Raw genomic sequence first — 113,404 nt, 5'->3', positions numbered from 1 at the left:
CCAGGACTGACCTGGACTACCGCCTACGTGCGCGGCGATAACATTAAAACTGCGGAAACCAGCAATGGTAAAGAACACGAATGGTTCAACCAGCTGCAATATCAGGTTCAGAACGGCGTGGCGAAAGATTTGAAGTTCAGATTGCGCTACTCGGTGCTGCGGGTTTCCAGCAATGCCAGCGACTATAACGTCAGCGGCAATGAAGTGCGTTTTTACGTCGAATATCCGTTTAACGTATTTTAACCCTGTCATGAACCCGACCCTGCCGCCTGGCCCTCTCCCGGCGCGCAGGAGCCGCCGCCCGACGCCTTGATTAACCCCCTGTGCGGTGCGGTACCCTCTCCATGGAAGGGAGAGGGTTTTGGGTCATGGAGTCGCAGACTTTTCCCAAAAGACCAGGGAAGTATGTCGCCCGGCTACACGCTGTGTCAGCCGGGTTGTTCTCCGGCAATGGCGCTATCGATGATGATTAATACAGCGTCTTTTGCGGCGGCCCGGCAAAACGCAGCGCGCCGATCTGTCCCATCTTCACTTCCACCACCGACGGCCCCGGCATCGCCAGCGCTTCGGTCATCACCGCCTGGAAATCATCCGCCCGATCGACGCTCCAGGCCTGCAGACCGATGGCCTGCGCCAGCAGCGTAAAGTCCGGCGTATGCAGCTCGTTATAATACTGGCGGCCGCCAAAGTACTTATCCTGAATACCGCGCATCACGCCGTAGCCGCCGTCATTCATAATCAGCAGCGTCACGTTAGCCTTCTCCTGTGCCAACGTCGCCAGCTCGCCGAGGTTCAGGCTCAGTCCGCCGTCGCCGACCAGCCCCACCACTTTACGCTGCGGATTAGCAATTGCGGTGCCGATCGCCATCGGCAGCCCCATACCGATAGCACCGGCCAGAGAATGAATATTCATCAGCGGACCGTGGGCGCGAAACAGGCGGCTCCCCCACAGGCTGCCGGACACGGTAATATCGCGAACCAGGATACCGTTCTCCGGCAGCGCCTGCGCGATAGCGTCATTTAATCTGGCGTAATCACCGCACTGTTCGCGCAGCCCCTGCTCCGCCATCGCCACCGCTTCTTTTATTTGGCTATCCCAGCGCGCGTCGCCCCATATTCGCCCCTGCGCTCGTTCCGCCAGCGCGTCTAAAAATGCGCTGCAGTCCGCCACCAGCGTATTGTCCATCAGATAGTTACGGCTGGCCGCCGCCGGGTCGATGTCAATCTGCACCCGCGGCGCGGGCAGTTCCAGCGTCCATGAGCGCGTTTCGTTACTGCGCAGACGTGAACCAGCGACAAGTGTGAAATCACATTGTGAAATCAACGCTTCAACCGATGGGGAATTGTGAAATGCGCGCAGGCTGGCGCGGTGGCTATCCGGCAGAATACCGCGGCCATGGGTGCTGGAAATCACCGTCATCCCGGCATCGGCCAGCGTCTTCACCGCCTCGCCGCTTTCTAAAGCTCCGCCGCCGAGCCACAGCAGCGGCCGCTTCGCCTGCTTAAGCTGCGCCCACAGCGCATCAACCATTGCCTCTTCAGCTTCCGCCACCGGTGGCGTTTTCAGCGGCGTGGTCAGCAGCGAAAGCGGAATTTTCACGCTTTGAATATCGATCGGAATTTCAACCGAGACCGGACCGCACGGCGGCGTCTGCGCATCCTGAATCGCTTTATGCAGGAGCGCTACCGCCTGATTGGCGTTACTGATACGGTATGCGCGCTTTGAGCTGGCTTTCAGGAAGGTCAGCTGATCGCGGGTTTCGTGAATAAACCCGGTGTCGGCATCCAGCCAGGCCTTTTCGACCTGACCGGTCAGGTGCAGCAGCGGCGTGCCGGCGTTCATTGCCTCAACCAACGCGCCGACGGCGTTGCCCGCCCCGGCGCCGGTGCTGGTCAGCGCCACGCCGAGCCCGGAAAAACGCCCGTGGGCGTCGGCCATGGTCACCGATCCCGCCTCCCCGCGCGCCGGGACGAAGCGGATTTTTTCCCGCTGGCCGACGGCATCGGCGATCGGCAGATTGTGAATAGAAATGACGCCATATATGGCTTCAACGTGATACTGCTCCAGCGTTCTGGCGATGGCGTCGCCGACGGTTATCATTTCACTCATTGCTCACCCTTCTCTCAATCACACCAGTGGTTGACGCTATTACCCGTCGCCAGATAAATACTCTTCTGCTGCATCCAGGCCTTAAGGCCCTGGATACCTTTTTCGCGGCCCAGACCGCTCTCTTTAAAACCCCCAAACGGGGACGAAATAGAGAAAACCTTGTAGGTGTTGATCCACACCGTACCGGCCTCCAGCTGTTCGCTCAGGCGCAGGGCGCGGCCGGTATCGCGCGTCCAGATCCCCGCGGCCAGCCCGAACACCGAATCATTGGCCTCGCGGATCAGCGCCGCTTCGTCGCGAAAGCGCATCGCCACCAGTACCGGCCCAAAGATCTCTTCCTGACAGACGCGAGCCCGGTTGTTGAGTCCCTCGACGATCGTCGGCAGGAAGTAGCTGCCCGCCGCCAGCGCCGGATCCGCCGGGATCTCGCCGCCGCACAGCACGCTACCGCCTTCGCGCTTCGCCAGCTCGACATACTCCAGCACGCTCTGACGATGCTTATCGTTAATCAGCGGTCCGACGTGGGTATCCGCGCTAAACGGGTGGCCCACCCGCAGCCCTCGGGTTAATTCCAGCAGGCGGGCCATTAATTGCGGATAGACTTTTTCATCAATGAACAGACGCGATCCGGCGATGCAGGCCTGGCCGCCGGAGCTGAATATGCCGTAGCAGATACCCCGCGCCGCCTGTTCGATGTCGGCATCTTCCAGCACAATAGTTGGCGATTTGCCGCCCAGCTCCAGCGACGCCGGGATCAGCTTTTCCGCCGCCACGTGCGCCAGATGCCGCCCGGTAGCGGTACCGCCGGTAAAGGAAATTTTGCGCACCTTAGGATGGCGAGCCAGCGCATCGCCAATGACCGAGCCTTTTCCGGGCAGAACGCTCAGCAGCCCGGGAGGTAATCCGGCCTGTGCAAAAATCTTCGCCAGCTCCAGCGCCATCAGCGGCGTCGCTTCCGCCGGCTTGAGGATCACCGCGTTACCGGCGGCGATGGCCGGAGCCACCTTCTGCATTTCGCTGGCGATGGGCGAGTTCCACGGCGTAATCGCCGCCACTACGCCCAGCGGTTCATAGCGGCTCAAGGTCAGCAGATCCGCCTGACGCGGCGTCGGCAGCTCGCCTTCCAGCAGTTCGCAGGCGGCGGCAAAATAGCGCGCGGTGCCCGCCGCGCTCATGACCAGGCCCCGCGCTTCCGCCAGCGGTTTACCGTTGTCGCGGCTCTGTTTACGGGTTAACTCGTCAATTTGCGCTTCAATCAGATCGGCGACCTTATGCAGGATCTTTGCCCGCTGATGCGGCAGCATGGTCCGCCACGTCGGTTCCCGCCATGCGCGATCGGCGCAGTCGATCGCCTCCTGCAGGTCGTCCAGGCTGGCCGCATATAATGAAGCGTTAAGCGATCCATCCGCCGGAAAGCGGCTGTGCATCAGGTTGCCGCCGCCGCGCCGCCACTGACCGCCGATAAAAATGTCTAACTCGTCCATCTCAGCCTCTCTGCGTTATGTCAGTTCGCAGCAGGCGCGTACCGCGCTCAGTGCCGCCAGGGTCGACGTTTTGGGATTGCTGGCGAGCGGCAGACCGCTCAGCTCCAGGTGAAACTCGCCGAACAGTCCTTCGGCGTGCAGCGTATGGGTGTTGCGTTGGGTCGTCGGATCCACCATCAGCTGCACCCGGGTGGCATCGAGACCGATACCGCCCAGCGCCACGGTCGCCGCCACGTTGGCATTCGCCGGAAACAGCCGCGCCGCTTCGCGGGCGCTGCCTTCAAAGAAAATGCGCGTTTCATGTACCGCGCTGAGATCGATAAGCTGCTCAGCGTAGCTGCCGCGCCAGCTGGCCGGACTTTTACGCGACTGATAGGTGACGCGCTCAAGGCCGCCCTCTTTCGCCGCCGCCAGGCCATCAATACCGGCTATCGCGCCCGCCAGCAGCGTGAGCTTGCCGCCCGCCTGGCGAAGGCGCTGTTCCAGTTCGCTATCCGCCAGCGCGCCGGTGGAGATCACCGCCAGATGCCAGCCGCGGGCCAGCACCGCCTCGGCGTATTGCGCTACCGCCTGCTGGCTGGCGCATTCAAGCACCAGATCCGGCGTCCGATCGCACTGCTGCGGATCGCTCAGCGGCGTAACCGCCCCGGCAAACTGCTGGCGGATCGCCGCATGATGCGGCTCGCGAGCCACGATCCAGCCCAGAGACACCTGCGGCGGTAACCGCTCAATGACCGCCTGCGCCATCGCGCCATAGCCGATTAACATCACCTTTTTCATTATCTTTCCTTACAGGTGACGGCAAAAGCCGCCGGACACATCCAGCGCCGCGCCGGTGGTAAACGAAGCCAGCGGCGAAGCGAGAAACAGCAGCGCCTGCGCCGGTTCCTGTGGTTTGCCAAGCCGCGCCATCGGGATCCCGCGCTTACGGGCGATGTCGGCGGTCCACTCTGACCAGCTCTGGCTCTTATCGCTGCGGTCTGCAAAACGGCGCTGCCACTGCCCGGATTCGACCATGCCCAGCAGAATGGAATTGACGCGAATCCCTTTGCCAATCAGATCCTTCGACAGGGTCAGCGTCATATTAAGCAGCGCGGCGCGGGCGGCTGAGGTGGCGATCATGTGCTCTTCCGGCTGCAGCGCCAGCAGCGAGTTCACGCAGGTAATTGAAGCGATGTCCGACCGTTCAAGCTGCGGCTGGAACGCCCTGACCGGATTAATCACCCCGAACAGCTTCAGTTCGGCTTCGTGCAGCCAGGCCTCGCGCGGCGTATCGGCGAAATGGGCGACATAGCCCTGGCCAGCATTGTTTATCAGCATGTCAGCGCCGCCAAAGTGGGCCCCGACCGCATCTGCAAAGGCCTGAACCTCTTGTTCGTTCAGAACGTCGCAGCGCCAGGAAAACACGTCTCCTGCGGGATATTCGTTTAACAGCGCCGCGTGAGCGCTGGCCAGCCGGTCCGGGTTGCGGCCGCAAAAGGCGACTTTCGCCCCTTCGCCCAATAGCAGGCGCAGCGTTTCGAAGCCAATCCCTGACGAGCCGCCGGTGACCACCGCGACGCGTCCTTCAATTTGTGCATTCATCGCGCACCTCTTCCCCTATGCGTAAAAGCTGTTGGTTAAAAAACGTAGCGTTATCGAGATAGCTGGCGTGCCCGGCCTGCGGGATGGCGAGATACGGCATGCCGTAGCGTAGCGCCACCCCCTGCACCAGCTCGGGCTGGGTGATGGCATCCTGCTCGCCGCACCACACGGCGAAGCGGCCGCGATACCCGGCAAGCCAGCGGTGGATGTCGTCGTGCGCCAGCATCCAGGCGGCGGCGAGATAGCCTTCACTGCGCAGCCTGCGCATGCCTGCCGCGACCGTCGCCACATCGGCTTCGCGCGCGCCGGCGCGCAGCAGCTTCGCCGCCCGCCCCTCGGCCATCGCCTCGCCGCCCAAAGCCATTTGCTGCTGACGCCCCTGCCAGATTTTTTCCCGCTGCGCGGCCTCCGCCTGGCCGTAGCCCTGGGCGACGTCGGCCAGCACCAGATACCGCACGCGCTGGGGATATCTGGCGGCGAAAGCGGCGGCGACCAGCGCGCCCAGCGAATGGCCGAGCAGAACGGTTTTCTGCACCCCGGCGCGGTCAAGCATCCGCGCCAGCGCATCGGCGTAGGCGCCGGCATCCGCCCTCGCCGTCGCAAGCATCGGGCTTTCGCCATAACCGGGCATATCCCAGGCCAGCACGCGGTAGCCGGGAAGCGCCATCTGTTTATGCCAGGAGGCCGCGCCGGAACTGATGCCGTGCAGCAGCGTCAGCGGCGTACCGCTTCCTTGTTCACGAAAACCCGTCATCATCCCCCCTTAGCTACGCTTCACTTTCGACAGCGGATGATCTTCCGGGTAGGTCGGAATATGCGGCTTTGGCGTACCGAGCATCACGCACATCAGCGCTTCTTCCTCGCCGTGGTTGAATAGCCCGCGATAAATCCCGGCAGGAACAGAAATCAGATCGCGTTCGCGCAGAACGGTCTCGGTGTAGTTGTCGCCATCCTGAATCATCAGGGTGATCTGCCCTTTGAGCATGAAGAACACCTCTTCCACATCATCATGCAGGTGCAGGGGGCCTTCGCACCTGGACGGCAGTACCATGGTGGAGAAGGTAAAGTGTTCCGCCTGGACGGTATTGCTATCGCTGGCGACGCCGGTCGCGCCGGTGCCGATGTAGCGCATCTGCGCGCGACGATATTTCGGGTCAAAATCTGCCTGGAACTTCAGCGCATTCCAGTCGTATTTACGGCCTTCAAAGCGCGCGATACGCGACTCGACCCACTCTTCCAGCGTCAGATGTTCAGGTTTGAGACTCGGTTTTGCAGTTACGGTTGAATCAGTCATCGTTTTATCCTCAGTAACGTCTTAGCAGCGGCAGTAACAGGACGCAGCCCACCGCCGCCATCACCGCCAGAAAAATCAGCCCGGAATCCATGCTGTGGGTGAAGGCGATCAGCGCGCCCATCACCGCCGGCGATAGCGCCCCGGCAAAGTTTCCCAGCCCGTTGAAAATCCCGCCCGCCGTGGCGCTGACTCGCGGATGGGTTGCCTTGGCCAGCAGCGCAAAGATATTCGGCGCGCCGGTCCCCCACATAAAGGTGCTAAAGCTCATCGCCGCAATCACCGGCAGCGGGGTGGTGAAATGCATCACCGCCGCCAGGCCAATGCCTGCGCCCGCCAGGGAAATAAAGCAGGCGGCGGCGCGCTTATCGACGCGGTCAGACAGCCAGGCGCCGATAATTTCGCCGAGCAGCATGGCGATAAACGGCATCGACGACAGCCAGCCGGCGTGTTCGAGATGAATGCCTTTACCCTTAATCAGGTAGCCGGGCAGCCAGCCGTTGATGCCCCACAGATAGGCGAGAAAGGCGATGTTGAAGATGCAGATCATCCAGAAGTGAGGGCTGACAAACAGCTCGCGGCGCGCGCTGCGGCGTGCCTCCTGCGACGTTTGCCCGCCGCTGGCTTTTGCCTCCAGCGTGATGCCGCGCAGCCCGATGCGCACAAAAATCAGTACCGGTACCGTCAGCATCGCCATCACAAAGAAGGTGCTCTGCCAGCCGAAGGTGTTAAGCAACCAAATCGACAGCGGGAAGCCAATCGCCGCGCCGACCGGCGTCCCGAGCAGCCAGAGCATGGTGGCGCGCGCCTGCAAATGCTGAGGAAAGGTATGGCGGACGATAGCGAACGCCAGCGGGAACAGCGGCCCTTCGGCGATACCCAGCAAAATTCGCAGCGTCACCATCAGCGTATAGTTATGGGTAAAGCCCATCACCAGCATCAAAACGCACCACACCGCCATCATTCCGGTAAGCAGGCGCAGCGGCGCAATACGGTCGCCCAGGCCGCTTAGCAGCACCGAAGAGAATCCATAGCTCAGCAGGAAAGCGCTCATCAGTATGCCCAGACGGGTGGTGTCGAAATCGATCCCCATCGCCTGCTGGAAGTGGCTATCGGAAAACAGCGCGGCGATGCTGATTTTGTCGAAGAACGCCAGCAGTACGCAGGCCAGCAGCGACAGCGGAATGGCCCAGCGAACCGCTTTTTCAGGCGTGCGGATGCCCTCGCCGCTCGCCTCAGCAGGCGCGGCGTTAGTCTCTAATGTGGTCATTTCTCCCCCTTAAGGGTGCGGGTTAGCTATCGCAACGACATCAGTGAAAAAGCCGGGTCGGCGAGCGGTACAGCGGATAAATCTCGCCCCGCCGCCATCCAGCGCTTCGCCAGCTTGACGGTACGCGCATCGTTGAACGCCACCAGCTGCGTCAGCTGCCCGTTTTCGTCCAGCGAGAAGTACAGCGAATCTTCACGCGCTATCGTTCTACTGCCCGGCTGCGGAATACCGAGGATCTGGATATTGTGCTGATATTGATCCGACCACAGCCACGGCGCGTCGTCGTAGCCTGGTGCATCGGGGTTGAGAATCGCTTTTGCCGTCGCCACCGCCTGATTCTGGGCGAAGGCCCAGGACTGGATGCACAGGCCGTAGTGATGATGCTGCGCCACATCCCCGGCAGCAAAGATGAACGGATCCGACGTTCGCCCCTGGCTATCCACAACGATCCCGCGCTCGGTTTTCAGCCCCGCGTCGCGCGCCAGTTCGAGATTAAGAACGACCCCGATCCCCACCACCACCGCATCGAAGGTTTCCCGCCGGCCGTCGCAGTGCAGCGTTGGCAGAGCGTTATCCTCTTCCAGCTCCGGCGCGCCGCAGCCGGAGCGAATATCGACACCCTGCTCGCGGTGCATCTGCGCCAGCGCCTGCGAAACTTCCGCGCTCACCGAACGCATGCACAATGCTGGCTGCTGCTCATAGAGGGTTACGGCCACGCCGCATTTGCGCGCCGAAGCGGCAATCTCAAGTCCAATCCAGCCGCCGCCGACTATCGCCAGTTTTTGACTTGCCGCCAGACGACTTTTCAGACGCAGCGCATCCTGCCAGTGACGCAGGGTATAAACCTGGGGATGCGCCGCCCACGACTCGTCCGGTAGACGCGCTCGCCCCCCGGTGGCGATTAAAAGGACGTTGTAACTCAGGCGTTCGCCGTTGCTTAAAATCACCGTTTTAGCTAGTCGGTCAATCCGCTCTGCACGCAGCGGACGGTACCAGGTCAGGTTCAGCGCCTGCTGCGCCTCGTGCGAAAACAAGCGCGGTAGCTGCGCATCGGTATCCAGCAACGTGGCTTTGGACAGCGGCGGCCGTTCATAGAAATCCCATTCCTCTTCCGCCACTACGCAAATCTCGCCCCCGAAGCCCTGGTCGCGCAGCGTTTTCGCCGCCCAGCCGCCCGCCTGGCCGCCGCCGACTATCACGATCCGCGCCGTCATACCGCCTCCGTTTTTTTCTGCTGGCGGCGGGTATCGTGGTCGATTCCGCCTTCCACCGCCCACTCGGTAAAGGAGACCAACGAGTGCTCCAGTTCGCGCGGCTGCCAGTTTTCCGTCAGATAATCATCGTTGGTGTAGTACTCGAAGGCGCCGCCGGTGGGGCTGTTGACGTACCAGAAGTAGGCCGAGGAGACCGGGTGGCGACCGGGGCCGATGAAAGTGCTCCAGGCATTTTTGTTCATCGCGATGCCGCCGCCGATCACCTCGTGAATATCGCGGACGGTGAAAGCAACATGATTCAGCCCGCGCTTACGGTTCGGCAGCTGCAGCAGGAAGAGGTTGTGATGGCCACCGCGCGCGCCGCAGCGCAGGAAGACCGCGCGGTTAATGTAGCGGTCTGACACCTGGAAGCCGAGCACCTCGCGATAGAAGCTTTCGACCGCCGCCAGCTCTTCAACGAAGAACACCACGTGGCCGACGTTGATCGGCTGCGCGCGGTCGTAAACCGGACTCGGCGTGTCGATACGACGAATATCGCCCCACTGATTAATTGGCTCGACGTTCAGCTCCACCGCCGTTTGCTGGCTGACTTGCACTCGCAGCGTCATGCCGTTCGGGTCGAGGCACTCCAGCGCGCCGTCGACCCTGCGGAAGCCAGGCTGACGTTCCAGCTTTGGACGCAGTGCTTCCAGCGCCGCCTGGTCCGCTACGCCCCAGGTCATACGGCGCAGCGTATTGCCGGCTTCAAACGCTGGGGGCAGGTCGGGGCTGTCGATCGGGTTAAGCTCAATGCGCGCGCCGCTGAGGGTGGTGAACACGCGGCCGCTGGCGTCGCCAGCCAGGCCAAAATCGTGCATAAATTTGGCGCTATGGTTCAGGTCATCTACGCCAAATTCCAGCTTTTCAATTCCGGTAATACTCATTTTTCGTCGCCTCTTTACCGTTCAGTCGCCCGAATTTGGGCGTAAAACATGCCCGACGCACTCAAGCGCCTGCCGTTAAGTGTTTGATTTAACTTGCCTGAGACAAATATCCCAGGAAACCGGAAATTTTGTCCGCCGCCAGGCTGACGTCGTTCTGCAGCCGCTCGCGATCGCTTTGCGGGATCTCATCGGAGGGCACCAGGATACTGACGACTCCCGCCACCCGGCCGCTGCGGTCATACACCGGGTAGACAATCGACGAAATGCCGTGGCGAAAGAACGACTCGCCAATCACATAGCCGCGGGCTTTATCCTGCTGCACCATCTGCCACAGCGCTTCGCGATCGTGCAGCTGGCCCGGGGTGTTGCCCGGCAGCCGCTCGTTGGGGAACAGCTGTTCAAACTCGCTGCGTGAAACATCGGTCAGCAGCATGCGGCCCAGCGAGGTGCAGTGCACCGGCAGCCGGGTGCCGACGCTGACCTGGTTTATCCGCGAACCGGCCGCGCTGACGCGAGCGATGTAGATGATGTCCCGGCCATCGCGGATTGCCAGATGGCTGCTGCACTGGCTGACATCACGCAGCTGCTCGATAACCGGCTGACCTACCTGGGCGATATCCAGCGAGGCAATATATTCAAAGCCCAGCCGCAGCACGTTCATCCCCAGCGAAAAGGTATTGGTGCGCGCGTTGCGTTCGAGAAAGCCCATATACTCCAGCGTTTGCACCACGCGATAGGCGGTCGCTTTCGGCATATCCACCAGCCGGTGCAGCTCGGCGAAGGTCAGATCGCGATGCTGTTCGCCAAAAGCCAGCAGCAGCTGCAGGCCGCGCTCAAGCCCCGGCACCAGATACTTCACTTCCTGCTCGTTCGCCATACCGCCTCACTTATTAGTTAAAAACAAAACCGCCGTTGACCGGGATCAGCTGGCCGGTGATAAACCGCGACAGCTCGCTGAGCAGCCAGACTACGCTGCCGGCGACGTCTTCCGGCTGCTGCGCGCCGCTGAGCGCGCGACCGTTTTCATACAGCTGATGGCGTTCCGCGGGCACGTATTCCGTCGCCTCAACGCGGGTCAGCCCCGGCGCGATGGCGTTTATGCGGATCCGTTTCTCCCCCAGTTCGCGGGCCATCGAGCGGGTCATCGCTATCACCGCACCTTTACTGGCCACGTAGGCCATCAGCCGCGGCGCTCCCCACAGAGCGGTATCCGAAGCGACATTGACGATCCCGGCCCCTTCACGCAGCAGCGGCACCGCCGCGCGGGTCACCAGCCAGGTGCCTTTGACGTTAACCGTCATCACCCGATCCCACAGATCCGGATCGTAATCGAGCATGTTTTTCCCGCCGACGCCGGTGGCCATCGCCGCATTATTCACTAACCCGTCGATCGCCCCCCGCTCGCCGATAGCGCTGAATACCCGGTCGATCGACTCGCTATCGGCGAGATCGATCTCATGGGATTCAATGCAGTAGCCCTTTTCCTGCAGACGATGAGCGCTTTCCGCCAGTTCGCCCCGCAGAATGTCGCACATTACTACCGCCGCTCCCTGCCCGGCACAGGCTTCGGCAAAGTGGTAGCCCAGGCCGCGCGCCGCGCCGGTGACGACGATACGTTTTCCGTTCAACAGACCGTTCATCAGGCGGCTCCCTGCTGCTCTTCCAGGGCCGCCAGCTGCTCTTTTGCCGCTTTCTGCATCATGCGGCGCAGGCGGGAAAGGCCGACGTCGTGCTGATAAAGATATTCGCGATCGCGGGCATTCGGCGCCAGGCTTTCCAGCACCACGCGATCCTGTTCGAGCACTTCCCAGTGCAGTTTTTCCAGGCGGTTGCGGTACATCAATCGCCATAGATCGCGCTGCCAGCCCTGTACGCCGCGGATGCGCCAGAAGAAGACGCGGCAGTTGTCGTTATCTTCCGGCACCACCATGCCGACAATCCAGAAGTGGCCGCCCGGCCCGAAGCGCTTTTTGTACGGAATAGAGAGGCGCATCCAGTAGGCCCCGCTGCTGCCTAGTTCGACCCAGTCGAAGTTAACGCCAACCTGCCCTTTCTTCTCAAAAATAAACCCGGTTTTCGTCGGTTGCAGCACCATGTCGGCTTTGCGATCGCCTTCCGCCATCGAGTGCGAGGAGGAGTGAAGATAGGTGCCGTGCATCGGGTCCATCACGTTTTCCAGCGCGTACTGGTAGTTGCATTTCCACGCTGCGGTACACAGGAAGTGGCTAAATTTGTCGCTATTGGCCAGCTCTTCCGGAAAGCTCAGCTCATCAGGCTGCTGGTCGGCGGTGACGCCAAACCACAGGAAAATGGCGCCATGCGCTTCCTGAACGCTGTAGCTGCGAACGCACTGCTGACCCACCAGCGGGCAGCGGTCAACCGCCGGGACGTCTTTCACTTCGCCGTTACCGGCCACTTCCACGCCGTGATACCAGCAGGCAATGCGATCGCCCAGGTTCCAGCCCATCGACAGGCGCGCGCCGCGGTGCGGGCAGCGGTCTTCCAGCGCCTGCACCTGGCCATCTTTATTGCGCCAGACCACAATCTGTTCGCCGAGGCGGGTAATCCCCACCGGCGCCGACTGCACTTCCCAGCTCGCCAGCACCGGATACCACAGGCCGCGTAATCCTTTATCAAGATAGTTTTGTACCGTTGTTGTCATCGCTGTGTCCTCAGTATCCGTTTACCTGCAGAAATGCCTGGAAGCTGCTCTCGCTCCACGGTTCCCCCTGCTGGTCGTGCATTCTGACGCCGTTCAGGCCGTTCACCAGCTCACCGAGGCTTTCTGCGCCCTGTTCAAAGAGCGTCTCGAGGGTGGCGATAAGCTGTAGCTCCCAGCTTTCCGGCACCCGGCTGCGGGTTTGCCAGATCAGATTGGTGTAGTCGCCGGGTTTATGAATGTTGCCGTTTCCGCCTTCCGCCGGCGGCGTAAACTGACGGCTTTCCGGCAGCGCCGGGTTAAAGTCCAGGGTTTCGCTCATGCCACGTTCTCCTCGATAAAAGAAATCTGGATCTGCTTGTCGTATACCCGCACCGGGTAGCGATGCAGGTTGCGCCCGCCGGGGCCGTGCAGACACTGGCCGGTTTTGACGTCGAATACCGCTTCATGCAGCGGGCACTCCACCTTGCCATCTTCGACAAAGCCCTGGCTCAGCAGCGCATACGCATGGGGACAAACGTCTTCCAGCGCGTAATATTCGCCATCAATCAGATAGATACCGATTTCTTTACCGTCGATACTGCCGCTATAGGGGAAATCTTCCTGTACTTGCTCCGCGTCACACACGCCAATCCAGCTCATCGCATTCCTCCGGGCTTTGTTTCATATATGAAACTCTGTTTCTTATTTAATACGGTCAATATAAAAGCGATGAATCTTTCGTCAAGCAGCAATGTGACTAATTTGTTAATGAATGACTTTTTAATTAGCTAACTGTGGAATTGATCACGAAAAAAAGCAGCCAGATGAAATGATGATATTTAAAGCGCCCTTTCATTATAAAAAACGCTATCTCTTCAGAAACAAAATGCGCTATTGACTTCTTTTCATGAAGATCGTTAAAAATGAACAGGAAGGGAGCTTGCGGTGTTTCACATATGAAACAAAAAGAAAATTAAACTTTAATAAACAATGAGTTTCATAGGTGAACCATTTTAGTTAAGTGATTATTTCTGGCGTCAAAAAAAATAATAACCAAAATGTATTAAATTTAAAAAGAGGTAAATCATGGCGGCAAGATGGCAAGGTACTATCGCATTACTTTTGTTAATAATTATTTCTTACATCGATCGGGTAAATATCTCGGTAATGATTCTGAACCCCGAATTTGCCGCTCACTTTCATTTAAATGAAAACAGAATGTTACAAGGCATGCTGATGACATGCTTTCTTCTTGGTTATGGTTTATCGGCTTTAATATTAACTCCCCTTATAGAAAGTAAGCTCAACTATCGCCAGGGGCTGTTAAGCAGCGTAGCGATATGGGCGCTGGTTTGCGCGGTTTCTCCGCTGCTGGGCTCCCTGCTGGGCATGTTAATCGCGCGCATCGTTCTCGGCGTTGCCGAGGGGCCGCTATTCTCGCTGAAAACCCGCTTTATCAGCGATAGCTTCGCCGCCGATGAGGTCGGTAAACCTAACGCCGTGACCGCTCTCGGCGTTTCACTCGGGCTGGCGGCTGGCTTTCCGCTGGTCACCTGGCTGATGGCGCACGTCGGCTGGATGGGATCGTTTTACGCCCTGGCGCTGCTCAACCTACTGCTCGGCGGCGGCTTAGTCTGGCGCTTTTTACCTGCTCCAGTCGTCAATGAACGCCGCGCCAGGCCCGGTATGATTACAACCTTGACCCTCGCCTGGCGCACGCCGCTGCTGGGCTGGATCCTGCTGGTGGAGATCGCCACCCTCAGCTATCTATGGGGCAGCAGCGCCTGGCTGCCGGCCTGGCTGCGCGACGAGCATCACTTCTCGCTACAGGCTACCGGCCTGCTGGCGGCGGTTCCGTTTCTGCTGAGCCTGGGTTCAAAATTTCTCGGAGGGGTACTTCTCGATAAAATGCGCCCGGAGCAGGCGCCGGTGCTGTTTATTATCGGCGGCCTGCTGACCGCCCTGTCGGTACTGGCGCTGATGCTCAGCCACCAGCAGGCGATGCTGGCGCTGTTTATGCTGGCGGCGAACGTTTTCTGGGGACTGCAGGGCGCGGCGATCCCGGCGGTCGTGCAGCATCATGCGCCGCGCGAAGCGGTAGGCAGCGCCTATGGCATTATTAATGGCATCGGTAATATCTGCGCGGCGTTTATCCCGCTGCTGATGGGAATGGTCATGAAATCGGCGGGATCGGTAAGCTCAGGATTCTCGGTACTGGTGGTATCGCAGCTGATAACGCTTTGCGCCGGAGGCATGCTGCTGCTGCGCATGCGTCGCGCAGCAGCAGTCAGCGTCTGAGGCTTATTCGCCTTTTTTCGCCGCCTGAATGTAGAGCATTTCCAGGGCCAGCGTCGCCGCCGCCAGGGCGGTGATTTCGGACTGGTCATAGGCCGGAGCGACTTCCACCACGTCCATACCGACGATGTTCAGATCCTTGAGGCCGCGCACCAGCTTGATCGCGCGATCGGAGGTCAGTCCGCCGATCACCGGTGTACCGGTGCCCGGCGCAAACGCCGGATCCAGGCAGTCGATATCAAAGGTCAGGTATACCGGCATATCGCCGACGATCTGTTTCACCTGAGCGATCACGTCGTCGACGCTGCGGTCGTTAACCTGACCCGCATCCAGCACGGTAAACCCGTTGTCCTTATCAAACTCGGTGCGAATGCCGATCTGCACTGAATGGTGCGGGTCGATCAGGCCTTCGTTCGGCGCGGTATAGAACATGGTGCCGTGGTCAAATTCGCAGCCGTTGGCGTAGGTATCGGTGTGGGCATCAAAATGCACCAGCGCCATTTTGCCGAAGTGCTTAGCATGAGCGCGCAGCAGCGGTAGCGTCACAAAGTGGTCGCCGCCGAATGAAAGCATGCGCTTACCTGCCGCCAGCAGTTTTTCCGCATGCGCCTGCAGCTTTTCACTCATTTCACGCGCATCGCCGAAAGCGTAAACCAGATCGCCGCAGTCCACGACGTTCAGCCGCTCGCGCATATCAAAGTTCCACGGGAAACGGTTATGCTCCCACGCAAGGTTAGTCGACACCTGACGGATCGCCGCCGGGCCATGACGCCCGCCCGCGCGTCCGGAGGTCGCCATATCAAACGGTACGCCGGTGATGACCCAGTCCGCATCGCTGTCGTACGGCATAAAATTCATCGGTAGACGCAGAAAGCCAAATGCGTTGGATACCAGGGAGTTATCGTATTGATGACCTAAGGTGCTCATGGGTATGACCTCTTTTACAGTCGTTGTATTGAAATACAAATATAAAAAAACCCCTCCGCGTCGTTAGGCCCGACGAGGAAGGGTTTGAATAAGTTTGCTGCTTAATTGGGCGAATTATCGCCGCAAATGTCTACGTGTTCAAGTGAGTCTGGCGAATGGCGTAATGAGCCTTCCCCTCTCTCTTCCCTCTCCGCTACGGAGAGGACGTATATCACTCGTCTTCCAGATAAGTGTAGCCGTATAAACCCGCTTCGAACTCTTCAAGGAACTGCTGCTGCAGGTCAGCGTCGAGATCGGTCTTTTTCACCTGATCGCGGAACTGCGTCAGCAGCGTGTTCGGATCCAGCTGGACGTACTGCAGCATATCCGCGACGGTGTCTCCCTCATCCGACAGCTCCACTTCGACGCTGCCGTCAGGGAAGACAAACACGTCTACGGCTTCCGTATCGCCGAACAGGTTGTGCATATTGCCCAGAATCTCCTGGTAGGCGCCTACCATGAAGAAGCCCAGCATCGGCGGATTTTCCGGATCGTATTCCGGCATCGGCATGGTGGTCGCAATGCCATCGCCATCGACGTAGTGGTCAATTGCGCCGTCGGAGTCGCAGGTGATATCCAGCAGCACCGCGCGGCGTTCCGGTACCTTGTTCAACCCTTCCAGCGGCATCACCGGGAATAGCTGATCGATACCCCATGCATCCGGCATCGACTGGAACAGAGAGAAGTTGACGTAAATCTTATCCGCCATACGCTCCTGCAGCTCATCGATTATCGGGCGATGCGCGCGGTTGCTGGGATCGAGCTGTTTCTGCACTTCATGGCACATATTCAGATACAGCTGCTCGGCCCAGGCGCGTTCCTGAAGATTAAAGGTGCCGGAGGAGTAACCGATATGAATATCGTGCAGATCCATCTGGCTATCGTGCAGCCATTCGCGCAGCGAGCGGCGGTTGCCGGTTTCCTGCATCTCCAGCCAGGTTTCCCACATGCTTTGCAGCGGACGCGCGGCATCTTCCGCGGGCGGGGTCGCCTCGGTATATTCGTTACGCTCAACGCCGATGATGTTGGATACCAGTACGGTGTGGTGCGCGGTGACCGCACGGCCGGATTCGGTAATCACCGTCGGATGCGGCAGACCGTTCTCTTCACAGGCATCGCCAATTGCCCAGATAATGTTGTTGGCGTATTCGTTCAGGCCATAGTTCACCGAGCAGTCGGACTGCGAACGGGTCCCTTCATAGTCAACGCCGAGACCGCCGCCAACGTCGAAGCACTGAATATTCACGCCCAGCTTATGCAGCTCGACGTAGAAACGCGCCGATTCACGCACGCCGGTGGCGATATCGCGAATATTGGCCATCTGCGAGCCAAGGTGGAAGTGCAGCAGCTGCAGGCTGTCGAGATGCCCTGCGGCGCGCAGAATTTCAACCAGCTGCAGAACCTGGGTCGCCGCGAGGCCGAATTTGGATTTTTCGCCGCCGGAGGACTGCCACTTGCCAGAGCCCTGCGAAGCCAGACGCGCACGCACGCCAAGACGCGGCACCACGTTCAGCCGCTCGGCTTCTTCCAGCACGATGGCGATTTCCGACATTTTCTCAATGACCAGATAGACCTTATGGCCCATCTTTTCACCCACCAGCGCCAGGCGGATATATTCACGGTCTTTATAACCGTTACAAACAATCACGCTGCGGGTCATACCGGCGTGCGCCAGTACCGCCATCAGCTCGGCCTTCGAGCCGGCTTCCAGACCCAGCGGTTCGCCGGAGTGGATCAGCGATTCAATCACGCGGCGATGCTGGTTAACCTTGATGGGATAAACCAGAAAGTAGTCACCGTTATAGCCATAAGACTCACGCGCCCGTTTAAAGGCGGCGTTAATCGAACGCAGGCGGTGCTGCAAAATCTGCGGGAAGCAGAACAGTGCAGGCAGGCGCTGCCCCTGAGCTTCACGCGCTTTCACCAGCTCGGCAAGGTCAACGCGCGCTTCCGGAACGTCAGGATCCGGGCAGACGCTGATATGGCCCAGTTCGTTAACGTCGTAGTAGTTATTACCCCACCAGGCAATATTGTAAGTACGTAGCATCTTGCTGGCTTCCTGGGAGCTCATCGCAACCTCCTGCATGGAACGTAGTACACCGTGATCGCCTGCTGACGAAGGCGAAGATAAAGACATGTCGTCAGACATAGCGAACCTCAAATTTTAGTAACAAGTGTAAAACAGTTGACTACTATCGCAATCCGAAGAAGCGATAACAACCCATAAACAGTCCGAAATCCCAGTAGATAGTGCTGGACTTGCGGCTGAGCGACCGGTTTCTTATTCATATCATCGTAAAACACGTACCCGAACGGAGTATGACAGTCCGGAGAAACCACGAGAAAACCCTTGCTATCGCAAGAGCGCCCTTGTTCAGTTTTCCTGTAGCCTGCCGGCCCTGGAATCCTGAGAAGCGCCGAGATGGGTAGAACATCGGCTGGTTTGCATGAGAGAGATGCGGATTGAGGAATAGTGACGCGCGACGGAACGACGCGACGAGTCAGGCGAAAAACGTGGGTTCATTATCTGGTATCACCTCCACACTGCCCCGGTACGGGCCAGCGACAAGCCAAAGCTATAGGATCCGGACAGCCAGCAAAAAAGCCGCTGCGGGACTCTGTCAATACAGACTGCTTAACCCGGCTGGAAGTGGCGTCACGAGGTGAGTGCTCGTGCGCTGTTTTAATGAGCCGCGCGCGGCGTTTTATACCGATAAGCGGGGTAAAAAGCAAAATAAAAATATGCGCGTTGCCGGGCATTGTCAGGAAAAATTGCCACCGCCCTTTTTCTATAAATGCGACGAATATCAAAAAAGGCTGGAAATGGGGTCAAGAACTGCCCTAAAATAGCCGTCCAGAAGTTAATCCATCTATACTGATTAACACTCAGACTGCTCGTGTCACTACCTGCAAGCTTTGGTAGAGTCATCCGTCAAAGCCATTCTACACAACAGTATGAGCTACCCGAATCGTCCACAGGTGAAATAAAACATGGCAAAACACCTCTTTACGTCAGAGTCCGTATCCGAAGGGCATCCCGACAAAATTGCTGACCAAATCTCCGACGCCGTGCTGGATGCGATCCTTGAACAGGATCCAAAAGCGCGCGTAGCATGTGAAACCTACGTCAAAACCGGCATGGTTCTGGTGGGTGGCGAAATCACTACCAGCGCCTGGGTTGATATTGAAGAGATCACCCGCAATACGGTCCGTGAAATTGGCTACGTGCATTCCGATATGGGCTTTGACGCCAACTCCTGCGCGGTGCTGAGCGCTATCGGTAAACAGTCTCCGGACATCAACCAGGGCGTTGACCGCGCCGATCCGCTGGAACAGGGCGCGGGCGACCAGGGCCTGATGTTTGGCTATGCGACTAACGAAACCGATGTGCTGATGCCTGCGCCGATCACCTACGCTCACCGTCTGGTGCAGCGTCAGGCTGAAGTACGCAAAAACGGCACCCTGCCGTGGCTGCGCCCGGACGCAAAAAGCCAGGTGACGTTCCAGTACGACGACGGCAAAGTTGTCGGTATTGATGCGGTCGTTCTCTCCACACAGCACGCCGAAAGCATCGATCAGAAATCGCTGCAGGAAGCGGTCATGGAAGAGATCATCAAACCGGTGCTGCCGACCGAGTGGCTGAACAGCGCGACCAAATTCTTTATCAACCCAACCGGCCGTTTTGTTATCGGCGGCCCGATGGGTGACTGCGGCCTGACCGGGCGTAAAATCATCGTTGATACCTACGGCGGCATGGCTCGCCACGGCGGCGGCGCGTTCTCCGGTAAAGATCCGTCTAAAGTCGACCGTTCTGCGGCCTACGCGGCGCGCTATGTGGCGAAAAACATCGTTGCCGCCGGTCTGGCCGATCGTTGCGAAATTCAGGTTTCCTACGCCATCGGCGTCGCAGAGCCGACCTCGATTATGGTTGAAACCTTCGGTACCGAAAAAGTACCGTCCGAGCAGCTGACGCTACTGGTTCGTGAGTTCTTCGACCTGCGTCCGTATGGCCTGATCCAGATGCTTGACCTGCTGCACCCGATCTACAAAGAGACGGCGGCTTACGGTCACTTTGGTCGCGAACATTTCCCTTGGGAAAAAACCGACAAAGCAGCTCAGCTACGCGAAGCGGCCGGCCTGAAATAAGCCCCTGCTCTTCTCGCTCTTAAGGCCAGCCTCGCGCTGGCCTTTTTATTTTCAACCGTATAACCGCAGCCTCTGCATCCAGCCCTTTGCAAAGCTTCCTATGGAAGCGATTACATCCCATGTGCAACATCCTTTTCCTCGACGTGCGCGAAAAATGTAATAACCCTTGGCTTTGTTACACAATATTTCAGCAAACTCTGATTAGCGCTTTAAATTTCTTGAGCTAAACTTTATTAAAATGCTGATTTAAATAAATTAAATGTGATTACCTTTCTTTACGATAGTGTAACCGATTACACCAGCGTGATTATTATCACATTTTTTTACTACGCATTTACCTACCCTATGCCTCGACAGAATCAATAACTCAACCGGAGGGCGTTATGCCTGACAACAAAAAACAAGGGCGTTCAAACAAGACGATGACGTTCTTTGTCTGCTTCCTCGCCGCACTGGCAGGCCTGCTATTTGGCCTGGATATTGGTGTTATTGCGGGTGCCTTACCCTTTATTGCCAACGAGTTCCAGATAAGCGCTCATACGCAGGAATGGGTAGTAAGCTCCATGATGTTCGGCGCCGCGGTCGGCGCGGTCGGCAGCGGCTGGCTCTCCTTCAAACTCGGGCGTAAAAAAAGCCTGATGATTGGCGCCATCCTGTTCGTTGCCGGTTCCCTGTTCTCCGCCGCCGCCCCGAATGTGGAAGTCCTGCTCATTTCCCGCGTGCTGCTCGGCCTCGCCGTTGGCGTCGCTTCCTACACGGCCCCGCTATATTTGTCGGAAATTGCGCCGGAAAAAATTCGCGGCAGCATGATTTCGATGTACCAGCTGATGATCACCATTGGTATTCTCGGGGCGTATCTTTCGGATACCGCTTTCAGCTACAGCGGCGCCTGGCGCTGGATGCTCGGGGTGATCATTATCCCGGCGGTGCTGCTGCTGATTGGTGTAGTTTTCCTGCCGGACAGCCCGCGCTGGTTTGCCGCTAAGCGCCGCTTTGTCGATGCCGAACGCGTTCTGCTGCGCCTGCGCGACACCAGCGCTGAAGCGAAACGCGAGCTGGATGAGATCCGCGAAAGCCTGAAGGTAAAACAGTCCGGCTGGTCGCTGTTCAAAGAAAACAGCAACTTCCGCCGCGCGGTGTTCCTCGGCGTCCTGCTGCAGGTGATGCAACAGTTCACCGGTATGAACGTCATCATGTACTACGCGCCGAAGATTTTTGAACTGGCGGGCTATGCCAACACCACCGAACAGATGTGGGGGACCGTCATCGTCGGTCTGACCAACGTTCTGGCGACCTTTATCGCCATCGGACTGGTTGACCGCTGGGGCCGTAAACCGACGCTGATCCTCGGCTTTATCGTCATGGCGCTCGGCATGGGCGTGCTGGGCAGCATGATGCATATCGGCATCCACTCCGCCACGGCGCAGTACTTTGCCGTCCTGATGCTGCTGATGTTCATCGTGGGTTTTGCGATGAGCGCCGGCCCGCTGATTTGGGTGCTGTGCTCCGAAATCCAGCCGCTGAAAGGGCGTGATTTCGGTATCACCTGCTCAACGGCGACCAACTGGATTGCCAACATGATCGTCGGCGCGACCTTCCTGACGATGCTGAACTCGCTGGGCAGCGCCAACACCTTCTGGGTCTATGGCGGCCTTAACATCCTGTTCATCTTCCTGACTCTGTGGTTGATCCCGGAAACCAAAAACGTTTCGCTGGAACATATTGAACGTAATCTGATGAAAGGCCGTAAACTGCGCGAAATCGGCGCGCGCGACTAGTACGATACACGCTTCCTCCCCTCCGGGAGGAAGCTTCTTCTTGCTCTCCTCATCCCGCCGCACTATCCTCTGGCGCTATGAAAACACCCCGAATTCCCATTGCCCTTCAACAGGCCGTTATGCGCAGCCTGCGGGAAAATCTTGCCAAAGCGAACCTCAAGCTGGGACGACATTACCCTGAACCGGTGCTGGTTTATCAGCAGCGGGGAACCTCCGCCGGTACCGCCTGGCTGGAGAAAAACGAAATTCGCCTTAACCCGGTGCTGCTGCTGGAAAACCAGCAGGCTTTTATCGACGAAGTCGTGCCGCACGAGCTGGCCCATCTGCTGGTATGGAAACACTTTGGCCGCGTGGCGCCACACGGAAAAGAGTGGAAATGGATGATGGAGAGCGTACTGGGCGTACCGGCGCTGCGTACTCATCGTTTCGAACTCGATTCTGTCCGTAAAAATACCTTCCCCTACCGCTGCCAGTGTCAGCAGCATCAGCTTACCGTTCGCCGCCACAATCGCGTGATGCGCGGTGAGGCCACCTATCGCTGCGTGCGCTGCGGCGACGTGCTGGTGGCGGAAAAGTAATCTCCGGAAATAACTGGAAATTTTCTGATCTGACTGATTGCATCAGGCAATCACATTCGTTACGTTGCGGGCTCGTTTTGACACGGAGTTAACGATGTCCCGTATTTATATTTTTGCTGCCGCGTTTCTTAGCGCGGCGGCGTGTGCCCCGCTTGCTGCGGAGGGAATCAACAGTTTTTCTCAGGCCAAAGCCGCTGGCGTCAAGGTCAACGCCGACGTCCCCGGCGATTTCTACTGCGGCTGTAAAATCAACTGGCAGGGGAAAAAGGGCGTTATCGATCTGGAATCATGCGGCTATAAAGTGCGTAAAAATGAGAACCGCGCCAGCCGGGTAGAGTGGGAACACGTGGTTCCGGCCTGGCAGTTTGGTCACCAGCTTCAATGCTGGCAGGACGGCGGGCGGAAAAACTGCGCCAAAGACCCGGTCTATCGCAAGATGGAAAGCGACATGCATAACCTGCAGCCGGCGGTTGGCGAGGTCAACGGCGATCGCGCCAACTTTATGTACAGCCAGTGGAACGGTGGCGAAGGCCAGTACGGCCAGTGTGCGATGAAGGTTGATTTTAAAGATAAAGTTGCAGAGCCGCCGGCTCGCGCCCGGGGCGCGATTGCCCGCACCTACTTCTATATGCGCGACCGCTACCAGCTCAATCTTTCCCGCCAGCAAACCCAGCTGTTTACCGCCTGGAATAAGCTGTACCCGGTAACACGCTGGGAATGCGAACGCGACGCGCGTATTGCAAAAGTTCAGGGCAACCATAATCCTTACGTCCTGCAGGCTTGCCAGGCGCAAAAGAGCTAACCTACACTAGCGGCAATTGTTAATTTGCAGCTTCACGCTTCCCTCTTTAATGAGGGAAGACAATATCTGCGCGAAGAACGGAATATCAAGCATGCGCATCCCTCGCATCCATCACCCGGAACGCATCACTACGGGTAGCCAGATAGCCCTCTCCGACGACGCGGCCAACCATGTCGGTCGCGTTTTACGGATGGGTAAAGGCCAGGCAATCGAGCTTTTTGACGGCAGCAATCAGGTCTTCGAGGCGGTCATTGTCGAGGCAGGTAAGAAACATGTGCTGGTTGAAGTACAGAGCGGCAAAATCGATAACCGCGAATCCCCTCTGCATATCCATTTAGGCCAGGTGATGTCACGCGGCGAAAAAATGGAATTCACCATCCAGAAATCGATCGAACTTGGCGTAAGCCTCATAACGCCACTGTTTTCCGAACGCTGTGGCGTTAAACTGGACGCCGAACGTTTGCACAAGAAGATTCAGCAGTGGCAGAAAATCGCCATTGCCGCCTGCGAGCAAAGCGGCCGCAATGTGGTGCCGGAGATCCGCCCGGCAATGCAGCTCGAAGCCTGGTGCGCGGAGCAGGACGAGGGCCTGAAGCTCAATTTACACCCTCGCGCCAGCGCCAGCATCAATACGCTGCCGCTGCCGGTCGAACGCGTCCGACTGCTGATCGGTCCGGAAGGCGGGCTTTCGGCAGAAGAGATAGCGATGACCGCTCGCTACCAGTTTACTGATATCCTGTTGGGACCGCGCGTTCTGCGTACAGAGACAACTGCGCTCACTGCCATTACCGCCCTGCAGGTGCGTTTTGGCGACTTAGGTTGAAGCGTTAACGGAGAAGAACAATGATTAAGCTCGGCATCGTGATGGACCCCATCGCAACCATCAACATCAAGAAAGACACCAGCTTTGCTATGTTGCTGGAAGGGCAGCGTCGCGGCTATGAACTCCACTATATGGAGATGAACGATCTGTACTTAATCAACGGTGAAGCCCGCGCCCGTACGCGCAAGCTGAGCGTCGAGCAGAACTACGACAAATGGTACGAGTTCAACGGCGAGCAGGATCTGCCTCTGGCGGACCTGGACGTCATTCTGATGCGTAAAGATCCGCCGTTTGATACCGAGTTTATCTATGCGACCTACATCCTCGAACGCGCCGAAGAGAAAGGCACGCTTATCGTCAATAAGCCGCAGAGCCTGCGCGACTGTAACGAAAAGCTGTTTACCGCCTGGTTCTCCGAGCTGACGCCGGAAACGCTGGTCACCCGCAATAAAGCTCAGCTGAAAGCCTTCTGGGAAAAGCACGGCGATGTCATCCTCAAGCCGCTGGACGGCATGGGCGGTACCTCCATTTTCCGCGTGAAAGAGGGTGACCCTAACCTCGGCGTGATTACCGAGACCCTGACCGAGCTGGGCAGCCGCTACTGCATGGCGCAGAACTATCTGCCGGCCATTAAAGACGGCGATAAGCGCGTGCTGGTCGTGGACGGCGAGCCGGTTCCTTACTGCCTGGCCCGTATTCCGCAGGGTGGCGAAACTCGCGGCAACCTCGCCGCTGGCGGCCGTGGCGAAGCGCGCCCCCTGACCGAAAGCGACTGGGCCATCGCCCGCCGCGTAGGCCCGACGCTGAAGGCCAAAGGCTTAATCTTCGTCGGCCTGGATATCATCGGCGATCGCCTGACGGAAATTAACGTCACCAGCCCAACCTGCGTACGTGAAATCGAAGCCGCCTTCCCGATTTCCATCACCGGGATGCTGATGGACGCCATCGAAAAGCGCCTCAATAATTAACGCGCTCATTCAGGCTATGGGCCAGCGCCTGTAGCCTGAAGCACGCTTCAGAGATTCACTTTCAGGCTCAGACAGGCAATGGCCGTGACGCCTGCAAGATAAAGTGAATCGACACTCTCTTGCTTTACCCGCATACTGGGTGCTGCTTTTTTGAACCAGGAACAGAACCTCTGACAATGAATTTACAGCATCACTTTCTGATTGCCATGCCTGCTCTCCAGGACCCGATGTTCCGTCGCTCCGTAGTCTATATCTGCGAGTATAACGATGACGGCGCCATGGGCATCATCATCAATAAGCCGATGGAAAATCTGCAGGTTGAAGGGATCCTGGAGAAGTTAAAAATCACGCCTGAGCCGCGCAATCCCGAGATCCGCCTGGATAAACCGGTGATGGTTGGCGGCCCGCTGGCCGAGGACCGGGGTTTTATACTGCACTCGCCGCCCTCTGACTTTTCTTCCAGCATTCGTATTTCCGATAATACGGTGATCACCACCTCCCGAGACGTGCTCGAAACGCTGGGCACGGATAAACAGCCGGACAACGTGCTGGTTGCGCTGGGATATGCCTCCTGGGAGAAAGGTCAGCTGGAGCAAGAGATACTGGATAACGCCTGGCTCACCGCGCCGGCGGATCGGAACATTTTGTTCAATACGCCAATAGCCGACCGCTGGCGCGAGGCTGCGAAGCTGATCGGCATCGATATCGTCACCATGCCGGCCGCAGCGGGGCATGCCTGATGAGCGGAACGTTTTTAGGCTTTGATTTTGGCACCAAAAGCATCGGCGTCGCCGTAGGGCAGCGCATCACCGGCACTGCCCGCCCCCTGCCCGCATTGAAGGCGCAGGACGGCAAACCTGACTGGAATATTATCGAGAAGCTGCTCAAAGAGTGGCAGCCCGAAAAGGTGGTTGTCGGCCTGCCGCTGAATATGGACGGTACGGAGCAACCTCTGACCGCGCGCGCGCGCAACTTCGCGAATAAAATCCATGGCCGTTTCGGCGTGCAGATAATCCTGCACGATGAGCGTCTGAGCACGGTGGAAGCCAGAGCCGGGTTATTTGAACACGGTGGATTCCGTGCGCTCAATAAAGGCAGCATTGATTCAGCGTCCGCTGTCATTATTCTGGAAAGCTACTTCGAGCAGGGCTTCTGATCCTGAATGCTGGCGCCACATCGCAGCGACAGGCGCCATCATCCTGATTCAGTTTTTAGTGACGCAGATGCTCATTCGCCCAGCTGACCGCCTGGGTTCGGTTCTTCACGCTTAGCTTACGGAACACGTTGTACAGATGGGTACGCACCGTGTTTTCGCTGATAAACAGCGCGCGAGCAATATCCATATTGGTCGCCCCGCAGCGAAGTTCATTAAGGATTTCACATTCGCGCTCGGTCAGCGGCGAACTTTCCACAGGCGCCGATTGATGATCCGCTGCGTACATAGCCGGGTGCATTACGCTCAATTCAGCCGTCTGTTCGCCGTTAAGCACAGCTTTAACGCCCTCAATTAAGCGCAATTCATCATCGTCGTGACGGAAAACGCCATAAAGCGCTGGCCACTGTGCCATTTCGTAGAGCTCATACTTTTGTGCGCTGTTGATAATCAATAAACGGGGGTTATCTACCTGCAGGCGAATAATATCACGCCACACGCTATTCAACTTTTTATTTGAAACCGCAATATCAAATAATATTACAGAATCTTTCACAAGTCGTTGCGCGAGGGGTTTGTTAATATTTTGCAGGATCACTGTAGCAGATAACCTGTCAGCCAGCCAGGTTGCAAATGCCTTGCTTTGAATTGAGGGGTGAGTAATAAAGGTAACCTGATGAGAAAGAACTGAATCCTCAGAAAAATTAATCACTTAAAACTCTCCTTAGTTGATACCCGCCTTCATAGCGGTTAAATGAATTAACAAGAATACCATCGCCGGTGTATTTATAAATAAAAACCAAATTTACACTTTGAAACAATATTCCATGGGAATTTTCCTATCCCTGTAAACAGCATAAATCGAATACCTTGAGAGAGTCAAAAGATTATCAAACTTTTTTCCTGGTTATGGGAGGTTTATGTCAATTCGTTTTTCATAGCCTACATTATTCGGCTTAATTCCATATGGTTCCTTGTAATATAAAATAATAATACCGAACATTAATAAAACATTATCATAACAAGCCATTGGTAAGATGTCTGAATATAAAAAATGCAGCTATAAAAGACCCGCTGCCGTACGTTGCTGAAAGCTTTGCGTAAATGTTTGCATGCCAGATTGCTGCCCGGTTTGCATCACGCCGGGCAGCTGATGCGTTTTTCCTTCCCGGATCAAATTCGCCACTGCTGGGGTATTAACTAAAAGCTCGTATAGCGCAACTCTGCCGCCTGCAGCATCCGGAAACAATTTTTGTGCCAGTACCGCGCACAAACTTCCCGCCAGCTGGCTGCGAACCTGCTCTTTCTCCTGGGCGGGAAAGACATCCACCAGCCTTTCAACCGCCTGCGCCGCGCCGCGCGTATGCAGCGTCGCCATAACCAGATGTCCGGTCTCCGCTGCCGTAAGTGCCAGGCGGATAGTTTCGCTATCGCGCAGTTCCCCTAACAGAATGACGTCCGGATCCTGACGCAGCGCAGCGCGTAACGCCGCGGCAAAGGAGGGGCAGTGGCGGCCGATTTCCCGCTGCTGGATCAGGCAACGCTCGCTGTGGTGAATAAATTCGACCGGATCTTCCAGCGTCAGGATATGACCATTGAGGCGCTGATTAAGATAGCCCACCATCGCCGCCAGGGTAGTTGATTTCCCGCTGCCGGTGGCGCCCGTGACGAGGATAAGCCCGCTCTCCTCATTGAGCAGCTCGCTTAAGGCGGCTGGTACACCGAGCGCCTCCAGCTGCGGGCAGGTTTCCGCCAGCAGACGCAGCGCCAGCGACAGGCCGCGGCTGTGGGCAAATGCGCTGGCGCGAAGGCGTGGCCCGCCAGCCGGCGCTAAAGCGAAATCGACCTGCCCGCTGGCCTGCCACTGCGCGAGCTGCTCGGCGTTGAGCCAGTCATGGAGTATTTTGCTGATATCAGGGGAGGTAAAAGGCGCAGGCTCCAGCTTTCCCTGGCGACGCCAGCGCGGCGCTGAAGCATTGCACAGGTGTAGATCGGAGACGTTATGCTTTACACTAAGGGCCACTATTTCTTCCAGTTCCATAACTCATCCTCGGTATATGAACGATATTGCGCATAACCTGGCACAGGTCCGGGACAAAATCTCAGCCGCTGCCGCACGCTGCGGCCGTGCTCCAGAAGAAGTTACGCTGCTTGCAGTCAGTAAAACGAAACCTGCGAGCGCTATCGAAGAAGCGATGGCCGCAGGCCAGGTCGCGTTTGGCGAAAACTATGTTCAGGAAGGGGTGGAGAAAATCCGCTACTTTCAGGAGACCGGGGCAAGCGGGCTGCAGTGGCACTTTATTGGTCCGCTGCAGTCCAACAAAAGCCGCCTCGTGGCCGAACATTTTGACTGGTGTCATACCGTCGATCGACTCAAAATCGCCGCTCGCCTCAGTGAACAGCGCCCTGCCGACATGCCGCCGCTCAACGTGCTGATTCAAATCAACATTAGCGATGAGCAGAGCAAGTCGGGTATTCCGCCTGCAGAGCTGGACGCGCTGGCGGCAGAGATCGCTAAATTGCCGAATCTGCAGCTGCGCGGTTTAATGGCCATCCCCGCGCCTGAGTCAGAATATGTAAGGCAGTTTGCCGTCGCCCAACAAATGGCGGTAGCATTTGCGCGGCTAAAAACGCACTACCCTACCGTCGATACGTTGTCGCTGGGAATGTCGGATGATATGGAAGCCGCCATCGCGGCGGGAAGCACTATGGTGCGCATCGGAACCGCAATTTTCGGCGCGCGCGACTACAGCAAAAAATAAGGAATCTGAGGAACGCCATGAAGACGTTGACTTTCCTGCTCTCAACGGTCATTGAGCTTTATACAATGGTCGTGTTGTTACGCGTCTGGATGCAGTGGGCGCGCTGCGACTTTTATAACCCGTTTTCGCAGTTCGTGGTCAAGGCTACGCAGCCTGTCGTTGGGCCGCTGCGCCGCATTATCCCGGCGATGGGGCCGCTCGACAGCGCCTCCCTGCTGGTCGCCTTTATTCTCTGCGTCGTGAAAGCTATCGTCCTGTTTATGGTCGTCACCTTCCAGCCGATTATCTGGATCTCCGCGCTGCTGATCCTTATCAAAACCGTCGGCTCGCTGATCTTCTGGGTTCTTCTGTTAATGGCGATCATGAGCTGGGTAAGCCAGGGCCGTAGCCCGGTGGAATATGTTCTGATGCAGCTGGCAGACCCGCTGCTGCGCCCTATCCGCAGGCTGCTGCCCTCAATGGGCGGAATTGATTTCTCGCCGATGGTGCTGGTTCTGCTGCTGTACGTGATCAATATGGGTATCGCCGAACTGTTGCAGGCTACCGGTAACGTTCTGCTTCCAGGGCTGTGGATGGCGCTATGAGTGCTGTCCAGGCCTGCGCTGACGGTCTGGTCTTAAGGCTGTATATTCAGCCTAAGGCCAGCCGCGACAGCATCGTTGGTTTACATGGCGACGAACTCAAAGTCGCCATTACCGCGCCACCCGTTGACGGCCAGGCCAACGCCCATCTGGTAAAATTTCTCGCCAAACAGTTTCGCGTAGCAAAAAGCCAGGTGCTTATTGAGAAGGGCGAACTGGGTCGCCACAAACAGATAAAAATCATTCATCCGCAGCAGATCCCCGACGGGGTCGCTGCGCTGACAGAATAGACAGGATCTCTTATGCAAAAAGTTGTTCTCGCCACCGGCAATCCCGGTAAAGTGCGCGAGCTGGCCTCGCTGCTGGCAGATTTTGGCCTCGATATCGTGGCGCAAACCGAACTGGGCGTGGATTCCGCAGAGGAAACCGGCCTCACGTTTATCGAAAACGCCATTCTTAAAGCGCGCCACGCCGCGCAGATTACCGGCCTTCCGGCTATCGCCGATGACTCAGGTCTGGCCGTCGATGCGTTAGGCGGCGCGCCTGGCATCTATTCTGCCCGCTATTCCGGTGAAGATGCGACCGACCAGCGCAATCTGGAAAAACTGCTCGACGCGCTACGCGACGTGCCGGACGATAAGCGCCAGGCGCAGTTCCACTGCGTGCTGGTCTATCTGCGCCATGCGGAAGATCCCACGCCGCTGGTGTGCCACGGCAGTTGGCCAGGCATCATCGCTCGCCAGGCCGCCGGCAGCGGCGGCTTTGGTTACGATCCGATTTTCTTTGTTCCGACGGAAGGTAAAACCGCAGCGGAGCTGAGCCGTGAAGAGAAGAGCGCCATTTCCCACCGCGGACGAGCGCTGAAACTGTTACTGGAAGCCTTACGTAATGGCTAATTTGCCGCCCCTGAGCCTCTACATTCACATCCCGTGGTGCGTGCAGAAATGCCCGTACTGCGATTTCAACTCGCATGCGTTGAAGGGCGAAGTGCCGCATGATGACTATGTCCAGCATCTGCTGAACGATCTGCGCGCCGACGCCCACTATGCGCAGGGACGTGAAATCGGGACGATTTTTATTGGCGGCGGTACGCCGAGCCTGCTCTCCGGCCCGGCGATGCAAACCCTACTCGATGGCGTACGCGCGGCTCTTCCGCTGGCGGCCGGAGCCGAAATCACGATGGAAGCCAACCCCGGCACCGTGGAAGCGGATCGCTTCGTGGAGTATCAGCGCGCCGGCATTAATCGCATCTCCATCGGCGTACAGAGCTTTAGCGAGCAAAAGCTGCAGCGTCTGGGGCGCATTCATGGGCCACAGGAAGCCAAACGCGCGGCAAACCTGGCAAGCGGTCTGGGACTACGCAGCTTTAACCTCGATTTAATGCATGGTCTGCCGGACCAGTCTCTGGAAGAGGCGCTGGACGACCTGCGCCAGGCGATTGCGCTCAATCCGCCGCATCTCTCCTGGTATCAGTTGACCATTGAACCAAATACCCTGTTTGGTTCGCGACCGCCGGTCCTGCCTGACGACGATGCGCTGTGGGATATTTATGAGCAGGGGCATAGCCTGCTTAGCGCCGCGGGCTACCGGCAATATGAAACTTCCGCCTATGCAAAACCGGGATATCAGTGCCAGCATAATCTGAACTACTGGCGCTTTGGCGACTACCTGGGCATTGGCTGCGGCGCGCACGGTAAAGTGACGTTTGCGGACGGACGCATTCTGCGGACGGCGAAAACCCGCCACCCGCGCGGCTATATGGAAGGCCGTTACCTGGAGCGCCAGCATGATGTTGAGAACGCAGATAAACCGTTTGAGTTCTTTATGAACCGTTTCCGCCTGCTCGAAGCGGCGCCACGGGATGAATTCAGCCGCTTTACCGGCCTCGACGAGCGGACGATCCGCCCGCAAATCGATGCCGCTATTGCTCAGGGCTACCTGACGGAAGATGAAGGCTGCTGGCAGATTACCGAGCACGGCAAGCTATTTTTGAACTCCCTTCTCGAATTATTCCTCAGCGAATAAACCTCTCCCTGATTATCCCGTTATATAAATAGCGGGATAATTAATTATTCGTTTTTCCCGAAATATTAATATCGTAATTCCCGAAGAATCTCAGTTCAGCATTCTTAATAAAAATTAATTCACATTCATTTATAGAAAATAAATATAACCTAACGCACAAAAATACGCATTTCATCGTCTCATTGGAAAAAAGTGTGAGTCAGACAGCTTAAAGGTGTACGACAACCAGGATAATATGTCATACAGAAACAAAGAATGACTCTTTAGATATTGACCAATTAACCTAAGTGCATGGAGCCGACTCATGAAAAAACTCTCGTTTTCTCGTTCTCTGGTATGTGTTTCTTTGCTTGCCCTGCTCTCAGAGGGCGCCAGCGCAGCTGAAAAAGTTACGTTAAAACTGGCACATAACCTTGAACGCAGCCACGTTGTTCATCAGGCGTTTGAGCAGATGGCGAAAGAGGTTAACCAACTTTCCAACGGCAATATGAAAATCCGCATTTACCCCAGTAGCCAGATGGGCAGCGCGCGTGAAACGATGGAGTTATTACAAAACGGCGCACTGGATATGACGAAAGGTTCCGCCAGCGACCTGGAGTCATTTGATAACGTCTACGCGATATATAATTTACCGTTCCTGTTCAAGGATCAGAATCACTTCAATAAAGTCGTCTTCGGTGAAGTGGGTAAAGAAATAATGGAGTCCACGAAAGATAAAGGATTCCTTGCCCTTTCCGCTTATGTTGCCGGGACCCGAAGTTTTTATGCTAAAAAACCCATTACTAAACCGGAAGATTTAAAAGGGCTGAAAATCCGCGTCCAGGCCAGTCCGACAACGTTGAAAATGATCGAATTAATGGGCGGTTCGCCAACGCCAATTTCGTTTGGTGAAGTCTATACCGCGATGCAGCAGGGCGTAGTGGACGGCGCGGAAAATAACGTACCTTCCTGGGTACAAACGCGCCATATCGAAATCGCTAAGGTTTTCTCAGAAGATGAACATGCCTCCATCCCGGACTTCCTCGTTATCTCCAGCAAAACCTGGGACAAGCTGACGCCGGAGCAGCAGCAAATCCTGAACGAGGCGGCGAAAGCCTCAGAGGCCTATCAGCAAAAACTGTGGGACAAAATTGACGCCGACACCCGCGCGCAGGCCAAAGCCATGGGCGGCGAAATTATCAAAGTTGATAAAGCACCGTTCCGCGCCGCCGTTCAACCGCTCTTTGATGACTTCAAAAAAGATCCGAAGCAGGCGGCTCTGCTGGCCAAATTTGAAGCTGCTGCTGAATAACACTTAGCGGGCCAGCCGCTGGCCCCATTCACCGGGAACTCAAAGATGATACTTAACCGCATAAAGCTGGCGGTGGACCGCACGATCGCCGCATTCTCCGTCGCCGTTATGATTGCGCTGGTGGTCTGCGTCGTCTGGCAGGTATTTAGCCGCTACGTGCTAAACCAGCCAAGCACCCTGACCGACGAACTGGCGCGCTTTTTAATGATTTGGGTCGGGCTGCTGGGTGCGGCATATACCGTCGGCGCCCAGCGTCATCTGGCTATCGATTTACTGGCGATGACGCTCCCTCCTCGCAGGCAGGCGCTTCTCAGCGTCATCATTAATCTGCTGATCTTTATTTTTGCTGGTTCAGTAATTGTGACCGGTGGCGTGAAGCTGATTGAGAAAACGCTATCGACGTCCCAGGTCTCAGCGGCGATGCAAATCCCCATGGGCTACGTGTATCTGATCCTGCCGCTAACCGGGATCATTATGATGTTCTACGCGTTGTGTTTTATCAGCACCGGACTGAAAAACATGAAGCACTCTGCAGCGGGGGAAAATTGATGGACAGCTATATCGCACTGATGCTATTTGGCTCTTTTTTTATTCTGGTTTTTATTGGCGTACCTATCTCCTTCTCCATTGGCATCGCTACCGTCGGTTCGATGCTGCTGATGTTCCCCTAGGATATCGCAGTGATTACCGTTTCTCAGCGCCTGGCAAACGGCCTCGATAACTTCGCGCTGCTGGCGATTCCATTCTTTATCTTTGCCGGAACCCTGATGAACAGCGGCGGGATTGCCATACGTTTAATCAATCTGGCCCAGGTGATGGTCGGACGCGTGCCGGGCTCTCTGGGCCACGTCAACGTGCTTGCCAATATGATGTTCGGTTCGATTTCAGGCTCAGCGGTCGCCGCCGCCGCCGCGGTCGGCGGCACGCTCAACCCCATACAGACGCAGAAAGGCTACGATCCGGCCTTCTCTACGGCGGTGAACGTCTCATCCTGCATCACGGGTCTGCTTATTCCGCCGTCAAACGTACTGATCGTCTTTTCCCTGACCGCAGGCGGCGTCTCGGTGGCCTCGCTGTTTATGGCCGGCTATTTGCCGGGCATCCTGATGGGCCTGGCTATTATGGTGGTCTGTGCCGTCATTGCTAAACGTCGCGGCTATCCGGTTTCCGAACGTCCGACCTGCGCCCAGGCGGCAAAAGCGTTTTTCGATGCTCTGCCCAGCCTGCTGCTGGTTATCATTGTGATGGGCGGGATCCTTGGCGGCATTTTTACCGCGACGGAAGCCTCTGCCATCGCCGTGGTTTACACCTTTATTCTGTCGGTACTGATATATCGGGAAGTGAAGTGGCGCGATCTGCCGAAACTGATTCTGGAATCGGTAGTCATGACCTCTATTGTGCTGCTGCTGATTGGCTTTTCCGTGGGCATGTCGTGGGCGATGACCAACGCCGACATTCCCTACATGATAAGCGACGCGCTAATGGGCGTTTCTGAAAACCCGGTGGTGATTCTGCTGCTGATAAATATCGTGCTGTTAATCGTCGGGATCTTTATGGATATGACCCCAGCGGTGCTGATTTTCACGCCGATATTCCTGCCAATCGCGCAGGACCTGGGGATGGATCCGGTGCACTTCGGTATTATGATGGTCGCCAATCTGTGTATCGGGCTGCTCACCCCACCGGTTGGCAGCGCGCTGTTCGTTGGCTGTTCTATTTCTGGCGTCAAAATTCAGCAGTTGATCAAACCGCTGCTGCCGTTCTACGCCGCCCTGCTGATCGCGCTGATGATGATTGTCTATATCCCGCAGATTTCGCTGTTTATTCCGCAGCTGCTGGGGCTGATGTAGCGTTATTGCCCTGGAAAGGAGGGGACGCATTCCTGAGGAAGAATGGGCGTTAGACCTTGAGCTAACGCTTCTGCCGGGCGGCGGCTAGCGCCGTGACCGGCTGACAAAAGCTTCAATAGCAAAATATTCTGTCATCCGACAAGCTCATACGCGCCAGGCGCAGCCGGGCCATTCCGAACCTGATCCGGCTACTTTAGAACCCCGTTGCGGCGCATCTTCTCCAGCCCCTCCTGCCAGTATTTTTCGTCGCGAGCCAACTCCCGGTAGCGGATCTCCAGCGCCATCAGCTGCGCGTTCAGTTCGCCTTTTTGCTTCTGCAGCGGCGCTATCTTTTTATCGCGCGCGGCCATCTCCGCTTTGATATTTTCACTCATCTCTTTATGCTGGCGATAATAGTTACGCTTCTGCTCATTCAGCACGGCATCGCGCTCGGCGCGCAGCGGCGCAGCATCGCAAACCGCTTTTTTCTGACAGGCGGCCAGTGCGGGTTCATAGAGAGTTTTGTAGTAATGATTCTCGAACTTCAGCGGATCGTTTTGCCGGTCTACTTCATACATTTTTTCCAGCATCGCCTGCTGCACGTCGCTGCGATCGAGCGGCTTGCCGTTCGCATCCGTACCCCATGAACGGTTAATCCGCTCCTCTAACGCGGCGATCTCGGTTTTCAGCACATCCTGTTGCCCTTGCAGCGTCTTCATCGTGGCTTTGCTGGCGGCAAAGCTGGCGTCAATTTTGGCAAATTGCGCCATAAATTTGTGGTCATTGACGATCAGGGTTTTACTTTCATCCCCTCCGATTTCCTTAAAGGTTCTCCCGCCCCTCTTCGCCGCCATCTGCAGAGAAAAGAATTCGGTCTGCCAGCCGGAGTCTTTGGTCCCTACCGCGGTCATCATGGCGGAGAACTTTACCGGCCGCCCCCTGGTCCAGACTCGCTCATAAAAAAAGTAATCTCCCGCGACGCCGACGCGAATATAGAGATCTTCCGCGGCGGCCATATCGCCTTCCAGCATATAGGTCGCCTGATTTCCCCTGGCGTCGAGCTGCTTCAGCGTCACGTTTTGCAAGCGCATAATCCCGCCAGTCTGTTCAGCAAACTGCTGTTTTACCACGTCGTCTGTTGGCGTGTTGGCATCCGCCAGCACGTGACAAGGGGAAGCGATCATCAGGACGGTGAGTGTTTTCCATGCATATTTCATCAGCAAATTCCTTTTATGAATACAGCAGGCATCATAAGGAGTTCGCCAGCGCAGGCAGGATAAATGAAATCTGATTTTGCTACCTGCGGACGCAGGTAGCGGAATAAAGCTTACTTTAACGACCCCACCAGCGCTTTGCGGCTATCCTCAAGGGAAACCACGCGGCTGCAGACATCCTTACCAAACTGCTGGAAATCGGCTTCCTGATTTTTCCATTCATCCTGAATGGCGGTTTGCAGGCCGCCAAGGCTGCCGAGGATCCCCTGCAGCGGGTTACCGCCGCCTTTGAGAACCGCCTTCGCGCCCATCTCGTTGATGCTGTCCTGCAGGATGCCGCCCATCGCCTGGTTTACCAGCTGCTGGCCGTCGGCGCGCACCTGATCGATAGCTTTATAGTGGAACGTCAGGCCATCGTTACGATGTTCAATTATGCGGCTCATTTGCGCTTTCAGCTGCGCATCAAGCTTGGTCAGGCGGCTATGCATGCTGCTGCTGGCCCCTACCTGTTCGGTAATAATTTTATCCAGCGCGGCGCGGCCTTTTTCTACCCGCGAGCGTGCGCCTTCATCAATCCACGGCAGGCTGCTGCGCAGGCTGGCCTGATAGTCCTGAGCCTGTTCGCGCTGAGCGGCGTTCAGAGAATACGCTTTCCCGTTAAAGCTCAGGCTGCCGTCCGGCTTAATCACCAGATCGCCATTTTCGCCTTTCACCTGCACCTGCTGCGGGCTGAGGATGACATCGTCACGCGGCGTGACGCTACACTGGTAGTCCGCATGCGCGGACAAAGCGGTGACGGAAAGCGCCACAGCTAACAGCGTTTTGCGCATCATTTAACTCCCTTCAGACAAAACGGGCCGGCAGTTGCCGACCCTTGTCAAACTTAGTCCCACCAGATATCAAAAAGTTCGCTGGTGCGTACATCGGCCAGCCCGCGGTCTTCCAGCCATTTACGCACAATGGCCTGGTGCTCCTCGGTGCATTTACCGATTTCCTGCAGGCAGATCAGGCCTTCCCAGGAGAGATAGCCGCTGCCGTCAAAGGCCAGCTTATTAGGCTCAATCACCTCATCAATCAGATCGTTAACGGTCTGGTCGATCTGCTCTTCGCTGGTTCCTTCCGCGAAACGCCACGCGACGGAAAAACCCACTTCCTGAAATTCGTCGATATGCATTTTTTTACGCAGACGACGGCTACGATTCGTTGCCATTATTTCACCCTCTCGAACATTAAGTCCCATACGCCGTGGCCAAGACGATGGCCACGCTGTTCAAATTTGGTTACCGGGCGCGATTCCGGGCGCGGCACATAGTCGTTGCTTTCTGACCGGTTGCGATATCCTTCAAGCGAGGACATCACTTCCAGCATATGCTCGGCATAGGGCTCCCAGTCGGTCGCCATATGGAAAACGCCGCCCAGCTTCAGTTTACTTTTCACCAGTTCGGCAAAAGGCGGCTGAACGATCCGGCGCTTATTATGACGCGCTTTGTGCCACGGGTCAGGGAAAAACAGCTGCACCATGCTCAGGGAGTTATCGGGGATCATCGCGTGCAGCACTTCTACCGCATCGTGGCACATAACGCGCAGATTTTGCACGCCCTCTTCTTCAGCAGACGCCAGACAGGCGCCGACGCCAGGAGAGTGCACTTCAATGCCGAGGAAATTCTGCTGCGGCTTCTCTTTCGCCATCGCCACCAGCGAAGCGCCCATACCAAAACCAATCTCCAGCGTGATGGGCGCTTCACGGCCAAACAGCGCGGCAAAATCGAGCGGCGCATCGTTAAATTCAACGCCCATCACCGGCCAAATGGTGTCCAGCGCGTGCTGCTGACCTTTAGTCAGGCGGCCCTGACGACGGACGAAGCTGCGAATACGGCGCAGCGGACGGCCGTTTTCATCGAATTCCGGAGATATGACGTCGTTTTTCATAAAAGTTAAGTCTGCTTGTGAGAGTGTTCGGAAAACGGGCATTATCCAAAGTTACCCGGCGGATGCAAGGGTTTACAGCCTCTCGCCCTTGTGCTGCAATCTGCCACCTTATAATCGCTATCCCGGAGCCGTAGCTTTGACTTTTCTCGCCGCGCAATTTTCAGCCCAGGTACTGGACTGGTACGACAAATACGGACGTAAAACCCTGCCCTGGCAAATCGGCAAGACGCCCTACAAAGTATGGCTCTCCGAGGTGATGTTGCAACAAACGCAGGTGGCGACGGTTATCCCCTATTTTGAGCGCTTTATGGCGCGTTTCCCAACAATTACCGATCTGGCCAATGCGCCACTCGATGAAGTCCTCCATCTGTGGACCGGGCTGGGCTATTACGCCCGCGCGCGCAATCTGCATAAAGCGGCGCAGCAGGTGGCCACCCTGCACGGCGGAAACTTCCCGCAAACTTTTGATGAAGTCGCCGCGCTGCCGGGCGTGGGTCGTTCCACCGCCGGGGCGATTTTATCCCTTTCTCTCGGTCAGCATTATCCGATTCTCGACGGCAACGTGAAGCGCGTGCTCGCGCGCTGCTATGCTGTCAGCGGTTGGCCGGGGAAAAAAGAGGTTGAGAAACGCCTGTGGGATATTAGTGAGGACGTGACGCCAGCGAAAGGGGTTGAGCGTTTTAACCAGGCCATGATGGACCTCGGGGCGATGGTGTGTACCCGCTCTAAGCCCAAATGCGAGCTCTGTCCGCTGAATAACGGCTGCGTAGCCTACGCCAGTCATTCATGGGCTCAATATCCAGGCAAAAAACCGAAACAGACGATCCCGGAACGTACCGGCTATTTCCTGCTGATGCAGCACGGCGATGAGGTATTTCTCTGCCAGCGCCCGCCAGTGGGTTTATGGGGCGGATTGTTCTGCTTCCCGCAGTTTGAAGATGAAGATGCGCTGCGGCAGTGGCTGGCGCAGCGCCAGATTAAGGCCGATAATCTGACGCAATTAACCGCGTTTCGCCACACTTTCAGCCATTTCCATCTGGATATTGTGCCGATGTGGCTTACAGTGCACTCATCCGGCGCATGCATGGATGAAGGGGGCGCACTCTGGTATAACTTAGCGCAGCCGCCGTCCGTCGGTCTGGCGGCCCCCGTGGAGCGCTTGTTGCAACAGTTAAAAGCCGGAGCACCGGTTTAGCTTTCTGGCGATTAAAGAGGATTAAGAATGAGCAGAACGATTTTTTGTACTTTCCTGCAGCGTGAAGCCGATGGCCAGGATTTTCAGCTGTATCCGGGCGAACTGGGCAAACGTATCTATAACGAAATCTCTAAAGAAGCCTGGGCCCAGTGGCAGCACAAACAGACGATGCTGATCAATGAGAAAAAACTCAGCATGATGAACCCCGAGCATCGCAAACTGCTGGAGCAGGAGATGGTTCAGTTCCTGTTTGAAGGTAAAGACGTACACATCGAAGGCTATACGCCGCCAGAAAAACAGTAAGGGCCTGACGGCCCTTTACCACAACAAACACAACACGCACTCCCGGAATGATGAAAAAATACTTAGCGCTAGCGCTGATTGCGCCTTTGCTCGTTTCGTGTTCCAGCTCAACCAAAAAAGGCGCCGAGTATAACGAGGCGTGGGTGAAGGACACCAACGGCTTTGATATTCTGATGGGCCAGTTCGCCCATAACATCGAGAACATTTGGGGTTATAACGAAGTTCTGCTCGCCGGGCCGAAGGACTACGTCAAATACACCGACCAGTATCAAACCCGCAGCCACATCAACTTTGACGCCGGGACGATTACCGTCGAAACCATCGCCGGCACTGACCCGGCCGGGCGTCTGCGCCAGGCGATTATTAAAACCCTGCTGATGGGCGATGACCCTAACTCCATCGACCTCTATTCCGACGTCGATGACATTCAGATCTCAAAAGAACCGTTCCTGTATGGTCAGGTCGTGGATAACACCGGTGAGTCGATTCGCTGGGAGTGGCGCGCCTCACGCTTTGCGGACTACCTGCTGCAAACGCGTCTGAAAAGCCGCAGCAACGGTCCGCGCATGATCTACAGCATCACCATCAACCTGGTGCCGAACCATCTCGACAAACGTGCGCATAAATACATTGGCATGGTCCGTCAGGCGTCGCGCAAATATGGCGTTGATGAGTCGCTGATCCTGGCGATTATGCAAACCGAATCGTCCTTTAACCCCTATGCAGTCAGCCATGCCGACGCGCTGGGGCTGATGCAGGTGGTGCAGCACAGTGCCGGGAAGGATGTGTTCCGCTCGCAGGGGAAATCCGGCCTGCCGAGCCGCAGCTATCTGTTCGATCCGGCCAATAATATCGATACCGGGACCGCCTATCTGGCCATGCTGAACAACGTCTATCTGGCCGGTATTGCTAACCCCACCTCGCGTCGCTATGCGGTGATTACCGCCTATAACGGCGGCGCGGGCAGCGTGCTGCGGGTCTTCTCCAGCGATAAGATTCAGGCCGCGAATATCATCAATAATATGACGCCGGGCGACGTTTATCAGACCATCACCAGCCGTCACCCATCCGCCGAATCGCGCCGTTATCTCTACAAGGTAAACACCGCGCAAAAAGGCTACCGCCGCAAGTAATCCTCTGCCAACGCCCTTGTTTCCTCAAGGGCGCCTTCCTTCTGCTATACACAATAGAGTTGCGCAACTGTTTTGCGATTTTCTGCGGCAGTTAACAAAAGCATCCACCCCATGAATGATAGAATCCAACCAAAATAACGCTACAAATGTTATTTAAAACACAAAACAATTCTATATCCGTGAGGATCAAAACATGAATCTTAAGCTGCAGCTCAAAATACTGTCGTTCCTGCAGTTCTGCCTCTGGGGGAGCTGGCTGACCACGCTCGGCTCATATATGTTCGTTACCCTGAAGTTTGACGGTGCGGCCATCGGAGCGGTTTATAGCTCGCTCGGTATCGCTGCGGTATTTATGCCGACGCTGCTTGGTATCGTTGCCGATAAATGGATCAGCGCCAAATGGGTTTACGCCATTTGCCATCTGGTCGGCGCGCTGACGCTGTGGCTCGCCGCCCAGGTCACTACGCCGGGCGAGATGTTCCTCGTCATCCTGCTTAACTCGCTGGCCTATATGCCGACGCTGGGGCTGATTAACACCATTTCCTACTACCGCCTGCAGTCTGCGAACATGGATATCGTGACCGATTTCCCGCCGATTCGCATCTGGGGTACCATCGGTTTTATCCTCGCCATGTGGGGCGTCAGCTTCTCCGGCTTTGAGCTGAGCCATATGCAGCTCTATATCGGCGCGGCGCTCTCCTTGCTGCTGGTGCTCTTCACTCTGACGCTGCCGCATATTCCGGTAGCCAATCAGCAGAAAAACCAGAGCTGGACCGCCATGCTGGGCCTTGATGCCTTCGCGCTGTTTAAAAACAAACGTATGGCGATCTTCTTTATTTTCTCGATGATGCTGGGCGCCGAACTGCAAATCACCAATATGTTCGGCAACACCTTCCTGCACAGCTTTGATAAAGATCCGCTGTTCGCCAGCAGCTTTATCGTGCAGCACGCCTCGGTGATGATGTCGATTTCGCAGATCTCGGAAACCCTGTTCATTCTGACCATCCCGTTCTTCCTCAGCCGCTACGGCATCAAGAACGTGATGCTGATTAGTATCGTGGCGTGGATGCTGCGCTTCGGCCTGTTCGCTTACGGCGACCCGACTCCGTTCGGCACCGTGCTGCTGGTGCTGTCGATGATCGTTTATGGCTGCGCCTTCGACTTCTTCAATATCTCGGGGTCGGTGTTTGTGGAAAAAGAGGTTCGCCCGGAAATCCGCGCCAGCGCCCAGGGAATGTTCCTGATGATGACCAACGGTTTCGGCTGCATACTTGGCGGGATGGTGAGCGGCAAAGTGGTGGAGCACTTTACCGTCGAAGGGATTACCGACTGGCAAACCGTATGGCTGATTTTCGCCGGCTATTCGCTGGTTCTGGCGTTTGCTTTCGTCGCGCTGTTTAAATACAAGCACGTTCGCGTACCAGCCGGTGCGCAGACCGTCGTACATTAAATAAACGGCTTCACCCGAGATGTACGAATAAAAAAAGCGCCCCGGTGATATCAACGGGGCGTTTTTTTATGCTTTCAGCACATAGCCATACAGACGCTTAATGCCGTCAAAGTCCGTTTCGCTATAGACCCCCTGGAGCTCCGGCGAGAAGCCTGGCAGCATATTGACGCCCTCCTCCAGCGCCAGAAAATAGCGCAGCACCGCCCCGCCCCAGATTTCGCCAGGCACGACGCACAGCACGCCCGGTGGATACGGTAGCGCGCCCTCCGCCGCAATGCGCCCTTCCGCTTCGCTTAAGCGCACCAGTTCGACGTTACCGCGAATAAACTCGCGGTTGGCGTCCTGCGGGTTCATGACCGCCCGCGGGAAGCTCTGCTTGCGGAACATCTCTTTTTGCAGATCCTTCACCTCAAAGCTAACGTACAGGTTGTGCATCTCCTGACACAGCTCGCGGATGGTGTAGTCCCGATAGCGCACCGGGTATTTGTTAACGATGCTCGGCAGAACCTCGGCCAGCGGCGTATCCGATTCGATATGCTGCTCAAACTGGGCAAGCATCGCCACCAGCTGCGCCAGCTTCTCCGCGCTTTCGGCGGGGGTCAGCAGAAACAGAATAGAGTTCAGATCGCACTTCTCCGGCACAATGCCGTTTTCGCGCAGATAGTGGGCCAGAATGGTCGCCGGGATGCCAAAATCAGTATATTCCCCGCTCTGCGCATCGATTCCTGGCGTCGTCAGCAGCAGCTTACAGGGGTCAACGAAGTACTGTTCGCTGGCATAGCCCTCAAAGCCGTGCCAGCGCGCGCCCGGTTCAAAGCTAAAGAAGCGCCGCTCGCGGGCGATGGTTTCGGTGGGGTGATCCTGCCACGGGCGTCCCGCGACCATTGGCGGAATAAACGGCTGGATCATTTTGCAGTTAGCGATAATCGCTTTGCGCGCGTCAATACCCAGCGCCACGCATTCGGCCCACAGGCGGCGCCCGCTCTCCCCTTCATGGATTTTGGCATTCACGTCGAGAGCCGCGAACAGCGGATAAAACGGGCTGGTCGAGGCATGCAGCATAAAGGCGTTATTCAACCGCTTATGCGGGCAAAAACGCGCCTGCCCTCGCAGATGGTTATCCTTTTTATGGATCTGCGAAGTTTGCGAAAAACCGGCCTGCTGTTTATGCACCGACTGAGTAACAAAAATGCCCGGGTCATTCGGCGTCAGGTCCAGCAGCAGCGGCGAACAGTCGGCCATCATCGGAATAAACTGCTCGTAGCCGACCCAGGCCGAGTCAAACAGGATGTAATCGCACAGGCTGCCGATTTTATCGACCACCTGGCGGGCGTTATATACCGTCCCGTCATAGGTTCCGAGCTGGATCACCGCAAGGCGGAACGGGCGCGGCGTATCGGCTTTTTCCGGCGCCGTCTCGCGAATCAGATCGCGCAGGTATTTTTCATCGAAGCAGCGATCGTCAATCCCGCCGATAAAACCGAACGGGTTGCGCGATGCTTCAAGATAGACCGGCGTCGCGCCTGCCTGAATCAGCGCCCCATGATGATTTGATTTATGGTTATTGCGATCAAACAGCACCAGATCGCCGCGGGTCAGCAGCGCGTTAGTCACCACTTTGTTCGCCGCCGAGGTACCGTTAAGGACAAAATAGGTTTTATCGGCGTTGAAGACCTTCGCCGCGAACTTCTGCGCGTGTTTGGCCGATCCTTCATGAATCAACAGATCGCCAAGCTTAACGTCGGCGTTGCACATGTCGGCGCGAAAGACGTTCTCACCAAAGAAGTCGAAGAACTGCCTCCCCGCTGGATGCTTCTTAAAGAAGGCGCCGTGCTGATGGCCGGGGCACGCGAAGGTGCTGTTATCCATCTCTACGTACTGAGTCAGCGTATCGAAGAACGGCGGCAGCAGGTTCTCTTCATAGTCGCAGGCGGCGGCTTCCAGTTCGAGCCACTCCTGCTCTTTGCCGCTAACGATGGCCGTCACGCCTTCTGGTTTTTCGTGCTCAGCTTCGCTGAACAGATAGACCGGCAGGTTAAAGCCCGTGCGTTTCAGCAACGCAAGGATGCCACTGCGGCTGTCCGCCACGGTAATGACGACTGCCGCCACATCGGTAAAATCAGTACTGTCCAGGGCCACCACGCGACGGTGGGTGGACAGGTGGGATACCAGCTCGCGGCTGGCGGCAATGTGCATTGATTTCATGAGCGCGAATACCCGTTTCCGGAGAGTAAAAGGCTTAGGCCAGGGCATCTCTGCTCTGGCCAACGAACTGTCAGGGTCTGGCTGGATCCCAGCTCCGACCGCCAGACATCAGTAAAAGCAGACCGCGTCCGATCTTACTGTTGTCCTGCAGTGAGCCTGCGTTACGCTCACCGCATGACGGGCAGAAGTTGCAGAGTAAGGGTAGCAAGACGAGGCAGCCTGCGCATCTGTACGCAGCGGCACTGGTGATGTAGTGGCGATGTCGTCATCCCGGCGGCCTCATTCAGGGGAGGAGAAAATTCGCGCAATCATGTCACCTTTAAATGTACCGTGCAAGATGAATTACGTATGCAGCGACCCCACGGATGCGCAAGCCTTTTGGCCAGCTTCGCGCCATAATAATGCAGTCATTAGGGATAATTAACAGGAGTCATACTGTGGTTACAGGGCCATTTATTAACGCCGGTGCGGTCCTTTTGGGCGGCGTACTTGGCGCACTCTTAAGTCAAAGATTGCCGGAACGGATTCGTACATCAATGACCTCTATTTTTGGGCTGGCGTCGCTGGGCATCGGTATTCTACTGGTGATCAAATGCGCCAACCTGCCGGTGATGGTGCTTTCAACGCTGGTGGGCGCGCTGTTCGGCGAAGTATGTAATATGGAGAAAGGCATTAATACGCTGGTGAGTAAGCTTCAGCAGCTGCTTTCGCCAAAAAAGGGCCAGATAAAGAGTTCGGCGCATGAGTCGTATATTCAAAGCTACGTCGCGATTATCGTCCTGTTCTGCGCCAGCGGAACCGGGATTTTCGGCGCGATGCGCGAAGGAATGACCGGTGACGCCAGCATTCTCATTGCCAAAGCGTTTCTCGACTTCTTTACCGCCACCATTTTCGCCTGCACCCTGGGGCTGGCGGTCTCGGCCATTTGCGTGCCGATGCTGGCCATCCAGCTGGCGCTGGCGGCCTGCGCATCGTTGATTATGCCGTTAACCACGCCGATGATGATGGCGGATTTCAGCGCTGTCGGCGGGATGCTGCTGGTTGCCACCGGTTTGCGCATCTGCGGAATTAAAATGTTCGCCGTGGTGAATATGCTGCCGGCCCTGGTGCTGGCGATGCCGATTTCGGTAGCCTGGACGGCGTTTTTCGCCTGAAGATGCGTGCTTTTGACGCAATGTGGTGATAGATTGTTCAGTCTGCTGCGAAACAGATAAATTTCGTTGACGAGGTGCGGCGAATCAGGTTTAATGCGCCCCGTTGCCCGGATAGCTCAGTCGGTAGAGCAGGGGATTGAAAATCCCCGTGTCCTTGGTTCGATTCCGAGTCCGGGCACCACTATTTAAAGAACCCAGCCTATGGCTGGGTTTTTGCTTTTCTGCGAGCGGACTCTCCATCGAACTCCGTTCGATTATTCGCCGCACGGCGGCTCACCCCTCCGGGGCCAGCGCGACAAGCGCGCTGTTCAACGCCTGCGGCGTTAGTCCGAGTCCGGGCACCAACCATTCAGAGAACCCAGCCTATGGCTGGGTTTTTGCTTTTCTGCGAGCGGTTTCTCCATCGAACTCCGTTCGATTATTCGCCGCTCCGCGGCTCACCCCTCCGGGGCCAGCGCGACAAGCGCGCTGTTCAACGCCTACGGCGTTAGTCCGAGTCCGGGCACCACTATTTAAAGAACCTGCCCACAAGGCGGTTTTTTGCTTTTGGGGAGCCAGCACTAGCTTCCCTTCAAAGTCCCCTCCCCCTCTCTGCCAGAAAAAATTCATTGCCAGGGATTTTGCCTGCCCCACGCTCTCTCGCATCAATTGCCTGAGCGTAGGTCCGCTTGTTTTGCGGGAAAAGCCTTATCACCAGCGTCGTTGAAAAAATAAGCTATTTGTCGGTTAGTAGGGAAAGATAAAAAAAAGCCGAAGAATTTTAATAAACTTATAATGTGGCGTATTTCTCAGATTGTTTATGAATGAGTAAATAAATTAATGCCTATTAAAATGCAAAAAAAGCACTACCGACAATTATTATTTCTGGCGTAAGCAGCAAAAGGAATTAAGATGCTGAGTAACGGAGCAAAAGATTATAAAGCTAAGCTATTTGAAAATCATGATGAAAATATTCATTTTCTTTTGAATACCCCACTATTCCTTCAGCGCCAGGTCTGGGAGTCTGCAGCCATAAAGGCAACACTACCTGCGGGTGTATGCATCGAAACGGTTAACGATACAGAGATAACTGCGGAATGGATTTCATATCCCGATTCGATAAATACCAGGATTATTCTCTATTTCCACGGCGGTGGAAATTCTCAGGGATCGTGTCTGACTCACAGAAAACTCGCTGCCTGTCTCGCACAATATTCTGGTTGTCGAACTCTGGTACTGGAATATCCTCTGGCGCCAGAAAATCGATTTCCTGCGGCCTTATTAAATTGTCATCAGGCCTATTTATGGCTGCTTGCTAATGGTTATTCAGCAGAGGACATTATCCTCGCGGGAGACTCCAGCGGTGGTGGACTGGTCATGTCGCTTTTACTCCTGTTAAAACAGCATCAAGATCCTTTGCCGGACTCGTCTGTTCTGCTGTCTCCCATGTTAGATTTCACACTTTCTGGTAAGAGCATAACGCTGTGTAAGGGTCTCGATCCGCTGCTTTGCATAGAAGACCTGATAATGACCGTGAAATACTACTGTTCGGACAGTGAACGAAGCGATCCTCTTGTCTCTCCCCTGTTTGGTGATTTGTCTGGACTTCCTCCCGTATTTATTCAGGTGGGAAGCGAGGAGTTATTGCGCGATGATGCATTACGCCTCTCCCGATATGCTAAAAAGGCTGGGATGCAAGTTGAGCTTGAGATATGGGACGGGCTCTGGCATGTATTTCAGTCATCGGTAGGAAAGGTACCTGAAGCGGATGAGGCGTTACAAGCCGTAGCTAAATTTATCCGAAGCAGAGAGTCATTGCCGTGAAACGTGGCTCTCAACAATACTATGCGCCCCCATAAAATATACGCGATTTTGTGACTCTCTATTTAGAGGCACAACGAAGGTGGTCCATCTCTTTCTCTGACTGACAGCAGATACCTCTTCCTGTGCCTCTTTTCCTGCTTGATAATACCTCTACGCATAATCATTTGTCCTTGTTATTTAATAACTCGCCCAGAGCCGGTAGATTTCAGGCGTCAATAAAGATCAGCCTGCTCGAGGATTTCCAGGGTTTTCGGTAGCGCGTCACGCCATGGTCTACAGTCGCCAGGCTTAATGTTGGGTTTGTTTTTACCATGAAAGTCACTGCCGCAGGTCGCCAGCAGCGATTTATCCAGCGTGTAGTGATAAAGTTCGCGACATAGCTCCTCATCATGATAGCTGGAGAACACTTCCACGCCGCGTACGCCAAGCGGCAACATCTGGTCAATCACCGCCAGCGGCTTTTCCTTCACGTTAGCGCCGATATGCGCAATGACCGGAATGCCGCCGTTGTCGATTATCAGCGCCGCCATCTCCGCCATCGGCGGCAATTCCACCGTCACCTGGCAGGGTTTGCCTCGGCCAAAAAAGTCCCAAAAAAAGTTAATTAACGGCATATCGCTGCGCGCATTCCCCGCGCGGTAAGGCAGCAGCAGATCATGATTCAGGTTGCGCGCATCCTCTAAAATAAGTTCTGCCATCTCCTCTTCCTGCGGGACCCGATCGCCGGCCATAGCATACAGGCGCTCTTCATCAAGCTGGAACCCCAGCGCCCGCAGTTTCTCCAGCTTTAGCGGCGTCGCGGCAGTTTCCAGACGATGGAAGTTGTGTTCGACGGCGTCAAAATCCCGGCTGTCTCGACGAAAACCGTAGCCCAGCAGATGATAATTATTGCCCGCAAACGCGCAGTCGATTTCAATCCCGGTCATCACGCTTACGCTATTTGCTCTGCCATAGCGAATAGACTCCTCAACGGATCGCGCCGAGTTGTGATCGGTTATCGCCAGGGCCGCAAGATTCGCCGCTTTAGCCATGGTAAGCAGATCGCTGACCGGGAAATCGGCATCGTTGCTATATGCCGAATGCATGTGCAAGTCGATTAATTTCATGACTTCTCCTTTAAAAGTTTTAACATTACGCCGCTGATCGCCTGCTTAGCCCTGTTGAATCGCCGATGGTTAACGGATAGCTTTGCTTTTCAGGAAGCTAAAGTCCGTTAACGGCCCTGGAACAATCAGGCACATCGCTTATGGCAACACACGTTCAATCCTCAATAGAAATAGATTCTTCGCAGAAAGAGGAATATGGTCTGAGGTTATTATAATTTCGAGAGAAGCGAAGTCGGCTATCTATCTTTTTCACTAACATATCGGTGGACTCTTCATTCAGGAGTTTGCAAACGTGCCGGGTATCAAGGCGCAGAATTCTGCATGCCTCAAGCGTTGGGCAGAAATTCATAGAGTGGAAAGTAATTTGCTTCTCTGTTCTGTTCACCACGGGCATTTCGACCTCTGCAGCGTGGAATCGCATTATAAGTAAGCGGTGTGCGGTGTCTAATAAATGGCTATCGCCAATATTCAACCCGGCTTTATTTTGGCAGAACCATGCAGTACGCCGGGCAATGGAATCCGCGTTCAGCGCCTTAAGGTCTTCATCGGTTGCGTTGCGCAGATGATTAATTTCGCTGCGAACGTCAGCACGATAGAGAATTGCGCATTCCCGCCGCAGAATACCTTTATGAACAATGACCTCTGTGCCCGCCTTATCAAAAGCCTCGACGCACTGAAATGCAATCCGCCGCCGCCCTTGAGCAAGTGCATCCTGAATAGAAAAACCAAAAGCTATTTCGCTTATCCCGGACCAGGCGATGGCAAATGCGCACATAGGACAAGGCTCACTGGTGGATATCAGTATGCACCCGTTTAAATTTTTGCCAATTTTTTGGCTGGCAATTTTAATCGCGTTGATTTCAGCATGTGAGGTTGCGTCTCCCTCTGTTTCCTCATAGTCATGCGCCGCCGCAACCATCTCACCATCCTTGATGATAACGGCGCCAAAACCTTTATTCCCCTCACGCAAACTCTCTTCAGCTTCACCAATGGCAACACGCATCCAGAATTCTAGTTCCATAACCCCATTCATAAAACCACATCCCGCAAGTGAATTTATTTATGGCACCTGGTGACAAGTGCTATACGCTGCGTAAAAAGATAAGATGATTAATACGCATGAGATTAGTAAAGCACCAATCACAACCACGATATAATGACGCAAATCAACGTTAAGATTATTCCAAGCACATTAAAAGACGATTATTATTTAATAAGGAATTTTCCAAATGTTATTTATATCTTATCAGACACCTCAAAAAATCATACAACTCCTTGTTTACTATAAGTTTTACCATTTAATATGAGAAAATAAGAAAATTTAAGACGAGATAAGTTTGAATTTCTGAACAATCAGATATAGTCATTGAATACGACACATCATGAGTGAAATGCTTACGGGAGTTATCATGGCTATCTTCATCATCAGCAATAACCAGTATCTTCGAGATGGCATTATCTGTGTCGGACAATATAACGCGATGGAAATCAAAAGCTGTCAGTGTGACGACCCGCAACTCGATCGTTTAAACTATGAAGATATTGTTATCCTGCATCTGAGTTTAGAAAACAAATGCAACGCCAGCAAACTTTCCTCGTTAAACCAGCGATGCAAAGTATTACTGATTCTGAGTTCGTCGCAGCATGCACTCATCTGTGATGCAGATACCGTGATAAATGCTAAAGCGCCGCCGGAAGTCATAATGAAAGCGCTCCGCTGCCTGATCAGACGGGTTAAGTGTAAACCGACCAAAAACCAGCGCTTAAGCAAAATTGAAAAAATCATTCTCAACAAAAGCCTTGAAGGTAAAGATACGCATGTTATCGCTGAATCTCTATCGCTCACCAGTAAGATCGTCAGCAATTACAGATATGTGGCCTGTCGAAAAATTGGCGCAGGGAAGCTAACTGATTTACTCATTATAAAAGACCATTTAAAGGACGATTATGCCAGATAATTGTGGATGATAAGCAAGCCTGACTCATCATCCTTACCGTTAATTAGCGCAATACAGTAGCGGTCGTGACCCAATTTTTATCAGAAAGCTATGCTCATTTTGCTTTGAGATAATATAGCTTATTTTTTCATTTGGATAAACGTAAAAGTCAGGCAGGATGCTGGCCAGGAACTCATCCGACACGGAGTCAATGTTACCGTATCGGTTTATTTCTCTGGAGTGGAAATGGTGAGTTTCATGATTTTTGACCATATCATAGATGACATCTCTTCTGATATGGCCCTGCAGTTTCCCGCCATCCAGATAGCTACCGCTGACCGCAACGGTACCCTTACCTTCAGCAAGTGAATACATGAAATTTAAGGTCAAATTAGTTTGTGTATTATCCTTGAAGACCACGAGCGATGCCGTACACTCTTCCTTATGATGTATTTTATCGTTCACAAAATTATAGATCCCCCCTGCCAGAGCGCCAGAAATAAAAAAGCCAATCACAATTTTTATTCTATTCATGTACAATTCCACGAAAAGAGAGAGTAACACATCCGGCAGAAACCTTCGCGGTGTAGCTTTTCCTGCAAATAAACACTATAAAACCTGGAGTCATCTGCGACATGGAAAAATAAACAAAGGGATACTTCTTACAGTCCAGTCCGGATTTGAAAATCAAAGACTTATAACTATTAAATTTATCAATGCTGGCATGATTATCATCTATGGTATAAAAATGGCAACCGCGATCGCTTTCAACTAATGTATAGCTGCTAAAAAAGGGCTTTTCATCATTAAAGTGCCAGAGGTAATGCAGAGAAAAAAAGCCCGCCAGTAAACTCAATGCCATAATCAAGAGTGTGACAGCCTTTGAGCGGGCGTTTTTCTTATCAGCCGTATGCACGGTAGCCACAGATTCAGTGGTTGCTTTTTTTCCCGCAACGCTATCCTGCACCGCGAGAGATGCATCAGCAGAACCTACTGAATCTAAAGATATTTTTTCACGTTTTTCAATGTTAACGTTGGCATTGATATGAAAACCTTTACGCGGCACCGTCACGACTAATGAGTTATCCGTTTCTCCGACATCGCGCAGTCCGCGCCTGACAATCGATATGTTTTGATACAAGGTATTTGCAGGAACCAGGATCCCCTCATCTTCCCAAACTTTTTTAAAAAAAGTCTGCTGGCTGACCAGCTCCGGTGAGGCTTCCAGTAAAAGAACAAGACAGTGGCTTGCCGGAGCCGTCAATGTGACGCTCAGCGCCGGGTTTTTCAACGAGATTAACCGCTTATTTTCAGGCCAAAATTCTATATTTTTGTTTATGATCCAATACATATGCTATTCGCGGTTGATATGTTAAAAGAGGTTAAAAGGGTAAGGAGGTGATCAGTGTAGCTGGAATTACATGCATTATAGCTAATTATATGATTGAAAAAACATATGTGACGTTTTAATTTTTAATGCTGAGTCTTTTCGGCTGTCAAACTTCACCAAAAACGTCCGCGCCCATAAACGTATTAGCCGGTTAATGGTTAAAAATTTACGAAACGTCGTGATTAAAAATGTAGGTTTAAAACGAATAAACCCTGAAACTACAATCAGTTATTGCCCAACGAAGATGTTTTTTATCAGTCCCGTCGGCGTGTTAGCGCTAATGGTCAACGCTATCCTTAGCGTCAAAAGAACATAGCGCCCGGGCGTCGATCTTTTTTATCCCCGTTAAGTCTATTGTTTTTTACTGTCGGGAGCCCGTGGTTCCCTTCTGACTGGATATAACAAATATTTATCATTCCAGCCTGCCACGCTGAGGGGAAGCGTCAGCACAGCATAAGTTAAGCACGATCCTTACCTCTTCTTTATTCATTATCGCCAACCTTATCCGGGAATTTTTCATGTAATATCTGAATTCACACCCGGTAAATATTCGTTATATCTTAGCTATGTTATGCTCTATTTTTAAAAAGGAGATGCTATGTTTTCTTATATTATGCTGGGAACCAATGACCCTCAAGCTTCCTATAAATTTTATGCGCCTTTGATGCGCGTGCTTGGCCATCCTCTCGATGGGCGTAGCGAAAAAGGCGCCGCATGGGGAACGTTCAAAGATAATCATACTACCGGATTATGCGTTGGAATGCCGTTTGATAATCTCCCCGCCACCCGAGGTAATGGCGTCATGGTTGCATTGAATGCGGTATCCGTTGAAATGATCCAGGAACTTTATAGATTAGCGATTGAGAATGGTGGCGAAGATGAAGGCCCACCGGCTTTTCGTCCGCACTACGGCGCTGATTTTTACAGTGCCTACGTTCGCGATCCTGACAAAAACAAAATCGCTTTTGTTTTTTACGACCCGGCAAAAAAAGCGATGGTTTAAAATCAGTTCCTCCGAATAAAATGCCTATTCGTGTGATAGCGATTTATTTTAGCGGGTCAGCAAGCCGGGAGGTCGATGCAATGGCTTCCCGGTTGAACAGCGAAACGGCGCGCCCCTGTCAATTACAGAAGAGGCGACATCGATTAACGACAGGCAATCGCATCAAGCTGAAAGAGCATACCTGTGGCCCCGCCAGCATGGGCAAACTCGGTTTGAATTGATTTTCTGGCGGGATAATGGCCGTTGAATCGCTGACGCATGACTTTTTCCATTAATGGGATATTCCATACGTCGCGAAACAGAGCATCAATTTTTACGACTGACTCCAGCGTCAGGCCGATAGCGTTAAGCCTTTCGCTCAAATTATCGAAAGCGCCATTTATCTGTTCCTCGATGGGCTTCCCGATGTTACCAATACAATAACTCACAAAGACCAAACCACAGGATTCGACCACTCCGGATATTGCCCAGCTTTCATTAATTTCGTGCCTTATAATCTTACTCATCATTGATCCTTTTAAATTTTATATGACTGAAAGCCAAAATCAGGTCACGATTTGTGAGTGCATGGCAAAAACGCGCGTCCCGTGACGTATCATAAAAAAGCCATAGCGTAATATCCTGGTTTTCCTGTGTCAGGGATAAACCCGGGACGTGAAGGTAAAATACACTTTTCTCAAGGAAATCATCTCATTTAATGCTAAAAACTGTCACGTGCTGCTACATGAAATGCCCTTAAAAAACCTTAAAGGTTCTTAAATACATTTAAAACCCCAAAATAGAATATTACAACCGATTGATTAGAAAGAACATTATCGATTTCATCTCTCGCTATTAAAATAATAACAACAGGTATTATGAAATATTAATAAACAGTCAAGGCAAAGCACCTTGTTAATATCTATTTAAATTAAGCGGGATTTTTAAACAAAATTACAACATAAAACCCAGGACAATAACCTGTAATAAAGCCGCCCTCAACCGCCCCCCCCTGTGGTTCGATAGTAAAAAACCAGATAAATGAAGAGGTAATGTTATTTAGTATTTTTGATAAGTACGCTTTGTGCCGTTTTTTGCCAGCAGCAAAAAATCATGCTGCAGCTTTTATATACCGGGATAGGGATTTTTCCAGGCGTAAGTCATGAACGTTCAAACATTCTTAATAAGACGTTTTCAGGTGCATAGAAATAACGGGGTCGTTATGTTGTTACCCAAGGCCATTCATGTGATATGGCTCTGTGAAACTTTATAGCAATATGCGCCGAATGACTTCGGTAGCTTATATTAAGGATAATGATGTATGAAAAAATTATCAGCAGTTGCGTTTGCATTTGGTCTGTTATCTGTGTCTGCATCTCAGGCACTGGCTGCAGATGCCACCGTTAACTTCAGCGGAACCATTCTTCAGGAAGCCTGTAGCGTAGCTACCTCGAATAATACTGTAAACGTTCAGCTCGGCACATTCGGTATCGCGCAATTCCCGACTGTGGGAACGACGACCCTCCCGGTTCCTTTTTCCATTAACTTAACGGGTTGTCCGGCATCAGGTGGTCCGACTGCCGCGCTGGTTACCTTTTCAGGCGCAGCGGATGCGGCAGGCGACCTGGCACTGACCGGCGGTGGCGCAACCGGTGTATCGATTAATATCAAAAAGGCTGACGGCACCAATATCGATATTAACTCCGCCGATTCTGGTATTGCGTTGACATCTGCCGCTACGCAGCAGCTCAACTTTACGGCTAATTATATCAGTACCTCAGCCGCTGTCACCGCGGGCCAGGCTAACGCCGTAGCCCAGGTAAATATCTCTTATATGTAAATATGTAATATGGCGGGGGTGCCAGCGCCCCCGTTAGTGGAGTATTCATGAAAGCGTTCCTTTTTTTATCTTTATTTTTGGCTTCAGTCTCAGTTAGCACTAGCAGCGTTGCAGCTGTTTCTGTCGGGGGCACTCGTCTGGTTTTTAACGGCAATGAAAAAGAGGCTTCCATTACTGTCAGTAACTCAAACAAAGGGATTCCGGTACTTATTCAGTCCTGGGTAGACCGGGGGGAGCATGACAAATCTAAAGCTCCATTTACGATCACGCCACCATTGTTTCGCCTGGAACCAGGGCAGGATAATACCTTACGCGCTATTTACAGCGGCGAACGACTCCCGGATGATCGCGAATCTTTATTCTGGCTCAATATTAAAAGCATCCCGTCAATTAAAAAAGAGGACATGCGCGAAAACACTTTACAGCTGGCGATTAAAAAAAGGCTGAAATTTATTTACCGCCCCGCATCAATTAAGAGTATACCGGAAGAAAGCGCCAGCCTGCTTAGCTGGAAAAGAGTAGGTAATCAGATTCAGGTTACTAACCCAACGCCGTTTTATATGAACTTTGGGATGATCAAGGTAGGAGGTCAGATGTTTAAGCCTGTGCTCCCTGAACAAACCTATGTAGCGCCCAAATCAGAGCTGTTAATTACTATTCCATCCGGTGCGGCCAGCAATAGTGTTGACTGGAAAATAATTAATGACTACGGAACGAGTGGCAAAGAGTTTCACGCCACATATTAATTCTCACCGATGTTTTTGTATAACAGGTATGGAATTTTGCGACAGATAAATTTCACTGCGAAATATACATCCCTTTTGATTATCATTACGCTTCTGAATGTTCCTGATAAATCTTTTGCGGATGAGTATTTTAATCCTGCCTTGCTTGAGGTTCGGGATGGTGTTTCAGAGCGTACAACCGACCTCTCGGTCTTTGAAGTCGCCAATGGTCAGCCTGCGGGAAAATACCGGGTCGATATTTCAGTGAATAATGAGATGGTGACCGCCGAGGCCCGTGACGTGATGTTCTCGAAAACTGCTGATGGCAAGCTGGAACCCTGCGTTACCCTGGAGGAACTCACCCAGTGGGGGATTAATACCGCCCCGTTTCCAGAGCTGCAGGACAGTAACAGCGAATGCATTAAGCTGGACGCTATTCCAGACGCGTTTACTGACTTTCAGTTTAACCGACAGCGGCTAAACCTGAGCATTCCCCACGCGGCATTAAAGGCACGCAGTCAGGATGAAGTGCCCGTCGAGCTTTGGGATGAGGGGATTCCTGCCGTGTTACTCAATTACAGCATGAACAGTTATCAGAGCCAGTATAACGGTGCTGATACCTATAAAAGTACGTACCTCAACCTGCGGCCGGGAATAAACATCGGGCCGTGGCGTCTGCGCAACTACACCACCTTTGAGCATAGTAATCAGAGTGGAAGTAAATGGGACAACGTCTACAGCTATCTTCAGCGGAATATTATCTCTTTGCGAAGCCAACTGACGTTAGGTGACAGTTCCGCCCCTTCTGATGTCTTCGATAGCGTACCGTTCCGCGGTGTTCAACTAGCCTCAGATGATGACATGCTCCCTTCCAGCGTACGCAACTATGCGCCTGTAGTGCGGGGGATTGCCCGCAGTAATGCCCTTGTCACCATACGCCAGAACGGATACGTGGTTTATGAAACCAAAGTGGCGCCGGGAGCATTTGAAATAACGGATCTCGCCTCTACAGGCGGGGCAGGCGATCTTGACGTCACGATTAAAGAAGCGGATGGAAGCGAACAACATTTGATTATCCCCTATGCCTCTTTGCCTGTGCTGCAGCGCGAAGGGAAATTTCGTTATAGCGTAACGGGCGGTCAGTTTCGCGCCTATGATCCGCAAACGGAAAAAAATCTGTTTGTGCAGGGAACCGGTATTTATGGTCTCCCGCTCGGTTTTACGCTGTACGGTGGGGTGCAAAACGCAGGCAGCAAATACCAGTCTTACGCTCTGGGCGTGGGCAAGAACATCGGCGCATGGGGCGCTTTTTCAGCCGATGTCATCCACTCGGTGTCAGCGCCGACGGATACGGGCAGGCAACAGGGTCAGTCGCTACGGGTGCGCTATAGCAAAAATTTCCTGCAAACGGGAACAAACTTCACCATCGCCGGTTATCGCTATTCAACCTCCGGATTTCGCTCGCTGGAGGAGACGCTCGGCACCTACAGAAGCGATAGTAACATTCCATCATATGTTACTGACCGCCGTCGTAACCGGGCTGAGCTGTCGGTGAATCAGGATCTTGGCGCCAATTTTGGCGCGTTTAATGCCTCCTTGATCAGTGAGGATTACTGGCATAACAAACGTAACAGCCTGTCGGCGAACCTGGGGTACTACAAAAACTTCAACGCCATTGGCATCAGTTTGAACTACTCCTGGAACCGCAACACCGGCCTGTATGGCCATGCCGATCAGGATAATGTTGTCTCTTTTGAAATTAATGTGCCTCTGGATAAGTTCCTGCCCCAGACTTACGCCTCCTATGGCACAACCCGGACGAGTGGAAACGGGACCAGCCATAACCTGAGGCTCAACGGCTCGGCATTTGATGATGGCAGCCTTGACTGGGGCATCAACGCCACTCACTCCAGCCATAACGAACAACTGGTAGGAGCAAATGCCAACTGGCAGACAAGCTATGGAACGGTAAATGGTTCTTACAGCCACAGCCGTGATACCCGGCAATTGGGGTACGGCATCGCCGGCGGGCTCGTCGTTCATGAAAATGGTATCACCCTGTCACAACCCTTAGGTGAAACCATTGGCTTGGTAAAAGCACCGGATGCCGAAGGCGTCGGTATCAATAACTATAGCGGCATCACTACGGACAGCCGCGGCTATGCGGTTGTTCCTTACCTGACCCCGTACCGCCGCAATGATATTAGCCTGAATAGCAAGACCCTGCGGGACGATACCGATATCACCTATATGACCAGTAAAGTTGTCCCCACCCGCGGGGCACTCGTCAGAGCAGAGTATAAAACGGCCATTGGCCACCGCGTCCTGATGACGTTAACGCTGCCCGGCGGCAAACCAATCCCCTTTGGGGCGGTGGTATCGCTGCTTAAAACAGAGGGAAACACCTCTATTGTCGGTGACGGTGGGGAAGTATTCCTGAGCGGTTTACCGCAAAAAGGAACTCTGCTTGTGCAGTGGGGCAACGGTCAGGGGCAGGAAACAACCTGTCAGGCTGATTATATCGCCCGTAAACCCGCTGGCGCATCCGGTCTCTGGAGCGCGACGAGCGTCTGTCAATAATTCTGCGCCCTTGGTCGAAGTAAATAGCACGCCTTACGAGGAAGAATAGAATGAAGTGGTTTGTTTTTATGTTCGTTACTACCGTAACGGCACTCACCGTCACCCCCGAGGTTAAAAGCGGATCGTTTGATCCAGTAACCGGCGCTTATACTACCGATCCGATAACCGTCACGCTGACGCCAAAGACCGTTACGGCCAGCGCGTCGGTAATCCCTGACGGTGAAAAAGTTATTTGGGCACCCGCCATCGGTAGTGGTAATTATGTTCAAGAAAATGGGCTGATTTACTGGGGATCGCATACTTATAGCATGACAAGTAACACTGTCGCCACAGCTGCCGCCGCCTCAATTAATGCCAGGGGAACCTGTACTGCAACCGCCAGCGGTGCATCTCTTACCATAAACGGCTGCTTCACCTTTAAGGTCAATTACGATATACGCATGGGCAAAGGTGCCACATGTAAATCTTTTTTCGGTTCGGGGAATGAACCATACGTTATAAGTTCGTTTGGTACTTTCGTTCAATTGAAATCTAATAATAATGGGTCACAAAGCACTCGATCCTTGACCCGTCCAGATTCAGCAAATGTCGGTGTAACAACGCTTACTTACCCACGTCAGACTTTCACGACAATGCCATCATCATCCTCCTACGATACAAATCTGCAGGCTACACTTTCTGCCGCAACGCCACCAAGTGTCTTTCTTTACTGCACTGTAACGCAAGGCGCCCTTACATCTTTGGCCAGTGGATCGACAATCAGCCATTCTTTTATACTGGTGCCTTCAGGCAAACGACCCGCCTACGCCCCGACGATCAGTTATTCACCGGCCTTACCTATCACCAATACTATCGCCGTTAATATACGCAATATTGCTGCGATAGAAATTCTCCCCAGCACGGTATTCAACACCGGAACTATCTCCGCGTGGCGCACCACCTATATGGAACAACCGCTTACCGTTACCGGGCAGGGCAATATAACCCGCAATTTTGGCGCATCTGAGAACTTCAACATTATTGAATCCTGGACCTGCGCGACAACAGGGCAAATCGATTTTCGAATAAAGCGCGACAATACCAACGCCAACGTCTGTTCGGGCGCCACCTATACCCACCCCGTGCAGACGCCACAGTCGTTGACGGCGCAGTGGAAAGCGCAAAGCTCGAACGCCTCAGGCGCCTGGAGCGCCAGGGCAACGGTCACCTTTACGCTACCCTAGATTATTGGCTTAATCGTTAACGCCCGGCATCGCTTTATACTGGCGATGTCGCCGATGGCAAGAGCGCGCCCCGCCTGTCGCTCAAAGAGAATCACCCCGACACGGCGGCCAGCAATGACCGCCGCGCTGCGTTTAAGTTATAACCAAAACAACATGCTAAAACCGGTCAAAACGACGATACAGGCAATATTCAAAAACAGGCCGGCGCGCATCATCTCCTGCTGCTTGATATGGCCGGTGGCGAAAACGATAGCGTTTGGCGGCGTCGCCACGGGCAGCATAAAAGCGCATGAAGCCGCAATGGCAATCAATACCGACAGAATCACAGGCGACATGCCGAACGCTTCGGCCACTGAGGCAAATACGGGAATAAGCAAAGCGGCGCTGGCCGTATTACTAGCAAACTCGGTCAGAAACACCACGAATGTTGCAATCACCAGGATAATAATAAATATCCCCATATGAGCCACCATCCCGCTAATCTGGTTTGCCAGGAACAGACTGGTGCCCGTCTCTTTCAACACATTACTTAAGCAGATACCGCCGCCGAATAATAACAGCACGCCCCAGTCAGCCGTTTTTTCTATATCCTTCCAGTGAACCACCCGGGCGAAATTGACTAATATAATGGCGCCTAATGCCACAATGGTATCAAAGGATTTAAAACCGCCCAGCAGGTCGTTAATGGGTCCGCTGAAAATCCAGAAGAATACGGTAAGGCCAAAAATAGCCAGGGTGACAACTTTGCCTTTATCCCAATCGACCTGCTCAGTATTCGTTTCAAAGGTCCCCTTAAGTTCCGGCCTGAACACGAGGTAAAGAATCGCAATAGCGACAGGCAGTAAGACGATCATTGCCGGGAAACCGAACTTCATCCAGTCAAAGAAGGAGAGCCCCACCTCGGCGGCGGCAATCGCATTCGGTGGACTGCCGACGATGGTCGCCATCCCGCCAATGCTGGCGCTATAGGCAATCCCCAGGAGCACAAACACATAGGTCGAATGGCTGTTTTTGCCATCGACTTTACTCAGGATCCCCAATACCAGCGGCATCATCATTGCGGCCGTCGCCGTATTACTGATCCACATTGACAGCAGAGCCGTCACGCCAAACAGCATAAAGACCGCGAGGCTCATTTTGCCCCTCGCCATCGCTAATACTTTATCGGCAATGACTTTATCCAGCCCCTGCACATGCATCGCCGCCGCCAGAGCAAAGCCGCCGAGGAAAAGGAATATCGTAGAGTTAGCGAAACTGTTTAGCGCCGCCTGGGTATTAAATACTCCCAACAGCACAGCCATAACGGGAACCATTATTGCCGTAACGGTCACGTGCAGCGCTTCCGTTAACCATAATACGGCGATAAAAGCGAGCATACTCAGTCCCATGACCACCTTCGGCTCATAGGGTAGCGTGTTGTAGAGAACGATAAACAGAACAATATCGAGCAAAATGATGATGCTGTTACGATTAAAAAACCACTCGTGGGTATTGGTAGGTAAAGGACTCATGTCGTTTTTATTCATAGTAGCTTCCTTGTAACTGGTTACGACAGAATCATTACATGTATATGTCTTTCAGGTATAAATTATGTTCCTGTTCTGTTAACTGGATCGTACCAGACAATTTCCTGGCTGATTAACCTGCAGGGCAGGATATTTTTGGAAAAAGGGTTCCTGATATATATTTTTTATTGAAACGAGAAGGAGCGTCTTATCAGGAATAATTCATCCATCTGAATTTGTTCCGTTGAACAATGTCCCGGTATACCGGCGCTGATATTTTCGCTGGCACCTGAAAATTGCCGCTGGAAACTATCGAATATTTTTGGCAATCCTTTTCTGAAATAGAGATAAAGCAGCGCGTAAAAACGGATAATTCGGCGAAAAACCGGGCAAAAGCGCGCTATTCTGGAAATCGACACGCCCAGGCGGCTAACAACCTTTCCCTCCGGACGGCTAAAAAGCATCTTATATTCCTTTTTGCTCTTAGCAGCAGACAAAAGTTCTTTAAAATGCCAATTTTGCAGCCCTACCATTCAAATCATCTCGATACGAATGGGCAAAATGTTATGTCAGTTTTTCATTCCGTTAGCGACCTGATTGGTCATACTCCCCTGCTGCAGCTTCATAAGCTGGATACCGGCCCCTGCAGCCTGTTTCTGAAACTGGAAAATCAAAATCCCGGCGGCTCGATAAAAGACCGTGTCGCGCTATCCATGATTACGCAGGCAGAGCGCGAAGGAAAATTAAAACCCGGCGGCACGATTATCGAAGCCACCGCCGGCAATACTGGCCTCGGGCTGGCGCTGATCGCCGCGCAGAAAAATTATCGCCTGATCCTGGTGGTGCCGGACAAAATGAGCCGCGAGAAGATTTTCCACCTGCGCGCGCTGGGAGCACAGGTACAGCTTACCCGCTCGGACGTTAACAAAGGCCATCCCGCCTACTATCAGGACTACGCCCGGCGTCTTGCCGACGAAACGCCAGGCGCCTTTTATATCGACCAGTTTAATAACGAGGCTAATCCGCTGGCGCATGCCACCACCACTGCCCCGGAAATCTTCCGGCAGCTGGAGGGCGATATCGACGCGATTGTCGTCGGCGTCGGCTCCGGCGGAACGCTCGGCGGGCTGCAGGCCTGGTTTGCTGAGCACTCCCCTGAGACGGAATTTATCCTCGCCGATCCGGCGGGCTCCATTCTGGCGGACCAGGTCGAAACCGGGCGCTACGGTGAAACCGGCTCCTGGCTGGTTGAAGGGATCGGCGAAGACTTTATTCCGCCGCTGGCCCATCTTGACGGCGTCCGCAGCGCATACCGCGTCACCGATAGCGAAGCTTTCGCCACCGCCCGCCAGCTGCTGCAGGTTGAAGGCATTCTGGCAGGCTCCTCTACCGGAACATTGCTCACCGCCGCCCTGCGCTACTGCCGGTCGCAGACATCCCCTAAACGCGTGGTGACCTTCGCCTGCGACAGCGGCAATAAATATTTATCAAAGATGTTTAACGATGACTGGATGCGCCAGCAGGGCTTTTTAAGCCGCCCTTCGCGCGGCGACCTCAGCGATTTTATCGCTCTGCGCCACGACGAAGGGGCAACCATCACCGCCGCGCCGGACGATACCCTGGCGGCCATCCTCGCGCGTATGCGTCTCTACGACATCTCACAACTACCGGTGCTGGAAAACGGCCGCGTCGTCGGCATCGTCGACGAATGGGATCTGATTAGCCACGTCCAGGGCGACAGTCAGCGCTTTTCTCTGCCGGTCAGGGAAGCGATGACCCGTAACGTGGAGACCCTGGATAAGCACGCGCCGGAAAGCGCGCTGAAGGCCATTTTCGATCGCGGTCTGGTGGCCGTTATCGCCGACAACGATCGTTTTCTTGGCCTCATTACCCGCAGCGATGTGCTGACCACCTGGCGTAACCGACTCGAACAGTAAGGACTTCTCAATGACAAACTTGCATACCCTGAGCGTACATAGCGGCACATTTACCGATAAACACGGCGCGGTGATGCCGCCTATTTATGCCACCTCTACCTTTGCCCAGCCCGCGCCGGGCCAGCATACCGGGTACGAATATTCGCGCAGCGGCAACCCGACGCGCCACGCGCTGGAGACGGCGATTGCCGACCTGGAAAGCGGCACGCGCGGCTACGCCTTTGCTTCCGGCCTTGCGGCCATCTCAACCGTGCTGGAGCTGCTGGATAAAGACAGCCACCTGGTCGCCGTCGACGATGTCTACGGCGGCACATACCGGCTGATTGAAAACGTTCGCCGCCGCAGCGCCGGCCTGCGGGTGAGCTGGGTGAAGCCCGACGATCTGGCGGCTATCGAAGCGGCTATTCAACCCGACACGCGCATGATCTGGGTTGAAACGCCGACCAACCCGCTGCTTAAGCTGGCCGACCTCAGCGCCATCGCCGCCATTGCACGGCGGCACAATATTATCAGCGTTACCGACAACACCTTCGCCTCGCCGGCCATCCATCGTCCGCTTGAGCTGGGCTTTGATATCGTGGTGCATTCGGCGACCAAGTACCTTAACGGCCACTCCGATGTGGTCGCCGGACTGGCGGTGGTCGGCGACAACGCCGCGCTGGCGGAAAAGCTGGGCTATCTACAAAACGCGGTTGGCGGCGTGCTCGATCCGTTCAGCAGTTTCCTGACGCTGCGCGGTATTCGTACCCTGGCGCTGCGTATGGAGCGCCACAGCAGCAATGCGCTGCTGCTTGCCGAGTGGCTGGAGCAGCAGCCGCAGGTCGAAAGGGTCTGGTTCCCGTGGCTGGCCTCGCATCCGCATCATCAGCTGGCGCGCAGGCAGATGGCGCTTCCCGGCGGGATGATTTCCGTGGTGGTCAAAGGCGACGATGGCTACGCCGAGCGGATCATACGCAAGCTGAAGCTGTTTACGCTCGCGGAGAGCCTCGGCGGCGTGGAAAGCCTGGTGAGCCAGCCGTTTAGCATGACCCACGCATCGATCCCGCTGGAGCAGCGTTTAGCCAACGGCATTACTCCCCAGCTGATTCGTCTGTCGGTAGGGATAGAAGATCCGCAGGATCTGATCGCCGACTGGCGCCACGCGCTGCGCGACTAAGCAGATTGCCCGGCGGTGCCTGACGCCTTGCCGGGCCAACAAGACCCCCATAGCGTCAGGCCGCCGCCCGGCAGAAAATTAAGCGGTCCGCCCGTTCTGGCGTTGCCCCTGCAGAAGATGCTCAACAAAGCGCGTCAGCTTCGGCAGCGGCCGCAGATCCTGCCGCCAGAGCAGGTGAACCGGCCTCGGCTGCGGGGTATACGCCTCCAGCACGCGCACCAGTTTACCGCTCTCCAGCGCATCGGCCAGCAGGACTTCCGGCTGCAACACCAGTCCGGCCCCGGCGATCGCCGCCGTTCGCAGCGCATAGCCATCATTACAGCGCAGAACAGCGTCGCGTTTCCAGCGGACGCCCTCCTCCGCGCCCGGCAGCTTCCACTCATTGCGCGCGGTCCACACCGTATGCGACAAACAGAGGTGATCGGCCAGGTCAGCAGGCGTCGTCGGCGTACCGTAGCGGGCTAAATACCCGGGCGCGGCGCAGATCGTCATCCGGTAGGGCGCGAGATATTTTGCCACCAGATCGCTATTGCGGATCTCGCCGATGCGGATCGCCAAATCGAACCCCTCATCCACCAGATCGACCATCCGGTTAGTCAGATCCAGCTCCACGCGCACGTCGGGCCATGCCTGCAGAAACGTGGCGGTCAGCGGAGCAATGACGCAGGCGCCAAACGACGTCGGCGCGCTTACCCGCAGCGTGCCCGCGGGCGCGATCCGCAGCCTCTCCACCGCGCTCTCGGCGATTGAAACCTGCTCCAGGACGCGTTTCGCCTCGTCAAAATAGACCCGCCCGGCGTCGGTGAGGCTCTGGCGGCGGGTATTGCGCTCAAGAAGACGGGTATTAAGCTGCCGTTCGATCAGCGCGATATATTTCCCGACCATCACCGCCGACATCTCGAGCCGCGCCGCGGCGTCGGTAAAGCTGCCGCACTCCACGACCGCAATAAAGGTCTCCATCGCCCGTAGCTTATCCATATTACAAACCTCAGGTTAGTAATCATTTAACTTTCAGCCAGTTTATCCGCTATCTGTTTTATTAAAGAATAGCCTCTCATCCGAGAGAGGAACCTGCTATGAAAATCATCGTTATTGGCGCCAGCGGTACCGTTGGCCGCGCGGTTGCGCAAGAATTAAACCAGCGTCATGAAGTTATTCGCGTCGGCCGCACTCAGGGCGACTATCAGGTTGATATCACCTCACAGCAGAGCGTGCAGAGCCTGTTTGAGAAAATCGGTCAGGTAGACGCGATTGTTTCCGCCACCGGTAATCTGTTCTTTGGCCCGCTGGCGACCATGACCGATCGCGATTTCAACCAGGGCTTACAGGATAAGCTCCTGGGACAGATTCGCCTGGCGCTGACCGGCCAGCATTATCTTAACGATGGCGGCTCGATTACGCTGATTAGCGGGATCGTGGCGCATGAGCCCATCACTCAGGGCGTCAATGCCACCACCGTGAACGCCGGGCTGGAGGGGTTTGTTCGCGCCGCCGCTTGTGAACTGCCGCGCGGGATCCGTATTAACCTGATTAGCCCCACTGTATTAACGGAATCGGCGGCAGCCTACGACGGTTTCTTCCCCGGCTTTGCCAGCGTCCCTGCCGCCAGCGTGGCTCAGGCCTACCGTCGCAGCGTGGAAGGCGTTCAGAGCGGGCGGATCTATCGGGTCGGCTATTGACCGACACCGCAGCGGGCTGGAGTCAGGCTGCCGGCCCGCGACGGCGCTTACATCCTGTGCCTGCAGCGGTTACACTGGTTCTTCAATTTGCTTTTTTGAATCACTCATGCTGAAGAAACTCGCTTTTATTATCCCGCTTATCGCGCTTATCGCCCTGCTTATCTGGTGGTTCACGCCGCGCTACTCCGCAGAGGACGAAGCGTACTACCGCTCCGTTTTCTGCGTGATCGACCACCAGGATAGCCAGACATTTCTCCGCGATATGGAAAATATCATTGAAGGCGGCAATTCAGATTATGCGCTGCATAAAGCCCATTACGTTCCCGCGCTGGGCCAGCGGATGCTGGACACCTGGCAGCAGCTCACTCCGGAAGAGCAGAAAAGCCTCGGCCAGGATCAGCAGCGCTGCCGCCAGCTGATGAGCGAAAAACAGCGTTCACGCTAAACAGGCGCGCGGCGTAAAACGCAGCGCTGAAAGGAAAGGTAAAACAGAAATGATGTTTCACAAGGTGATGGACAGCCGCAGCCCTCATGACGACTGCGGTTGCCTTTACCAGAAAAAGTAGTTGATCTGGTAGCGACTAGCTCTTATTTTGCTTCTCAGTTTTTAAACGAGATGAAACTGATGCCTACTATTACCGCCAGTAGTATGAAAGAAGCAAAAGAGTTAATGAACTGTGGCAAATACAGAGAAATCGTTCTCAATTTCGATATTGATGCTGACGATTTCTTCACCCTCGCCACCTCACAATCAGCCACAAAAGTGACCATTACGGACAGAAACAATCGCTCATCGGTAAAAGCAGAAAAATAATAAAAACCCCTGAGGCTTCTTATGTTGTTAGCTATTGGTACCATCGCTGTCGCTTTTCTCTCCTCATTGATGCTGATCTGGCTTGACGATCGCATTGCCGACCAGGATTAAACCCCGGGCTGGCGATAAGCCGCCAGAACCCCAGCACTACGTTTCTCTCGCCCGTCGTCAGCGATGACGGGCGATGCCAAAACCGCTCACGTCATTCAACTTCAGCTCCCCTCATTGCGCTCGCCGGACAGGCAAGGATTAGCCTGAATTCAGGCCATTAATAGAAGAAACGTGGGCGGAGAGCGCTCCGCGCCGACCAGCGGCGCGAAGCAAGGCGATTACAGCGATTTCGCCAGGCGCTCGACGGCGGTCATCAGACCGTCAGCCGATACCGTAGAGTAGGAGAGACGCAGCGTGCGGGTATCCGGATTGTCGTTATAGAACGCTTCCCCAGGCACGTAGACCACGCCGTTTTCCAGCGTTTTCTTCATCCATTCCATGGTATCGAACGGATAGCGGAAGCGAGCCCACAGGAACATACCGCCTTTAGGACGGCTGAACTCCAGATGCTCGCCAAGCTGCGATTCCAGCGCGTCGGCCAGCGCCACGCACTTCTTGCGGTAATCTTCGCGGATCAGGGCAATCTGCTTTTCCAGACGGTTCATGCTCAGATATTCCGCAGTGATGACCTGCGATAGCATGTTGGTGTGCAGATCCGCCGCCTGCTTGACGATCACCGTCTGCTGCGCCAGCCAGTCCGGCATCACGATCCAGCCAATACGCATCCCCGGCGCGAGGATCTTGGAGAAGGTGGAGGTATACACCATCTGATCGACACAGCCCAGTTCAACCGCGTGCTGATACAGCGGACGGCGCACTTCATCGGTGAAACTGATTTCACCGTACGGATCGTCTTCAATGATCACGAAGTCGTGCTTTTTCGCCAGCTCAACCAGGCGACGACGGCGCGCTTCGCTGAGGGTCTTCCCGCCTGGGTTGCCAAACGTCGGCACCAGGTAAACGGCTTTCACGCGCGTGGTTTCCAGCAGATCGGCCAGCTGTTCCACCAGCATGCCGTCATCATCGGTATCCACGCTGAGAATATTGGCCTGCGCCAGCTGGAAGACCTGCAGCGCCGCCAGATAGGTCGGGCGCTCAACGACAATCGCATCGCCCGGATCGAGGAGCGTGCGGGCGACGATATCCAGCGACTGCTGCGAACCGGAAGTGATATAAACGTGGCTTGCCGGGCAGTCCACGCCGCGCGCCTGACACAGTTCGCTGACGGCCTGACGCAGCGGCGGATAACCTTCGGTCAAACCGTACTGGAACGCATCATTAAAGCGCCCGTTCATCACCTGCTGCACCGCCAGGTTCAGGCCTTCGGTATCAAAAAGCTCCGGAGCCGGAATGCCGCCGCCCAGGGAGATCACGCCGGGCAGTTTACTGTGCTTGAGGAGTTCGCGGACGGCGGAGGGCTTAAGTTCACCCGCGCGGGCGGCGAGTCGCCGATCGTGCATACTATTTTCCTTTTCTGTCTTGTTGTTGTGATGTTTTATCTGTTTTTTACCGATAACTCCCCCGGTCGCACTAGGCTCACTGGGGCTACGGGTTCGTATGTTCGGTAGCCCGGACAGATGCGCAGCATCGCCTCCGGGATATTCTTCAGCATCCTGCGGCCTTCCCCCGGGGACGGCGCGATGCGCCTTGCCCGGGCTACAAATGCCGCAGGTGACGAGAACCGCAGCCCGGATAAGGCGCTCACCGCCGTAATCCGGAATAAAATTTAACGGCTATCGTTGTCTTTTAGCACGATTAGCGGCTCAATATCGCTCTCTTTTTTGACCACCAGAGAATCGTCTCCGCGCAGGCAGGTACCGCCATAGTTACCGCCAACCGTAAAGGTGCAAACCTGGATGTATTTGCCATCCACCTTCGGCAGGCACCACAGCTGCTGGTAAATATTTTTGCGATCGAAAAACTGGCCGCTGGTTTTATCCAGCACTTCATCCTGCGGGCCAATCAGATCGATATTGCTGCCGCAGCGGCCTGAGATAGGCTTAACCGCATAGCCGCTTTCCGCCAGCTGCTCGTTGACCACAAAATCGGTATCCAGGAGATAGCGATGATTAGGGAACAGCGACCAAAGCACCGGCAAAATCGCCTTGTTGCCGGGGATAACCGTCCACAGCGGCTCGAAGACTAACACTTCCGGGCGCAGCAGGACGTCAATCAGACGCACTTCATTATCAGGGTGCCCGGTACGGATCGGCACCGCCGCGTACTCGTCGGCGCTGACTTCGCGCACCTGCTCAATGGCGGTCTCCCATGCCCAGGTTTTCCAGACGCAGTTGACCAGGCGTCCATCGGCATCAATTAACTGCCCGGCGGCATCCCAGCGCAGCTCATCAAGGCCGTAAAGAATTTTGCTCTCGAAACCGGCCTGCGTCAGCGAACGCTGGATAAACTGCGCGTGGTAGTTCTCCTCCAGATCCTTATCCTGCATGATGTGCACGAATGGGCGCGCCCGGCTGTGCTTCCACGCTCCGGCAAGCTCATCGAGCAAGTTTTCCGCCGGGTTATGGCCGGTGCCGCAGTAGCCCTGCTTCAGCCACTGTTCGAGGATCAGCCCGCCTTCGGTATGACAGGACGCGGAGTCGGCGTTGTACTCATACACCTTGAGCCCGCGCTCATCCATACAGAAATCCATACGACCGGTAATCATATGATGGCGTCGGCGCTGCCACGAGAGGCGCAGGCGCGGCCAGAGAATTTTCGGAATATCAAACAGGGCCAGCAGGCTATCGTCCTTCATCACCTTGTCGGTAGCGTGCAGGTACATCAGATGCAGCTCGTTGGTGGCTTTGATGAGCTCCTGCTCGGCGCTTTCGGTAATAGTGAAATACTGGTAAGGGTCTTTATTGATGACGTGGCCGTTGGCTTCGACATAGGCTTTTTGCAGGGAATCTTTCTCGTTGAGCCAGTTGCCGCGAAACTGGCCTTTGTTCGGCAACCGCGCGCCTTTAATCGCCATCGCCTCACCCGGCAGCACTGGCTGCGGCAGGCTGTGTTCGGTATCGGCGGTTTGGATCATCCAGCCGAGGATTTCGGTATCGGCAAAGGTGTCTTTAATCGTGTAGAGGCCATTTTTCACTTCCAGCGTCAGCTCGCGGGTCCACTGCTGCCCCTGCGGTAGCGGCGAGTGAATCACGTTCTGTTCGGCGATCCTCACCTTGTTCCCTACCAGCTGAGTAATGACCGCCACGTGGCCCGTGTGCTTGAACTCGCCGCCTTTCTGCCAGATCAGCAGCGAGCCGGCGATCGGCGGACGACGAGAGCCGTTGGCGAACGCCTGCAGCGGCAGAATATTGTCGTTGACCACCTCGCGTAAAAAACGCAGGGAGAAAATCTCGTAGGCCATGCCGACATCGGTGAAAACAAAACCGTAGGTGAGGAACAGAAAGCGGCGCGCGAACTCCACGCACTGCCATTTATGCCCCATATACTCATTACCGATATAGCTGCGGAACGTGGCGTCATCCGGATAATCTTGCGGATTTAAGCTACTGTAATTAGATGAATAAATCGCCACGCCGCCCGGTGCGTAGCCTAATAGTGTACCAAACGGGGCGTCACTGCTTGTCGAACCTTTGCTCATTTAGCCTGACCTCAAATTAATGCAGCCCGGGCAGTTGGCGAAACAAAACTCCCTCTTCTTATCCTGCCGCAGGCACTTACCAGACAGAGGTGAAGTGATGATACCACTCATTCGATTCGCTAATCGTGCCCTTAAGGAAAATAAGCCTGCGCCCCCGGGCAAAAGTGATATCGTTATTTGAGATAAAAAAATTATCAGGAGCTGACAATGAGCACACCTTCGCATCTGACCGCCCAACCGCTGGTCTGGGGTCATGGGCCACGCACCTTTGAGGTGTTCCTTGAACCCACCTGCCCCTATTCCGTTCGCGCCTTTAATAAGCTTGATGACCTGCTGGATGAAGTTGGCGCAGATAACGTGACGATCAAAATACGTTTGCAGTCTCAACCGTGGCATCTGTTTTCCGGCGTCATCGTCCGCTGTATTCTCGCCGCGTCAATCCTCCCGCACGGCCGCGAGCAGGCGCATAAGGTGCTTAAAGCCGTCGCCGACCACCGCGAAGAGTTTGAGTTTACCGACCACTGTAGCGGGCCGAATATGGACGCCACGCCGCAGCAGATTATTGAACGTCTCGAACGCTACAGCCGCGTCTCGCTGGCCGCAGCGTTTGCCCGCCCCGAGCTGCAAAACGAGAGCAAATGGCATAGCAAATACGCCCGCCAGAACGGCATCCACGTGTCGCCGACCTTTATGGTTAATGGCCTGGTGCAGGCGGATCTCGGCAGCGGCGACGACGTCAGCGTATGGGCCGCGCGGATTCTGGCTTAGACCGGCGCTCCGGCACGGTAACGTCACGACTTCAACACCTCACTAAAAAGGCAGATCAGCATGTCAGAGAATAACTACCAGCCACCTAAAGTGTGGGAATGGAAGCAAAACAACGGCGGCGCATTCGCCAATATCAACCGCCCGGTCTCCGGCGCAACGCACGAGCGGGAGCTGCCGGTGGGCGCGCATCCGCTTCAGCTCTATTCGCTGGGGACGCCCAACGGCCAGAAGGTGACCATCATGCTGGAAGAGCTGCTGGCGTTAGGCGTTAGCGGCGCGGAATATGACGCCTGGCTGATTCGCATAGGTGAAGGCGATCAGTTCTCCAGCGGCTTTGTCGAGGTTAATCCAAACTCAAAAATCCCGGCGCTCCGCGACCATTCCACCACTCCGCCGACCCGCGTTTTTGAATCCGGCAGCATCCTGCTCTATCTGGCGGAAAAGTTCGGTTTCTTCCTGCCAAAAGATCCGGCAGGCCGCACTGAAACCCTCAACTGGCTGTTCTGGCTGCAGGGCGCGGCCCCGTTCCTCGGCGGCGGCTTTGGCCACTTCTTTAGCTATGCGCCGGTGAAAATCGAATACGCGATAGACCGCTTTACGATGGAAGCCAAACGCCAGCTTGACGTGCTGGACAAGCAGCTGGCCCGCGGTCGTTTTGTGGCGGGAGAAGAGTACACCATCGCCGATATGGCCATCTGGCCGTGGTACGGCAACGTGGTGCTGGGGAATGTCTATAATGCCGCCGAATTCCTTGATGCCGGAAGCTATAAAAACGTGCTGCGTTGGGCGCAGGATGTTGGCAATCGCCCCGCCGTACAGCGTGGACGCATGGTTAACCGTACCTCTGGCCCGCTCAATGAGCAGCTTCATGAGCGCCATGCCGCCAGCGACTTCGAAACGCAAACCGAAGATAAACGCCAGGCGTAACGCTCTGGCCCACCGGAGGCGCCCGCCTCCGGTTTTTAGCTTTCCAGCCGATAGCCCGCCATAAAGTAGCGCATCGCGGTCGAAGAACCGCCCTCTTTGAAGAAGTCCATCACCATGTCTCTTTCCAGGCCATAGCGACGAGTGAGGATCCCCGCTTCCCAGGCGCTGAGCTGGCGGTCGCCGGTTTTTTCAAACATGCGGTGCGAGTAGCCGAGCACAAACCCGCGTTTATAGTCGGTGCAAAAATTCGCCGCATGCGCGGCGGTGTCAGCATGGGATGCCTGTAGCCCCGCCATTAAGCCTTTTCCAAAATGATTTTCCATCGCGCTCTCCCAATCGTTATATAATAAATTATATAGCGATTTTTTGAGCGAGCGGTAGCGCTATTTATGGCGTTTGCGCTAGCGTAAATACTTTTCAAACCACGCCAGCGTACGTTGCCAGGCCAGGTCAGCCGCAGCCCGATCGTAGCGCGGCGTGGAATCATTATGAAAGCCGTGATTCACGCCCTGATAGAGATAGGCCTCGTAGACTTTATTATGCGCCTTCAGCGCCTGTTCATAGGCGGGCCAGCCTTCATTAATGCCGCTATCGAGTCCGGCGTAATGCAGCAGCAGCGGCGCTTTAATTTTATCGACCTCCTTCAACGGCGGCTGGCGGCCGTAAAACGGCACCGCGCAGGCCAGCTCCGGGATCGCCACCGCCGCCGCGTTGCTGACGCCGCCGCCGTAGCAAAAACCGGTGATACCGACCTTCCCCGTCGCCTGCGGATGCTTCGCCATAAATTCGACCGCCGCAAAAAAGTCATTCATCAGCTTCACGGGATCGACTTTCTGCTGTAGCGCGCGGCCTTCATCATCATTCCCCGGATAGCCGCCGACGGAGCTCAGGCCATCCGGCGCCAGCGCGATATACCCCGCTTTCGCCACCCGCCGGGCAACGTCTTCAATATAGGGATTCAGGCCGCGGTTCTCATGAACCACCACCACGGCGGGCGCTTTGTCGGCTATTTTCGTCGGCGTCACCAGGTAAGCCCGCACTTCGCTGTGGCCCTCAGGGGAGGGATAATGAATATACTCCGGGCGGATATCCGGGTCGGTGAACGGTACCTGCTCTGCCAGGGCATAGTCGGGCTTCAGCAGATTAAACAGCGCCAGCGCGGTCATCCCGCCGACGGTATATTTCCCCGCCAGCTGGAGAAACTCGCGTTTGCTGATTTTGCCGTGGGCATAGTAGTCATAATACTCGAGCAGCTGCTGCGGGAAATCTTTGGCCGTTAATCGCGTCATCACCCTGCCTCCGTTGTTAAGCGCCCTTTAAGCAAAGCAGAAGCCCGGACATACGCCAGCACAGAAAAGCAGAAACGGGGAGAAAAAAGCCCAGCGGCTAACGCCGCCGGGAGAGAAGGGATCAGTGTTTCACTTTGGTCAGACGATCGAGGTAGCCCATAACAAAGGCCGAGAGCACAAAGGTCAGGTGGATGATGACGTACCACATCAGCTTATTGTCCGGGACGTTTTTCGCATCCATAAACACCCGCAGCAGGTGAATAGAGGAGATCGCCACGATGGAGGCGGCAACCTTATTTTTCAGCGACGTCGCGTCCATTTTGCCCAGCCAGCTGAGTTTTTCTTTACCCTCGTTAATATCCAGCTGCGAGACAAAATTTTCATACCCGGAGAACATCACCATCACCAGCAAACCGCCCACCAGGGTCATATCCACCAGCGACAGCAGGGTCAGAATCATATCCGACTCACTGACGCTAAAAATATGCGGCAGTATGTGGAAGATCTCCTGAAAAAATTTGATGGTCAGCGCAATCAGACCGAGCGAGAGGCCAAAATAAACCGGCGCCAGCAGCCAGCGCGAGGCGTACATAGCATTTTCCAGAAAGCGTTCCATAAGATCCTGTCAGTTAACATAAACGGCCGCCATTATATCGCAACAGGGTAACGTTATAGCAACAGGCGTCCAACAAGAGGGCGATTCAAGGAGATAAAAAAAGCTGGCGCAAGGCCAGCCTGAGGAGATGCGTGGAAAGGGGGGATTACTTCGCTTTGACGGTTTCTTCGCCCACCAGACCAATCTTCAGATAACCCGCCTGATGCAGGGTATCCATAACTTTCATCATCGTCTCGTAGTCCACGGTTTTATCCGCACGGAAGAAGACCGTGGTGTCTTTCTTACCTTCGGTCAGCGCATCCAGAGACGCAATCATGTTCTCGTCAGTAATGGGGTCATTGCCGAGGAACATGGTTTTGTCCGCCTTCACCGACAGATAGATCGGTTTTTCCGGACGCGGCTGCGGCTGGCTGGAGGACGCAGGCAGATTGACCTTCACGTCAACGGTCGCCAGCGGCGCCGCCACCATAAAGATGATCAGCAGCACCAGCATGACGTCGATAAACGGCGTCACGTTGATGTCGTGCATTTCGCCGTTATCATCGAGGTTTTCGTTAAAATGCATCGCCATAGAGCATCAACCTACGCGTAATTTCTGGGCGGTACGTACCGGCTTAACGCCGCTGGCGCTCAGGTCCAGATCGCGGCTTTGCAGCAGCAGAACCTGGGCGGCGACATCGCCAAGGGACGCTTTGTAGCTGGCAATCATTCGGGCGAAAATGTTATAGATGACGACCGCCGGAATCGCAGCGAACAGGCCGATTGCCGTGGCCAGCAGCGCTTCCGCGATGCCCGGAGCAACAACCGCCAGGTTAGTGGTCTGGGTCTGGGCAATCCCGATAAAGCTGTTCATGATGCCCCAGACGGTACCAAACAGGCCGACGAACGGGGAAATCGCGCCGATGGTCGCCAGATAACCGTTGCCGCGTCCCATGTAACGACCTACCGCCGCGACGCGACGCTCCAGTCGGAAACCGGTACGCTCTTTAATGCCTTCGTTATCTTCAGAACCCGCAGAAAGCTCAAGCTCATTTTGCGCTTCGTTGATCAGCTGCGAGGTCAGGCTTTTCGCATCGAAACCGTTAGCGATATCGCTGGCCTGGTCGAGAGAGCGTGCTTCAGCAACCAGCTGCTGTTCGCGCTTGAGGCGGCGCTTGCTGGCCAGGATTTCTGCGCCTTTGCCGAAAAAGATAGCCCATGTAACGACCGACGCCAGAATCAGGCCGATCATCACTACCTTAACGACAATATCGGCATGATGATACATACCCCAAACGGAGAGATCCGCCTGCATCAAATTATTACCCACACTGTATCTCCAGGACGTAAATCACAAAATCTGCGCACAATAATATCAAAACGACATCGAATTGATAGTGGTTCTCATTAGTATTTACACTGTGCAGCAAATCACGTTTATTTTCCTTGCGCTTACGCAGTAAAAAAGTTGCTGACCCCGCGGTTAGTAAAATTTTTACCTGTATCCGCCGTGACCCGGTACATCAACGGGCATTCATGATAGTTTAGACGTCCAGACGTATAAAAACAGGTTATCTGAACATGGCTGATAAACATCTTGATACTGCGCTGGTTCATGCCGGGCGCAGCAAAAAATATACTCAGGGCTCGGTCAACAGCGTGATTCAGCGCGCGTCATCGCTGGTTTTCGACACCGTCGAAGCGAAAAAGCACGCCACCCGCAACCGCGCCAAAGGCGAACTGTTCTACGGTCGTCGCGGGACGCTAACCCACTTCTCCCTGCAGGAAGCGATGTGCGAACTGGAAGGCGGCGCCGGCTGCGCCCTCTTCCCCTGCGGCGCAGCGGCGGTCGCAAATACTATCCTGGCGTTCGTCGAGCAGGGCGATCATATTCTGGTAACCAACACCGCCTACGAGCCGACCCAGGATTTCTGCACTAAGATCCTCGCCAAACTCGGCGTAACCACCGGCTGGTTCGACCCGCTTATCGGCGGCGATATCGCCCGTCTGGTACAGCCGAATACCCGAGTGGTATTCCTCGAATCGCCCGGCTCCATCACCATGGAAGTCCATGATGTCCCGGCGATCGTCGCGGCGGTGCGCAGCGTCGCTCCGCAAGCCATCATTATGATCGATAACACCTGGGCGGCGGGAGTACTGTTCAAAGCGCTGGAGTTTGGTATCGATATCTCTATTCAGGCCGGAACCAAGTACCTGATCGGCCATTCCGATGCGATGGTCGGCACTGCGGTGTCCAATGAGCGCTGTTGGGCGCAGCTGCGGGAAAATGCCTACCTGATGGGGCAAATGGTGGATGCCGATACCGCCTATATGACCAGCCGCGGCCTGCGCACCCTGGCCGTCCGCCTGCGTCAGCATCATGAGAGTAGCCTGCAGATTGCCGAATGGCTGGCACAGCATCCACAGGTAGCGCGCGTGAATCATCCCGCCCTACCCGGCAGCAAAGGCCATGAGTACTGGAAGCGGGACTTCACCGGTAGCAGCGGTCTGTTCTCTTTCGTGCTGAACAAACGCCTGAGCGATGCCGAGCTGTCCGCCTACCTCGACCACTTCAGCTTGTTCAGCATGGCCTACTCCTGGGGCGGCTTTGAATCGCTGATTTTAGCCAATCAGCCGGAACACATTGCTGCAATCCGTCCTGATGCTGAAGTTGACTTCAGCGGCACGCTAATTCGGGTACATATCGGGTTAGAAAATGTTACCGATCTGCTGGATGATTTAGCGGCGGGCTTCGCGCGTATCGTGTAAAGTGACAGTCAGTGGCAACAATAGCGGACGTTTTTAAGAAAAGCGGCCGCTTTAGTTGCGCCCGGGATCAAGGTGCTCGGGCCTCTTCAGGAGTACACTAAATAAAAAACACGGTACCACTTAGGAAAGTCCATGGTTGTCATTCAAGAAATCGTCGCCGCTCTGTGGCAGCATGATTTTGCCGCGTTGGCAAACCCCCACGTTGTGGGCGTTGTATATCTGGTCATGTTCGCAACCCTGTTTCTGGAAAACGGTCTGCTGCCCGCCTCGTTTTTACCGGGCGATAGCCTGCTGCTGCTCGCCGGCGCGCTCATCGCCAAAGGCGTGATGGACTTTGTACCGACTGTCGCTATCTTAACCGCTGCAGCCAGCCTCGGCTGCTGGCTGAGCTATATTCAAGGGCGCTGGCTGGGTAATACCGCCACGGTTAAGCGCTGGCTTGGGCATCTGCCGCATAAATACCATCAGCGGGCAACCTGCATGTTTGACAAGCACGGCCTGCTGGCGCTGCTGGCCGGACGCTTCCTGGCGTTTGTTCGCACCCTTCTGCCAACCATGGCGGGCATTTCCGGGCTGCCGAACCGCCGTTTCCAGTTTTTCAACTGGCTGAGCGCGCTGCTGTGGGTTGGGGTAGTTACCGGTCTGGGCTATGCGCTGAGTATGATTCCCTTCGTAAAACGTCATGAAGATCAGGTCATGACCTGCCTGATGATTCTGCCTATCGCGCTGCTGATAGCCGGGCTGCTCGGTACGGTTATCGTGGTGATTAAAAAGAAATACTGCAACGCCTGATAGGGTGCCAGGGCGGCGAGGATTTGCCGCCCTGAGATCGTTATTACATCCCCTGTATTGTCCTGATGCGTGCCGCATCCTCTCCCGGCGTCATGCCGAAATAACGCTTAAACTCGCGGCTGAACTGCGATGCGCTCTCATACCCTACCCGCATCGCCGCCGCGCTGGCTTTCATGCCGTCGTGGATCATCAGCATGCGCGCTTTATGCAGGCGATAAGTCTTCAGATACTGTAGCGGGGAGGTGCTGGTAACCGATTTAAAATTATGGTGGAACGCCGAGACGCTCATATTGGCCTCAGCCGCCAGCTGATCGACGCTGAGGTTCTCAGTGTACTGGCTTTCGATGCGCTTCAGCACGCGGCTGATCAGGCTGAAGTGGGTTTGACGGCTGACCAGCGCCAGCAGCGCTCCCCCGCACGGCCCGGTCAGCACGTGATAGAGAATTTCGCGGATAATTTGTTTGCCAAGAATGCGCGCGTCAAGCGGGCGTTCCATCACATCCAGCAGCCGCTCCGCCGCGCACAGAATCTCTTCGGACAGCACCGCAGAGTTGATCCCGCTTGACGCCATGGACGGCTGAAACTGCTCATCCTCCCCGATATCCATCAGCAGTTCTTGCAGTTGAAGAATATCGACATTCAGCCTTATTCCCGCCAGCGGTACTTCCGGGGTGGCAAAAGTTTCGCACTCAAACGGCAGCGGAACCGTCAGCAGCAGATACTCATTGGTGTCATAGCGGAAGGTACGCTCATTGATATAGCCAATTTTATGCCCGGAAAAGAGAAAAACGATCCCCGGCTGGTACATGACCGGCGTACGCGTCCCCGGCTGAGTGCCGTACAGCAGGCGGATATCCGGCAGCAGACCATTAAGCATTTCTTCTTTATCTTTCAGCTGATTAACCTTATGCGTTAATAGCTGGCATATCTCAGCGCGGTTCATTTATCGTGCTTCTCCGAACGTTTTTATACCTTCGCATTGTGCGCACTTCCGGCGAATTTCTCCAGCTACAAAGAGAAATGGGCAAGACAACGGCAGGAATGTGCATTGAGGGGAACGGCCCGCGGGAACACAATGTCCGTCATCTGGCAGAGGTATTGTCTCTGTTGGCGGTTTTATCTATTTGAGGGCACCAGCCATGAATAATTTCGACCTACATACCCCAACCCGCATTCTGTTCGGTAAAGGCGCGATTGAAAATCTGCGCGATCAAATCCCGGCGGATGCACGTGTGCTTGTCACCTACGGCGGCGGTAGCGTGAAGAAAACCGGCGTGCTTGATCAGGTTCTCAGCGCGCTGAACGGCATTGACGTTCGGGAATTTGGCGGCATCGAGCCAAACCCGTCCTACGAAACGCTGATGAACGCGGTGAAAATCGCGCGTGATGAAAAGATCACTTTCCTGTTGGCGGTGGGCGGCGGCTCCGTTCTCGACGGCACTAAATTCATCGCCGCGGCGGCCCACTACGATGCCAGTATCGATCCGTGGGAAATTCTCGAAACCTACGGCAGCAAAGTGGCCAGCGCTATCCCGATGGGCTCCGTGCTGACGCTGCCTGCGACCGGTTCCGAATCTAATAAAGGCGCGGTGATCTCGCGTAAAACCACCGGCGACAAACGCGCGTTTATGTCCACCCACGTCCAGCCGGTGTTCGCTATTCTGGATCCGGTTTACACCTACACCCTGCCGCCGCGCCAGGTGGCTAACGGCGTCGTTGACGCATTCGTCCATACCGTTGAGCAGTACGTCACCTATCCGGTCGACGGTAAAATCCAGGACCGTTTCGCCGAAGGCATTCTCCTGACCCTGGTGGAAGACGGTCCGAAGGCGCTGAAAGAGCCGGAAAACTACGACGTTCGCGCCAATATTATGTGGGCCGCCACCCAGGCGCTGAACGGCCTGATCGGCGCAGGCGTACCGCAGGACTGGGCGACGCACATGCTGGGCCACGAACTGACCGCCATGCACGGGCTCGATCACGCGCAGACGCTGGCCATCGTTCTGCCGGCGCTGTGGAATGAAAAACGCGAGGCTAAACGCGCTAAACTGCTGCAGTACGCCGCTCGCGTCTGGAACATCACCGAAGGTTCTGAAGAAGAGCGTATTGATGCCGCCATCGCCGCAACGCGTGATTTCTTCGAACGCATGGGCGTCCCGACTCGCCTTTCCGCCTACGGTCTGGATGGTAGCTCCATCCCGGCGCTGCTGGCGAAACTGGAGGAGCACGGTATGACCCAACTGGGTGAAAATCAGGATATTACTCTGGACGTCAGCCGCCGTATTTACGAGGCTGCACGCTAATCAACGCCCTCTCCGACGCGTAAACTAGCGCAAAGGAGAGGAGTTTAACTACCGTTTTTAGCTATTTCGTCCAGACTTAATGCTACCCCTCAGCGGATTCTGTCCCGCTGAGTTCATTAACAGGAGGAAGGCATGACACATCCAACCGTTATAAAACTACACGACGGCAACCTGATGCCGCAGCTGGGGCTCGGCGTGTGGAAAGCAGGCAACGAGGAAGTCGTCTCCGCCATTCATAAGGCGCTGGAAGTCGGTTATCGCTCATTTGACACCGCCGCCGTATACCAGAATGAAACCGGCGTCGGCAATGCACTGAGCAGCGCAGGCGTCGCCCGCGATGAGCTGTTCGTCACCACGAAGCTGTGGAATGACGATCAAAAGCAGCCCCGTGAAGCGCTGCAGGAAAGCCTTAAAAAACTCAAACTCGACTACGTCGACTTATACCTCATTCACTGGCCGGTGCCGGCTACGAACCATTACGTTGATGCCTGGAAAAGCTTAATTGAGCTTCAGCAGCAAGGGCTGGCGAAAAGCATCGGCGTCTGTAATTTCCAGGTCCACCATCTGCAAAAAATCATTGATGAAACCGGCGTCGCCCCGGTGATAAACCAGATTGAACTGCATCCTCTGCTGCAGCAGCGTCAGCTGCATGCCTGGAATGCGACGCATAAAATTCAGACCGAGTCCTGGAGCCCGCTGGCACAGGGCGGTGAAGGGGTATTCGATCAGAAAATTATTCACCAACTGGCGGACAAATACGGCAAAACGCCGGCGCAAATCGTCATCCGCTGGCACCTCGATAGCGGCCTGGTGGTGATCCCGAAATCCGTGACGCCGTCGCGCATCGCCGAGAATTTTAACGTCTGGGACTTCCGTCTCGATAAAGATGAATTGAGTGAAATCACTAAGCTGGACAAAAACAAACGCCTCGGGCCTGACCCGGATCAGTTCGGCGGCTAATCCTTCCTGCTCCGTCGGATCCCGGCGGAGCATCGCTTTTCAGTCCGGCTAAAACCACGTACATTTATGGCTTATTGCAATCAAATGGATGCGTGCTGATGAGCTGTATTTTCTGTCAAATTGTTGAGGGGAAAGCCCCCTGCCACAAGGTGTGGGAAGATGAGCACCACCTCGCCTTTCTCTCCATTTATCCAAATACCGACGGTTTTACGGTCGTGATCCCGAAGAAGCACTATCCCAGCTATGCGTTTGATATGCCGCCGCAGGCGCTGGCCGACCTGGTGCTGGCGACGCAGAAGGTGGCAAAGCTTCTGGATAAATCCTTCGACGACGTGGGACGTACGGGGATGTTTTTTGAAGGCTATGGCGTTGACCATGTCCACAGCAAACTCAGTCCAATGCACGGCACCGGGGATATGTCCCAATGGCGGCCGATCGAGTCGCGTCAGACTAAGTTTTTTGCGCAATATGAAGGCTATCTCTCCTCCCACGATCACGAGCGGGCGGATGATGAAAAGCTGGCAGCGCTGGCGGCCAGAATCAGAGAAGCATAGCCATAGAATTTGCTTTGCCGTTTGGCAAGCGGCTGACCGGGCCCGGGATGATCAGGTCCGGTCAGCGAGGCACCACCGGGCAATACTGCAGGCTTAACGACCGGCAACCTTGCCGCGTTTTACGGGCTTCTTCGCCGTCGCCCCGCCGTTCGAACGCTGGTGCACAATCGGCGTATGCTTCGTCAGCGCCGGTCGGGTATGGCGGTTCTGGCGACGCGCCTCGCGCATTTCTTCCAGCGTCGGCGCCGGTACCAGGCAATCGCGACGGCTGCCGATCAGGTGCTTTTTACCCATCGTTTCCAGCGCCTGACGGATCAGCGGCCAGTTGGCCGGATCGTGATAGCGCAGCAGCGCCTTGTGCAGGCGGCGCTGTTTGTCGCCCTTCGGCACCACCACATCCTCACTCTTATAGCCAATCTTACCCAGCGGGTTCTTGCCGGTGTAATACATGGTGGTCGAGTTCGCCAGCGGCGACGGATAAAAGTTCTGCACCTGATCCAGGCGGAAACGATGCTGCTTCAGCCACAGCGCGAGATTCACCATATCTTCATCTCGCGTCCCCGGGTGGGCGGAAATAAAGTATGGAATCAGATACTGCTCTTTACCCGCATGCTTCGAATAAGTATCGAACAACTGCTTAAAGCGATCGTAGCTGCCCATACCCGGCTTCATCATCTTCGACAGTGGCCCCTCTTCGGTATGTTCAGGAGCAATCTTCAGATAACCGCCGACGTGGTGGGTGGCCAGCTCTTTGATGTAGCGCGGATCTTCAACCGCAATGTCGTAACGAACGCCGGATGCGATGAGGATCTTTTTGATGCCTTTAAGATCGCGGGCGCGACGGTAAAGGTTAATCGTCGGCTCATGGTTGGTGTCCATATGCGGGCAGATATCCGGATAAACGCATGACAGGCGGCGGCAGGTCTGCTCGGCGCGCGGCGACTTGCAGCGCAGCATATACATGTTGGCCGTCGGGCCGCCAAGATCGGAAATAATACCGGTAAAGCCGGGCACCGTATCGCGAATCGCTTCGATTTCATTGATGATCGAATCTTCGGAACGGCTCTGAATGATCCGACCTTCATGCTCGGTAATCGAGCAGAACGAACAGCCGCCAAAACAGCCGCGCATGATGTTAATGGAGAAGCGAATCATCTCATAGGCCGGAATGCGGGCATCGCCGTAAGAAGGATGCGGAACGCGCTTATAGGGCAGCGCAAACACGCTATCCATCTCTTCGGTTGAGAGCGGAATGGCGGGCGGGTTAATCCAGATATAGCGCTCGCCGTGCTTCTGCATCAGCGCCCGGGCGCAGCCGGGGTTAGTTTCATGGTGCAGAATGCGCGAGGCATGCGCGTAGAGAACTTTATCGCCTTTTACTTTCTCAAAGGAAGGCAGCAGGACGTAGGTCTTCTCCCACGGCTTAGGACGCGGCGGCTGAACGGTAACGCGCTTCGCTTCCTGCTTTGGCGGCGCGACGGTTTTGTTATCCGCGCACGGTAGATCTTCACCGTACGGATGCGGGATCGGGTCGATTTTGCCCGGCGTGTCCAGACGCGTGGAGTCCACCCCGCTCCAGCCAGGCAGCGCTTCCTTCACCATGATGGCGGTGTTGCGTACATCGCGAATTTGCCCGATAGGCTCGCCGGCGGCCAGACGGTGCGCCACTTCCACCAGCGGACGCTCGCCGTTGCCGAACATCAGCATATCGGCCTTAGAGTCCACCAGCACCGAACGGCGCACGGTATCGGACCAGTAGTCATAGTGCGCGGTACGGCGCAGGCTGGCTTCGATACCCCCGAGGATCACCGGGACATCTTTCCATGCCTCTTTGCAGCGCTGAGTGTAGACCAGCGTAGCGCGATCCGGGCGTTTACCGGCCACGTTACCCGCCGTGTAGGCATCGTCATGGCGCAGCTTACGGTCGGCAGTGTAGCGGTTGATCATCGAGTCCATGTTACCGGCTGTCACGCCGAAGAACAGGTTCGGTTTACCCAGACGCATAAAGTCATCTTTGTTGTTCCAGTCCGGCTGGGAAATAATCCCCACGCGGAATCCCTGGGATTCCAGCATGCGTCCGCAAATCGCCATCCCGAAGCTCGGGTGATCGACATAAGCATCGCCAGTCACCAGGATGATGTCGCAGCTATCCCAGCCAAGTTGATCCATCTCTTCTCGCGACATTGGCAGAAAAGGCGCGGGGCCAAAACAGGCGGCCCAGTACTGCGGCCAGGAGAAAAGGTCACGATCCGGTTGGATCAGGGATATTGCGCTCATATTGCTTCCGGGGAAAATGATAAAAAAATAATCAAAAAGGGCGGCGATTATAAGCCGGAACGATGGGAGAAATGAAGGAGGTTTTTCCAATCCCGGCCAGCAGCAGGCCGGGACAAAATAAATTACGGCGCCGGATTCACCAGAATCTGGCCAATGGAGCCGCGGTCGGCAAGCTCCAGCGTCTGGCTTAAGTACTGGAACGGAAAGTGCGGCCAGGAGGGCTGGTTGTAATAGACCAACAGCTCAACCTGCCCGTCGATCCAGACGGTATCCTTCCAGCCGCGGTCTTCCGGGAACGGCGCAGAACCGTTCACATTACGCACCTGGAACATGACGCCTTCAATATGGAACGACTGCGGCCGGTCGGCGCGCACCGTCCAGCGCTCCCAGGTTCCCTGCTGCGCCGTAATATCAATACGCTGCGGATCCCACAGCTGGCCGTTGATTCCCGGATCGTCGCCAAGCGTAATATCGCGGCTGCGGATCGGCGCGCCGGCCAGCATTTCCGTAGGCAGCAAGCGCACAGGCAGGCTATCGGTCACCAGCGGCAGCAGGCCCGTCGGGCGCAAAGTCAGAATCAGCGTTGAAATCAGGATGCTCGATGGTTCGAAGAAACCGCGAATACGATCGACGATACTCGCCGCTTCCCCGCAGGTTATCGACACCTCATCGCCGTTGGTCATGTCGACCAGGATTTCGCGCCGTTCGCCCGGAGCCAACGACAGCTGCTTCAGCGAAACCGGCGCCGGAAGCAGCCCCTGGTCACCGGAGATGACGTGCAGCAACCGACCATCGCTCATCTGCAGCTGGTAGCGCCGGGAGTTAGACGCATTCAGCAGACGCAGGCGCACCCAGCCGCGCGACACTTCAACAAAAGGCCCCTGCACGCCGTTCACCAGCAGCGTATCGCCAACGAAGCCGCCGCTGCCGGGTTCGCTATATTCAGGCGTACCGAAGTTATCCAGGCGCTTGTCCTGAATAATCACCGGGAAATCATCCACACCGTAGTGGTTAGGGATCGGCAAATTCTTGCTAACCTCATCTTCTACCAGCCACATCCCGGCAAGACCGTTATAAACCTGTTTCGCCATATGGTTTGGCGTGTTGGCCTGATACCACAGCGTCGCCGCGCTTTGGCGGATCGGCAGCACCGGAGCCCAGTCGGCGTTGGCGGACATCATACGCGCCGCACCGCCAATCAGCGGACCGGGAACCTGCAGACCGCGTATCGTCATCGCGACGTTTTCCGTCAGGCGGTTGCTGTAGATCAGCTTCACATCGTCGCCGTTCCAGACGCGGATGGTTGGCCCCATGTAGCGGCCGTTAATCCCCCACACCGATGCGCGGGTGCCCGGCGTAAACGACCAGTGCGTACGCTGTAGCGTCAAAAATAGCGGCTGCCCGCGGCGGGACTCAAGCAAAGGAGGAATCGGCAGCGCGGGCTGCTGACCAGCAGCCTGTGCCTTCAGCGGCGCGGCGCCTGCGCACAGCGCTACGCCTGTAGCCTTAATGAACTGACGCCGACTGAGTGACATATTAACTCCATGAGACACTGACTAATGAATAAGGGAATTCTTTTCCCGCCAGCAATACGCGCGCCGTTTGCGGCGTTTCCGGTGTTATTTCTTGCCGGCCGCTTCGCGTTCGGCAACTTCTTTATCCAGCTCGGCAATTTTCGCGGACATCAGCTCGCGACAGTGCGTCGCCAGCGCGCGGACGCCCTCTTTCCCGTACTGGCTGGTGTCGACCGGCGGCAGCATTTCGACAATCACCAGACCGTTATTCAGGCGATTGAGCTTAATTTTATTCGAAGTATTAGACACGCATACCGGAATAATGGGTACGCCCGCCGCGATAGCCGCATGAAAGGCACCGGTTTTAAAAGGCAGCAAACCGCGACCGCGGCTACGAGTCCCTTCCGGAAACATCCAAAAAGAGATTTTGCGCTTTTTAAATGCGTTCACGACTTCTGCAATGGTGCCGTGCGCTTTTGTCCGGTTATTGCGGTCAATCAGTAGATTCCCCGTCAACCAATAGAGCTGGCCGAAAAAAGGGATCCACGCCAGGCTTTTTTTACCTACCGTAACGGTCGGCGGCTGTACGATATTCGATGCCGTCACCATATCATAGTTATTCTGGTGGTTAGCGATATAGATAGCGTTACCGTAGCTTTCGGCATCGGCAGGCTTGCGGAGTTCAACCTTCAGACCGAAGACCGGCGACAGCTTGCCAAAAAGGTGACCGAAGGTGGCGACGTGCTTAGGATTACGCGGACTGAACAGACAATAGATACAGCCGAAGATGCACACCAGAATACAGTAAATGACAACGATAATTAGTCGAAAAATAAATAGCATAGCTACCTCTAAAACCCAAACCGCTTAGAATTATACTCGCTGTTTAGCAAATGATTGACGCCATAGCGCAATTCAGGCCGGGCACAGGTTCCCTGGGAGCACATTGTTAATCGCAATGCCTGAATAAACAACGTTTTTGCGGTAAATATTCACCTCCCCCGCCTCACCGCGAGGGAGGTGCATCTTACTCTTCGCTACCGCCCGCAGAGGCGCGACGCGGAGAATCAATCTCTATCCGATCGATTTTCTGCAATCCGCGCATCAGAGAGCCGCGGCGGCCGCGCTCGCCGGTCACTTTTTGCAGCTCTTCCGGACGGAGTTTAATTTTCCGCTTACCGACATGAATAGTCAGCGTACTTTGCGGCGGCAGGACAAACAGATGCGCCAAGCCATCCTGGCCCGCAGCCGCTTCCGCCGACGGAATATTAATAATCTTGTTGCCCTTACCTTTCGACAGCTGCGGCAAGTCACTGACCGGGAACATCAGCATGCGGCCGGCAGCGGTAATGGCCAGCAGCATGTCCGATTCGTCTTCTATTACCAGCGGCGGCATCACGTGCGCGTTATCCGGAAGGCTAATCAGCGTCTTACCGGCACGGTTGCGCGCCACCAGATCGTTGAAAGTACAGATAAATCCGTAGCCTGCGTCGGAAGCCAGCAGCAGTTTTTGATCATCGGCTTCCATCAGCATATGTTCAACCGTCGCCCCCGGAGGCAGCGTCAGCTTACCGGTGAGCGGCTCGCCCTGACCGCGCGCGGACGGCAGGGTAATCGGGTCAATCGCGTAGCTGCGCCCGGTAGTGTCAATAAAGACCACCGGCTGATTGCTCTTCCCTTTCACGGCCGATTTAAAACTGTCGCCCGCTTTATAGTTCAGCCCCGGCGCGTCAATATCGTGACCTTTGGCGCTGCGTACCCAGCCGCTCTGCGACAGAACGATAGTCACCGGCTCAGACGGCAGCATATCGTGCTCGCTCATCGCCTTGGCTTCTTCGCGCTCGCGCAGCGGCGAACGGCGATCGTCGCCAAAGGCGTCGGCGTCGGCCTGCAGCTCTTTCTTCAGCAGGTTATTCATCTTGCGTTCAGAGGCCAGGATGGCCTGCAGGTTGTCGCGCTCTTTTTCCAGCTCGTTCTGCTCGCCGCGAATCTTCATCTCTTCCAGTTTGGCGAGATGGCGCAGTTTTAACTCCAGAATCGCTTCCGCCTGGGTCTCGCTGAGGCCGAAGCGTGACATCAGCGCCGGTTTCGGCTCATCTTCGTGACGAATGATCTCGATAACTTCATCGATATTCAGGAACGCCACCAGCAAACCTTCAAGAATATGCAGGCGCTTGAGGACCTTTTCCAGACGGTAGCTGAGACGACGGCGCACGGTATCGCGACGGAAGGTCAGCCATTCCGAGAGGATTTCCAGCAGGTTTTTAACCGCTGGACGGTTATCGAGCCCGATCATATTCAGGTTGATACGATAGCTCTTTTCCAGATCGGTCGTCGCGAACAGGTGGTTCATCACCTGCTCCATATCGACGCGGTTAGAGCGCGGGACGATCACCAGGCGAGTCGGGTTTTCGTGATCCGACTCGTCGCGCAGATCATCCACCATCGGCAGCTTTTTGTTGCGCATCTGGGCGGCGATCTGCTCAAGCACGCGGGCGCCGGAAACCTGATGCGGCAGCGCGCTAATCACCACCGCGCCGTCTTCTTTGGCCCATACCGCGCGCATCCGCACCGAACCGCGGCCATTCTGGTAGATTTTGCGGATTTCGGCACGGGGGGTAATGATTTCCGCTTCGGTCGGGTAATCCGGCCCCTGCACGATATCCAACAGGTCATCCAGCGAGGTTTGCGGCTTTTCAATCAGGGTAATGGCCGCCCGGGCCACTTCACGCAGGTTGTGCGGCGGAATGTCCGTCGCCATCCCAACGGCAATGCCGGTAGTACCGTTTAGCAGAATATTGGGCAGGCGCGCAGGCAGCATCTTCGGCTCCTGCAAAGTGCCGTCGAAGTTTGGTACCCAGTCAACGGTGCCTTGCCCCAGTTCGCTCAGCAGCAGCTCAGCATACTTCGACAAACGGGATTCGGTATAACGCATTGCGGCGAAGGATTTAGGATCGTCCGGCGCCCCCCAGTTTCCCTGACCGTCAACCAGCGGATAGCGGTAGGAGAAGGGCTGGGCCATCAGCACCATGGCTTCATAGCACGCGCTGTCGCCGTGGGGATGGTATTTACCCAGCACGTCGCCGACGGTGCGGGCGGACTTTTTGAACTTCGCGCTGGCGTTCAGACCCAGTTCAGACATCGCATAGACGATGCGACGCTGGACCGGCTTCAGGCCATCGCCAATAAACGGCAGCGCCCTGTCCATGATGACGTACATGGAGTAGTTAAGGTAGGCGTTTTCCGTAAATTCATGCAGCGCAAGGCGCTCTGCCATATCGCTCATTAATCGTGAATCCTCAATCTGCGTACCGGCCGTTCGGACGGCAAAACTACCGGCGATAATACCCTATCTGACGCCCTGAGTCACAGGGCGTTAGGCCGGTTGAGGAATTCCGTGAGCATCCTTCAGTTATGGCTGAAGGCGATTCGCAAATTAGGGGGTGATTTTACGAATCTGCTTTACATCGATCTCCACTGAGTTCCAGTCTTTATCGACTTCGCCCTGGATCTCTACCGTATCCTGCGGTGTAACGGTCACGCCGTTCCAGCGCTTGTGATCGATATCGACGTTGACGGTGCCGGAGCTGTCCTGGAATTTATACAGATCATCGGAAATACGCTCCACGATTTTACCGCGCAGGGTCACCCAGGTATCGTCACGCAGGCTTTTCGCATTCGCAACCGTCGTTACGCTCCCGTTCGGGCCAATAAACCCGCCATTTTGCGAGGTTGTCTGGCTGGTTTGCGTGGAGCCAGGGCCGGAAAATCCGCCCTGTTCAGCAGCCAGTACCGGCATGGAAACTAAAGCGATGATGGCGGTCATTGCGGCGATTTTCTTCATGATGTGTTCTCCCTTTGTGTTTATATCGTCACTATTACACCGGGCAAAACTTAACAACTTCTTAAGCGGAAAAAATAAATTTTATTCCTGTACAGGGCGCGCCGCAACGCGCTTTACTGCTGGAATAGCCGAGGGATACAGGAGCAGGAGAATGCGTATTTTATTGGTGGAAGACGATAAACTGATCGGTGACGGCCTCAAGGCAGGGCTGACAAAAATGGGATTCAGCGTCGACTGGTTTACCCGCGGTGAGGAAGGAAAAGCCGCATTGTACAACGCCCCCTATGACGCCATTATTCTGGACCTGACCCTTCCCGGCATTGATGGGCTGGATATCCTGCGCGAATGGCGCGACAAAGGCCGCCATGAACCGGTACTGATCCTTACCGCCCGCGACGCGCTCAGCCAGCGGGTTGAAGGGCTTCGGCTCGGCGCCGATGACTATCTATGCAAACCCTTTGCGCTGATTGAAGTCGCCGCCCGTCTGGAAGCGCTGATGCGCCGCGCCCACGGCCAGAGCAGCAGCGAGCTGCGGCACGGCAGCGTGGTTCTCGACCCGGGCCGGCTCACGGCCACCCTGCACGGCGAAAGCCTGGCGCTCAAGCCAAAGGAGTTTGCTCTGCTGGAGCTGATGATGCGTAACGCCGGACGCGTGCTGCCGCGTAAGCTGATCGAAGAAAAACTCTACAGCTGGGATGACGACGTTTCCAGCAATGCGATAGAGGTGCACGTCCACCATCTACGCCGTAAACTCGGCAGCGGTTTCATTCGCACCGTTCACGGTATCGGCTACACCCTGGGGGACGCATGAAACGACTGGGCAAACTGAGCCTGCGCGTTCGCCTGACGCTCCTTTTCCTGCTGCTGACCAGCGCCGCATGGGGCATCGCCAGCTTTGTGGCCTGGCAACAAACGACCGATAAGCTGGATAAGCTCTTCGATACCCAGCAGCTGCTATTCGCCCGCCGCCTTAGCGCAATGAATTTTGACGAGCTTCACACTCTCTCTTCGCAGGTGCGAGAGAAGAAGAAGGTCAAGCACGGTCATCTCGACGACGACGCGCTGGCTTTCGCTATCTTTACCACCGATGGCAAGATGGTGCTTAACGATGGCGAGAATGGCCAGGATATCCCGTGGGGCCGCAATCGGGAGGGATTCAGCGACGGCTATCTGCGCGGCGATGACGACGAGTGGCGTTTTCTGTGGCTCACCACCCGCGACGGCCGCCATCGTATCGTTGTCGGCCAGGAGTGGGATTACCGTCGCGAGATGGCGCTGGATATCGTCACCAGCCAGCTCACGCCCTGGCTGATTGCGCTGCCGCTTATGTTTTTGCTACTCATCGTGCTGTTAAGCCGGGAACTGGCGCCGCTGAAAAAGCTGGCCAACACGCTGCGCGCCCGGGCGCCGGATTCCGCCGAAACGCTGAATAATAAAAACGTGCCCAATGAAGTTCGCCCGCTGGTCGACGCGCTAAATCAGCTGTTTATCCGCACGCATGATGCCATGATCCGCGAGCGTCGCTTCACATCCGATGCGGCCCACGAACTGCGCAGTCCGCTGGCGGCGCTGAAGGTGCAAACTGAAGTAGCCCAGCTTTCGAAGGACGATCCGCAGGGGCTGGATAAAGCGCTGGCGCAGCTTCACCAGGGTATCGATCGCGCAACCCGCCTGGTCGATCAGCTTCTGACTTTGTCGCGCCTGGATTCGCTGGCGCAGCTGGACGATATCCAGCGCGTCGCCCTGGACGACCTGCTGCAGTCGGCGGTGATGGAGATGTACCACCCCGCTCAGCAGGCTGGCGTTGAGCTGCGTCTGCATCTGAATGCGGATAACGTCGCACGCACCGGCCAGCCGCTGCTGTTAAGCCTGCTGGTGCGCAATCTTTTAGATAACGCCGTACGCTATAGCGCCGCCGGAAGTCAGGTCGATATCACGCTTGAAGCTGGTGAATTTCGCGTGCGCGATAACGGCCCGGGTATTAGCGCCGAAGCCCTGGCGCGTATCGGCGAGCGCTTTTATCGCCCGCCGGGACAGGAACAACCCGGCAGCGGTCTTGGGTTATCCATCGTCAAACGTATCGCCGCGCTGCACGGAATGACGGCCAGTTTCGGCAACGCCCGGGACGGCGGATTCGAAGCGCGCATTCGCTGGTAGCGCTATTATTGCTAAAAAAGCAAAAGACTTTGCACATTTTGCTCATTTTACCGCTCTGCCCGACGGGGTAACATGACTCACAAAATTGAAAGGTTGAGGATAAAAAATGAGCAACATTCTGATTATCAACGGTGCGAAAAAATTCGCCCACTCTAACGGCCAGCTGAACGACACCCTGACCGAGGTCGCGGATGGTTATCTGCGCGACGCCGGGCATGATGTTAAGGTCGTCCGCGCCGAGAGCGAATACGATGTAAAAGAAGAGGTGCAGAATTTTCTCTGGGCTGACGTGGTTATCTGGCAGATGCCGGGCTGGTGGATGGGCGCGCCCTGGACGGTGAAAAAGTACATCGACGATGTCTTTACCGAAGGTCACGGAGCGCTGTACGCCAGCGATGGCCGCACCCGCTCCGATGCCAATAAGAAATATGGTTCCGGCGGCCTGATTCAGGGCAAAAAATATATGCTGTCCCTGACCTGGAATGCGCCGATGGAAGCCTTCACCGAGAAAGATCAGTTTTTCCACGGCGTCGGCGTCGACGGCGTTTACCTGCCGTTCCATAAGGCTAACCAGTTCCTTGGGATGAGCGCCCTGCCGACCTTCATCGCCAACGATGTGATCAAAATGCCCGATGTTCCGCGTTATACGGCAGAATATCGCAAGCATCTGGCGGAAATTTTTGGTTAACTGTACTGAGTTATGAAAAGACGACAAGCGCGGCTACTCTGGCGGCTGCTTGAAGTATGATGAGAATACACAGAAGGAGTTGAGTTAACCATGTTGACAGTGATTGCTGAAATTCGCACTCGTCCGGGGCAACACCATCGTCAGGCGGTGCTGGATCAGTTCGCAAAAATTACCCCGACCGTTCTCCAGGAAGAGGGCTGTCACGGCTATGCGCCGCTGGTGGATCACGCCGCTGGCGTCAGTTTTCAGACCACCTCGCCGGACTCCATCGTCATGGTCGAGCAGTGGGAAAGCGTCGCGCATCTTGAAGCGCACCTGCAGACTCCGCACATGAAAGCCTACGGTGAAGCCGTTAAAGGCGACGTGCTGGAGATGAATATCCGTATTCTGGAATCCGGTATTTAAGCGCACAAAATAAATCGGCCAGTTCCCTGGCCGATTTTTTTATTACCCGTCCAGCTCAGCCAGATCGCCCTTCTCTTGTAGCCAGTTACGCCGATCTTCAGAACGCTTCTTCGCTAACAGCATGTCCATCATGGCAGTCGTCTGCTGTTCGTCCTCATCGTTGATAATCAGCTGCACCAGACGGCGGGTATTAGGATCCAGCGTCGTCTCACGCAGCTGCATCGGGTTCATCTCGCCCAGCCCTTTAAAGCGCTGTACGTTTGGCTTACCCTTCTTCCGCTTAAGCTGTTCCAGCACGCCGGTTTTCTCTTCTTCCGTCAGCGCATAATACACCTCTTTACCGAGGTCGATACGGTATAGCGGCGGCAGCGCCACGTAAACATGGCCGTGTTTAACCAGATTACGGAAGTGTCTGACGAACAGCGCGCACAGCAGGGTTGCGATATGCAGACCGTCGGAGTCGGCATCCGCCAGAATACAAATCTTGCCGTAGCGCAGCTGGCTCAGGTCGTCGCTATCCGGGTCGATACCGATGGCGACAGAAATGTCATGCACTTCCTGTGAAGCCAGTACTTCATCGGAAGAGACTTCCCAGGTGTTAAGGATTTTACCTTTCAGCGGCATGATCGCCTGATATTCGCGATCGCGCGCCTGCTTGGCAGAACCGCCCGCCGAATCCCCTTCCACAAGGAACAGTTCGGTTCGGTTCAAATCCTGGGCGGTGCAGTCCGCCAGCTTGCCGGGCAGCGCCGGACCGCTGGTTAGCTTTTTGCGCACCACTTTTTTCGCCGCGCGCAGGCGACGCTGGGCGCTGGAGATCGCCATTTCCGCCAGCAGCTCTGCCGACTGGACGTTCTGGTTTAGCCACAGGCTGAAGGCATCTTTGACGACTCCGGAAACAAACGCGGCGCACTGGCGTGAAGAGAGGCGCTCTTTGGTTTGCCCGGCAAACTGCGGATCCTGCATCTTCACGGAGAGTACGTAGGCGCAGCGCTCCCAGATATCTTCCGCCGACAGCTTCACGCCGCGCGGCAGGATGTTCCGGTATTCGCAAAACTCGCGCATGGCGTCCAGTAAGCCCTGGCGCAGGCCGTTAACGTGGGTTCCGCCCTGCATGGTAGGAATCAGGTTGACGTAGCTTTCGGTCAGCAGCTCGCCGCCTTCCGGCAGCCACAGCAGCGCCCAGTCGACCGCTTCGGTATCGCCAGAGAAGGTGCCGACGAACGGTTTTTCCGGCAGCAGAGGCAGGCCGTTAACCGCTTCGCTAAGATAGTCGGTCAGGCCATCGGCGTAGCACCAGCGCTGCTCGCTGTCGTTGACCAAATCGCGGAAAACAATCTCTACGCCCGGGCAAAGAACGGCCTTGGCTTTTAACAAATGCGAAAGGCGCGAGACGGAAAAACGTGGGCTATCAAAAAAGCTTTCATCCGGCCAGAAATGAACGCTGGTCCCGGTATTGCGCTTACCGCAGGTGCCGGTCACGTGGAGATCTTCCACTTTGTCGCCGTTTTCAAAGGCGATGCTATAGACCTGACCGTCGCGGCGCACATTCACTTCAACGCGTTTCGATAAGGCGTTGACCACTGAAATCCCGACGCCGTGCAGGCCGCCGGAGAACTGGTAGTTCTTATTGGAGAACTTCCCTCCCGCGTGCAGGCGGCAAAGAATCAGTTCAACTGCCGGAACCCCCTCTTCAGGGTGGATATCCACCGGCATTCCGCGTCCATCGTCGATAACTTCCAGCGACTGATCGGCATGGAGAATGACCTCCACGCGTTTCGCGTGACCGGCCAGAGCCTCATCCACGCTGTTATCAATAACTTCCTGACCAAGATGGTTTGGTCGTGTGGTATCCGTGTACATTCCCGGACGGCGGCGAACCGGCTCTAGCCCGGTGAGTACCTCAATGGCATCAGCGTTATATGAAGATTGCGTCATGGTGTGTATTCGTAGGTCGTTCCGAACCGCTTAGCGCAGGCCCAGAAAATCGATAATCTGAGTGAAATGATCTTCAAAGCCAACAAATGCGTGATTACCGCCCTCCTCTACCGTTTGTCGGCAGGAGGCGAAATAATCAACGGCCTGGCGGTAATCAAGCACTTCATCGCCCGTTTGCTGTAATAACCAGATTAAATCCGGCGCTTCCAGCGGGTCAATTTGCATGACTTTGAGATCGTAAATATGGCGTGACTCTAGCACATATTGCTGCCCCGTGTATGGATTCTCATTGGGGCCCAGGAAATTGTTCAGCAGCTCGAACGGGCGCACCGCAGGGTTCACTACCACCGCGGGCAGCATAAAACACTGCGATAGCCAGGTCGCATAATATCCCCCCAGCGAGGAGCCGACAACGCCCAGCGGTTCGCCGCCGTGTTCCAGCACGAGGGCCTCCAGATATTCTGCCGCTTGCGCGGGATAAACCGGGAGCTCCGGTATCACCATAGAGATGTGGGGATAAGTCCGCGCCAGCCACTCTTTCAGCGCAGTCGCTTTTGCCGACCGCGGTGAGCTGTTAAAACCATGCAGGTAGAGAAGCGTAGACATCAGTATCCTTCTGAAGCGATATCCGGGTGAAATTTCACGCCTTCAAGGCGGCAAACTTCAGTGGTCAAGGTGCCGTCAGGATGCAGTTCCAGCCAGCGCCAGCCTGGGGAGACGGTATCGAGCGTGAAGTTAGCGCAGTGCGGCTTAAACTGCACGCAGGTGGATGGCGTGGCCATCATTCGCCGCCCGTTCCAGTCAAGGTCCAGCTCCTGGTGAATATGACCGCACAGCAGATGCTTAACGCGAGGAAAAGCAGCCAGCGCGCAATCAAGCGCCCCGGCATTGCGCAGGCTATGCTGATCCAGCCAGCTACAGCCTGACGGCAGAGGATGATGGTGTAACAGCAGCAGCGTGTAACGCTCAGGAACCTCCGTCAGCTTCTGCTCAAGCCACTCCAGCTGGAAATCGCTCAGCTCGCCGTGCGGCACACCGAACACCTGGCTGTCCATCAGCAATATTTGCCAGTGGTCGCCCAGCAATACGCGTTTAGCGGGGGAAATACCTGATTCCTGCAGCGTGCTGTACATCGCCGGTTGAAAATCATGATTGCCCGGTAGCCAGACGCAGGGTGCAGCAAAACTCGCGATGCCTTCAGCAAAATGCTGATAGGCCGCGGCGGAGTGATCTTGCGCCAGATCGCCTGTGGCAACAATCAGGTCGCATTCTCGCTGAGAGGCGTGGATAGCATCCAGCACAGCCTGATAGCTTTCCCAGGTATTGATACCTAACAGCGTTTCGTGTTTTTCAGCAAACAGGTGAGTATCAGTAATTTGTAATATCCTGACTCTGGCCTCACCAGCCAAAGGTAGGTTTAACAGGCTTTCCAAATGGTGTCCTTAGGTTTCACGACGCTAACAAACCGGAATCGCCATCGCTCCATGTGCTAAACAGTATCGCAGCCAATCGGCCAGAAACTGATTAATTTGATGCTTTTCGTCGCGTTGATGCAACTTTTTATTAGGATAATCATACCGCGCTTTGAAGCGAAAGATCTGCTGGCTTGAACACACTTCAGCGACCATTGCATCGTGATAGAGCCGTACCGTCATTGACGGCAGACTCCAGTAGCTCACCGCTGGCAGAGTCTGTTCAATCGCCACTAAGGTAGTGTAGCGGGTCGATTCGACGATCGTTAATCGGTATTGCGCATTGCCCACCTGGTAACTCACCTTTTCTCCCGCTGCATCCGTTCGCGGCAACAGGCGGCGCAGCTGAGCAAAATTGGTTTCACACAGGCGCATCATTTCAGGGAAGTCAGGTGTATAACGCTTCATTTTGTCCACTCGTTTCGTAAATTGTGATAATGCAGTTGCAGCCATTGCAGCGCAATGACAGAGGCTGCGTTGTCGATTTTCCCCTCTTCTACCCACCGATAAGCCTGTTCCCGGCTTACCACATGGACACGAATATCCTCATTTTCATCGGCCAGTCCGTGAATCCCCTTTGCCGTCGTTGCATCGACTTCACCCACCATAATAGACAGCCTTTCGCTGGTGCCGCCGGGGCTGGCCAGGTAACTCAGGACCGGCTTAATACGGCCGACATTAAGCCCGGCTTCTTCTACCGCCTCACGGCGGGCGACATCTTCAGGCGACTCGCCTTCTTCAATCATGCCGGCGACCATTTCGAGCAGCCACGGGCTCTCACTGGTATCATACGCCGCAATACGGATCTGCTCGACGAGCACCACTTCATCACGCACCGGGTCAAAGGGTAGCAAGACTGCTGCGTGACCGCGCTCAAAAATTTCGCGGGTCACCTCGCCGCTCATCTCACCGTTAAACAGGCGGTGGCGGAAACGATATAAATCGAGCGAAAAAAAACCACGATAGAGCGTTTCGCGTGCAATAATTTCTACATCGTTTTTAGAGAAGGTAATCTCCTGCTGATTGACATTACTCATTTCGATATCCTGTAGAATATGAAGTTATGAATTTATAGACGGTGTGGCTACCGTTTTATGGCGCGTATGTTAGATTGGTGCAAATTACCGCCCCATGGCACATAACGCCAACTTTTTACGGTAACAGACTCTATACAATCAGCGATTATTTTTAGAATTTGAGTAGCGCTAAATGCTTCACAACAAGGAATGCAAATGAAGAAACTCTTTCCCATCCTTATCGGCCTGGGCCTGACTGGCTTCAGCGCCATGAGCCAGGCAGAAAACCTGCTGCAGGTTTATCAGCAGGCGCGTATCAGTAACCCTGATCTGCGTAAATCAGCAGCCGATCGTGATGCCGCATTCGAGAAGATCAACGAAGCGCGTAGCCCATTACTGCCGCAGCTCGGTCTGGGTGCGGATTATTCCTATACCAACGGATTTCGCGACAGCAACGGCGTTAACTCCAACGTCACCAGCGGCTCGCTGCAGCTCACGCAGGTCCTGTTCGATATGTCAAAATGGCGAGCGCTGACGCTGCAGGAAAAACAAGCGGGTATTCAGGACGTCACCTACCAGACGGATCAGCAATCGCTGATTCTGAACACCGCAACCGCCTATTTTAAAGTGCTGGCCGCGATCGACACGCTCTCCTATACCGAAGCGCAGAAACAGGCGATTTATCGTCAGTTAGATCAGACCACCCAGCGCTTTAACGTTGGCCTGGTTGCCATCACTGACGTACAAAACGCCCGCTCGCAGTACGATGCTGTGCTGGCGAATGAAGTCACCGCGCGCAACGATCTCGATAACGCCGTTGAAGAACTGCGCCAGGTGACCGGCAACTACTATCCAGAACTGGCGTCGCTCAACGTGGATGGTTTTAAAACCAACAAACCGTCAGCCGTTAACGCGCTGCTGAAAGAAGCGGAAAGCCGTAACCTGTCGCTGCTGCAGGCGCGTCTGAGCCAGGATCTGGCGCGTGAGCAGATTCGCCAGGCGCAGGATGGTCATCTGCCGACGTTAAGCTTGTCCGCCTCAAGCGGCGTGTCAAACACCAGCTACGACGGCTCAAAAACCCGTGATAATGCGCAATACCGAGATAACGATGCCGGTCAAAACAAAATCGGCCTTAGCTTCTCCCTGCCGTTGTATCAGGGCGGAATGGTGAACTCTCAGGTTAAACAGGCGCAGTACAACTTTGTCGGCGCCAGCGAACAGCTGGAAAGCGCCCACCGTAGCGTGGTGCAGACCGTTCGTTCATCTTTTAACAACGTGAACGCGTCTATCAGCAGCATTAATGCCTACAAACAGGCCGTGGTTTCCGCGCAAAGTTCCCTGGATGCTATGGAAGCGGGTTATTCGGTAGGTACGCGTACCATCGTCGATGTCCTGGACGCGACCACTACGCTGTATAACGCAAAACAGCAACTGTCCAACGCGCGTTATAACTACCTGATTAACGAGCTGAACATCAAATCCGCACTCGGTACGCTGAACGAGCAGGATCTGGTTGCGCTGAACAATACGCTGGGCAAGTCTATTCCGACTTCACCGGATAGCGTCGCGCCGGAAAATCCTCAGCAGGATGCCAGCGCCGACGGCTACAGCAACACCGCCGCGGCAAAACCAGCATCAGCACGCAGCACCAGCGGCAGCAATCCGTTCCGCCAGTAGTCCGCTTGCGTCGTCCGCGCTTCGCTTACCCACACGGGTAAGCGAAGCGTTAAACGTAAGGCAACGTAAAGATCTCCCGCTTTCCACCCCTATTCGCTTCATTTTCCACCACTCATCCTCTATCCTGAGCGTTAACAAAACGCATACCACTGGGTCCAGGAAGACAATCATGAAACGGACAAAAAATATTAATCACGCCTCCTTTCGCAAAAGCTGGAGCGCGCGCCATTTAACTCCCGTTGCGCTTGCCGTTACGGCCGTGTTTATGCTCGCCGGTTGTGAACAAAGCGATGAAACGGTTTCTCTTTATCAAAATGCCGATGACTGCTCTGCCGCCAACCCGAGCAAAGCCGCAGAGTGCACCACTGCCTACAATAACGCGCTTAAAGAAGCGGAACGTACAGCCCCTAAATACGCCTCCCGCGAAGACTGCGTCGCCGAGTTCGGTGAAGGTCAGTGCCAGCAGGCGCCGGCTCAGGCCGGTATGGCTCCGGAAAACCAGGCTCAGGCGCAAAGCAGCGGCAGCTTCTGGATGCCGCTGATGGCTGGCTACATGATGGGCCGGATGATGGGCGGCGGAATGGGCGCTCAGCAGCCGCTGTTCAGCTCAAAAAACCCGGCCAGCCCGGCCTATGGTAAATATACCGACGCTGGCGGTAAGAGCTACGGCGCAGCGCAACCGGGCCGTACCATGAACGTGCCGAAAACCGCAATGGCGCCAAAACCGGCCACCACCAGCACCGTGACGCGCGGCGGATTTGGCGACTCGGTCGCCAAGCAGTCAACGATGCAGCGCAGCTCGGCGAGCTCCTCTTCATCACGCTCGATGGGCGGCTAAGCGACATGGAAAGAATCAGCATTACCGAGCGCCCGGACTGGCGTGAAAAAGCGACAGAATATGGTTTTAACTTTCACACCATGTACGGCGAGCCGTACTGGAGCGAAGAAGCTTATTACAAACTGACGCTGGCGCAGGTTGAGAAGCTCGAAGACGTCACGGCAGAACTGCACCAGATGTGTCTGCAGGCGGTTGAAAAAGTCATCGCCAGCGATGATTTAATGACCAAATTCCGCATCCCCAAACATACCTGGGGATTCGTGCGTCAGTCGTGGAAAACCCATCAGCCCTCGCTGTATTCGCGTCTCGATCTGGCGTGGGACGGCGTCGGTGAGCCGAAACTGCTGGAGAACAATGCCGATACGCCGACCTCGCTGTACGAAGCGGCATTCTTCCAGTGGATCTGGATGGAAGATCAGCTGAACGCCGGTCAGCTGCCTGCGGGCAGCGATCAGTTTAACAGCCTGCAGGAGAAGCTGATCGATCGCTTCAGCGAGCTTCGCGAGCAGTTCGGCTTCCAGTTGCTCCACATGGCCTGCTGCCGCGATACCGTTGAAGACCGTGGCACCGTGCAGTATTTACAGGACTGCGCCGGAGAAGCGGGCGTGGCTACTGAGTTTCTCTACATCGAAGACATTGGACTGGGTGAAAAAGGCCAGTTTACCGACCTCCAGGATCAGGTGATTGGTAATCTGTTCAAGCTCTATCCGTGGGAATACATGCTGCGCGAGGTGTTCTCCACCAAGCTGGAAGACGCTGGCGTGCGCTGGCTGGAGCCGGCCTGGAAGAGCATCATCTCCAACAAAGCGCTGCTGCCGCTGCTGTGGGAGATGTTCCCCAACCATCCGAACCTGCTGGCCGCTTATTTCAGTGAAGATGCGCACCCGGAAATGGACAAGTATGTTATCAAGCCCATTTTCTCCCGCGAAGGCGCTAACATTTCTATTGTTGAAAACGGCAAAGTGCTGGAGGCGGTAGAAGGTCCGTACGGTGAAGAAGGCACCATCGTGCAGGAGTTCTATCCGTTGCCGAAGTTTGGCGACAGCTACACGCTCATCGGCAGCTGGCTGATTAACGACCAGCCGGCGGGTATTGGCATTCGCGAAGACCGGGCAATGATCACCCAGGATCTATCGCGTTTTTATCCGCACATTTTCGTTGAGTAACCTCTAACCCCGGCAGTATCGCGTACGGCCGGGGTTTATCTGTTCTCAAGCGCCAATCACCACTGACAGCATGCTCAGGGATCCCATTTCCATTCCTTCTACCGGGATCGTAATCGGCTCCTCGCCGTCCCAGGCCCCCAGTACGTACAGCAGCGGCAGGAAGTGATCGGCCGTTGGGTTAGATAACGATCCGCCTTCATGCGTCAGGTAATTCACCAGCGGATGTTCCGCCACGGGGCCTTTACATGCCAGGTTCGCCTTCACGTAGTTATTAAACGACTCCGCCCAGGGATAGGCCGTATTCTCGCCGTGCCAGCGTGTGGTGCGCAGGTTATGCACCACGTTGCCGCTTGCCACCAGCATAATGCCTTCATCGCGCAGCTGAGCCAGCTTACGCCCCATTTCGAAATGCCATGCGGCAGGTTTCGTGCTATCAATACTTAGCTGCACCATCGGAATATCGGCGTCGGGATACATTTTAATCAACACGCCCCATGAACCATGGTCAAAGCCCCAGGCTTCTTTATCCAGCGTCACCGGCACCGGCGCCAGCAGCTCAACCAGGCGCTGGGCCAGTTCAGGTGAACCCGGAGCCGGATAATGCATATCGTATAGCGCCTGTGGAAAACCGCCAAAATCATGAATCGTTTTCGGCGCTTCCATCGCCGTCACTCCCGTACCGCGAGTGAACCAGTGAGCGGAGATAACCACGATGGCTTTCGGCCGCGGTAAAGTCTCGCCCAGATGCCGCCAGGCGCGAGTATAGATGTTATCTTCCAGCACGTTCATCGGGCTGCCATGGCCTAAAAATAGCGCGGGCATGCGGATACGGGACATAGTGATATCCTTGATTGAGAGAGAGTTGATGTATTTACATTACGCGCTTTTGATTCAGGATAAACTCAGATAAGCATGATGATGATCGTCAGAAAATTTGAATGTAAGGGGCGGTAAAGAGTGAATCCGTGTACTCGCGATCGTCTATGAATAGCGATATTCTCAATAAGAATCATTTTCATAAGGAGGTGAATGTTGTCCTCACCCATCATTTTGACTCTGCTGGCAGGGAGCGCCACCTTTATTGGGGCAATATTCGGCGTGCTCGGCCAGAAACCCTCGAACCGCTTATTGGGTTTCTCTCTGGGTTTCGCCGCCGGGATCATGCTACTCATTTCCTTAATGGAGATGCTGCCCGCTGCGCTGGCGACTGAAGGCATGTCGCCGCTGCTCGGCTACGGCATGTTTATCATCGGCCTTCTGGGCTACTTTGCGCTTGACCGCATGCTGCCTCACGCCCATGCGCAAGATCTTATGACCCCCGGCATCTCCCGCCCGCGAAATCTGCGACGTACGGCGATATTGCTGACGTTAGGCATTAGCCTGCATAACTTTCCTGAAGGTATTGCCACTTTTGTGACGGCCAGCAATAACCTTGAGCTGGGCATGGGGGTCGCGTTAGCCGTCGCGCTGCATAACATCCCGGAAGGGCTGGCAGTAGCAGGGCCGGTCTATGCCGCCACGGGTTCCAGGAGTAAAGCGGTATTCTGGGCAGGGCTTTCCGGGATGGCGGAAATCTTCGGCGGCGTGCTGGCCTGGCTGGTACTGGGCAGCGTGATCTCTCCGGTGATGATGGGCGCGGTCATGGCCGCGGTTGCCGGTATTATGATTGCGCTATCGGTTGATGAGCTCATGCCGCTGGCGAAAGAACTCGATCCGCAAAGCAACCCGAGCTATGGCGTGTTGTGCGGAATGTCGGTAATGGGATTAAGCCTGGTGGTTTTGCAAACGGTAGGGATTGGCTAAACAAAAGCTAAAAACAATAAAGCCCACCATAAGGCGGGCTTTATTCAGCAACCAGCGGCAATTAGCTGGCTTTACGCTCGTGTTCGCGACGGTAAGCCACTAAATCTTCAATGGTGACCACTTCCATATTGTGCTGTTTAGCAAACTCAATGCACTGCGGCGCACGCGCCATAGAGCCGTCGTCGTTAGTCAGTTCGCACAGTACGCCCGCCGGTTTGAGGCCAGCCAGGGTGACCAGATCGATTGTAGCTTCGGTGTGGCCGCCGCGGGTCAGAACGCCGCCCGGCTGAGCGCGCAGCGGGAAAACGTGGCCAGGACGGTTCAGGTCTGACGGCTTCGCGTCATCGGCAATTGCCGCACGTACGGTCGTTACGCGGTCAGCGGCGGAAACGCCGGTAGTCACGCCTTCAGCAGCTTCGATGGTGACGGTAAAACCGGTACCGTAGGCGCTGGTGTTGTTCTCTACCATCATTGGCAGGTCGAGCTGTTTACGACGATCTTCCGTCAGGCACAGGCAGACAATGCCGCTACCGTGGCGAATGGTCAGCGCCATCTGCTCAACGGTCATGGTTTCTGCGGCGAAAATCATATCGCCTTCGTTTTCACGGTCTTCATCGTCAAGTACCATCACACCGCGGCCTTCGCGCAGTGCATCTAAAGCACGTTCCACACGTTCAAAAGCGGTACCAAAAGAGGAAAGTAGCGTCTGATTCATGGTAAATAAACCTCATTAATTGTATGGTTACCAGAATCAGGGCAGTCTTAGGAGCGCCGGTTTAGCGGCAAAAGTCAACGCAAGCGGGCGAAAACCCGACTGAGCCGTTACTCTCTCCCATCCGGACTCTAACCGTCGGCCCCGGAATTACACCGGATCTGCTGACCTTTCTGCATTTACAGAAAGCGCTCGCGGGCTTTCAACGCTATGGTTGATTTACCGCCGGTGGGGAATTTCGCCCCGCCCTGAGAATAAGCGAAGTAACTATAACGCTATTGACTATCGTCGGCAATGCATAAGCTTCAAACATTTATGGTTTATAGGTACCGCCGATCGCACTACAATGAGCGAATAACCGACCAGAGCAGGAAACCACCATGATTGACCCGAAAAAAATTGAACAAATCGCCCGCCAGGTTCATGAATCGATGCCGAAGGGGCTCCGCGATCTGGGGGAAGACGTGGAGAAAAAAATTCGTCAGGTGCTCCAGTCGCAGTTAACTCGCCTGGACCTGGTAAGCCGCGAAGAGTTCGACGTGCAGACGCAGGTGCTGCTGCGCACGCGTGAAAAGCTGGCGCTTCTGGAGCAACGTCTGAGCGAGCTGGAAAATCGTCCTCTAAACGCGCCGGCGGCGCCGGACGCCGAAGAGAAGCTCTAAAAACAAGCAACGGGCCGTCAGGCCCGTTGTCGTATCGGTTGAGGGTAAGTAGATTAGTGCTCCAGCTCCGCTTCAGGGGTCATGGCTTTATTCGCCTGCTGGCAGTAAAGTTCATAGCGTTGACAAAACCATTCACGATGCTCTTCATCCATATTGCCGACAATGGCCTGAAGATCGACGGGCTGACCTTGTGCGTTCATTCTGGCGAAACTCTGGGCCAGAAAATCAAAATTCTTCATTAAATACATGTCTTTATTCTTCATACGCATACTCCTTCAGCCGTTGGTGTTCTGATTGGTCATATGCTTTTTACTGACTTCAGTATTTATCCTTACCTTAACTTTTTTTGTACGAAAAATGCGCCTGAAATGGCTATTTATTGAGCCAAATCATTTATGCCGTCATTAAATAGAAAGAGGCCCACGATTAGACGATCGCGGGCCTCTGTTGTACGAATTTGCAGCGTTATCGCTGGTTACGCTTATTTTCGCTTACCAGATCCGGATTAGCAGCCGCTCCAGTGAAGAGAGAAAACATTACTGATTGTTATCTTTCTGGATCTTCCTGATGATATTGGTCGTTGAGCAGCCATCTTCGAAGTTGAGCACCAGCACCTCGCCGCCGTTTGCCCACACCTCTTCGCTGCCGGCAATCTGCTCCGGCTTATAGTCCCCACCTTTCACCAGCAGATCCGGCAGAATTCCGGCAATCAGCCGCTGCGGAGTATCTTCTTCAAAAGAAACCACCCAGTCGACGGCCTCCAGCGCGCCCAGCACGATCATTCGCTGATCCAGCGGGTTGACCGGACGAGACTCGCCTTTCAGACGCCGGGTTGAAGCATCGCTGTTCACCGCGACAATCAGCCGGTCACCCAGTTTGCGAGCGTTCGCCAGGTAGGAAACGTGGCCCGCGTGTAAAATATCGAACACGCCGTTGGTCATCACAACTTTCTCGCCGCGCTTGCGCGCCGCGGCTACCGCCAGCTTGAGTTCTTCTTCGCTCATCACGCCAAAACCGGTCTCAGAGCGCCCGCGTACCGCGTTCTCCAGTTCGATAGGCGAAACGGTAGAGGTACCGAGTTTACCCACCACGACGCCAGCCGCCGCGTTGGCAAAGTAGCAAGCTTCTTCCAGAGTATTGCCGGAAGCCAGCGTCGCCGCCAGCACGCCGATGACCGTGTCGCCCGCGCCGGTAACGTCATAGACTTCCTGGGCCTGCGTGGGCATATGCAGCGGCGGTCGCCCCGGCTGCAGCAGCGTCATCCCCTGCTCGGAACGGGTCACCAGCAGCGCAGAGAGGTCGAAATCGGCGATGATTTTCATGCCGCGTTCAACGATCTCTTCTTCATCCTTACATTTACCCGCTACCGCCTCAAATTCTGAGAGGTTAGGCGTCAGCAGGGTAGCGCCGCGATAGCGTTCAAAATCAGTGCCTTTCGGATCGATAAGCACCGGAACGCCCGCATCGCGCGCCAGCTTGATCATGGTCTGGACGCTGGTCAGCGCGCCTTTGGCGTAATCAGAAAGCACCAGTGCGCCAATAGAGCCCAGCGCCTGCTGAATACGTTCGTGCATCGGCTGCGGATCGACACCGGAGAACCCTTCTTCAAAATCGAGACGAATCAGCTGCTGGTTGCGCGACAGCACGCGCAGTTTGGTAATCGTCGGATGCGTCGGGACGGATACGAAATCGCACTTCACGTTGACGTCAGCCAGCGCCTTACTTAACGCACGGGCGGCATCGTCAATCCCGGTCAGACCAACGAGGCGGGAGGTCGCGCCGAGCGACGCAATGTTCATCGCCACGTTTGCCGCGCCGCCAGGACGTTCTTCGATATTTTCCACCTTCACCACCGGTACCGGCGCTTCCGGCGAAATACGGCTGGTGGGACCATACCAGTAGCGGTCCAGCATCACATCGCCAACCACCAACACTCCTGCACGTTCAAACTCTGGCAGCGTTACTTTCATTACTCTCTCCTGCGAGACGCAAACTTTGCGCGCGATAATAGCACACCCGGTTTTTTAGTTAAGCCATCAACCACTTCTGCCAGCTGGCGCTGACCTGTTCACGCTCCTGGCTAAACGCATCTGGCGCCACGTGCCCCGGCTGTTCCTGCAGCGCCAGGTGATGTAGCGCATCGCGCAGCGTGGTGTAAGCATGAGTTAACGCCCTCGCCTCTGCCTCGTCCATAATGTCGTTCTGCGCCAGCAGTTCCAGGATACGAACGTTATCGGACCAGCGCGTGAGCTTCGGTTTATCACTGGCATAGCGTAGGACCAGATACTGAGTAATAAATTCAATATCGGTGATCCCACCGGCATCGGCTTTAATATCAAAGCGATCGGGATGTTTATTCCCCAGATGAGCGCGCATTTTTTCGCGCATTTCCCGCACTTCGGTTTGCAATTTTTCGCCTTCTCGCGGGGTAGTAAGAATATCCCGGCGAATGGCGTCAAAGCGCGCCTGTAGCTCAGGATCGCCATACACTACGCGGGCGCGAACCAGCGCCTGGTGTTCCCATGTCCATGCCTCATTCTGTTGATAATCAGCAAAGGAATCGGCGGTAGTGACCAGCATCCCCGCTGCGCCAGAGGGGCGTAGGCGAGCATCCACTTCGTACAGAATGCCTGACGAGGTGCGGGTACTGAAAAGATGCATGATGCGCTGCGCCAGGCGCAGATAAAACTGACGGCCATCGATTTCGCGTTCGCCGTCGGTCATCACCTCCATCGGGCAATCGTGGAGGAACACCAAATCGAGATCGGAACTGTAGCCCAGCTCCCATCCACCCAGCTTGCCGTAGCCGACCACCGCAAAACCGCGCCCCTGGCGATCGTGCAGGTGCGTCGGCTGCCCGTAACGGGCCACCATCTGCAGCCATGCCTGCTGGACGACTGCGTCAATCATCGCCTCCGCCAGCCATGTTAAGTGATCGCTCACTTTCATCACTGGCAGCGTTCCGGCGATATCGGCCGCAGCGATGTGCAGCAACTGCGCCTGCTTAAACTGGCGTAGCGCCTCCAATTGCTGCTCTTCATCATCTTCCGGTACGCGCAGCAGATACTGGCGCAGTTCATCGCGATAGGCATCGGTGGCCGTTGGCTGATAAAGCGTATTCGGGTCCAGCAGTTCGTCCAGCAGCAGCGGATGGCGGGCCAGCTGACTGGCGACCATCGGCGACGCCGCGCACAGGCTAATCAGGTGCTTTAACGCGCCGGGGAATTCGCTCAGCAGCTCCAGGTAAGTGGTGCGGGTGACAATTCCGGTGAGCAGCGGCGTAATGCGCGCCAGCGGTACCGGAGCATCGGCGCGCGAACAAATTTCGCTAAGCAGATGCGGCATGAGCTGGTCAAGCACCTGACGACCGCGCGGACCAATCGTGCGCCGGTCCAGCTCTTTGCGAAAATCGGCGATCAGCGCCAGCACGCTGCGGCGATCGCTGTCTGCAAGATGCGCCAGCGCCGGGCTGGTATCATCTTCCTGCAGTGCGTCCTGCCACAGCTCGCGCCAGTACTCTTCAAGCTGCTCATCCGGCGACTGCGTTTCATCGTCGCCGATCAGTTCATTAAACACGCGCCGCACATTAGCCATCTGTTCCGCCAGCCGCGCGCTGAGTGTCTCCCAGTCGGCAACGCCCATCCCCCAGGCCAGCCGGGCGCGATTAAGTTCATCCTGCGGCAAGGTTTGCGTCTGCTCGTCGTTGATGCTTTGCAGCAGGTTTTCCAGGCGACGCAAAAACAGATAGGCTTCGCGCAGCCTCTGCGCATCCCCTTCCGGCAGCAGATGTAGCTCTTCGATGGCGGCCAGCGTCGGCAGCAGCGCCCGCTGCTGCAGCATTGGCTCACGGCCGCCGCGAATCAACTGGAAGACCTGGACGATAAACTCCACTTCTCGGATGCCGCCCGCGCCGAGCTTGATATTGTCTTTTAATCCCCGGCGACGCACTTCCCGGGCAATCATGCCCTTCATGTTGCGCAAAGACTGAATCACGCTGAAATCGATATAGCGGCGGAAGACAAACGGCCGCAGCATGGCGCGCAGCTCGCTGGCATAGACGCCATCGTTATCGCCCATAATTCGCGCTTTCACCATCGCGTAGCGCTCCCAATCGCGTCCCTGCTCCTGGTAATAATCTTCCAGCGCGGCAAAGCTCAACACCAGCGGACCGCTATCGCCAAACGGGCGCAGGCGCATATCCACGCGGTAGACAAAGCCATCTTGGGTGGGCTGATCCAGTACCTTAATCAGGCGCTGCCCGAGGCGGGTAAAAAACTGGGCGTTATCCAGTTCGCGACGACCGCCGCGCGTGGCGCCATGTTCCGGCCAGGCGAAAATCAGATCGATGTCGGAGGAGAAGTTCAGCTCGCCGCCGCCGAGCTTGCCCATCCCGAGGATGAGTAGCGGCTGCGGCGAACCTTCAGCATTACATGGAGTGCCCCATTCGCGACAGCAGGCAGCGTATAGCCAGTCGCGCGCGGCGACGATTAAGGTCTCCGCCAGCGCGCTTAGCTGCTGCAGGCTGCTCTCTTCGCTGACCAGCGATAGCGCCTGGGCCCAGGCGATACGCACCATAATCCGACGGCGAAACTGGCGCAGCTCGCGCATCAGCGCGGCTTCATCATTGACCTCGGCCAGGCGAACCTGCAGCCAGTCGGCGTAGTGATGCCACTCCTGCGCCTCGGGGGGCGCACTTTCAAGCTCCGCCAGCCACTGCGGCTGCGCGATCAGACTCTGTTCGACGAAATCGCTGAATGCCATAACTGATTGCGCCCGATCGCTCAACGTCGATACGGGAAAATCCGCTGGCAGCCGGCCAGCGACCGTCTGCCAGTGCTGCTGTAATTGCGAAGAAAGCGGCATCTTAGGGGCTCCCTGGCCTGAAATTATCGTTTTCCACTATGCAGCCAGAACGGCTCTGCGGCCAGCGCCTGGCGACGAAAATATTCGATAACGCTGCTATCATTATGCGCAATCGCCCGGCGGGTTTCTTGCCAGTTTTCCAGCCACGGCGCGGCAGCACCGGCATAGGCGCCGGATAACAGCTGAACGGTGTCAATTTCGCGGGTCAGACGCGGAAGCTGATCGGCATAACCGTCAGCGGACGGCTGACGAAAAGCGTTTTTCAGCTCCGCCGCCGCCCTGGAGAGCTGAATATCCGCAAAGCGTTTAAACGATCCGGCAATTTTCTGCTCTCCGGCTGCGTTCAGGAAAGGACGCCAGCCGCGGTTAACCAGCAGATCGGTGAGCGCCAGCTTCGCTCTGACGGTCGCCACGCTGAAAAGCGCCGCCTGGGTCGTTTCGGCTTCCGCCAGCGCCGCCTCGGCTTCGCTCAGACGCTCACGCAGCAGCGTGGTGGCTTTGCGCGGGACAATACCGCCAAACAGTACCAACGCGTGCCGCACGCGGGCGATAGCGTGCAAAATCTCCGCTTTCGCTTTCGCATTGCCGCGATTGAGGACTTCATCATGATATAGCCAGTGCGCCAGCGCGCTTTCCAGCGCTGCCTCCAGCCCCTGTTCGACGCTGGCTTTCGGCGCGACGCGAAGGATCGTTAACGCGGTCAGCGGGCGTTCTTCGTTGCCCTGCGCCAGATGATAACCACGCGCCGCTTTGCTCAGGCTTCCCTGACGCAGTACGCCGGTATCCAGCAGACGGCGGGCAAGGGTCAGAATATCCTGTGTATTACCGGACAGAAGCTCCAGCTCCAGCTCGCAAATGGGTTCCTGATGCTTGCCGGCTTTGACTTCGCCGCGATCGAGAGCGATTTCAATTTCGCTGTCGCCTTCTTTGACCACCCATCGCTCACGCTCAAAATCGGTGCTGAAAAGCGGCTGTACGTTCTCAGCAAGCTCCGCCGGCAGTTCACCCTGCGGCCAGACTTCAGCCGGAAGCTTTTCCAGCGCCAGCTCAGGGCTTTCCAGTGGAATGTTATATTCCGGACGCTGATGCAGCCCGCCGACGACGCGCCCGGCGATTTTCAGCGTCATCTCATAGCGCCCCTGGTCGCCGCGAACGCGCAGCCCCATGTCGTGGCGGCGCAGCCAGTTATCCGCCGTTTCATAGTAAATATTCAGTAATTGACCCGCGGGCGTGTGCTTTGCCTCCAGCGTATTGAGGTGCTGACGCAGCGCGTCAACGCCATTCTGATCAACGATAAACTTTAATTCGATTTCTTGAGCCATGACTGAATTCTTCCGCTTATATGCTGTGCCGGGAAATTGCGGCGAACTAACAACGATATTTCTTGTCAGTAAATAGTATTTTGCGGCGAATCGCCATGCAATGCGCATTTTGCCGGGCCACCTGATGGATGATTCCGATTGTGGCGGAAAACTTTGCGTCGCTTCGGCGATGCCACTACTATCGTTCAACTTTTTATGACCAAACGATGACCTGATGCCAAAATTACGCCTTATTACATTGACTTTGCTGGCGCTGAGCGCCGCCACGGCGGTTCACGCGGAAGAAAAACGTTACGTTTCAGATGAACTGAATACCTGGGTGCGCAGCGGTCCGGGCGATAACTATCGCCTTGTGGGCACCATCAACGCCGGCGAAGAAGTCGCAGTGCTGCAAACTAACGACAGCACTAACTATGCTCAGGTGCGCGACAGCAGCGGCCGTACCGCTTGGATCCCCTTGAAAGAGCTGAGCAACGAGCCCAGCCTGCGCACTCGCGTGCCGGATCTGGAAAACCAGGTCAAAACCCTGACCGATAAACTGAATAACATTGATACCACCTGGAACCAGCGCACGGCGGACATGCAGAAGAAAGTCGCCGGTAGCGATGCCGTCATCAACGGTCTGAAAGAAGAGAATCAAAAGCTGAAAAATGAGCTGGTTGTCGCGCAGAAGAAGGTGAATGCCGCAAATCTGCAGCTTGATGACAAACAGCGCACCATTATCATGCAGTGGTTTATGTACGGCGGCGGCGTGCTGGGCGTCGGCTTGATTCTGGGACTGGTATTGCCGCACCTGGTACCGAGCCGCAAACGCAAAGACCGTTGGATGAACTAATTCGTCTTCTCTGCCAGACTTACGTATCATCGTAAGAAAATGAAGACGGGAGAGTAAGGCGTGAAGGTTTATCTGGTCGGTGGTGCAGTACGAGATGCGTTATTAAGGCTACCGGTTAAAGACAAAGATTGGGTCGTGGTTGGCGCCACGCCTCAGCAACTCCTCGACGCGGGCTACCAGCAGGTAGGCCGTGATTTTCCCGTGTTCCTTCATCCGCAAAGCCGTGAAGAGTATGCCCTGGCGCGCACCGAGCGCAAGTCCGGTTCCGGTTACACCGGTTTTACCTGCTATGCCGCCGCTGACGTTACCCTTGAGCAAGACCTGCTGCGCCGCGATCTGACGATCAATGCGCTGGCCCAGGACGCCGACGGCCAGATTATCGATCCCTATGGCGGCCAGTCTGATTTACGCCAGCGCCTGCTGCGCCACGTCTCGCCCGCCTTTAGCGAGGATCCGCTACGCGTTCTGCGCGTGGCGCGTTTTGCCGCCCGCTACGCGCATCTGGGGTTTCGTATCGCCGATGAAACCATGGCGCTGATGCGCGCAATGGCCGATGCCGGTGAGCTTGCGCATCTCACGCCGGAGCGGGTATGGAAAGAGACGGAAAGCGCCCTTACCACCCGCAACCCGCAGGTCTTCTTCCAGACCTTACGCGACTGCCGCGCGCTCAAGCTGCTGTTCCCGGAAGTCGACGCCCTTTACGGCGTACCGGCTCCGGCTAAATGGCACCCGGAAATCGACACCGGCCTGCACACCCTGATGACCGTCACCATGGCGGCGATGCTGTCACCCGAAGTCGACGTGCGTTTCGCTACCCTGTGCCACGACCTCGGGAAAGGACTGACGCCAAAAGAGCTCTGGCCGCGTCATCATGGTCACGGCCCGGCTGGCGTAAAGCTGGTCGAACAGCTCTGCGCCCGTCTGCGGGTACCCAACGAGCTGCGCGATCTGGCAAAGCTGGTCGCCGAATTTCACGATCTGATTCACACCCTGCCCATGCTGCAGCCAAAAACGCTGGTCAAGCTGTTCGATAATATTGATGCCTGGCGCAAGCCGCAGCGGGTCAGGCAAATTGCCTTGACCAGTGAAGCCGACGTGCGCGGGCGCACCGGTTTTGAGGCCTGCGATTACCCTCAGGGTCGCCTGCTGCTGGAAGCCTGGGACGTTGCCCGAGCGGTCTCAACAAAAGAGGTCGTTGCGGAAGGGTTTCAGGGAATTGAGATTCGTGAAGAGCTGACGCGTCGGCGGATTCAGGCCGTCGCCCGCTGGAAAGAAAAGCGTTGCCCCCAGCCGCAGGACTGAGGGCTGGCGCTTAGAAGAAGACCACGTACACCGCTGCCGCGACGATAAAGCGATAGATGGCGAACGGGATAAACGAAATACGTTTAATCAGCTGCAGGAAGGTTTTAATCGCAATCAGCGCGACGATAAACGCCGTGATAAAACCGACGGCAAACATCGGAATATCGCTGGCGTTGAGGAAACCAATACTTTTGTACATATCCAGTACGGTCGCGCCCATCATCATCGGCACCGCCAGCAGGAATGAGAACTCAGAGGCCGCATAGCGGCTTACGCCCATCAGCATCCCGCCGGAAATTGTCGCCCCGGAACGCGAGAAGCCCGGCCACAGCGCCAGACACTGGAAACAGCCGATCACGAACGCCTGACGATAGGTCATATCATCAATGCCCACCGCGCGGGGCTGTTTTGGCTTCAGCACTTCCGCTGCGATCAGCAGCACGCCGCCGACAATCAGCGCGTACATCACGTTTATCGGGTTAAACAGAGACTTGATGGTATCGTGGAAAATCAGCCCCAGCACTACCGCCGGGATCATCCCCAAGAGAATATGGATAAGCGACAGGCGACCGCTGCCCTGGCCTTCATGCTCGGGCTTTTTGCCGAAATGAATACCGATAAGGCCGAACAGACGACGCCAGAACATCACAACAACGGCAAGAATGGAACCAAGCTGAATCACTACTTCAAACGTATTTGCGGTATCGCCTTCAAAACCCAGCAGATGACCGACAATAATCATATGACCAGTACTGGAAACAGGTAAAAACTCGGTCAAACCTTCAACCACACCCAATATTGCCGCCACCAGCAGCGAGTGTATATCGCTCATCCAATTAAACCCTTTAAAAAGTAATATGAAAAAAACCAGAAACGAATAACCAGGCTATCAGGCTTCAATATTGGCCACGGACAGCGCGCAGAAACGGGAGCGTACAGGTTGTACGCGCGGCTTTCGGGCGCTTCCCGGGGACAAAACGGCAAATAAAATAGCCTGATGGTCGGATTCTATGACCGGTATAAACACAATTTGTTTAACGAGTATGACCTGAAAAGTTTTGTTTCAGATTAAGGCCACGTTCAATCACGACGCCAACGTTGGCCGCCCGGGCTACCGCGCCAGGCTTGCTGACTTTAATACGCACCCATGGAGATTGAAACTTTTCCAGCAGCAGGTCAGCAATTTCTTCCGCCACGCGCTCGACCAGCGCAAAGCGCCCGCCTTCAACGTGGTTGATGACCGCCTCGCTGATATCAGCATAGCTGAGACAATCGCTGACATCATCGCTGGCCGCCGCTTTGCGGTTATCCCACGCCATTTCGATATCGAACACCAGCTTCTGTTCAATGGTTTGTTCCCAGTCATAAACACCAATAGTGGTGATTACCGAAAGTTGCTCTATAAATACAATATCCATCACGACCTGCCTGCTTTTTGGCTAAACCGGATACCACTTCCGGCCAATTATGCGTATTATCCACAGATGCAAAGACATCCCCTAAATAATTTGCGTTGCAGGAAGAGAGCGACGCGGCAAGGCCCCAGGAGCATAGCATCGCTATGGGTCTCTGCGAGCCAATGCGCGGATAACGCGCAGCGCACCGGGGATAAAACGACACTTTCAAAATGGAACAGCTGATGAGTGCAATCGCGCCTGGACTGGTTATCCTCGCCTACCTCTGCGGCTCAATCTCCAGCGCCATTCTCGTTTGCCGCCTCGCTGGCCTTCCCGACCCTCGCGACAGCGGCTCCGGCAATCCAGGGGCGACTAACGTCCTGCGAATTGGCGGCAAGGGCGCAGCCGTAGCGGTGCTTATTTTTGACGTACTGAAAGGCATGCTGCCGGTCTGGGGAGCGTGGGCGCTAGGCCTGACGCCGTTCTGGCTCGGTCTGGTGGCCATTGCCGCCTGCGTAGGCCATATCTGGCCGGTATTTTTTAACTTTCGCGGCGGTAAAGGCGTGGCGACCGCTTTCGGAGCCATCGCCCCTATCGGCTGGGATCTCACCGGCGTGATGGCCGGAACCTGGCTGCTCACGATTCTGCTCAGCGGCTACTCCTCGCTGGGGGCGATCGTCAGCGCGCTGATCGCGCCATTCTATGTCTGGTGGTTCAAACCGCAGTATACTTTCCCGGTTTCGATGCTCTCATGCCTGATTCTGCTGCGCCATCACGACAACATTCAGCGTCTGTGGCGGCGTCAGGAAACCCGCATCTGGACCCGGTTCAAAAAGAAGAAAAAAACGCCGGAGCAGAAATAACCTTTGCTTCGACGCAACTTCGCGGCAAGGCGGCAAGTGAGTGAGTCCCGATGAGCTTACTCCAGTAAGTGATTCGGGCGAACGACAAATCTGCCGGGAGCAGATTTGAACGTCGCTTGCGACGGCCCGCCAGGGCGAGGCCCATGGATGGGCCGAGTAGCCCGTAGCCAACGCGGCTGCGGCTCGAAGTATGACAATTGTATGCCCTAAATAATTCGAGTTGCGGCAAGGCGGCAAGTGAGTGAGTCCCGATGAGCTTACTCCAGTAAGTGA

The 113,404-nt window shown here is 55.3% G+C and carries 111 protein-coding genes, 1 tRNA gene, 2 pseudogenes and 1 riboswitch (1 of these 115 cut by a window edge); of the genes and pseudogenes, 55 read left to right on the top strand and 59 right to left on the bottom strand.

Going from position 1 to position 113,404, the window contains the following annotated elements:
* Positions 1-243: the 3' portion of an OprD family outer membrane porin gene (locus tag IAE27_RS22315; protein ID WP_154022910.1), read on the top strand. The gene continues 1,026 nt to the left of window position 1, outside the view; 243 of the gene's 1,269 nt are visible here — the last part of the coding sequence; the start codon falls outside the window, past its left edge; it ends in the stop codon at positions 241-243.
* Between the two features lie 226 nt (positions 244-469).
* Here the strand turns inward: IAE27_RS22315 and IAE27_RS22310 are convergent, their stop codons facing one another.
* The 14 genes from IAE27_RS22310 to IAE27_RS22245 form a co-directional block, all read right to left on the bottom strand.
* The gene (locus IAE27_RS22310; RefSeq protein WP_108704549.1) at positions 470-2,110 is read right to left on the bottom strand and encodes a thiamine pyrophosphate-binding protein; all 1,641 of its coding nucleotides are present in this window, start codon (positions 2,108-2,110) and stop codon (positions 470-472) included.
* A 14-nt stretch (positions 2,111-2,124) separates the two neighbouring features.
* Positions 2,125-3,594 (bottom strand): aldehyde dehydrogenase, encoded by a 1,470-nt coding sequence (locus IAE27_RS22305; protein WP_004115338.1) that lies wholly within the window; start codon positions 3,592-3,594, stop codon positions 2,125-2,127.
* A 15-nt stretch (positions 3,595-3,609) separates the two neighbouring features.
* Positions 3,610-4,374 (bottom strand): aspartate dehydrogenase, encoded by a 765-nt coding sequence (locus IAE27_RS22300; protein WP_004115341.1) that lies wholly within the window; start codon positions 4,372-4,374, stop codon positions 3,610-3,612.
* A gap of 9 nt (positions 4,375-4,383) precedes the next feature.
* Complete coding sequence (locus tag IAE27_RS22295; RefSeq protein ID WP_023321627.1) at positions 4,384-5,178, bottom strand: SDR family oxidoreductase; 795 nt, start codon at positions 5,176-5,178, stop codon at positions 4,384-4,386.
* Complete coding sequence (locus IAE27_RS22290) at positions 5,162-5,932, bottom strand: alpha/beta fold hydrolase (protein WP_004105657.1); 771 nt, start codon at positions 5,930-5,932, stop codon at positions 5,162-5,164. Before IAE27_RS22290 ends, IAE27_RS22295 begins: the two co-directional genes overlap by 17 nt.
* Positions 5,933-5,941: 9 nt before the next feature.
* Complete coding sequence (locus tag IAE27_RS22285) at positions 5,942-6,472, bottom strand: cupin domain-containing protein (RefSeq protein WP_154022909.1); 531 nt, start codon at positions 6,470-6,472, stop codon at positions 5,942-5,944.
* Between the two features lie 10 nt (positions 6,473-6,482).
* Positions 6,483-7,739, bottom strand: coding sequence for an MFS transporter (locus IAE27_RS22280; protein WP_016807908.1), 1,257 nt, complete (start codon positions 7,737-7,739; stop codon positions 6,483-6,485).
* A 26-nt stretch (positions 7,740-7,765) separates the two neighbouring features.
* Positions 7,766-8,953: an NAD(P)/FAD-dependent oxidoreductase gene (locus tag IAE27_RS22275; RefSeq protein WP_154022908.1), complete on the bottom strand. Its 1,188-nt coding sequence runs from the start codon at positions 8,951-8,953 to the stop codon at positions 7,766-7,768.
* Positions 8,950-9,876, bottom strand: coding sequence for a VOC family protein (locus tag IAE27_RS22270; RefSeq protein ID WP_070556288.1), 927 nt, complete (start codon positions 9,874-9,876; stop codon positions 8,950-8,952). The genes IAE27_RS22275 and IAE27_RS22270 overlap by 4 nt, the downstream gene beginning before the upstream one ends.
* Before the next feature lie 88 nt (positions 9,877-9,964).
* On the bottom strand, positions 9,965-10,753 hold the full coding sequence (locus IAE27_RS22265) for an IclR family transcriptional regulator (protein ID WP_004105673.1): 789 nt from the start codon (positions 10,751-10,753) through the stop codon (positions 9,965-9,967).
* A gap of 13 nt (positions 10,754-10,766) precedes the next feature.
* Positions 10,767-11,516: an SDR family oxidoreductase gene (locus tag IAE27_RS22260; protein WP_070556286.1), complete on the bottom strand. Its 750-nt coding sequence runs from the start codon at positions 11,514-11,516 to the stop codon at positions 10,767-10,769.
* A complete protein-coding gene (locus tag IAE27_RS22255) occupies positions 11,516-12,538 on the bottom strand; it encodes an aromatic ring-hydroxylating oxygenase subunit alpha (RefSeq protein ID WP_070556284.1) in 1,023 nt (340 codons plus the stop codon). Before IAE27_RS22255 ends, IAE27_RS22260 begins: the two co-directional genes overlap by 1 nt.
* A gap of 10 nt (positions 12,539-12,548) precedes the next feature.
* Positions 12,549-12,857: a recombinase-like helix-turn-helix domain-containing protein gene (locus IAE27_RS22250; protein WP_004105685.1), complete on the bottom strand. Its 309-nt coding sequence runs from the start codon at positions 12,855-12,857 to the stop codon at positions 12,549-12,551.
* Positions 12,854-13,177, bottom strand: a complete 324-nt coding sequence (locus tag IAE27_RS22245) for a Rieske (2Fe-2S) protein (protein ID WP_004105687.1) — start codon at positions 13,175-13,177, stop codon at positions 12,854-12,856. The genes IAE27_RS22250 and IAE27_RS22245 overlap by 4 nt, the downstream gene beginning before the upstream one ends.
* 426 nt (positions 13,178-13,603) lie before the next feature.
* Here IAE27_RS22245 and IAE27_RS22240 point away from each other — a divergent pair, with 426 nt between their 5' ends.
* A complete protein-coding gene (locus IAE27_RS22240; protein WP_154022907.1) occupies positions 13,604-14,815 on the top strand; it encodes an MFS transporter in 1,212 nt (403 codons plus the stop codon).
* A 3-nt stretch (positions 14,816-14,818) separates the two neighbouring features.
* On the opposite strand, the gene speB is transcribed toward IAE27_RS22240, so the two are convergent.
* The 3 genes from speB to yqgB form a co-directional block, all read right to left on the bottom strand.
* Positions 14,819-15,739 (bottom strand): agmatinase, encoded by a 921-nt coding sequence (speB, locus tag IAE27_RS22235; protein ID WP_004105690.1) that lies wholly within the window; start codon positions 15,737-15,739, stop codon positions 14,819-14,821.
* A 211-nt stretch (positions 15,740-15,950) separates the two neighbouring features.
* Positions 15,951-17,927: a biosynthetic arginine decarboxylase gene (speA, locus tag IAE27_RS22230; protein ID WP_004105692.1), complete on the bottom strand. Its 1,977-nt coding sequence runs from the start codon at positions 17,925-17,927 to the stop codon at positions 15,951-15,953.
* Between the two features lie 8 nt (positions 17,928-17,935).
* A complete protein-coding gene (gene yqgB, locus IAE27_RS22225; protein ID WP_127472328.1) occupies positions 17,936-18,067 on the bottom strand; it encodes an acid stress response protein YqgB in 132 nt (43 codons plus the stop codon).
* Positions 18,068-18,769: 702 nt separating this feature from the next.
* Here yqgB and metK point away from each other — a divergent pair.
* From metK to ruvX, 8 genes are all read left to right on the top strand, one after another.
* Positions 18,770-19,924, top strand: a complete 1,155-nt coding sequence (gene metK / locus IAE27_RS22215; protein WP_004115371.1) for a methionine adenosyltransferase — start codon at positions 18,770-18,772, stop codon at positions 19,922-19,924.
* Positions 19,925-20,307: 383 nt separating this feature from the next.
* Positions 20,308-21,702 (top strand): sugar porter family MFS transporter, encoded by a 1,395-nt coding sequence (locus IAE27_RS22210; RefSeq protein ID WP_004105696.1) that lies wholly within the window; start codon positions 20,308-20,310, stop codon positions 21,700-21,702.
* Between the two features lie 77 nt (positions 21,703-21,779).
* Positions 21,780-22,280: a SprT family zinc-dependent metalloprotease gene (locus tag IAE27_RS22205; protein WP_024274713.1), complete on the top strand. Its 501-nt coding sequence runs from the start codon at positions 21,780-21,782 to the stop codon at positions 22,278-22,280.
* Positions 22,281-22,374: 94 nt separating this feature from the next.
* Positions 22,375-23,082, top strand: coding sequence for a deoxyribonuclease I (endA, locus tag IAE27_RS22200; protein WP_004115375.1), 708 nt, complete (start codon positions 22,375-22,377; stop codon positions 23,080-23,082).
* A gap of 91 nt (positions 23,083-23,173) precedes the next feature.
* Complete coding sequence (gene rsmE, locus IAE27_RS22195) at positions 23,174-23,905, top strand: 16S rRNA (uracil(1498)-N(3))-methyltransferase (protein ID WP_004105702.1); 732 nt, start codon at positions 23,174-23,176, stop codon at positions 23,903-23,905.
* A gap of 20 nt (positions 23,906-23,925) precedes the next feature.
* Positions 23,926-24,873: a glutathione synthase gene (gshB, locus tag IAE27_RS22190; protein WP_016807916.1), complete on the top strand. Its 948-nt coding sequence runs from the start codon at positions 23,926-23,928 to the stop codon at positions 24,871-24,873.
* Between the two features lie 176 nt (positions 24,874-25,049).
* Entirely contained in the window at positions 25,050-25,613 is a 564-nt protein-coding gene (locus IAE27_RS22185) for a YqgE/AlgH family protein (protein WP_004105705.1), read from the top strand.
* Entirely contained in the window at positions 25,613-26,029 is a 417-nt protein-coding gene (gene ruvX, locus IAE27_RS22180) for a Holliday junction resolvase RuvX (RefSeq protein ID WP_004105707.1), read from the top strand. The genes IAE27_RS22185 and ruvX overlap by 1 nt, the downstream gene beginning before the upstream one ends.
* A gap of 55 nt (positions 26,030-26,084) precedes the next feature.
* Here the strand turns inward: ruvX and IAE27_RS22175 are convergent, their stop codons facing one another.
* Positions 26,085-26,738: a LuxR C-terminal-related transcriptional regulator gene (locus IAE27_RS22175; protein WP_004105708.1), complete on the bottom strand. Its 654-nt coding sequence runs from the start codon at positions 26,736-26,738 to the stop codon at positions 26,085-26,087.
* A 348-nt stretch (positions 26,739-27,086) separates the two neighbouring features.
* Positions 27,087-28,067 (bottom strand): type IV pilus twitching motility protein PilT, encoded by a 981-nt coding sequence (locus tag IAE27_RS22170; RefSeq protein ID WP_004105710.1) that lies wholly within the window; start codon positions 28,065-28,067, stop codon positions 27,087-27,089.
* Between the two features lie 16 nt (positions 28,068-28,083).
* Between IAE27_RS22170 and IAE27_RS22165 the strand changes: the two genes are divergently transcribed.
* From IAE27_RS22165 to IAE27_RS22130, 8 genes and pseudogenes are all read left to right on the top strand, one after another.
* Positions 28,084-28,788 (top strand): YggS family pyridoxal phosphate-dependent enzyme, encoded by a 705-nt coding sequence (locus IAE27_RS22165; RefSeq protein WP_016807917.1) that lies wholly within the window; start codon positions 28,084-28,086, stop codon positions 28,786-28,788.
* Positions 28,789-28,805: 17 nt separating this feature from the next.
* Positions 28,806-29,372, top strand: coding sequence for a YggT family protein (locus tag IAE27_RS22160; protein WP_004105714.1), 567 nt, complete (start codon positions 28,806-28,808; stop codon positions 29,370-29,372).
* On the top strand, positions 29,369-29,659 hold the full coding sequence (yggU, locus tag IAE27_RS22155; protein ID WP_004105716.1) for a DUF167 family protein YggU: 291 nt from the start codon (positions 29,369-29,371) through the stop codon (positions 29,657-29,659). Before IAE27_RS22160 ends, yggU begins: the two co-directional genes overlap by 4 nt.
* Positions 29,660-29,671: 12 nt before the next feature.
* Complete coding sequence (locus IAE27_RS22150; protein ID WP_004105717.1) at positions 29,672-30,265, top strand: XTP/dITP diphosphatase; 594 nt, start codon at positions 29,672-29,674, stop codon at positions 30,263-30,265.
* Entirely contained in the window at positions 30,258-31,394 is a 1,137-nt protein-coding gene (gene hemW / locus IAE27_RS22145) for a radical SAM family heme chaperone HemW (protein WP_004105720.1), read from the top strand. Before IAE27_RS22150 ends, hemW begins: the two co-directional genes overlap by 8 nt.
* Before the next feature lie 304 nt (positions 31,395-31,698).
* Positions 31,699-32,685: a TRAP transporter substrate-binding protein gene (locus IAE27_RS22140; RefSeq protein ID WP_200092872.1), complete on the top strand. Its 987-nt coding sequence runs from the start codon at positions 31,699-31,701 to the stop codon at positions 32,683-32,685.
* Positions 32,686-32,730: 45 nt separating this feature from the next.
* Complete coding sequence (locus IAE27_RS22135; RefSeq protein ID WP_142475509.1) at positions 32,731-33,234, top strand: TRAP transporter small permease; 504 nt, start codon at positions 32,731-32,733, stop codon at positions 33,232-33,234.
* Positions 33,234-34,535, top strand: a pseudogene (locus IAE27_RS22130) (TRAP transporter large permease). The gene IAE27_RS22135 and the pseudogene IAE27_RS22130 overlap by 1 nt, the downstream one beginning before the upstream one ends.
* A 188-nt stretch (positions 34,536-34,723) precedes the next feature.
* Here IAE27_RS22130 and IAE27_RS22125 read toward each other — a convergent pair.
* The 4 genes from IAE27_RS22125 to trmB form a co-directional block, all read right to left on the bottom strand.
* Positions 34,724-35,731, bottom strand: a complete 1,008-nt coding sequence (locus tag IAE27_RS22125; RefSeq protein ID WP_049127719.1) for a DUF1202 family protein — start codon at positions 35,729-35,731, stop codon at positions 34,724-34,726.
* Between the two features lie 110 nt (positions 35,732-35,841).
* Positions 35,842-36,561: a DUF2884 domain-containing protein gene (locus IAE27_RS22120; protein ID WP_017145429.1), complete on the bottom strand. Its 720-nt coding sequence runs from the start codon at positions 36,559-36,561 to the stop codon at positions 35,842-35,844.
* Positions 36,562-36,611: 50 nt separating this feature from the next.
* Positions 36,612-36,938 carry a YggL family protein gene (locus IAE27_RS22115; protein ID WP_004105731.1) on the bottom strand — a complete coding sequence of 109 codons (327 nt, stop codon included), beginning with the start codon at positions 36,936-36,938 and terminating at the stop codon, positions 36,612-36,614.
* Positions 36,938-37,657, bottom strand: a complete 720-nt coding sequence (gene trmB, locus IAE27_RS22110; protein ID WP_004115399.1) for a tRNA (guanosine(46)-N7)-methyltransferase TrmB — start codon at positions 37,655-37,657, stop codon at positions 36,938-36,940. Before trmB ends, IAE27_RS22115 begins: the two co-directional genes overlap by 1 nt.
* A gap of 136 nt (positions 37,658-37,793) precedes the next feature.
* Here trmB and mutY point away from each other — a divergent pair, with 136 nt between their 5' ends.
* The 4 genes from mutY (at position 37,794) to IAE27_RS22090 (ending at position 41,738) form a co-directional block, all read left to right on the top strand.
* A complete protein-coding gene (gene mutY / locus IAE27_RS22105) occupies positions 37,794-38,852 on the top strand; it encodes an A/G-specific adenine glycosylase (protein WP_004105734.1) in 1,059 nt (352 codons plus the stop codon).
* Positions 38,853-38,879: 27 nt separating this feature from the next.
* Positions 38,880-39,155: an oxidative damage protection protein gene (locus tag IAE27_RS22100; protein ID WP_004105744.1), complete on the top strand. Its 276-nt coding sequence runs from the start codon at positions 38,880-38,882 to the stop codon at positions 39,153-39,155.
* Positions 39,156-39,202: 47 nt separating this feature from the next.
* Positions 39,203-40,288, top strand: a complete 1,086-nt coding sequence (gene mltC / locus IAE27_RS22095; RefSeq protein WP_004105745.1) for a membrane-bound lytic murein transglycosylase MltC — start codon at positions 39,203-39,205, stop codon at positions 40,286-40,288.
* 193 nt (positions 40,289-40,481) lie between these two features.
* Positions 40,482-41,738: a nucleoside permease gene (locus IAE27_RS22090; protein ID WP_016807921.1), complete on the top strand. Its 1,257-nt coding sequence runs from the start codon at positions 40,482-40,484 to the stop codon at positions 41,736-41,738.
* 66 nt (positions 41,739-41,804) lie between these two features.
* Here IAE27_RS22090 and IAE27_RS22085 read toward each other — a convergent pair whose 3' ends face one another.
* Positions 41,805-43,943: an ornithine decarboxylase gene (locus tag IAE27_RS22085; protein ID WP_142475508.1), complete on the bottom strand. Its 2,139-nt coding sequence runs from the start codon at positions 43,941-43,943 to the stop codon at positions 41,805-41,807.
* Positions 43,944-44,380: 437 nt separating this feature from the next.
* On the opposite strand from IAE27_RS22085, the gene IAE27_RS22080 reads away from it, so the two are divergent.
* The 3 genes from IAE27_RS22080 to IAE27_RS22070 all read left to right on the top strand — a co-directional run bounded on the left by IAE27_RS22080 (position 44,381) and on the right by IAE27_RS22070 (position 46,900).
* A complete protein-coding gene (locus IAE27_RS22080) occupies positions 44,381-45,097 on the top strand; it encodes a DUF554 domain-containing protein (protein WP_004105748.1) in 717 nt (238 codons plus the stop codon).
* A gap of 105 nt (positions 45,098-45,202) precedes the next feature.
* Positions 45,203-45,278, top strand: a tRNA-Phe gene (locus IAE27_RS22075).
* A gap of 710 nt (positions 45,279-45,988) precedes the next feature.
* Positions 45,989-46,900 (top strand): alpha/beta hydrolase, encoded by a 912-nt coding sequence (locus IAE27_RS22070; RefSeq protein WP_115239192.1) that lies wholly within the window; start codon positions 45,989-45,991, stop codon positions 46,898-46,900.
* 212 nt (positions 46,901-47,112) lie between these two features.
* On the opposite strand, the gene IAE27_RS22065 is transcribed toward IAE27_RS22070, so the two are convergent.
* Positions 47,113-48,006 carry a PHP domain-containing protein gene (locus IAE27_RS22065; RefSeq protein WP_049591553.1) on the bottom strand — a complete coding sequence of 298 codons (894 nt, stop codon included), beginning with the start codon at positions 48,004-48,006 and terminating at the stop codon, positions 47,113-47,115.
* A 154-nt stretch (positions 48,007-48,160) separates the two neighbouring features.
* Positions 48,161-49,027, bottom strand: coding sequence for a nucleoside deaminase (locus IAE27_RS22060; RefSeq protein ID WP_224257920.1), 867 nt, complete (start codon positions 49,025-49,027; stop codon positions 48,161-48,163).
* 388 nt (positions 49,028-49,415) lie between these two features.
* Here IAE27_RS22060 and IAE27_RS22055 point away from each other — a divergent pair, with 388 nt between their 5' ends.
* On the top strand, positions 49,416-49,964 hold the full coding sequence (locus tag IAE27_RS22055; RefSeq protein WP_004105759.1) for a LuxR C-terminal-related transcriptional regulator: 549 nt from the start codon (positions 49,416-49,418) through the stop codon (positions 49,962-49,964).
* Between the two features lie 39 nt (positions 49,965-50,003).
* Here the strand turns inward: IAE27_RS22055 and IAE27_RS22050 are convergent, their stop codons facing one another.
* Together IAE27_RS22050 and IAE27_RS22045 are read right to left on the bottom strand one after the other, a co-directional pair.
* Positions 50,004-50,477, bottom strand: a complete 474-nt coding sequence (locus IAE27_RS22050; protein WP_004105761.1) for a hypothetical protein — start codon at positions 50,475-50,477, stop codon at positions 50,004-50,006.
* The gene (locus tag IAE27_RS22045; protein WP_154022536.1) at positions 50,470-51,294 is read right to left on the bottom strand and encodes a winged helix-turn-helix domain-containing protein; all 825 of its coding nucleotides are present in this window, start codon (positions 51,292-51,294) and stop codon (positions 50,470-50,472) included. Before IAE27_RS22045 ends, IAE27_RS22050 begins: the two co-directional genes overlap by 8 nt.
* A gap of 637 nt (positions 51,295-51,931) precedes the next feature.
* Between IAE27_RS22045 and IAE27_RS22040 the strand changes: the two genes are divergently transcribed.
* Positions 51,932-52,336, top strand: coding sequence for a VOC family protein (locus tag IAE27_RS22040; RefSeq protein ID WP_004105765.1), 405 nt, complete (start codon positions 51,932-51,934; stop codon positions 52,334-52,336).
* Between the two features lie 143 nt (positions 52,337-52,479).
* On the opposite strand, the gene IAE27_RS22035 is transcribed toward IAE27_RS22040, so the two are convergent.
* The gene (locus IAE27_RS22035; RefSeq protein ID WP_224227548.1) at positions 52,480-52,845 is read right to left on the bottom strand and encodes a RidA family protein; all 366 of its coding nucleotides are present in this window, start codon (positions 52,843-52,845) and stop codon (positions 52,480-52,482) included.
* A 791-nt stretch (positions 52,846-53,636) separates the two neighbouring features.
* Here IAE27_RS22035 and IAE27_RS22030 point away from each other — a divergent pair.
* From IAE27_RS22030 to IAE27_RS22015, 4 genes are read left to right on the top strand one after another with little or no spacing between them, the layout of a single operon-like run.
* Positions 53,637-54,155, top strand: a complete 519-nt coding sequence (locus IAE27_RS22030; protein ID WP_004105769.1) for a fimbrial protein — start codon at positions 53,637-53,639, stop codon at positions 54,153-54,155.
* Positions 54,156-54,202: 47 nt separating this feature from the next.
* The gene (locus IAE27_RS22025; RefSeq protein WP_004105771.1) at positions 54,203-54,901 is read left to right on the top strand and encodes a molecular chaperone; all 699 of its coding nucleotides are present in this window, start codon (positions 54,203-54,205) and stop codon (positions 54,899-54,901) included.
* Between the two features lie 36 nt (positions 54,902-54,937).
* Positions 54,938-57,460: a fimbria/pilus outer membrane usher protein gene (locus tag IAE27_RS22020; RefSeq protein WP_064343832.1), complete on the top strand. Its 2,523-nt coding sequence runs from the start codon at positions 54,938-54,940 to the stop codon at positions 57,458-57,460.
* Between the two features lie 50 nt (positions 57,461-57,510).
* Positions 57,511-58,683, top strand: a complete 1,173-nt coding sequence (locus tag IAE27_RS22015) for a hypothetical protein (RefSeq protein WP_200092871.1) — start codon at positions 57,511-57,513, stop codon at positions 58,681-58,683.
* Positions 58,684-58,820: 137 nt separating this feature from the next.
* On the opposite strand, the gene IAE27_RS22010 is transcribed toward IAE27_RS22015, so the two are convergent.
* Entirely contained in the window at positions 58,821-60,209 is a 1,389-nt protein-coding gene (locus IAE27_RS22010) for an SLC13 family permease (protein ID WP_004105776.1), read from the bottom strand.
* 164 nt (positions 60,210-60,373) lie between these two features.
* Entirely contained in the window at positions 60,374-60,721 is a 348-nt protein-coding gene (locus IAE27_RS22005) for a hypothetical protein (RefSeq protein WP_224329750.1), read from the bottom strand.
* A gap of 33 nt (positions 60,722-60,754) precedes the next feature.
* Between IAE27_RS22005 and IAE27_RS22000 the strand changes: the two genes are divergently transcribed.
* A complete protein-coding gene (locus IAE27_RS22000; protein WP_070556300.1) occupies positions 60,755-62,125 on the top strand; it encodes a pyridoxal-phosphate dependent enzyme in 1,371 nt (456 codons plus the stop codon).
* Positions 62,126-62,135: 10 nt separating this feature from the next.
* A complete protein-coding gene (locus tag IAE27_RS21995) occupies positions 62,136-63,281 on the top strand; it encodes a trans-sulfuration enzyme family protein (protein ID WP_070556262.1) in 1,146 nt (381 codons plus the stop codon).
* 78 nt (positions 63,282-63,359) lie between these two features.
* Here IAE27_RS21995 and IAE27_RS21990 read toward each other — a convergent pair whose 3' ends face one another.
* Positions 63,360-64,259, bottom strand: coding sequence for a LysR family transcriptional regulator (locus IAE27_RS21990; RefSeq protein WP_004105783.1), 900 nt, complete (start codon positions 64,257-64,259; stop codon positions 63,360-63,362).
* 98 nt (positions 64,260-64,357) lie between these two features.
* Between IAE27_RS21990 and IAE27_RS21985 the strand changes: the two genes are divergently transcribed.
* The 3 genes from IAE27_RS21985 to IAE27_RS21975 all read left to right on the top strand — a co-directional run bounded on the left by IAE27_RS21985 (position 64,358) and on the right by IAE27_RS21975 (position 65,774).
* Positions 64,358-64,960 (top strand): short chain dehydrogenase, encoded by a 603-nt coding sequence (locus IAE27_RS21985; RefSeq protein ID WP_108704531.1) that lies wholly within the window; start codon positions 64,358-64,360, stop codon positions 64,958-64,960.
* 106 nt (positions 64,961-65,066) lie between these two features.
* The gene (locus IAE27_RS21980) at positions 65,067-65,405 is read left to right on the top strand and encodes a hypothetical protein (RefSeq protein WP_004105787.1); all 339 of its coding nucleotides are present in this window, start codon (positions 65,067-65,069) and stop codon (positions 65,403-65,405) included.
* A 180-nt stretch (positions 65,406-65,585) separates the two neighbouring features.
* Positions 65,586-65,774, top strand: a complete 189-nt coding sequence (locus IAE27_RS21975) for a hypothetical protein (protein WP_004105789.1) — start codon at positions 65,586-65,588, stop codon at positions 65,772-65,774.
* Positions 65,775-66,103: 329 nt separating this feature from the next.
* Here IAE27_RS21975 and IAE27_RS21970 read toward each other — a convergent pair whose 3' ends face one another.
* From IAE27_RS21970 to IAE27_RS29940, 3 genes are all read right to left on the bottom strand, one after another.
* Positions 66,104-67,285 carry a PLP-dependent aminotransferase family protein gene (locus IAE27_RS21970; protein ID WP_070556260.1) on the bottom strand — a complete coding sequence of 394 codons (1,182 nt, stop codon included), beginning with the start codon at positions 67,283-67,285 and terminating at the stop codon, positions 66,104-66,106.
* Between the two features lie 266 nt (positions 67,286-67,551).
* Complete coding sequence (gss, locus tag IAE27_RS21965) at positions 67,552-69,423, bottom strand: bifunctional glutathionylspermidine amidase/synthase (RefSeq protein ID WP_004105796.1); 1,872 nt, start codon at positions 69,421-69,423, stop codon at positions 67,552-67,554.
* Between the two features lie 76 nt (positions 69,424-69,499).
* Positions 69,500-69,631, bottom strand: a complete 132-nt coding sequence (locus IAE27_RS29940; protein ID WP_306344562.1) for a hypothetical protein — start codon at positions 69,629-69,631, stop codon at positions 69,500-69,502.
* Here IAE27_RS29940 and IAE27_RS21960 point away from each other — a divergent pair.
* Positions 69,631-70,191, top strand: a complete 561-nt coding sequence (locus tag IAE27_RS21960) for a DsbA family protein (RefSeq protein ID WP_200092869.1) — start codon at positions 69,631-69,633, stop codon at positions 70,189-70,191. The genes IAE27_RS29940 and IAE27_RS21960 overlap by 1 nt on opposite strands.
* A 60-nt stretch (positions 70,192-70,251) precedes the next feature.
* On the top strand, positions 70,252-71,118 hold the full coding sequence (gene yghU, locus IAE27_RS21955; RefSeq protein ID WP_004105799.1) for a glutathione-dependent disulfide-bond oxidoreductase: 867 nt from the start codon (positions 70,252-70,254) through the stop codon (positions 71,116-71,118).
* 35 nt (positions 71,119-71,153) lie between these two features.
* On the opposite strand, the gene IAE27_RS21950 is transcribed toward yghU, so the two are convergent.
* The 5 genes from IAE27_RS21950 to exbB form a co-directional block, all read right to left on the bottom strand.
* Positions 71,154-71,441 carry a DUF2623 family protein gene (locus tag IAE27_RS21950; RefSeq protein WP_004105801.1) on the bottom strand — a complete coding sequence of 96 codons (288 nt, stop codon included), beginning with the start codon at positions 71,439-71,441 and terminating at the stop codon, positions 71,154-71,156.
* A 78-nt stretch (positions 71,442-71,519) separates the two neighbouring features.
* Positions 71,520-72,407, bottom strand: a complete 888-nt coding sequence (gene yghX, locus IAE27_RS21945) for a YghX family hydrolase (RefSeq protein WP_070556257.1) — start codon at positions 72,405-72,407, stop codon at positions 71,520-71,522.
* Positions 72,408-72,528: 121 nt separating this feature from the next.
* Positions 72,529-73,023, bottom strand: a complete 495-nt coding sequence (locus IAE27_RS21940) for a TIGR00645 family protein (RefSeq protein ID WP_004105804.1) — start codon at positions 73,021-73,023, stop codon at positions 72,529-72,531.
* Positions 73,024-73,168: 145 nt separating this feature from the next.
* Positions 73,169-73,594, bottom strand: coding sequence for a TonB system transport protein ExbD (gene exbD / locus IAE27_RS21935; RefSeq protein WP_004105810.1), 426 nt, complete (start codon positions 73,592-73,594; stop codon positions 73,169-73,171).
* 6 nt (positions 73,595-73,600) lie between these two features.
* Entirely contained in the window at positions 73,601-74,332 is a 732-nt protein-coding gene (exbB, locus tag IAE27_RS21930) for a tol-pal system-associated acyl-CoA thioesterase (protein ID WP_004105812.1), read from the bottom strand.
* Between the two features lie 251 nt (positions 74,333-74,583).
* Between exbB and metC the strand changes: the two genes are divergently transcribed.
* Positions 74,584-75,771 (top strand): cystathionine beta-lyase, encoded by a 1,188-nt coding sequence (gene metC, locus IAE27_RS21925; protein ID WP_004105814.1) that lies wholly within the window; start codon positions 74,584-74,586, stop codon positions 75,769-75,771.
* Positions 75,772-75,903: 132 nt separating this feature from the next.
* Entirely contained in the window at positions 75,904-76,563 is a 660-nt protein-coding gene (gene yghB / locus IAE27_RS21920) for a DedA family general envelope maintenance protein YghB (RefSeq protein ID WP_004105816.1), read from the top strand.
* Between the two features lie 43 nt (positions 76,564-76,606).
* On the opposite strand, the gene IAE27_RS21915 is transcribed toward yghB, so the two are convergent.
* Positions 76,607-77,506, bottom strand: a complete 900-nt coding sequence (locus IAE27_RS21915) for an AraC family transcriptional regulator (RefSeq protein ID WP_004115613.1) — start codon at positions 77,504-77,506, stop codon at positions 76,607-76,609.
* 196 nt (positions 77,507-77,702) lie between these two features.
* Here IAE27_RS21915 and yqhD point away from each other — a divergent pair, with 196 nt between their 5' ends.
* From yqhD to IAE27_RS21900, 3 genes are all read left to right on the top strand, one after another.
* The gene (gene yqhD / locus IAE27_RS21910) at positions 77,703-78,866 is read left to right on the top strand and encodes an alcohol dehydrogenase (RefSeq protein ID WP_017145414.1); all 1,164 of its coding nucleotides are present in this window, start codon (positions 77,703-77,705) and stop codon (positions 78,864-78,866) included.
* A gap of 132 nt (positions 78,867-78,998) precedes the next feature.
* Positions 78,999-79,826, top strand: a complete 828-nt coding sequence (dkgA, locus tag IAE27_RS21905) for a 2,5-didehydrogluconate reductase DkgA (RefSeq protein WP_004105823.1) — start codon at positions 78,999-79,001, stop codon at positions 79,824-79,826.
* A gap of 98 nt (positions 79,827-79,924) precedes the next feature.
* Complete coding sequence (locus IAE27_RS21900; RefSeq protein ID WP_004105825.1) at positions 79,925-80,380, top strand: HIT family protein; 456 nt, start codon at positions 79,925-79,927, stop codon at positions 80,378-80,380.
* A 126-nt stretch (positions 80,381-80,506) separates the two neighbouring features.
* Here the strand turns inward: IAE27_RS21900 and IAE27_RS21895 are convergent.
* The 5 genes and pseudogenes from IAE27_RS21895 to IAE27_RS21875 form a co-directional block, all read right to left on the bottom strand.
* Positions 80,507-82,748 (bottom strand): annotated as a pseudogene (locus IAE27_RS21895) (YgiQ family radical SAM protein); the annotation flags it as partial.
* A gap of 31 nt (positions 82,749-82,779) precedes the next feature.
* A complete protein-coding gene (gene ftsP, locus IAE27_RS21890) occupies positions 82,780-84,192 on the bottom strand; it encodes a cell division protein FtsP (protein ID WP_154022535.1) in 1,413 nt (470 codons plus the stop codon).
* A gap of 84 nt (positions 84,193-84,276) precedes the next feature.
* A complete protein-coding gene (gene plsC, locus IAE27_RS21885; protein ID WP_004115619.1) occupies positions 84,277-85,014 on the bottom strand; it encodes a 1-acylglycerol-3-phosphate O-acyltransferase in 738 nt (245 codons plus the stop codon).
* A gap of 184 nt (positions 85,015-85,198) precedes the next feature.
* Positions 85,199-87,457: a DNA topoisomerase IV subunit A gene (parC, locus tag IAE27_RS21880; protein ID WP_004105833.1), complete on the bottom strand. Its 2,259-nt coding sequence runs from the start codon at positions 87,455-87,457 to the stop codon at positions 85,199-85,201.
* 150 nt (positions 87,458-87,607) lie between these two features.
* A complete protein-coding gene (locus IAE27_RS21875) occupies positions 87,608-88,015 on the bottom strand; it encodes a YgiW/YdeI family stress tolerance OB fold protein (protein WP_004105835.1) in 408 nt (135 codons plus the stop codon).
* Positions 88,016-88,166: 151 nt separating this feature from the next.
* Between IAE27_RS21875 and qseB the strand changes: the two genes are divergently transcribed.
* From qseB to IAE27_RS21855, 4 genes are all read left to right on the top strand, one after another.
* Positions 88,167-88,826, top strand: a complete 660-nt coding sequence (qseB, locus tag IAE27_RS21870; protein ID WP_070556253.1) for a quorum sensing response regulator transcription factor QseB — start codon at positions 88,167-88,169, stop codon at positions 88,824-88,826.
* On the top strand, positions 88,823-90,172 hold the full coding sequence (qseC, locus tag IAE27_RS21865; protein WP_017145413.1) for a quorum sensing histidine kinase QseC: 1,350 nt from the start codon (positions 88,823-88,825) through the stop codon (positions 90,170-90,172). The genes qseB and qseC overlap by 4 nt, the downstream gene beginning before the upstream one ends.
* Before the next feature lie 106 nt (positions 90,173-90,278).
* Positions 90,279-90,860: an NAD(P)H-dependent oxidoreductase gene (locus tag IAE27_RS21860; protein ID WP_154022534.1), complete on the top strand. Its 582-nt coding sequence runs from the start codon at positions 90,279-90,281 to the stop codon at positions 90,858-90,860.
* Between the two features lie 90 nt (positions 90,861-90,950).
* Complete coding sequence (locus IAE27_RS21855) at positions 90,951-91,265, top strand: putative quinol monooxygenase (RefSeq protein ID WP_004105848.1); 315 nt, start codon at positions 90,951-90,953, stop codon at positions 91,263-91,265.
* A gap of 42 nt (positions 91,266-91,307) precedes the next feature.
* On the opposite strand, the gene parE is transcribed toward IAE27_RS21855, so the two are convergent.
* From parE to nudF, 5 genes are read right to left on the bottom strand one after another with little or no spacing between them, the layout of a single operon-like run.
* Positions 91,308-93,203 (bottom strand): DNA topoisomerase IV subunit B, encoded by a 1,896-nt coding sequence (gene parE, locus IAE27_RS21850; RefSeq protein WP_004105850.1) that lies wholly within the window; start codon positions 93,201-93,203, stop codon positions 91,308-91,310.
* A 30-nt stretch (positions 93,204-93,233) separates the two neighbouring features.
* Positions 93,234-93,809 carry an esterase YqiA gene (gene yqiA, locus IAE27_RS21845; protein ID WP_004115623.1) on the bottom strand — a complete coding sequence of 192 codons (576 nt, stop codon included), beginning with the start codon at positions 93,807-93,809 and terminating at the stop codon, positions 93,234-93,236.
* Entirely contained in the window at positions 93,809-94,636 is an 828-nt protein-coding gene (cpdA, locus tag IAE27_RS21840; RefSeq protein WP_004105854.1) for a 3',5'-cyclic-AMP phosphodiesterase, read from the bottom strand. Before cpdA ends, yqiA begins: the two co-directional genes overlap by 1 nt.
* 24 nt (positions 94,637-94,660) lie before the next feature.
* Positions 94,661-95,083 carry a DUF1249 family protein gene (locus tag IAE27_RS21835; RefSeq protein WP_004105856.1) on the bottom strand — a complete coding sequence of 141 codons (423 nt, stop codon included), beginning with the start codon at positions 95,081-95,083 and terminating at the stop codon, positions 94,661-94,663.
* On the bottom strand, positions 95,080-95,712 hold the full coding sequence (gene nudF / locus IAE27_RS21830; protein ID WP_004105859.1) for an ADP-ribose diphosphatase: 633 nt from the start codon (positions 95,710-95,712) through the stop codon (positions 95,080-95,082). Before nudF ends, IAE27_RS21835 begins: the two co-directional genes overlap by 4 nt.
* Positions 95,713-95,907: 195 nt before the next feature.
* On the opposite strand from nudF, the gene tolC reads away from it, so the two are divergent.
* The 3 genes from tolC to IAE27_RS21815 all read left to right on the top strand — a co-directional run bounded on the left by tolC (position 95,908) and on the right by IAE27_RS21815 (position 99,372).
* The gene (gene tolC, locus IAE27_RS21825; protein WP_023330044.1) at positions 95,908-97,368 is read left to right on the top strand and encodes an outer membrane channel protein TolC; all 1,461 of its coding nucleotides are present in this window, start codon (positions 95,908-95,910) and stop codon (positions 97,366-97,368) included.
* A 169-nt stretch (positions 97,369-97,537) separates the two neighbouring features.
* A complete protein-coding gene (locus tag IAE27_RS21820; RefSeq protein ID WP_004105863.1) occupies positions 97,538-98,206 on the top strand; it encodes a DUF1190 family protein in 669 nt (222 codons plus the stop codon).
* Positions 98,207-98,211: 5 nt separating this feature from the next.
* Complete coding sequence (locus IAE27_RS21815; protein ID WP_070556249.1) at positions 98,212-99,372, top strand: glutathionylspermidine synthase family protein; 1,161 nt, start codon at positions 98,212-98,214, stop codon at positions 99,370-99,372.
* A 45-nt stretch (positions 99,373-99,417) separates the two neighbouring features.
* Here IAE27_RS21815 and ygiD read toward each other — a convergent pair whose 3' ends face one another.
* The gene (gene ygiD / locus IAE27_RS21810) at positions 99,418-100,209 is read right to left on the bottom strand and encodes a 4,5-DOPA dioxygenase extradiol (RefSeq protein ID WP_154022532.1); all 792 of its coding nucleotides are present in this window, start codon (positions 100,207-100,209) and stop codon (positions 99,418-99,420) included.
* Positions 100,210-100,404: 195 nt separating this feature from the next.
* Here ygiD and zupT point away from each other — a divergent pair, with 195 nt between their 5' ends.
* Positions 100,405-101,175 (top strand): zinc transporter ZupT, encoded by a 771-nt coding sequence (gene zupT, locus IAE27_RS21805; protein WP_026055884.1) that lies wholly within the window; start codon positions 100,405-100,407, stop codon positions 101,173-101,175.
* A gap of 61 nt (positions 101,176-101,236) precedes the next feature.
* Here the strand turns inward: zupT and ribB are convergent, their stop codons facing one another.
* Positions 101,237-101,890 (bottom strand): 3,4-dihydroxy-2-butanone-4-phosphate synthase, encoded by a 654-nt coding sequence (gene ribB / locus IAE27_RS21800; RefSeq protein ID WP_115239184.1) that lies wholly within the window; start codon positions 101,888-101,890, stop codon positions 101,237-101,239.
* Between the two features lie 105 nt (positions 101,891-101,995).
* A riboswitch (FMN riboswitch) is annotated at positions 101,996-102,147 on the bottom strand.
* A gap of 120 nt (positions 102,148-102,267) precedes the next feature.
* On the opposite strand from ribB, the gene ubiK reads away from it, so the two are divergent.
* Positions 102,268-102,549, top strand: coding sequence for a ubiquinone biosynthesis accessory factor UbiK (ubiK, locus tag IAE27_RS21795; RefSeq protein WP_004105871.1), 282 nt, complete (start codon positions 102,268-102,270; stop codon positions 102,547-102,549).
* 53 nt (positions 102,550-102,602) lie between these two features.
* Here the strand turns inward: ubiK and glgS are convergent, their stop codons facing one another.
* The 4 genes from glgS to IAE27_RS21775 form a co-directional block, all read right to left on the bottom strand.
* Positions 102,603-102,812: a cell surface composition regulator GlgS gene (gene glgS / locus IAE27_RS21790; RefSeq protein ID WP_004115630.1), complete on the bottom strand. Its 210-nt coding sequence runs from the start codon at positions 102,810-102,812 to the stop codon at positions 102,603-102,605.
* A gap of 273 nt (positions 102,813-103,085) precedes the next feature.
* Positions 103,086-104,519, bottom strand: a complete 1,434-nt coding sequence (hldE, locus tag IAE27_RS21785) for a bifunctional D-glycero-beta-D-manno-heptose-7-phosphate kinase/D-glycero-beta-D-manno-heptose 1-phosphate adenylyltransferase HldE (RefSeq protein WP_004115631.1) — start codon at positions 104,517-104,519, stop codon at positions 103,086-103,088.
* A 58-nt stretch (positions 104,520-104,577) separates the two neighbouring features.
* Positions 104,578-107,412 carry a bifunctional [glutamate--ammonia ligase]-adenylyl-L-tyrosine phosphorylase/[glutamate--ammonia-ligase] adenylyltransferase gene (gene glnE / locus IAE27_RS21780; protein ID WP_154022531.1) on the bottom strand — a complete coding sequence of 945 codons (2,835 nt, stop codon included), beginning with the start codon at positions 107,410-107,412 and terminating at the stop codon, positions 104,578-104,580.
* Between the two features lie 23 nt (positions 107,413-107,435).
* Positions 107,436-108,734, bottom strand: a complete 1,299-nt coding sequence (locus IAE27_RS21775; RefSeq protein ID WP_154022530.1) for an inorganic triphosphatase — start codon at positions 108,732-108,734, stop codon at positions 107,436-107,438.
* Between the two features lie 214 nt (positions 108,735-108,948).
* Between IAE27_RS21775 and IAE27_RS21770 the strand changes: the two genes are divergently transcribed.
* Both IAE27_RS21770 and IAE27_RS21765 read left to right on the top strand, forming a co-directional pair.
* Positions 108,949-109,569, top strand: a complete 621-nt coding sequence (locus IAE27_RS21770) for a TIGR04211 family SH3 domain-containing protein (RefSeq protein ID WP_004105876.1) — start codon at positions 108,949-108,951, stop codon at positions 109,567-109,569.
* A gap of 60 nt (positions 109,570-109,629) precedes the next feature.
* Positions 109,630-110,871 (top strand): multifunctional CCA addition/repair protein, encoded by a 1,242-nt coding sequence (locus tag IAE27_RS21765; RefSeq protein ID WP_154022529.1) that lies wholly within the window; start codon positions 109,630-109,632, stop codon positions 110,869-110,871.
* A gap of 10 nt (positions 110,872-110,881) precedes the next feature.
* Here IAE27_RS21765 and bacA read toward each other — a convergent pair whose 3' ends face one another.
* Positions 110,882-111,703: an undecaprenyl-diphosphate phosphatase gene (gene bacA, locus IAE27_RS21760; RefSeq protein ID WP_004105879.1), complete on the bottom strand. Its 822-nt coding sequence runs from the start codon at positions 111,701-111,703 to the stop codon at positions 110,882-110,884.
* Positions 111,704-111,905: 202 nt separating this feature from the next.
* Positions 111,906-112,289: a bifunctional dihydroneopterin aldolase/7,8-dihydroneopterin epimerase gene (gene folB / locus IAE27_RS21755; RefSeq protein WP_004105881.1), complete on the bottom strand. Its 384-nt coding sequence runs from the start codon at positions 112,287-112,289 to the stop codon at positions 111,906-111,908.
* Between the two features lie 221 nt (positions 112,290-112,510).
* Here folB and plsY point away from each other — a divergent pair, with 221 nt between their 5' ends.
* Complete coding sequence (plsY, locus tag IAE27_RS21750; protein WP_004105883.1) at positions 112,511-113,131, top strand: glycerol-3-phosphate 1-O-acyltransferase PlsY; 621 nt, start codon at positions 112,511-112,513, stop codon at positions 113,129-113,131.
* Positions 113,132-113,404: the final 273 nt, after the last annotated feature.

It is taken from the genome of Klebsiella sp. S69, from assembly GCF_016516145.1.
GTDB lineage: Bacteria > Pseudomonadota > Gammaproteobacteria > Enterobacterales > Enterobacteriaceae > Klebsiella > Klebsiella oxytoca.
This window is presented reverse-complemented; position numbering and strand designations above follow the sequence as displayed.

Excerpts from the sequence above, each read along its gene's own strand:
- IAE27_RS21940 (WP_004105804.1), bottom strand. The coding sequence starts at position 73,023 with ATGGAACGCTTTCTGGAAAATGCTATGTACGCCTCGCGCTGGCTGCTG.
- IAE27_RS22245 (WP_004105687.1), bottom strand. The coding sequence starts at position 13,177 with ATGAGCTGGATTGGCGTGTGTGACGCGGAGCAAGTACAGGAAGATTTC.
- IAE27_RS22150 (WP_004105717.1), top strand. The coding sequence starts at position 29,672 with ATGCAAAAAGTTGTTCTCGCCACCGGCAATCCCGGTAAAGTGCGCGAG.
- IAE27_RS21820 (WP_004105863.1), top strand. The coding sequence starts at position 97,538 with ATGAAACGGACAAAAAATATTAATCACGCCTCCTTTCGCAAAAGCTGG.
- IAE27_RS22135 (WP_142475509.1), top strand. The coding sequence starts at position 32,731 with ATGATACTTAACCGCATAAAGCTGGCGGTGGACCGCACGATCGCCGCA.
- dkgA (WP_004105823.1), top strand. The coding sequence starts at position 78,999 with ATGACACATCCAACCGTTATAAAACTACACGACGGCAACCTGATGCCG.
- IAE27_RS21775 (WP_154022530.1), bottom strand. The coding sequence starts at position 108,734 with ATGGCTCAAGAAATCGAATTAAAGTTTATCGTTGATCAGAATGGCGTT.
- IAE27_RS22125 (WP_049127719.1), bottom strand. The coding sequence starts at position 35,731 with ATGAAATATGCATGGAAAACACTCACCGTCCTGATGATCGCTTCCCCT.
- IAE27_RS21975 (WP_004105789.1), top strand. The coding sequence starts at position 65,586 with ATGCCTACTATTACCGCCAGTAGTATGAAAGAAGCAAAAGAGTTAATG.
- plsC (WP_004115619.1), bottom strand. The coding sequence starts at position 85,014 with ATGCTATTTATTTTTCGACTAATTATCGTTGTCATTTACTGTATTCTG.
- trmB (WP_004115399.1), bottom strand. The coding sequence starts at position 37,657 with ATGAAAAACGACGTCATATCTCCGGAATTCGATGAAAACGGCCGTCCG.
- mltC (WP_004105745.1), top strand. The coding sequence starts at position 39,203 with ATGATGAAAAAATACTTAGCGCTAGCGCTGATTGCGCCTTTGCTCGTT.
- IAE27_RS22065 (WP_049591553.1), bottom strand. The coding sequence starts at position 48,006 with ATGAAATTAATCGACTTGCACATGCATTCGGCATATAGCAACGATGCC.
- yqiA (WP_004115623.1), bottom strand. The coding sequence starts at position 93,809 with ATGTCTACGCTTCTCTACCTGCATGGTTTTAACAGCTCACCGCGGTCG.
- IAE27_RS22115 (WP_004105731.1), bottom strand. The coding sequence starts at position 36,938 with ATGGCAACGAATCGTAGCCGTCGTCTGCGTAAAAAAATGCATATCGAC.
- yghB (WP_004105816.1), top strand. The coding sequence starts at position 75,904 with ATGGTTGTCATTCAAGAAATCGTCGCCGCTCTGTGGCAGCATGATTTT.
- IAE27_RS22060 (WP_224257920.1), bottom strand. The coding sequence starts at position 49,027 with ATGGAACTAGAATTCTGGATGCGTGTTGCCATTGGTGAAGCTGAAGAG.
- folB (WP_004105881.1), bottom strand. The coding sequence starts at position 112,289 with ATGGATATTGTATTTATAGAGCAACTTTCGGTAATCACCACTATTGGT.
- hldE (WP_004115631.1), bottom strand. The coding sequence starts at position 104,519 with ATGAAAGTAACGCTGCCAGAGTTTGAACGTGCAGGAGTGTTGGTGGTT.
- yqhD (WP_017145414.1), top strand. The coding sequence starts at position 77,703 with ATGAATAATTTCGACCTACATACCCCAACCCGCATTCTGTTCGGTAAA.
- IAE27_RS21860 (WP_154022534.1), top strand. The coding sequence starts at position 90,279 with ATGAGCAACATTCTGATTATCAACGGTGCGAAAAAATTCGCCCACTCT.
- parE (WP_004105850.1), bottom strand. The coding sequence starts at position 93,203 with ATGACGCAATCTTCATATAACGCTGATGCCATTGAGGTACTCACCGGG.
- IAE27_RS22165 (WP_016807917.1), top strand. The coding sequence starts at position 28,084 with ATGAACGATATTGCGCATAACCTGGCACAGGTCCGGGACAAAATCTCA.
- IAE27_RS22310 (WP_108704549.1), bottom strand. The coding sequence starts at position 2,110 with ATGAGTGAAATGATAACCGTCGGCGACGCCATCGCCAGAACGCTGGAG.
- ygiD (WP_154022532.1), bottom strand. The coding sequence starts at position 100,209 with ATGTCCCGTATCCGCATGCCCGCGCTATTTTTAGGCCATGGCAGCCCG.
- nudF (WP_004105859.1), bottom strand. The coding sequence starts at position 95,712 with ATGAGTAATGTCAATCAGCAGGAGATTACCTTCTCTAAAAACGATGTA.
- tolC (WP_023330044.1), top strand. The coding sequence starts at position 95,908 with ATGAAGAAACTCTTTCCCATCCTTATCGGCCTGGGCCTGACTGGCTTC.
- IAE27_RS21855 (WP_004105848.1), top strand. The coding sequence starts at position 90,951 with ATGTTGACAGTGATTGCTGAAATTCGCACTCGTCCGGGGCAACACCAT.
- glnE (WP_154022531.1), bottom strand. The coding sequence starts at position 107,412 with ATGCCGCTTTCTTCGCAATTACAGCAGCACTGGCAGACGGTCGCTGGC.
- metK (WP_004115371.1), top strand. The coding sequence starts at position 18,770 with ATGGCAAAACACCTCTTTACGTCAGAGTCCGTATCCGAAGGGCATCCC.
- IAE27_RS22295 (WP_023321627.1), bottom strand. The coding sequence starts at position 5,178 with ATGAATGCACAAATTGAAGGACGCGTCGCGGTGGTCACCGGCGGCTCG.
- IAE27_RS22185 (WP_004105705.1), top strand. The coding sequence starts at position 25,050 with ATGAATTTACAGCATCACTTTCTGATTGCCATGCCTGCTCTCCAGGAC.
- IAE27_RS22255 (WP_070556284.1), bottom strand. The coding sequence starts at position 12,538 with ATGACAACAACGGTACAAAACTATCTTGATAAAGGATTACGCGGCCTG.
- ftsP (WP_154022535.1), bottom strand. The coding sequence starts at position 84,192 with ATGTCACTCAGTCGGCGTCAGTTCATTAAGGCTACAGGCGTAGCGCTG.
- hemW (WP_004105720.1), top strand. The coding sequence starts at position 30,258 with ATGGCTAATTTGCCGCCCCTGAGCCTCTACATTCACATCCCGTGGTGC.
- IAE27_RS22040 (WP_004105765.1), top strand. The coding sequence starts at position 51,932 with ATGTTTTCTTATATTATGCTGGGAACCAATGACCCTCAAGCTTCCTAT.
- ruvX (WP_004105707.1), top strand. The coding sequence starts at position 25,613 with ATGAGCGGAACGTTTTTAGGCTTTGATTTTGGCACCAAAAGCATCGGC.
- IAE27_RS22100 (WP_004105744.1), top strand. The coding sequence starts at position 38,880 with ATGAGCAGAACGATTTTTTGTACTTTCCTGCAGCGTGAAGCCGATGGC.
- plsY (WP_004105883.1), top strand. The coding sequence starts at position 112,511 with ATGAGTGCAATCGCGCCTGGACTGGTTATCCTCGCCTACCTCTGCGGC.
- yggU (WP_004105716.1), top strand. The coding sequence starts at position 29,369 with ATGAGTGCTGTCCAGGCCTGCGCTGACGGTCTGGTCTTAAGGCTGTAT.
- IAE27_RS21980 (WP_004105787.1), top strand. The coding sequence starts at position 65,067 with ATGCTGAAGAAACTCGCTTTTATTATCCCGCTTATCGCGCTTATCGCC.
- qseC (WP_017145413.1), top strand. The coding sequence starts at position 88,823 with ATGAAACGACTGGGCAAACTGAGCCTGCGCGTTCGCCTGACGCTCCTT.
- IAE27_RS22270 (WP_070556288.1), bottom strand. The coding sequence starts at position 9,876 with ATGAGTATTACCGGAATTGAAAAGCTGGAATTTGGCGTAGATGACCTG.
- IAE27_RS22290 (WP_004105657.1), bottom strand. The coding sequence starts at position 5,932 with ATGACGGGTTTTCGTGAACAAGGAAGCGGTACGCCGCTGACGCTGCTG.
- ubiK (WP_004105871.1), top strand. The coding sequence starts at position 102,268 with ATGATTGACCCGAAAAAAATTGAACAAATCGCCCGCCAGGTTCATGAA.
- rsmE (WP_004105702.1), top strand. The coding sequence starts at position 23,174 with ATGCGCATCCCTCGCATCCATCACCCGGAACGCATCACTACGGGTAGC.
- IAE27_RS21990 (WP_004105783.1), bottom strand. The coding sequence starts at position 64,259 with ATGGATAAGCTACGGGCGATGGAGACCTTTATTGCGGTCGTGGAGTGC.
- IAE27_RS21835 (WP_004105856.1), bottom strand. The coding sequence starts at position 95,083 with ATGAAGCGTTATACACCTGACTTCCCTGAAATGATGCGCCTGTGTGAA.
- IAE27_RS21985 (WP_108704531.1), top strand. The coding sequence starts at position 64,358 with ATGAAAATCATCGTTATTGGCGCCAGCGGTACCGTTGGCCGCGCGGTT.
- IAE27_RS22035 (WP_224227548.1), bottom strand. The coding sequence starts at position 52,845 with ATGATGAGTAAGATTATAAGGCACGAAATTAATGAAAGCTGGGCAATA.
- IAE27_RS21815 (WP_070556249.1), top strand. The coding sequence starts at position 98,212 with ATGGAAAGAATCAGCATTACCGAGCGCCCGGACTGGCGTGAAAAAGCG.
- IAE27_RS22015 (WP_200092871.1), top strand. The coding sequence starts at position 57,511 with ATGAAGTGGTTTGTTTTTATGTTCGTTACTACCGTAACGGCACTCACC.
- IAE27_RS22170 (WP_004105710.1), bottom strand. The coding sequence starts at position 28,067 with ATGGAACTGGAAGAAATAGTGGCCCTTAGTGTAAAGCATAACGTCTCC.
- qseB (WP_070556253.1), top strand. The coding sequence starts at position 88,167 with ATGCGTATTTTATTGGTGGAAGACGATAAACTGATCGGTGACGGCCTC.
- IAE27_RS22240 (WP_154022907.1), top strand. The coding sequence starts at position 13,604 with ATGGCGGCAAGATGGCAAGGTACTATCGCATTACTTTTGTTAATAATT.
- IAE27_RS22010 (WP_004105776.1), bottom strand. The coding sequence starts at position 60,209 with ATGAATAAAAACGACATGAGTCCTTTACCTACCAATACCCACGAGTGG.
- IAE27_RS22205 (WP_024274713.1), top strand. The coding sequence starts at position 21,780 with ATGAAAACACCCCGAATTCCCATTGCCCTTCAACAGGCCGTTATGCGC.
- IAE27_RS22045 (WP_154022536.1), bottom strand. The coding sequence starts at position 51,294 with ATGTATTGGATCATAAACAAAAATATAGAATTTTGGCCTGAAAATAAG.
- exbD (WP_004105810.1), bottom strand. The coding sequence starts at position 73,594 with ATGGCGATGCATTTTAACGAAAACCTCGATGATAACGGCGAAATGCAC.
- IAE27_RS22005 (WP_224329750.1), bottom strand. The coding sequence starts at position 60,721 with ATGGTAGGGCTGCAAAATTGGCATTTTAAAGAACTTTTGTCTGCTGCT.
- IAE27_RS22210 (WP_004105696.1), top strand. The coding sequence starts at position 20,308 with ATGCCTGACAACAAAAAACAAGGGCGTTCAAACAAGACGATGACGTTC.
- IAE27_RS21950 (WP_004105801.1), bottom strand. The coding sequence starts at position 71,441 with ATGGAAAATCATTTTGGAAAAGGCTTAATGGCGGGGCTACAGGCATCC.
- IAE27_RS22260 (WP_070556286.1), bottom strand. The coding sequence starts at position 11,516 with ATGAACGGTCTGTTGAACGGAAAACGTATCGTCGTCACCGGCGCGGCG.
- IAE27_RS22300 (WP_004115341.1), bottom strand. The coding sequence starts at position 4,374 with ATGAAAAAGGTGATGTTAATCGGCTATGGCGCGATGGCGCAGGCGGTC.
- IAE27_RS22275 (WP_154022908.1), bottom strand. The coding sequence starts at position 8,953 with ATGACGGCGCGGATCGTGATAGTCGGCGGCGGCCAGGCGGGCGGCTGG.
- IAE27_RS22285 (WP_154022909.1), bottom strand. The coding sequence starts at position 6,472 with ATGACTGATTCAACCGTAACTGCAAAACCGAGTCTCAAACCTGAACAT.
- parC (WP_004105833.1), bottom strand. The coding sequence starts at position 87,457 with ATGAGCGATATGGCAGAGCGCCTTGCGCTGCATGAATTTACGGAAAAC.
- IAE27_RS22250 (WP_004105685.1), bottom strand. The coding sequence starts at position 12,857 with ATGAGCGAAACCCTGGACTTTAACCCGGCGCTGCCGGAAAGCCGTCAG.
- IAE27_RS22305 (WP_004115338.1), bottom strand. The coding sequence starts at position 3,594 with ATGGACGAGTTAGACATTTTTATCGGCGGTCAGTGGCGGCGCGGCGGC.
- gshB (WP_016807916.1), top strand. The coding sequence starts at position 23,926 with ATGATTAAGCTCGGCATCGTGATGGACCCCATCGCAACCATCAACATC.
- speA (WP_004105692.1), bottom strand. The coding sequence starts at position 17,927 with ATGTCTGACGACATGTCTTTATCTTCGCCTTCGTCAGCAGGCGATCAC.
- speB (WP_004105690.1), bottom strand. The coding sequence starts at position 15,739 with ATGAGCACCTTAGGTCATCAATACGATAACTCCCTGGTATCCAACGCA.
- IAE27_RS21875 (WP_004105835.1), bottom strand. The coding sequence starts at position 88,015 with ATGAAGAAAATCGCCGCAATGACCGCCATCATCGCTTTAGTTTCCATG.
- IAE27_RS22280 (WP_016807908.1), bottom strand. The coding sequence starts at position 7,739 with ATGACCACATTAGAGACTAACGCCGCGCCTGCTGAGGCGAGCGGCGAG.
- gss (WP_004105796.1), bottom strand. The coding sequence starts at position 69,423 with ATGAGCAAAGGTTCGACAAGCAGTGACGCCCCGTTTGGTACACTATTA.
- IAE27_RS21915 (WP_004115613.1), bottom strand. The coding sequence starts at position 77,506 with ATGAACCGCGCTGAGATATGCCAGCTATTAACGCATAAGGTTAATCAG.
- yghX (WP_070556257.1), bottom strand. The coding sequence starts at position 72,407 with ATGACGCGATTAACGGCCAAAGATTTCCCGCAGCAGCTGCTCGAGTAT.
- IAE27_RS22055 (WP_004105759.1), top strand. The coding sequence starts at position 49,416 with ATGGCTATCTTCATCATCAGCAATAACCAGTATCTTCGAGATGGCATT.
- endA (WP_004115375.1), top strand. The coding sequence starts at position 22,375 with ATGTCCCGTATTTATATTTTTGCTGCCGCGTTTCTTAGCGCGGCGGCG.
- IAE27_RS21770 (WP_004105876.1), top strand. The coding sequence starts at position 108,949 with ATGCCAAAATTACGCCTTATTACATTGACTTTGCTGGCGCTGAGCGCC.
- IAE27_RS22030 (WP_004105769.1), top strand. The coding sequence starts at position 53,637 with ATGAAAAAATTATCAGCAGTTGCGTTTGCATTTGGTCTGTTATCTGTG.
- IAE27_RS22140 (WP_200092872.1), top strand. The coding sequence starts at position 31,699 with ATGAAAAAACTCTCGTTTTCTCGTTCTCTGGTATGTGTTTCTTTGCTT.
- IAE27_RS21900 (WP_004105825.1), top strand. The coding sequence starts at position 79,925 with ATGAGCTGTATTTTCTGTCAAATTGTTGAGGGGAAAGCCCCCTGCCAC.
- glgS (WP_004115630.1), bottom strand. The coding sequence starts at position 102,812 with ATGAAGAATAAAGACATGTATTTAATGAAGAATTTTGATTTTCTGGCC.
- IAE27_RS22265 (WP_004105673.1), bottom strand. The coding sequence starts at position 10,753 with ATGGCGAACGAGCAGGAAGTGAAGTATCTGGTGCCGGGGCTTGAGCGC.
- bacA (WP_004105879.1), bottom strand. The coding sequence starts at position 111,703 with ATGAGCGATATACACTCGCTGCTGGTGGCGGCAATATTGGGTGTGGTT.
- IAE27_RS22025 (WP_004105771.1), top strand. The coding sequence starts at position 54,203 with ATGAAAGCGTTCCTTTTTTTATCTTTATTTTTGGCTTCAGTCTCAGTT.
- IAE27_RS22050 (WP_004105761.1), bottom strand. The coding sequence starts at position 50,477 with ATGAATAGAATAAAAATTGTGATTGGCTTTTTTATTTCTGGCGCTCTG.
- ribB (WP_115239184.1), bottom strand. The coding sequence starts at position 101,890 with ATGAATCAGACGCTACTTTCCTCTTTTGGTACCGCTTTTGAACGTGTG.
- IAE27_RS21960 (WP_200092869.1), top strand. The coding sequence starts at position 69,631 with ATGAGCACACCTTCGCATCTGACCGCCCAACCGCTGGTCTGGGGTCAT.
- yghU (WP_004105799.1), top strand. The coding sequence starts at position 70,252 with ATGTCAGAGAATAACTACCAGCCACCTAAAGTGTGGGAATGGAAGCAA.
- IAE27_RS22090 (WP_016807921.1), top strand. The coding sequence starts at position 40,482 with ATGAATCTTAAGCTGCAGCTCAAAATACTGTCGTTCCTGCAGTTCTGC.
- IAE27_RS21995 (WP_070556262.1), top strand. The coding sequence starts at position 62,136 with ATGACAAACTTGCATACCCTGAGCGTACATAGCGGCACATTTACCGAT.
- IAE27_RS22160 (WP_004105714.1), top strand. The coding sequence starts at position 28,806 with ATGAAGACGTTGACTTTCCTGCTCTCAACGGTCATTGAGCTTTATACA.
- IAE27_RS22070 (WP_115239192.1), top strand. The coding sequence starts at position 45,989 with ATGCTGAGTAACGGAGCAAAAGATTATAAAGCTAAGCTATTTGAAAAT.
- IAE27_RS22085 (WP_142475508.1), bottom strand. The coding sequence starts at position 43,943 with ATGAAATCAATGCACATTGCCGCCAGCCGCGAGCTGGTATCCCACCTG.
- IAE27_RS21970 (WP_070556260.1), bottom strand. The coding sequence starts at position 67,285 with ATGCACGATCGGCGACTCGCCGCCCGCGCGGGTGAACTTAAGCCCTCC.
- yqgB (WP_127472328.1), bottom strand. The coding sequence starts at position 18,067 with ATGAATAAGAAACCGGTCGCTCAGCCGCAAGTCCAGCACTATCTACTG.
- IAE27_RS22120 (WP_017145429.1), bottom strand. The coding sequence starts at position 36,561 with ATGATGCGCAAAACGCTGTTAGCTGTGGCGCTTTCCGTCACCGCTTTG.
- metC (WP_004105814.1), top strand. The coding sequence starts at position 74,584 with ATGGCTGATAAACATCTTGATACTGCGCTGGTTCATGCCGGGCGCAGC.
- IAE27_RS22000 (WP_070556300.1), top strand. The coding sequence starts at position 60,755 with ATGTCAGTTTTTCATTCCGTTAGCGACCTGATTGGTCATACTCCCCTG.